This window comes from Pontibaca salina, assembly GCF_016307205.1.
Taxonomy (GTDB): Bacteria; Pseudomonadota; Alphaproteobacteria; order Rhodobacterales; family Rhodobacteraceae; genus Pontibaca; species Pontibaca salina.
In genome coordinates this window covers 1-110,971 of sequence record NZ_JAEIJD010000005.1, presented here as the reverse complement: position 1 = coordinate 110,971, position 110,971 = coordinate 1, and the positions used below count along the sequence as shown (strand labels likewise).

The 110,971-nt window shown below is 59.9% G+C and carries 112 protein-coding genes and 3 tRNA genes (1 of these 115 cut by a window edge); 53 read left to right on the top strand and 62 right to left on the bottom strand.

Features of this window, described 5'->3' with window-relative positions:
• Window positions 1-225, top strand: the 3' end of a protein-coding gene (locus tag JAO82_RS08070) for a CarD family transcriptional regulator (protein WP_198685860.1). The gene continues 285 nt to the left of window position 1, outside the view; only the last 225 of its 510 coding nucleotides appear in the window; its start codon lies beyond the left edge, outside the window; its stop codon occupies window positions 223-225.
• Window positions 226-299: 74 nt separating this feature from the next.
• Here the strand turns inward: JAO82_RS08070 and cobS are convergent, their stop codons facing one another.
• Window positions 300-1,070: an adenosylcobinamide-GDP ribazoletransferase gene (gene cobS, locus JAO82_RS08065; RefSeq protein WP_198685859.1), complete on the bottom strand. Its 771-nt coding sequence runs from the start codon at window positions 1,068-1,070 to the stop codon at window positions 300-302.
• 76 nt (window positions 1,071-1,146) lie between these two features.
• On the opposite strand from cobS, the gene cobT reads away from it, so the two are divergent.
• Window positions 1,147-2,163: a nicotinate-nucleotide--dimethylbenzimidazole phosphoribosyltransferase gene (gene cobT / locus JAO82_RS08060; RefSeq protein WP_198685858.1), complete on the top strand. Its 1,017-nt coding sequence runs from the start codon at window positions 1,147-1,149 to the stop codon at window positions 2,161-2,163.
• A 2-nt stretch (window positions 2,164-2,165) separates the two neighbouring features.
• Here cobT and JAO82_RS08055 read toward each other — a convergent pair whose 3' ends face one another.
• The 3 genes from JAO82_RS08055 to JAO82_RS08045 all read right to left on the bottom strand — a co-directional run bounded on the left by JAO82_RS08055 (window position 2,166) and on the right by JAO82_RS08045 (window position 6,833).
• Window positions 2,166-4,040: a monovalent cation:proton antiporter-2 (CPA2) family protein gene (locus JAO82_RS08055; RefSeq protein WP_198685857.1), complete on the bottom strand. Its 1,875-nt coding sequence runs from the start codon at window positions 4,038-4,040 to the stop codon at window positions 2,166-2,168.
• A gap of 18 nt (window positions 4,041-4,058) precedes the next feature.
• Entirely contained in the window at window positions 4,059-4,514 is a 456-nt protein-coding gene (locus JAO82_RS08050; RefSeq protein ID WP_198685856.1) for an Lrp/AsnC family transcriptional regulator, read from the bottom strand.
• 318 nt (window positions 4,515-4,832) lie between these two features.
• Window positions 4,833-6,833, bottom strand: a complete 2,001-nt coding sequence (locus tag JAO82_RS08045) for a hypothetical protein (RefSeq protein WP_198685855.1) — start codon at window positions 6,831-6,833, stop codon at window positions 4,833-4,835.
• 149 nt (window positions 6,834-6,982) lie between these two features.
• Between JAO82_RS08045 and JAO82_RS08040 the strand changes: the two genes are divergently transcribed.
• Entirely contained in the window at window positions 6,983-7,681 is a 699-nt protein-coding gene (locus JAO82_RS08040; protein ID WP_332872505.1) for an SIMPL domain-containing protein, read from the top strand.
• Between the two features lie 39 nt (window positions 7,682-7,720).
• On the opposite strand, the gene JAO82_RS08035 is transcribed toward JAO82_RS08040, so the two are convergent.
• From JAO82_RS08035 to JAO82_RS08020, 4 genes are all read right to left on the bottom strand, one after another.
• On the bottom strand, window positions 7,721-9,013 hold the full coding sequence (locus JAO82_RS08035; RefSeq protein ID WP_198685854.1) for an O-acetylhomoserine aminocarboxypropyltransferase/cysteine synthase family protein: 1,293 nt from the start codon (window positions 9,011-9,013) through the stop codon (window positions 7,721-7,723).
• Window positions 9,014-9,104: 91 nt separating this feature from the next.
• The gene (locus JAO82_RS08030; protein WP_198685853.1) at window positions 9,105-10,109 is read right to left on the bottom strand and encodes a hypothetical protein; all 1,005 of its coding nucleotides are present in this window, start codon (window positions 10,107-10,109) and stop codon (window positions 9,105-9,107) included.
• 148 nt (window positions 10,110-10,257) lie between these two features.
• Complete coding sequence (locus tag JAO82_RS08025; RefSeq protein WP_332872504.1) at window positions 10,258-10,761, bottom strand: flavin reductase family protein; 504 nt, start codon at window positions 10,759-10,761, stop codon at window positions 10,258-10,260.
• An 85-nt stretch (window positions 10,762-10,846) separates the two neighbouring features.
• Complete coding sequence (locus tag JAO82_RS08020; protein ID WP_198685852.1) at window positions 10,847-11,314, bottom strand: YbaK/EbsC family protein; 468 nt, start codon at window positions 11,312-11,314, stop codon at window positions 10,847-10,849.
• 82 nt (window positions 11,315-11,396) lie between these two features.
• Between JAO82_RS08020 and JAO82_RS08015 the strand changes: the two genes are divergently transcribed.
• The 3 genes from JAO82_RS08015 to JAO82_RS08005 are packed head-to-tail and all read left to right on the top strand — an operon-like array spanning window position 11,397 to window position 15,011.
• On the top strand, window positions 11,397-14,180 hold the full coding sequence (locus JAO82_RS08015; RefSeq protein WP_198685851.1) for a [protein-PII] uridylyltransferase family protein: 2,784 nt from the start codon (window positions 11,397-11,399) through the stop codon (window positions 14,178-14,180).
• Window positions 14,177-14,452, top strand: a complete 276-nt coding sequence (locus tag JAO82_RS08010) for a hypothetical protein (protein WP_198685850.1) — start codon at window positions 14,177-14,179, stop codon at window positions 14,450-14,452. The genes JAO82_RS08015 and JAO82_RS08010 overlap by 4 nt, the downstream gene beginning before the upstream one ends.
• 7 nt (window positions 14,453-14,459) lie before the next feature.
• Window positions 14,460-15,011 (top strand): RSP_2648 family PIN domain-containing protein, encoded by a 552-nt coding sequence (locus JAO82_RS08005; RefSeq protein WP_198685849.1) that lies wholly within the window; start codon window positions 14,460-14,462, stop codon window positions 15,009-15,011.
• Window positions 15,012-15,101: 90 nt separating this feature from the next.
• On the opposite strand, the gene JAO82_RS08000 is transcribed toward JAO82_RS08005, so the two are convergent.
• The 4 genes from JAO82_RS08000 to JAO82_RS07985 form a co-directional block, all read right to left on the bottom strand.
• The gene (locus tag JAO82_RS08000) at window positions 15,102-15,791 is read right to left on the bottom strand and encodes a M48 family metalloprotease (RefSeq protein WP_198685848.1); all 690 of its coding nucleotides are present in this window, start codon (window positions 15,789-15,791) and stop codon (window positions 15,102-15,104) included.
• Window positions 15,792-15,953: 162 nt separating this feature from the next.
• Entirely contained in the window at window positions 15,954-17,138 is a 1,185-nt protein-coding gene (locus JAO82_RS07995) for a vWA domain-containing protein (RefSeq protein WP_198685847.1), read from the bottom strand.
• Window positions 17,139-17,142: 4 nt separating this feature from the next.
• The gene (locus JAO82_RS07990; protein ID WP_198685846.1) at window positions 17,143-17,310 is read right to left on the bottom strand and encodes an apolipoprotein acyltransferase; all 168 of its coding nucleotides are present in this window, start codon (window positions 17,308-17,310) and stop codon (window positions 17,143-17,145) included.
• Window positions 17,311-17,449: 139 nt separating this feature from the next.
• Entirely contained in the window at window positions 17,450-18,289 is an 840-nt protein-coding gene (locus JAO82_RS07985; protein WP_198685845.1) for an AAA family ATPase, read from the bottom strand.
• 185 nt (window positions 18,290-18,474) lie between these two features.
• Between JAO82_RS07985 and dksA the strand changes: the two genes are divergently transcribed.
• Entirely contained in the window at window positions 18,475-18,897 is a 423-nt protein-coding gene (gene dksA, locus JAO82_RS07980; RefSeq protein WP_198685844.1) for an RNA polymerase-binding protein DksA, read from the top strand.
• Window positions 18,898-18,981: 84 nt separating this feature from the next.
• A complete protein-coding gene (locus tag JAO82_RS07975) occupies window positions 18,982-20,151 on the top strand; it encodes an FAD-dependent monooxygenase (RefSeq protein WP_198685843.1) in 1,170 nt (389 codons plus the stop codon).
• A 76-nt stretch (window positions 20,152-20,227) separates the two neighbouring features.
• Here the strand turns inward: JAO82_RS07975 and xth are convergent, their stop codons facing one another.
• Both xth and JAO82_RS07965 read right to left on the bottom strand, forming a co-directional pair.
• Window positions 20,228-21,007, bottom strand: a complete 780-nt coding sequence (gene xth, locus JAO82_RS07970) for an exodeoxyribonuclease III (RefSeq protein WP_198685842.1) — start codon at window positions 21,005-21,007, stop codon at window positions 20,228-20,230.
• A 130-nt stretch (window positions 21,008-21,137) separates the two neighbouring features.
• A complete protein-coding gene (locus JAO82_RS07965) occupies window positions 21,138-21,461 on the bottom strand; it encodes a HesB/IscA family protein (protein WP_198685954.1) in 324 nt (107 codons plus the stop codon).
• A 101-nt stretch (window positions 21,462-21,562) separates the two neighbouring features.
• On the opposite strand from JAO82_RS07965, the gene JAO82_RS07960 reads away from it, so the two are divergent.
• The 7 genes from JAO82_RS07960 (at window position 21,563) to scpB (ending at window position 29,946) form a co-directional block, all read left to right on the top strand.
• A complete protein-coding gene (locus JAO82_RS07960; protein WP_198685841.1) occupies window positions 21,563-22,738 on the top strand; it encodes a deoxyguanosinetriphosphate triphosphohydrolase in 1,176 nt (391 codons plus the stop codon).
• A 47-nt stretch (window positions 22,739-22,785) separates the two neighbouring features.
• Complete coding sequence (locus tag JAO82_RS07955; RefSeq protein ID WP_198685840.1) at window positions 22,786-24,612, top strand: cation:proton antiporter; 1,827 nt, start codon at window positions 22,786-22,788, stop codon at window positions 24,610-24,612.
• A 51-nt stretch (window positions 24,613-24,663) separates the two neighbouring features.
• Window positions 24,664-26,409, top strand: a complete 1,746-nt coding sequence (argS, locus tag JAO82_RS07950) for an arginine--tRNA ligase (RefSeq protein WP_198685839.1) — start codon at window positions 24,664-24,666, stop codon at window positions 26,407-26,409.
• Between the two features lie 84 nt (window positions 26,410-26,493).
• A complete protein-coding gene (locus JAO82_RS07945; RefSeq protein ID WP_198685838.1) occupies window positions 26,494-27,507 on the top strand; it encodes an SPOR domain-containing protein in 1,014 nt (337 codons plus the stop codon).
• Complete coding sequence (gene nagZ, locus JAO82_RS07940; RefSeq protein ID WP_198685837.1) at window positions 27,504-28,505, top strand: beta-N-acetylhexosaminidase; 1,002 nt, start codon at window positions 27,504-27,506, stop codon at window positions 28,503-28,505. Before JAO82_RS07945 ends, nagZ begins: the two co-directional genes overlap by 4 nt.
• Entirely contained in the window at window positions 28,502-29,302 is an 801-nt protein-coding gene (locus JAO82_RS07935) for a segregation and condensation protein A (protein ID WP_232897292.1), read from the top strand. The genes nagZ and JAO82_RS07935 overlap by 4 nt, the downstream gene beginning before the upstream one ends.
• A 38-nt stretch (window positions 29,303-29,340) precedes the next feature.
• Entirely contained in the window at window positions 29,341-29,946 is a 606-nt protein-coding gene (gene scpB / locus JAO82_RS07930) for an SMC-Scp complex subunit ScpB (RefSeq protein ID WP_198685952.1), read from the top strand.
• Window positions 29,947-30,268: 322 nt separating this feature from the next.
• Here the strand turns inward: scpB and JAO82_RS07925 are convergent, their stop codons facing one another.
• From JAO82_RS07925 to JAO82_RS07890, 8 genes are all read right to left on the bottom strand, one after another.
• Window positions 30,269-31,348 carry a 2'-deoxycytidine 5'-triphosphate deaminase gene (locus JAO82_RS07925; RefSeq protein ID WP_198685836.1) on the bottom strand — a complete coding sequence of 360 codons (1,080 nt, stop codon included), beginning with the start codon at window positions 31,346-31,348 and terminating at the stop codon, window positions 30,269-30,271.
• Window positions 31,349-31,400: 52 nt separating this feature from the next.
• Window positions 31,401-31,477 (bottom strand) — tRNA-Pro (locus tag JAO82_RS07920).
• A gap of 60 nt (window positions 31,478-31,537) precedes the next feature.
• Window positions 31,538-32,233 carry a MerR family transcriptional regulator gene (locus tag JAO82_RS07915; RefSeq protein ID WP_198685835.1) on the bottom strand — a complete coding sequence of 232 codons (696 nt, stop codon included), beginning with the start codon at window positions 32,231-32,233 and terminating at the stop codon, window positions 31,538-31,540.
• A gap of 13 nt (window positions 32,234-32,246) precedes the next feature.
• The gene (gene ihfA / locus JAO82_RS07910; RefSeq protein WP_198685834.1) at window positions 32,247-32,549 is read right to left on the bottom strand and encodes an integration host factor subunit alpha; all 303 of its coding nucleotides are present in this window, start codon (window positions 32,547-32,549) and stop codon (window positions 32,247-32,249) included.
• 101 nt (window positions 32,550-32,650) lie between these two features.
• On the bottom strand, window positions 32,651-33,622 hold the full coding sequence (locus JAO82_RS07905; RefSeq protein ID WP_198685833.1) for a beta-ketoacyl-ACP synthase III: 972 nt from the start codon (window positions 33,620-33,622) through the stop codon (window positions 32,651-32,653).
• Window positions 33,623-33,624: 2 nt separating this feature from the next.
• Entirely contained in the window at window positions 33,625-34,752 is a 1,128-nt protein-coding gene (gene plsX / locus JAO82_RS07900; RefSeq protein WP_198685832.1) for a phosphate acyltransferase PlsX, read from the bottom strand.
• 23 nt (window positions 34,753-34,775) lie between these two features.
• Entirely contained in the window at window positions 34,776-34,982 is a 207-nt protein-coding gene (rpmF, locus tag JAO82_RS07895; protein ID WP_198685831.1) for a 50S ribosomal protein L32, read from the bottom strand.
• 202 nt (window positions 34,983-35,184) lie between these two features.
• Complete coding sequence (locus JAO82_RS07890; protein WP_198685830.1) at window positions 35,185-35,721, bottom strand: YceD family protein; 537 nt, start codon at window positions 35,719-35,721, stop codon at window positions 35,185-35,187.
• 84 nt (window positions 35,722-35,805) lie between these two features.
• Between JAO82_RS07890 and JAO82_RS07885 the strand changes: the two genes are divergently transcribed.
• The 3 genes from JAO82_RS07885 to JAO82_RS07875 are packed head-to-tail and all read left to right on the top strand — an operon-like array spanning window position 35,806 to window position 38,923.
• Window positions 35,806-36,273 (top strand): outer membrane protein assembly factor BamE, encoded by a 468-nt coding sequence (locus tag JAO82_RS07885; RefSeq protein ID WP_198685829.1) that lies wholly within the window; start codon window positions 35,806-35,808, stop codon window positions 36,271-36,273.
• Between the two features lie 45 nt (window positions 36,274-36,318).
• Window positions 36,319-37,071 carry a GNAT family N-acetyltransferase gene (locus JAO82_RS07880; protein WP_198685828.1) on the top strand — a complete coding sequence of 251 codons (753 nt, stop codon included), beginning with the start codon at window positions 36,319-36,321 and terminating at the stop codon, window positions 37,069-37,071.
• 31 nt (window positions 37,072-37,102) lie between these two features.
• On the top strand, window positions 37,103-38,923 hold the full coding sequence (locus JAO82_RS07875; RefSeq protein WP_198685827.1) for an ABC-F family ATP-binding cassette domain-containing protein: 1,821 nt from the start codon (window positions 37,103-37,105) through the stop codon (window positions 38,921-38,923).
• A 2-nt stretch (window positions 38,924-38,925) separates the two neighbouring features.
• Here JAO82_RS07875 and tyrS read toward each other — a convergent pair whose 3' ends face one another.
• Window positions 38,926-40,179 carry a tyrosine--tRNA ligase gene (gene tyrS / locus JAO82_RS07870; protein WP_198685826.1) on the bottom strand — a complete coding sequence of 418 codons (1,254 nt, stop codon included), beginning with the start codon at window positions 40,177-40,179 and terminating at the stop codon, window positions 38,926-38,928.
• A 63-nt stretch (window positions 40,180-40,242) separates the two neighbouring features.
• Here tyrS and JAO82_RS07865 point away from each other — a divergent pair, with 63 nt between their 5' ends.
• The 3 genes from JAO82_RS07865 (at window position 40,243) to JAO82_RS07855 (ending at window position 43,835) form a co-directional block, all read left to right on the top strand.
• Entirely contained in the window at window positions 40,243-41,367 is a 1,125-nt protein-coding gene (locus JAO82_RS07865) for an anhydro-N-acetylmuramic acid kinase (protein ID WP_198685825.1), read from the top strand.
• A 46-nt stretch (window positions 41,368-41,413) separates the two neighbouring features.
• Window positions 41,414-42,832, top strand: a complete 1,419-nt coding sequence (locus JAO82_RS07860) for a protein adenylyltransferase SelO family protein (RefSeq protein WP_198685824.1) — start codon at window positions 41,414-41,416, stop codon at window positions 42,830-42,832.
• A 235-nt stretch (window positions 42,833-43,067) separates the two neighbouring features.
• A complete protein-coding gene (locus JAO82_RS07855) occupies window positions 43,068-43,835 on the top strand; it encodes an endonuclease/exonuclease/phosphatase family protein (protein ID WP_198685823.1) in 768 nt (255 codons plus the stop codon).
• Window positions 43,836-43,839: 4 nt separating this feature from the next.
• Here JAO82_RS07855 and JAO82_RS07850 read toward each other — a convergent pair whose 3' ends face one another.
• Entirely contained in the window at window positions 43,840-45,117 is a 1,278-nt protein-coding gene (locus JAO82_RS07850) for a DEAD/DEAH box helicase (protein ID WP_198685822.1), read from the bottom strand.
• A gap of 371 nt (window positions 45,118-45,488) precedes the next feature.
• Here JAO82_RS07850 and JAO82_RS07845 point away from each other — a divergent pair, with 371 nt between their 5' ends.
• The 3 genes from JAO82_RS07845 to eno all read left to right on the top strand — a co-directional run bounded on the left by JAO82_RS07845 (window position 45,489) and on the right by eno (window position 48,206).
• Complete coding sequence (locus tag JAO82_RS07845) at window positions 45,489-45,905, top strand: Fur family transcriptional regulator (RefSeq protein WP_198685821.1); 417 nt, start codon at window positions 45,489-45,491, stop codon at window positions 45,903-45,905.
• A 79-nt stretch (window positions 45,906-45,984) separates the two neighbouring features.
• A complete protein-coding gene (locus tag JAO82_RS07840; RefSeq protein WP_198685820.1) occupies window positions 45,985-46,932 on the top strand; it encodes a DMT family transporter in 948 nt (315 codons plus the stop codon).
• Window positions 46,929-48,206 (top strand): phosphopyruvate hydratase, encoded by a 1,278-nt coding sequence (eno, locus tag JAO82_RS07835; RefSeq protein ID WP_198685819.1) that lies wholly within the window; start codon window positions 46,929-46,931, stop codon window positions 48,204-48,206. The genes JAO82_RS07840 and eno overlap by 4 nt, the downstream gene beginning before the upstream one ends.
• Window positions 48,207-48,253: 47 nt before the next feature.
• Here eno and JAO82_RS07830 read toward each other — a convergent pair whose 3' ends face one another.
• The 3 genes from JAO82_RS07830 to mazG all read right to left on the bottom strand — a co-directional run bounded on the left by JAO82_RS07830 (window position 48,254) and on the right by mazG (window position 50,107).
• Window positions 48,254-48,529: a glucose-6-phosphate isomerase gene (locus tag JAO82_RS07830; RefSeq protein WP_198685818.1), complete on the bottom strand. Its 276-nt coding sequence runs from the start codon at window positions 48,527-48,529 to the stop codon at window positions 48,254-48,256.
• Window positions 48,530-48,698: 169 nt separating this feature from the next.
• Complete coding sequence (locus JAO82_RS07825) at window positions 48,699-49,145, bottom strand: GNAT family N-acetyltransferase (protein WP_198685817.1); 447 nt, start codon at window positions 49,143-49,145, stop codon at window positions 48,699-48,701.
• Between the two features lie 140 nt (window positions 49,146-49,285).
• Window positions 49,286-50,107, bottom strand: a complete 822-nt coding sequence (mazG, locus tag JAO82_RS07820) for a nucleoside triphosphate pyrophosphohydrolase (protein WP_198685816.1) — start codon at window positions 50,105-50,107, stop codon at window positions 49,286-49,288.
• A 62-nt stretch (window positions 50,108-50,169) separates the two neighbouring features.
• On the opposite strand from mazG, the gene JAO82_RS07815 reads away from it, so the two are divergent.
• The 6 genes from JAO82_RS07815 to JAO82_RS07790 all read left to right on the top strand — a co-directional run bounded on the left by JAO82_RS07815 (window position 50,170) and on the right by JAO82_RS07790 (window position 55,480).
• On the top strand, window positions 50,170-51,333 hold the full coding sequence (locus tag JAO82_RS07815; protein WP_198685815.1) for a M20 aminoacylase family protein: 1,164 nt from the start codon (window positions 50,170-50,172) through the stop codon (window positions 51,331-51,333).
• Window positions 51,334-51,356: 23 nt separating this feature from the next.
• Complete coding sequence (gene speB / locus JAO82_RS07810; RefSeq protein ID WP_198685814.1) at window positions 51,357-52,319, top strand: agmatinase; 963 nt, start codon at window positions 51,357-51,359, stop codon at window positions 52,317-52,319.
• Window positions 52,316-52,753 carry a DUF1499 domain-containing protein gene (locus tag JAO82_RS07805; RefSeq protein ID WP_198685813.1) on the top strand — a complete coding sequence of 146 codons (438 nt, stop codon included), beginning with the start codon at window positions 52,316-52,318 and terminating at the stop codon, window positions 52,751-52,753. Before speB ends, JAO82_RS07805 begins: the two co-directional genes overlap by 4 nt.
• Before the next feature lie 31 nt (window positions 52,754-52,784).
• Window positions 52,785-53,840, top strand: a complete 1,056-nt coding sequence (gene prfA / locus JAO82_RS07800) for a peptide chain release factor 1 (protein ID WP_198685951.1) — start codon at window positions 52,785-52,787, stop codon at window positions 53,838-53,840.
• Window positions 53,837-54,670, top strand: coding sequence for a peptide chain release factor N(5)-glutamine methyltransferase (gene prmC / locus JAO82_RS07795; protein ID WP_198685812.1), 834 nt, complete (start codon window positions 53,837-53,839; stop codon window positions 54,668-54,670). Before prfA ends, prmC begins: the two co-directional genes overlap by 4 nt.
• Before the next feature lie 234 nt (window positions 54,671-54,904).
• Window positions 54,905-55,480, top strand: a complete 576-nt coding sequence (locus JAO82_RS07790) for a DUF4167 domain-containing protein (RefSeq protein ID WP_198685811.1) — start codon at window positions 54,905-54,907, stop codon at window positions 55,478-55,480.
• 14 nt (window positions 55,481-55,494) lie between these two features.
• Here the strand turns inward: JAO82_RS07790 and rsmA are convergent, their stop codons facing one another.
• The 6 genes from rsmA to lptF form a co-directional block, all read right to left on the bottom strand.
• The gene (gene rsmA, locus JAO82_RS07785) at window positions 55,495-56,334 is read right to left on the bottom strand and encodes a 16S rRNA (adenine(1518)-N(6)/adenine(1519)-N(6))-dimethyltransferase RsmA (RefSeq protein WP_198685810.1); all 840 of its coding nucleotides are present in this window, start codon (window positions 56,332-56,334) and stop codon (window positions 55,495-55,497) included.
• Between the two features lie 76 nt (window positions 56,335-56,410).
• Window positions 56,411-57,376: a 4-hydroxythreonine-4-phosphate dehydrogenase PdxA gene (gene pdxA / locus JAO82_RS07780; RefSeq protein ID WP_198685809.1), complete on the bottom strand. Its 966-nt coding sequence runs from the start codon at window positions 57,374-57,376 to the stop codon at window positions 56,411-56,413.
• Window positions 57,373-58,641 carry a peptidylprolyl isomerase gene (locus JAO82_RS07775; RefSeq protein WP_198685808.1) on the bottom strand — a complete coding sequence of 423 codons (1,269 nt, stop codon included), beginning with the start codon at window positions 58,639-58,641 and terminating at the stop codon, window positions 57,373-57,375. The genes pdxA and JAO82_RS07775 overlap by 4 nt, the downstream gene beginning before the upstream one ends.
• Entirely contained in the window at window positions 58,632-60,767 is a 2,136-nt protein-coding gene (locus tag JAO82_RS07770) for an LPS-assembly protein LptD (RefSeq protein WP_198685807.1), read from the bottom strand. The genes JAO82_RS07775 and JAO82_RS07770 overlap by 10 nt, the downstream gene beginning before the upstream one ends.
• Window positions 60,767-61,870, bottom strand: coding sequence for an LPS export ABC transporter permease LptG (gene lptG / locus JAO82_RS07765; RefSeq protein ID WP_198685806.1), 1,104 nt, complete (start codon window positions 61,868-61,870; stop codon window positions 60,767-60,769). Before lptG ends, JAO82_RS07770 begins: the two co-directional genes overlap by 1 nt.
• On the bottom strand, window positions 61,867-63,006 hold the full coding sequence (gene lptF / locus JAO82_RS07760) for an LPS export ABC transporter permease LptF (protein WP_198685805.1): 1,140 nt from the start codon (window positions 63,004-63,006) through the stop codon (window positions 61,867-61,869). Before lptF ends, lptG begins: the two co-directional genes overlap by 4 nt.
• A gap of 144 nt (window positions 63,007-63,150) precedes the next feature.
• Between lptF and JAO82_RS07755 the strand changes: the two genes are divergently transcribed.
• Together JAO82_RS07755 and JAO82_RS07750 are read left to right on the top strand one after the other, a co-directional pair.
• Window positions 63,151-64,641 (top strand): leucyl aminopeptidase, encoded by a 1,491-nt coding sequence (locus tag JAO82_RS07755; RefSeq protein WP_198685804.1) that lies wholly within the window; start codon window positions 63,151-63,153, stop codon window positions 64,639-64,641.
• A 7-nt stretch (window positions 64,642-64,648) separates the two neighbouring features.
• Window positions 64,649-65,119, top strand: coding sequence for a DNA polymerase III subunit chi (locus tag JAO82_RS07750; protein WP_198685803.1), 471 nt, complete (start codon window positions 64,649-64,651; stop codon window positions 65,117-65,119).
• On the opposite strand, the gene JAO82_RS07745 is transcribed toward JAO82_RS07750, so the two are convergent.
• The 3 genes from JAO82_RS07745 to JAO82_RS07735 form a co-directional block, all read right to left on the bottom strand.
• Window positions 65,116-65,697: a retropepsin-like aspartic protease family protein gene (locus tag JAO82_RS07745; RefSeq protein WP_198685802.1), complete on the bottom strand. Its 582-nt coding sequence runs from the start codon at window positions 65,695-65,697 to the stop codon at window positions 65,116-65,118. The two genes, JAO82_RS07750 and JAO82_RS07745, sit on opposite strands and share 4 nt — an antisense overlap.
• Before the next feature lie 88 nt (window positions 65,698-65,785).
• On the bottom strand, window positions 65,786-66,403 hold the full coding sequence (locus tag JAO82_RS07740; RefSeq protein ID WP_198685801.1) for a MarC family protein: 618 nt from the start codon (window positions 66,401-66,403) through the stop codon (window positions 65,786-65,788).
• 2 nt (window positions 66,404-66,405) lie between these two features.
• Entirely contained in the window at window positions 66,406-68,253 is a 1,848-nt protein-coding gene (locus JAO82_RS07735; protein WP_198685950.1) for an ABC-F family ATP-binding cassette domain-containing protein, read from the bottom strand.
• 135 nt (window positions 68,254-68,388) lie between these two features.
• Between JAO82_RS07735 and ndk the strand changes: the two genes are divergently transcribed.
• Window positions 68,389-68,811: a nucleoside-diphosphate kinase gene (ndk, locus tag JAO82_RS07730; RefSeq protein WP_198685800.1), complete on the top strand. Its 423-nt coding sequence runs from the start codon at window positions 68,389-68,391 to the stop codon at window positions 68,809-68,811.
• A 69-nt stretch (window positions 68,812-68,880) separates the two neighbouring features.
• On the opposite strand, the gene JAO82_RS07725 is transcribed toward ndk, so the two are convergent.
• Complete coding sequence (locus tag JAO82_RS07725) at window positions 68,881-69,060, bottom strand: YqaE/Pmp3 family membrane protein (RefSeq protein ID WP_198685799.1); 180 nt, start codon at window positions 69,058-69,060, stop codon at window positions 68,881-68,883.
• 203 nt (window positions 69,061-69,263) lie between these two features.
• Between JAO82_RS07725 and JAO82_RS07720 the strand changes: the two genes are divergently transcribed.
• Together JAO82_RS07720 and nagA are read left to right on the top strand one after the other, a co-directional pair.
• A complete protein-coding gene (locus JAO82_RS07720; protein WP_232897303.1) occupies window positions 69,264-70,139 on the top strand; it encodes a BadF/BadG/BcrA/BcrD ATPase family protein in 876 nt (291 codons plus the stop codon).
• Complete coding sequence (gene nagA / locus JAO82_RS07715) at window positions 70,087-71,271, top strand: N-acetylglucosamine-6-phosphate deacetylase (RefSeq protein WP_232897291.1); 1,185 nt, start codon at window positions 70,087-70,089, stop codon at window positions 71,269-71,271. The genes JAO82_RS07720 and nagA overlap by 53 nt, the downstream gene beginning before the upstream one ends.
• Window positions 71,272-71,305: 34 nt before the next feature.
• On the opposite strand, the gene JAO82_RS07710 is transcribed toward nagA, so the two are convergent.
• Window positions 71,306-71,848 carry a DUF2478 domain-containing protein gene (locus JAO82_RS07710; RefSeq protein ID WP_198685797.1) on the bottom strand — a complete coding sequence of 181 codons (543 nt, stop codon included), beginning with the start codon at window positions 71,846-71,848 and terminating at the stop codon, window positions 71,306-71,308.
• A gap of 427 nt (window positions 71,849-72,275) precedes the next feature.
• On the bottom strand, window positions 72,276-72,482 hold the full coding sequence (locus tag JAO82_RS07705) for a cold-shock protein (RefSeq protein WP_198685796.1): 207 nt from the start codon (window positions 72,480-72,482) through the stop codon (window positions 72,276-72,278).
• Window positions 72,483-72,679: 197 nt separating this feature from the next.
• Between JAO82_RS07705 and JAO82_RS07700 the strand changes: the two genes are divergently transcribed.
• Complete coding sequence (locus tag JAO82_RS07700; protein ID WP_198685795.1) at window positions 72,680-72,997, top strand: ArsC/Spx/MgsR family protein; 318 nt, start codon at window positions 72,680-72,682, stop codon at window positions 72,995-72,997.
• Between the two features lie 10 nt (window positions 72,998-73,007).
• Here JAO82_RS07700 and thrS read toward each other — a convergent pair whose 3' ends face one another.
• On the bottom strand, window positions 73,008-74,954 hold the full coding sequence (gene thrS, locus JAO82_RS07695) for a threonine--tRNA ligase (protein ID WP_198685794.1): 1,947 nt from the start codon (window positions 74,952-74,954) through the stop codon (window positions 73,008-73,010).
• A gap of 215 nt (window positions 74,955-75,169) precedes the next feature.
• On the opposite strand from thrS, the gene JAO82_RS07690 reads away from it, so the two are divergent.
• Together JAO82_RS07690 and JAO82_RS07685 are read left to right on the top strand one after the other, a co-directional pair.
• Complete coding sequence (locus JAO82_RS07690) at window positions 75,170-75,922, top strand: alpha/beta fold hydrolase (protein WP_198685793.1); 753 nt, start codon at window positions 75,170-75,172, stop codon at window positions 75,920-75,922.
• A gap of 90 nt (window positions 75,923-76,012) precedes the next feature.
• Window positions 76,013-76,705, top strand: coding sequence for an alpha/beta fold hydrolase (locus JAO82_RS07685; protein ID WP_198685792.1), 693 nt, complete (start codon window positions 76,013-76,015; stop codon window positions 76,703-76,705).
• Window positions 76,706-77,194: 489 nt separating this feature from the next.
• Here JAO82_RS07685 and JAO82_RS07680 read toward each other — a convergent pair whose 3' ends face one another.
• Window positions 77,195-77,509, bottom strand: coding sequence for a DUF1244 domain-containing protein (locus JAO82_RS07680; protein ID WP_198685948.1), 315 nt, complete (start codon window positions 77,507-77,509; stop codon window positions 77,195-77,197).
• A gap of 193 nt (window positions 77,510-77,702) precedes the next feature.
• Here JAO82_RS07680 and pyk point away from each other — a divergent pair, with 193 nt between their 5' ends.
• The 8 genes from pyk (at window position 77,703) to JAO82_RS07640 (ending at window position 85,498) form a co-directional block, all read left to right on the top strand.
• Window positions 77,703-79,148, top strand: coding sequence for a pyruvate kinase (gene pyk / locus JAO82_RS07675; RefSeq protein ID WP_198685791.1), 1,446 nt, complete (start codon window positions 77,703-77,705; stop codon window positions 79,146-79,148).
• Between the two features lie 139 nt (window positions 79,149-79,287).
• Entirely contained in the window at window positions 79,288-79,488 is a 201-nt protein-coding gene (gene rpmI, locus JAO82_RS07670; protein ID WP_198685790.1) for a 50S ribosomal protein L35, read from the top strand.
• Window positions 79,489-79,503: 15 nt separating this feature from the next.
• Window positions 79,504-79,869 carry a 50S ribosomal protein L20 gene (gene rplT, locus JAO82_RS07665; protein WP_198685789.1) on the top strand — a complete coding sequence of 122 codons (366 nt, stop codon included), beginning with the start codon at window positions 79,504-79,506 and terminating at the stop codon, window positions 79,867-79,869.
• Window positions 79,870-79,993: 124 nt separating this feature from the next.
• The gene (pheS, locus tag JAO82_RS07660) at window positions 79,994-81,067 is read left to right on the top strand and encodes a phenylalanine--tRNA ligase subunit alpha (protein ID WP_198685788.1); all 1,074 of its coding nucleotides are present in this window, start codon (window positions 79,994-79,996) and stop codon (window positions 81,065-81,067) included.
• Between the two features lie 64 nt (window positions 81,068-81,131).
• The gene (gene pheT, locus JAO82_RS07655) at window positions 81,132-83,525 is read left to right on the top strand and encodes a phenylalanine--tRNA ligase subunit beta (protein WP_198685787.1); all 2,394 of its coding nucleotides are present in this window, start codon (window positions 81,132-81,134) and stop codon (window positions 83,523-83,525) included.
• An 84-nt stretch (window positions 83,526-83,609) separates the two neighbouring features.
• Window positions 83,610-84,056: a YtoQ family protein gene (locus JAO82_RS07650; protein ID WP_198685786.1), complete on the top strand. Its 447-nt coding sequence runs from the start codon at window positions 83,610-83,612 to the stop codon at window positions 84,054-84,056.
• 127 nt (window positions 84,057-84,183) lie between these two features.
• Window positions 84,184-84,612, top strand: a complete 429-nt coding sequence (mscL, locus tag JAO82_RS07645; protein ID WP_198685785.1) for a large conductance mechanosensitive channel protein MscL — start codon at window positions 84,184-84,186, stop codon at window positions 84,610-84,612.
• Between the two features lie 79 nt (window positions 84,613-84,691).
• Window positions 84,692-85,498 (top strand): mechanosensitive ion channel family protein, encoded by an 807-nt coding sequence (locus JAO82_RS07640; protein WP_198685784.1) that lies wholly within the window; start codon window positions 84,692-84,694, stop codon window positions 85,496-85,498.
• Between the two features lie 41 nt (window positions 85,499-85,539).
• Here the strand turns inward: JAO82_RS07640 and ald are convergent, their stop codons facing one another.
• Together ald and rpsU are read right to left on the bottom strand one after the other, a co-directional pair.
• Window positions 85,540-86,658 carry an alanine dehydrogenase gene (gene ald / locus JAO82_RS07635; RefSeq protein ID WP_198685783.1) on the bottom strand — a complete coding sequence of 373 codons (1,119 nt, stop codon included), beginning with the start codon at window positions 86,656-86,658 and terminating at the stop codon, window positions 85,540-85,542.
• A 323-nt stretch (window positions 86,659-86,981) separates the two neighbouring features.
• The gene (gene rpsU, locus JAO82_RS07630) at window positions 86,982-87,188 is read right to left on the bottom strand and encodes a 30S ribosomal protein S21 (protein WP_007118112.1); all 207 of its coding nucleotides are present in this window, start codon (window positions 87,186-87,188) and stop codon (window positions 86,982-86,984) included.
• 196 nt (window positions 87,189-87,384) lie between these two features.
• Here rpsU and JAO82_RS07625 point away from each other — a divergent pair, with 196 nt between their 5' ends.
• Both JAO82_RS07625 and JAO82_RS07620 read left to right on the top strand, forming a co-directional pair.
• Window positions 87,385-88,071 (top strand): COQ9 family protein, encoded by a 687-nt coding sequence (locus JAO82_RS07625; protein WP_198685782.1) that lies wholly within the window; start codon window positions 87,385-87,387, stop codon window positions 88,069-88,071.
• Window positions 88,072-88,107: 36 nt separating this feature from the next.
• Entirely contained in the window at window positions 88,108-89,097 is a 990-nt protein-coding gene (locus JAO82_RS07620) for an NAD(P)H-quinone oxidoreductase (RefSeq protein WP_198685781.1), read from the top strand.
• Between the two features lie 27 nt (window positions 89,098-89,124).
• On the opposite strand, the gene JAO82_RS07615 is transcribed toward JAO82_RS07620, so the two are convergent.
• Entirely contained in the window at window positions 89,125-89,979 is an 855-nt protein-coding gene (locus JAO82_RS07615; protein WP_198685780.1) for a DUF2189 domain-containing protein, read from the bottom strand.
• 222 nt (window positions 89,980-90,201) lie between these two features.
• Between JAO82_RS07615 and JAO82_RS07610 the strand changes: the two genes are divergently transcribed.
• Window positions 90,202-91,185, top strand: a complete 984-nt coding sequence (locus JAO82_RS07610) for a quinone oxidoreductase family protein (protein ID WP_198685779.1) — start codon at window positions 90,202-90,204, stop codon at window positions 91,183-91,185.
• A gap of 84 nt (window positions 91,186-91,269) precedes the next feature.
• Here JAO82_RS07610 and JAO82_RS07605 read toward each other — a convergent pair whose 3' ends face one another.
• Window positions 91,270-91,911 carry a ribonuclease T2 family protein gene (locus JAO82_RS07605; protein ID WP_198685778.1) on the bottom strand — a complete coding sequence of 214 codons (642 nt, stop codon included), beginning with the start codon at window positions 91,909-91,911 and terminating at the stop codon, window positions 91,270-91,272.
• 135 nt (window positions 91,912-92,046) lie between these two features.
• Between JAO82_RS07605 and JAO82_RS07600 the strand changes: the two genes are divergently transcribed.
• Entirely contained in the window at window positions 92,047-92,802 is a 756-nt protein-coding gene (locus JAO82_RS07600) for a DUF1013 domain-containing protein (protein ID WP_198685777.1), read from the top strand.
• A 429-nt stretch (window positions 92,803-93,231) separates the two neighbouring features.
• On the opposite strand, the gene JAO82_RS07595 is transcribed toward JAO82_RS07600, so the two are convergent.
• On the bottom strand, window positions 93,232-94,521 hold the full coding sequence (locus JAO82_RS07595; RefSeq protein WP_198685776.1) for an acyl-CoA dehydrogenase family protein: 1,290 nt from the start codon (window positions 94,519-94,521) through the stop codon (window positions 93,232-93,234).
• A 414-nt stretch (window positions 94,522-94,935) separates the two neighbouring features.
• Window positions 94,936-95,010 (bottom strand) — tRNA-Glu (locus JAO82_RS07590).
• Between the two features lie 458 nt (window positions 95,011-95,468).
• On the opposite strand from JAO82_RS07590, the gene JAO82_RS07585 reads away from it, so the two are divergent.
• The gene (locus tag JAO82_RS07585) at window positions 95,469-96,272 is read left to right on the top strand and encodes an undecaprenyl-diphosphate phosphatase (protein WP_198685947.1); all 804 of its coding nucleotides are present in this window, start codon (window positions 95,469-95,471) and stop codon (window positions 96,270-96,272) included.
• On the opposite strand, the gene JAO82_RS07580 is transcribed toward JAO82_RS07585, so the two are convergent.
• On the bottom strand, window positions 96,273-97,256 hold the full coding sequence (locus tag JAO82_RS07580) for a complex I NDUFA9 subunit family protein (RefSeq protein WP_198685775.1): 984 nt from the start codon (window positions 97,254-97,256) through the stop codon (window positions 96,273-96,275). It lies immediately after the preceding gene.
• Between the two features lie 186 nt (window positions 97,257-97,442).
• Between JAO82_RS07580 and JAO82_RS07575 the strand changes: the two genes are divergently transcribed.
• Window positions 97,443-97,529: transfer RNA gene (locus JAO82_RS07575), tRNA-Leu, on the top strand.
• Between the two features lie 168 nt (window positions 97,530-97,697).
• On the opposite strand, the gene JAO82_RS07570 is transcribed toward JAO82_RS07575, so the two are convergent.
• From JAO82_RS07570 to JAO82_RS07530, 9 genes are all read right to left on the bottom strand, one after another.
• Complete coding sequence (locus JAO82_RS07570; RefSeq protein WP_198685774.1) at window positions 97,698-98,501, bottom strand: hypothetical protein; 804 nt, start codon at window positions 98,499-98,501, stop codon at window positions 97,698-97,700.
• A 338-nt stretch (window positions 98,502-98,839) separates the two neighbouring features.
• The gene (locus JAO82_RS07565; protein WP_198685773.1) at window positions 98,840-99,391 is read right to left on the bottom strand and encodes a hypothetical protein; all 552 of its coding nucleotides are present in this window, start codon (window positions 99,389-99,391) and stop codon (window positions 98,840-98,842) included.
• Window positions 99,384-99,749, bottom strand: coding sequence for a hypothetical protein (locus tag JAO82_RS07560; RefSeq protein WP_198685772.1), 366 nt, complete (start codon window positions 99,747-99,749; stop codon window positions 99,384-99,386). The genes JAO82_RS07565 and JAO82_RS07560 overlap by 8 nt, the downstream gene beginning before the upstream one ends.
• Window positions 99,739-101,235 carry a YfjI family protein gene (locus JAO82_RS07555; RefSeq protein ID WP_198685771.1) on the bottom strand — a complete coding sequence of 499 codons (1,497 nt, stop codon included), beginning with the start codon at window positions 101,233-101,235 and terminating at the stop codon, window positions 99,739-99,741. Before JAO82_RS07555 ends, JAO82_RS07560 begins: the two co-directional genes overlap by 11 nt.
• The gene (locus JAO82_RS07550) at window positions 101,232-102,113 is read right to left on the bottom strand and encodes a DUF7146 domain-containing protein (RefSeq protein ID WP_232897290.1); all 882 of its coding nucleotides are present in this window, start codon (window positions 102,111-102,113) and stop codon (window positions 101,232-101,234) included. Before JAO82_RS07550 ends, JAO82_RS07555 begins: the two co-directional genes overlap by 4 nt.
• A gap of 91 nt (window positions 102,114-102,204) precedes the next feature.
• Window positions 102,205-102,597 (bottom strand): winged helix domain-containing protein, encoded by a 393-nt coding sequence (locus JAO82_RS07545; RefSeq protein WP_232897289.1) that lies wholly within the window; start codon window positions 102,595-102,597, stop codon window positions 102,205-102,207.
• Window positions 102,598-102,599: 2 nt separating this feature from the next.
• A complete protein-coding gene (locus JAO82_RS07540; RefSeq protein ID WP_198685770.1) occupies window positions 102,600-102,779 on the bottom strand; it encodes a helix-turn-helix transcriptional regulator in 180 nt (59 codons plus the stop codon).
• A 76-nt stretch (window positions 102,780-102,855) separates the two neighbouring features.
• Window positions 102,856-103,692, bottom strand: a complete 837-nt coding sequence (locus JAO82_RS07535; RefSeq protein ID WP_198685769.1) for a hypothetical protein — start codon at window positions 103,690-103,692, stop codon at window positions 102,856-102,858.
• Window positions 103,692-104,885, bottom strand: coding sequence for a tyrosine-type recombinase/integrase (locus JAO82_RS07530; protein ID WP_198685768.1), 1,194 nt, complete (start codon window positions 104,883-104,885; stop codon window positions 103,692-103,694). The genes JAO82_RS07535 and JAO82_RS07530 overlap by 1 nt, the downstream gene beginning before the upstream one ends.
• Window positions 104,886-105,436: 551 nt before the next feature.
• On the opposite strand from JAO82_RS07530, the gene JAO82_RS07525 reads away from it, so the two are divergent.
• Window positions 105,437-106,537: a tyrosine-type recombinase/integrase gene (locus tag JAO82_RS07525; protein WP_198685767.1), complete on the top strand. Its 1,101-nt coding sequence runs from the start codon at window positions 105,437-105,439 to the stop codon at window positions 106,535-106,537.
• Here the strand turns inward: JAO82_RS07525 and JAO82_RS07520 are convergent.
• The 5 genes from JAO82_RS07520 to JAO82_RS07500 all read right to left on the bottom strand — a co-directional run bounded on the left by JAO82_RS07520 (window position 106,534) and on the right by JAO82_RS07500 (window position 110,849).
• Entirely contained in the window at window positions 106,534-107,067 is a 534-nt protein-coding gene (locus tag JAO82_RS07520; protein WP_198685766.1) for a BRO-N domain-containing protein, read from the bottom strand. The genes JAO82_RS07525 and JAO82_RS07520 overlap by 4 nt on opposite strands.
• Before the next feature lie 209 nt (window positions 107,068-107,276).
• The gene (locus JAO82_RS07515; RefSeq protein ID WP_198685765.1) at window positions 107,277-107,504 is read right to left on the bottom strand and encodes a hypothetical protein; all 228 of its coding nucleotides are present in this window, start codon (window positions 107,502-107,504) and stop codon (window positions 107,277-107,279) included.
• Window positions 107,501-107,869: a hypothetical protein gene (locus JAO82_RS07510; RefSeq protein WP_198685764.1), complete on the bottom strand. Its 369-nt coding sequence runs from the start codon at window positions 107,867-107,869 to the stop codon at window positions 107,501-107,503. The genes JAO82_RS07515 and JAO82_RS07510 overlap by 4 nt, the downstream gene beginning before the upstream one ends.
• Before the next feature lie 376 nt (window positions 107,870-108,245).
• On the bottom strand, window positions 108,246-109,229 hold the full coding sequence (locus JAO82_RS07505) for a hypothetical protein (protein WP_198685763.1): 984 nt from the start codon (window positions 109,227-109,229) through the stop codon (window positions 108,246-108,248).
• Between the two features lie 1,065 nt (window positions 109,230-110,294).
• Window positions 110,295-110,849 carry a recombinase family protein gene (locus tag JAO82_RS07500; RefSeq protein ID WP_198685762.1) on the bottom strand — a complete coding sequence of 185 codons (555 nt, stop codon included), beginning with the start codon at window positions 110,847-110,849 and terminating at the stop codon, window positions 110,295-110,297.
• Between the last annotated feature and the right edge of the window lie 122 nt (window positions 110,850-110,971).

Genomic DNA, 110,971 nt, shown 5'->3' with positions numbered 1-110,971 from the left:
CAAGAGTACGAGCAAAAGATCAACTCCGGTGACTTGATCTTGATTGCCGAGGTGGTACGCGATCTGCATCGCACCGATGATCAGCGCGAGCAAAGCTATTCCGAGCGCCAGCTATATGAGGCCGCGCTCGAGCGGTTGACCCGCGAAGTGGCCGCAGTTTCGGGGGGGGATGAAGCTCAAGCCGCCAAGCAGGTCGATGAAGTGCTGATGTCGCGCGCCGCGTGATTCGCAACCGCCACAGAATTTGAGTACCGCGCCCTTGCCGGGCGCGGTTTTCGCTTGGGGCATATCTTTTCATCTCATATGACAGCTAGCAGGGTGAGCAGCACCGCGATCTCGCCCAATTGCTGTGCGGCGCCCAGTATGTCGCCGGTCTGGCCGCCGATTCGCGCTTTGGCGAGCGCGCCCAGTCCGGTCAGAACAGCCGCCAAGGTGGTCGCGACAAGCAAAGCGAGCCAGCCTGTTCCCATTAGCGCGAATCCCAGCCCGAGCAGCACCGCCACAGCGACGGTCGCCGTCTCGGGCCTGCCGACCCGATGCGACAACCCGTCGCTACGGGCATGGGGAAGAGTGGCCATCAGAACCGGCAATCCGGCGCGCGACAGGGTTGCTGCCACCAATAATGGGCCCCAAAGATACCCAGAAACGATTAAACCGGTCAGTGCGCCCCAGCGCAGACCCAGCGACAGGATCAACGCCAGAACGCCATAGGTTCCGATATGGCTGTCCCGCATGATTGCAAGCCGCCGCTTTGCGTCAAAGCCCCCCCAGATGCCATCGGCGCTATCGGCCAAGCCGTCCTCGTGCATCGCTCCGGTGATGATGATTTGCGCCCCTAGGACCAGCAGTGCCGTGATCACACCCGGCAATCCAAGGGCCAGAGCAATCCAGCCAATACTGCCAGCAAGCAGGGCAACAGCCGCACCGACCACTGGAAAAGCCCAAACCGCCTGTGTTTGTCGCTCAAATGTCGCATCCTGCAGCACAGGCAGCGGCAGGCGTGTTAACAACACGGCAGCAATGGCCAGATCGACAGGGCGGGCGAGGCTGGTATTGAGGGTTTCACGCATCATTGGCCTTTCAAGCAGTTGCCGGAGCCGATACAGCCGTTAAACACCGCTGCACCGCCATTGCAAAGAGACCTTCATGCTGCCCGATTTTTCCGATCTCGACGGATTCCGCACAATCCTGAATAGTGCCACCTGCGCCGACATGAATGCGCGTGAGGCAGCCGTCGCGCGTGACCGGCAGTTGACCAAACCCCCCGGCGCGCTGGGGCGGCTTGAAGAATTGGCGATCTGGTATGCCGGTTGGCGCGGCACCGCGCGCCCGGAAATCCGGAGCCCGCAAGCCCTGGTGTTCGCGGGTAATCATGGTGTTTGCGCGCAGGGGGTGTCGGCGTTTCCGGCCGAGGTCACGGCGCAAATGGTCGCGAATTTTAACGCGGGTGGGGCGGCGATCAATCAGCTTGCCAGCCTGGCAGGCGCACATATGGACGTCCACGCTCTGGAACTGGACCGTCCGACAGGTGACTTCACGCAAAGCCCTGCGATGGATGAACAGGAGTGTCTGGCCGCATTGAAAGCTGGCTGGGAAGCAGTCGATGCCAAGACGGATCTGCTGGTGGTTGGAGAGATGGGTATTGGCAACACCACCTCGGCAGCGGCAATCTGCAACGCGCTGTTCGGGGGCGACGCCGCCAGCTGGACCGGACGCGGCACTGGCGTGGATGATGCCGGGCTGGTCAACAAGACCCGGGTCGTGGCCGAGGGCGTGGCACTCCATGCGGAGGACGCGCGCGACGGGCTCGATATTCTGACCCGTCTGGGAGGGCGCGAGATCGCTGCTATGGCTGGCGCGATTGCGGCGGCGCGAATGCTGCATATTCCGGTTCTGCTCGATGGGTTCATCTGTTGTGCTGCCGCCGCTTGCCTGCAACACACCTCTCCCGGCGCGCTGGATCATGCATTGGCGGGCCATCAAAGTGCTGAGATCGGGCACAAGGCCCTGTTGCGCGTGTTGGATAAGGAGCCGCTGTTGTCGTTGGATCTGCGTCTGGGTGAAGGCACAGGTGCGGCACTTGCGATCCAGATTCTGCGCGGCGCTGTCGCCTGTCATTCAGGCATGGCAACATTTGCCGAGGCCGGTATCAGCAGCGCGTGAGATCAAGCCGAGTGTTGATCTTTCTCCAGCACCTGATTGAGCAGGGCATTTTCCAGCTCTTTCTGTAATTCACGGGTGCGGTTGATATAGGCGGCGTTCTGACCGTCCGGAATATCAGGGTTCCAGACCTCGGCCAGTTGTTGCACCGAATATCGATCATGGGTGTAGAACGTCTTTGCTGCGTCAGCAGCCTCGAACTCGCTCAGTCCGACATTTTCCAGAACGTAGCGCCCGGCGCGCAGAGAACTGTCGAACATCTCCCTGACGATGTCATTGGCTCCGGCCCGGTAAAGCAGATACGCATGACTGCGATCTTGGGCGCGGGCAATGATGTGCAGATCGGGTCGTTCGCGGCGGGCATACACGACAAGGCGAGTATTAGCTTTCTTATCACCCATGGCCGCAACCAGCACACGGGCCTTAGCCAGCCCTGCAGCATTAAGAAGTTCGGGCCGCGTGGGATCGCCGAGAAAGCTTTTGAAGCCGAATCTGCGCATCAACTGAATCTTGTCCATGTCGCTGTCCAGCACCACGGTCTTGAAGCCGCTGGCGCGCACCAGTCGATTTACGATCTGACCAAATCTCCCGATTCCTGCGATGATTACAGGGCCTTCGTCATCGATCGTGTCAGCTGGGTAGTCTCTTTTCGGGTCGCGTATGCGGGAGGACAGGAAATCATAAAGGATGAATAAAAGCGGCGTGATCAGCATAGTTAGTGCGATGATCACCAACAGCTTTTCCGACACACTTACCGGAATGACGCTTTGCTGAACAGCAAAAGCCAGCAGAACAAAGCCAAATTCACCCGCTTGCGCAAGAGAAAGTGTAAACAGCCAGCGATCACGGCCTTTCAGCCCAAAGATACAGCCCAGCAGATAAAGCACGCTCCCCTTGGCGAGAATAACCAGCAGCGCCAGTCCTATCAGGTCGTCGGGCTCGCTAAAAAACGCGGTGAAATTTATGCCCGCGCCGACCGTGATAAAAAACAAACCCAGCAACAATCCTTTGAATGGGTTCAGATCGCTTTCCAGTTCGTGACGAAATTCAGTGTTTGCCAGCACCACACCAGCCAGAAATGAGCCAAGTGCAGGCGAGAGGCCGACCAGTGTCATCAGGAATGAAATTGCCACCACGATCAGCAGCGCCAGCGCGGTATACATCTCGCGCAAGCGTGCCGCGTGGATATAGCGAAACAGCGGGCGCGTCAGATAGATACCCGAAAGAATCACGGCGGCAATGGCGGCCACAGTGACCAGAGTCACGCCCCAGCCTGGCAGACCATCGACTAACGACATCGTTTCGGAAGGGAGCATCGCAGTGTCCCCGTGGGGGAAGGGCGCACCCCGCGTCCAAGCCATGGGCACGCTGATTGCCAAAAGCGGCAGGAGTGCGAGTATCGGAATCACCGCAATATCCTGCGTCAAAAGCACCGAAAACACCGAGCGCCCGCCACGGGTTTGCATCAACCCTTTTTCCGACAGGGTCTGGAGAACAATGGCGGTTGAAGACAGCGACAGCGTCATGCCGATTGCCAGTGCCACTTCCCAGGGCTGACGGAGCGCCATCGCCGCCGCCATCAGCAACAGGGTCGATAACAGTATCTGCGCGCCGCCCATGCCGATCATGCGATGCCGCATGTTCCAAAGCGCACGTGGTTCAAGCTCTAGGCCGATCATAAATAGCATCATCACAACACCGAATTCGGCAAAGTGCTGCAAATCTTCGGTTTCTGATCCCACCAAGCCCAGAACCGGGCCGATGATGATACCGGCTGCTAGGTAACCCAAGACCGAACCAAGCCCCAACCGCGCAGCAAAGGGCACTGCGATCACTGCGGCTGCCAGATAAATCGAGGCCTGATAAAGAAAACTTTCCATAGGGCCGTCCTTTGGCGGTCAGGTGGGCAAGGGAGCATCGCGTTTCAGTTGGTCCATGACGATCTGGCTTTGGACGCGCGCAACTGCCGGATGTGGCAACAGGACGTCGTGCACCAGACCATTCAGAGCGGATAAATCGGCGCAATAGACATGAAGCAGGTAATCTGCCTCGCCGGTCATCGTCCAAGCATTGGTGATCTCGGGGCGAGTGCTGACAAGGCGAGCAAAGCTTGCCGAGTGTTCCGGGTCATGCAGTCCCAGTTGCACCTGCACAAACCCCTGTACCTGCAGCCCCAGTTTGGCCGGATCCAGTTGTGCAGCATAGCCTTGGATATAGCCCTCGTTTTCCAGACGCTGTCGGCGCCGACCCGCTTGGCTGGGGGATAGATGCAAGATTTCTCCCAGCTGATGTGCTGTCAGGTGAGCGTCGTTTTGCAGCGCGGCGAGGATGCGAATATCAGCGTTGTCCAGCATCTGCGGTCTATCCTTGTTTTTCGTTACTATAGCGCGGGAGTCGCGCATATAAAGGGAAAATTCGCAGGAGTTTACGCAAAATACACTCGGAAAGCGCTGAATGTGGGCTGCGGCGAGAGATCTCGCCGCCGATAGAGCCCTCAGAACTTATCTACGCCACCTCAGGAGATGCGCGGAAGTGACGGGCCGCCGCCATCGCCATCTACGCGAGGGCTCCACGGCAATTCTGGAAAATAGAAAGCAGGCAGGCCAGACCAGCCCAGCTGCGACATCTATCCATTTCGAAGGCGACGTTTATCCTGTTGAAATGGTAAGTTGTTAACTGCTTGGCATCGACAGGGTAATACCACGCCCGCCTTTCTGATAATGCACGTTATTTTGGCCGATTGCGACAACGCGCCCGCCGTCGACCGTGTCGCCGATCTTCACTTTTTTATAGCGGCCACTGGAAAGACGTATCAAAGCGCGCCGATTGGCGGGCGGGCCATAGACACCGATCAAATTGACCCTCCGCAGATTGATCGCCTTGCTTTGGGTTGCCTGTCGCGCGACCGATGCAGATGATGGGATCTTGGGCACCACCGTTGCTGGTGCGGCGATCGCAGCGGGTTGCTTGGGCTTTGATGTGTCTCTGGATTTCGCGATAGAAGCCGCAATGCTGGTCGGGCGTGCATTGGGTTTGAGAGAGCGGGGGATGGCGGAGGCTGTGGCGGTTTCGGCATCCGGTACCGTTGGCTCTGCGGCGCTGGGGTCGATATCGTGCAATTGCTCTTCGATCAGACGATCAACCTGTGCCGCTAGTGAGTCCGGGCGCAGCGGTGGGCTTATGCTGACCGGTTCAGCGCCGGTATGGTGATCCGGCGTGGAGGGCTCGCTTGAGGGAACAAGGGTATCGGGTCGCAGGCGTGGCCGCATCGCTGCCAGCTGCATTTCGGTGGTATCGGTTTTCGGGGCCGCTGCGAAACGGGTTGGCACGGCAGGCGGTATCGCCGGGGGGCGCCCCAGAAAGACGAGGACCCCGTCAGGAGTCAGGGTTCCTTCGGGGCTGGGGGTGACCAACCTATCCGGATTTGGCGTGACCGATTCCCCTGCGGCAGGCGTGGAGGCTGCGCCGGGCAATGAATCGGTCTGAGGGTCGTTGGGCTGGGGCAGTTCCGCCGCCGTACGCGTTATATCGGAACGGTCGGTTGAGGCGATGTAGAGATCACCCAGCCCGATCACGGACGGGGTCTTTGGTCCATGAGGGGGGGTATATGGCGCTGCAAGCTGCAGGTCGTTTTGCATCGGCGTCTTGCGCGGAACTTCCAGCGTTGTAGTCATACTTTCGATTGGATCGCCGGGTGTGACCGGGGCGGTGGTTCGAGCCGCTTCAGCCGGAACCTCTTGCAGCGCTGCACTGGGCGTCTGGGTGCCGTTCTTGGCGGGAAGCATGGCCCAGGCTGCGATGGCAGCCGATAACAGAAACAGGCCAATGGCAACGGGCCTCAGTGGAGGCTGTCGCCTCTCACCGATTTCAGACGGTTTTTGTGCGCCGATAATAATCGTGGGCTCGGGTTCGACGTGGGGCTTGTCGGCGGTGGTTGATGCCACTGCACTGTGAGGAGCGCGTTGATCCAGTGATTTGGCTTGTGCATCCGGCGTCGCACTAGGCGCTGTCGCAGATGTTTTTAGCGCTATTTCAGGAGGGCGGGGGCGAGAATTATCACGGCGGGCAGTCAGCGAAACGCTGGCCGGTTCAACGGACGTTTCGGGAGCCGGTTGCATCGTCGGAGCGAGCGCATCCGATATGTTTTCCATACGGTCATCGGGCGCTGTGTCGCTCGGCTTAATCTGATCGGTGGCAGGCGCAGGATAGTCAAAGGCTGCCTCGCCGCTAAACGCCTTGTCTATGGGTGATGCCGCATAGCTTATCGGGATAAATCCATGCCTCAGTGTGAATTGCCGGGCCTCGTCTAGGGTTTCAAGCGCGACAGCGGCGATATGCGTGACTGTGCCCTGAGCGGAAATCGCGTACCGTAGATCAGATACCGCATAGGGCGTCGCGCCCTCCAGCGCGGCGCGCACCAATTGCTCGCGAGTTTGCTGATCAACAGTTCCAGTTTCGACTGATAGATAGCGGATCTGTTCATCGGAAATGATGATCCTGCAATGTGGTCCTTCAGGCTCTTTGGCTAATGCCTGCTCGCGCAGATCCGCCATTGCCGCGGCAAGGTCTGGCGCATCTGGCGTGACCCGGCCCAGCTCGTGCCATTCGTCTGCCACATTATGCAGAAGGGTTATTTCCTTAGGAGACAGCGCCAATGCAAAGCCGGGTTTCATCTTGCTTCCATTCCCTATTCCTGCGGGCAATGGATGCCCGTATCACCGAGCCTAAAGCACCGCCTTGCCCGGGAAAAGGAAAAGACCCAAACATCTTGCATGACAGGGCAAGGATATACATCGTGACACAGCCTTAGAGGAGATAACTTGTGAACATCAAACTATTGATCGCGGCGGCAATGGCCGTGGTAATGTCGGGAGCAGCGATGGCTGATGACATGAAGCGGCATATTTCCGTCACAGGGGAGGGGCAGGTCGAGGCGACACCAGACATGGTGACCTTGTCTTTGGGCGTCACCCACGAGGCGGACGAGGCTGCGGATGCCATGTCGCAGACGTCGGATGCGGTCGCGCAAATTCTGGCGCGGCTGACCGGAATGGGGCTGGAGCAGCGCGACGTTCAGACCCGAAGCCTGACCTTGAATCCGGTTTGGTCGAATCAGCCGGAAACCAAGCCGCGACGCTCGGAAATCACCGGATATGTCGCAAGCAATATCGTGATCGTGCGGGTGCGCAATATGGATAAGCTGGGCGGCATACTAGATGCGGTTGTTGCCGATGGCGCGAATACATTCAATGGCCTGAGCTTTGGTCTGCAAGAGCCCGATGCGCTTGCTGATAAGGCGCGTAAGCAGGCGGTGGCCGACGGCCGCGCCAAGGCCGAATTGCTGGCACAGGCAGCGGGCGTGAAGCTGGGGCAGGTGATCAGCATCACCGATCAGGACCGCGGGCAGCCGATGCCTCGGATGATGGAGATGTCCGCCATGCGCGACAGTGGCGTGCCGGTCGCTTCGGGCGAGGTGACGATTGATGCGTCGGTATCGATGATTTTCGCCATCGGCGAGTAAGAACGGGGCAGGGGCCGTATGGCCCCGCCCCTCAGGTGATCAGCCGCAGGCCTTGGTCAGTGCCTGATCCAGATCGGCGATCAGGTCGTCGGGATCTTCAATGCCGATGGAAAGGCGCACCACATTCGGCCCGGATCCCGCAGCTTCCAGTTGCTCTTGCGTCAACTGGCGGTGCGTGGTCGAGGCGGTGTGGATGACCAGACTGCGCGTGTCGCCCAGATTGGCGACATGGCTGAAAATCTCCAGCGCGTCGACCAGTTTGACACAGGCATCATAGCCGCCCTTGACGGCAAAGGTGAACAGCCCCCCGGCCCCTTTGGGGCAGATCTTGGCGACACGGTCGTAATAGGGCGAGGATTCCAGCCCAGCATAGGTGACGTAGTCGACCCTTTCGTCGTTTTCCAGCCAAGTTGCGACCTTCTCGGCGTTCTCAACGTGACGCTTCATGCGCAGCGACAGGGTTTCGATCCCCATCAGCGTGTAATGCGCGGCCTGCGGGTTCAGCGTCATGCCAAGATCGCGCAAGCCGATGGCGATGCCGTGGAAGGTGAAGGCCATCGGGCCAAACGTCTCATGGAACTTCAAACCGTGATAGGCTGGTTCGGGCTGGCTGAGAGAGGGGAACTTGTCGGATGCCGACCAGTCGAACTTGCCCGAATCCACGATCACTCCGCCCATGACAGTGCCGTTGCCGGTTAGGTATTTGGTCATCGAATGAATCACCAAGGTCGCACCGTGCTCGATCGGGCGGCACAGGTAGGGCGTGGCGCTTGTATTGTCCACGATCAGTGGCAGGCCAGCGTCGTCAGTGATTGCAGAAATCGCGTCGATGTCCGTGATGTAGCCGCCGGGATTGGCGATTGACTCGCAGAACACCGCACGCGTGTTCTCGTCTATCGCAGCTTTCAGCGCATCGGTATCATCGAAATCGACGAAACGCGCTTCCCATCCGAAACGTTTGATGGTCTGGGAAAACTGCGTCACGGTACCGCCATAAAGCCGTGTCGAAGCGATCACGTTTTTGCCCGGACCCATCAGCGGAAATAGCGCCATGATCTGCGCAGCATGACCGGTGGAACAGCACACCGCACCGACTCCGCCTTCAAGTGCGGCCATGCGCTCCTGCAAAACCGAGACAGTGGGGTTGGTCAGGCGGGAGTAGATAAATCCAACTTCTTCCAGATTGAACAGCTTGGCTGCGTGATCAGCGTCGCGGAACACATAAGATGTGGTCTGGTAAATTGGTGTTTGTCGCGCGCCGGTGGCTGGATCTGGCGTGGCTCCGGCGTGGATTTGCAGCGTGTCGAAGCCTTGCTTGGGTCGGTCACTCATCTTGGGTCTCCCGTTGTGAATTTCGCTTGGGAATTGCTTAGGCGATCAGAGACAGGCACACAACACGGCGTGGTGCAGTTCTTGCCTGCATTCAGCGAATCCAGAGCCCGTTCGACCTGATGCGATTGCGGATTGCCTGTTCACGGCGCGGCAGGTTTTCCCGGTCAAACAGTGCCCGGACCTTCGCGCCGCGGCGCTGATAGACCATTCGTTTGATCGGCTCGTGAGCCTTTAGCACTTTCTTCAGCCAGTTTGGCGCGGCCACGGCTTCGAGACACTCTACGACCGCGTCGCTTTCGCGTGCGTATAGCAGCGGAAAATGCCGGTAATGGCAACTGACGGACCCGTCCAGCAGCCCAGCTGGCAGGACGTCGCGCCCGCCGCCAAACCCGTGGATCACCAGCGGCAGCGCGATTTGATCCAGCCAAGGATCAAGGCTCTGGCAGGTCAGTTCAACGGGCGGATCATCGCGGATTGAGCGGGAGTAGTGCAGGAACCGTTGTCCGAATTGACGCGGGCAGCGGTAAAAGAACCAGCCGGCGTTGAAATAGAGATAGCGCTTCCAATACCCGTCGGATTGCGTCTCATCGAGACTCGATTCGAAATCCAAGCCGAATCTGTCGTAAAGTGATTTCCAGATCTCGCGATAGCCCGGCCCATAGAGGGTGGGGCGCGGCCAAGTCCCTTCGCGACGTAGCGAGGCGCCGGGACGGTCGAAATCAAACGGCACTGACATAAGATCGCCCGTGACTAAGGTATCGCTGTCGAAAAACACGAACGGCTCGCCTTCGGGCAATGCAGCAAGGGCTTCGATCTTATTGCCGTGCGGATAGCTGTCACCGAAAACTTGTGCGTCAAACGGCAGGATCTCGACTTTTAGGCGCGCAAAGGCGGACAGGATTTCGGCATCGACAATGCTTGGGTCGCGTTCCCACCGGGGGCCCGGTCTGGGCATGGCGATGAACAGGCGGCCAGCGAAATGGGGGCTGCGTGCGCGCAAGGAGGCGGCGAATAACAGTGCCTCGAATTGCAGACGGCCACGTTGTGCCACGATTATGACGTTAAAAGGCTGGCGCACTGCCGATGTTTGTATCATATCGTCCTGCTGTCGTGTCGATCAGGGACGTTCAGAGCAAATCGACCCGCTTGTGTCCAGCCACGGGGTAAACGGCCACTTTTCCGACTCGGGTAAGTATGTGCGGCAGTGGTAGCAATCAGGGCCCATCTTCACTGCCGAAACAAGTTCAGAATAGGTCAGAGAATCCGCCGTATTGACCGCGTTTGAAAATTAACCCGGACCCCGGGCGCACGGCAAAGCGAACTACTTTTCCCAAGATGATGGAGTGATCCCCGCCCGGATAAACCGCTTCCAACTCACATTCGAACCGGGCAAGGCTATCGGCAAGCACCGGCTGTCCCTCGGGGTTTTTGGACCATTCGATGTCGGTGAAATCATGCCCTGTGCGGGAGAAATGACGGGCCAGCGGCAGTTGGCTTTCATCCATAATGTGGATCACGTAATTGCGTGCTTTTGCAAACAGCGCATGCCGCGCCGACCGGTGCGCCGCGCACCACAACACCAGCGCAGGATCAAGCGATACCGACGCAAAGGAATTCGCTGTCATCGCGAGTGGGCCGGTATCGGTCATATGCGTCACCACGGTCACGCCGGTTCCAAAACAGCCCAACGCCTCGCGATAAGCCGTTTGGCTTTCAAGTCTGGGAATAAAGGTGTCTTCTGATATCACGTTGCGCGCCTTGCCGATTTAGGGTGTGGGTGCCATGACCGATCCGAATTGTCCAGAACAGTGGGATAGTGCCGTGCGCCGGTCATTATGACACGAAATTCGCCACCTGCGCCTGCGCGATACGGATAAGATCATCGGGTGCGATGGCAAAAACGTGATGCGGGGTGCCGGCCGCCGCCCAAACGGTGGAAAAATCCCGCAGCCGCAGATCGAGAAAAGCACGGATCGGTGACAGATGCCCCACCGGAGCAACACCACCGATGGCAAAACCGGTCTGCGCGCGGACCAGAGCGGCATCCGCCTTGCCCAACGGCTCGCCCGCCAAAGCTGCGGCGTCGGCATCCCGAACACGGTTTCCGCCGGCAGTGAGGAACAGAATCGCCCGGTCACTGACCTGTCCGTGAAAGATGATTGATTTGACGATCTGGTCCAGTCCGCATCCAATTGCTGCAGCCGCATCTTCAGCGGTACGGGCCAGTGCAGTTTCTCGGATTTCGGGGTCCAGTCCTGCTGCTTCAAGCGCGAGACGGACGCGTTTCATGCTTTTGCTCATGCTGCCAGTCTTGACTGATCCGGCGCGCGGCACAAGTCGATAGCGCATTGACCTTTCGCGGCGCGGGTTCCAATGTTTCATAATGTCGCTCAGCCGCCAGATGACCCGCTGCCCGCGCCCGTATGACGCCGAATTGGGGGCCGATGCGCGCGCCGCGCTGCCCGACGCCGACAGACCGCTTGGCGATCTGCTGGCGGGGGCAGGGGGCTCGAGTCCCTATCTCAAGCACCTGATCAAGCGCGAAGCCGACTGGCTTGGTGGCGCAACGGACGACCCAGACCGTGCGCTGGCCGACCTGATGAGCAATCTGCCCCTGCTCCCACCCGACCGGTTGAAGCCGGGGCTGCGGCGGGCCAAGCGGCAGGTGGCGCTTCTGGTTGCGCTGGCCGATCTGGCCGGGGCATGGCCGCTTGACCGTGTGACCGGTGCGCTCAGCGATTTCGCGGCACTGGCCTGCGATCTGGCACTGAAAGCCGAGATTGCGACGCTGATCAAGCGTGGCAAGCTGCCGGGAAAGGGCGAGGGCGACATTGCCAGCGCTGCCGGTTTGTCTGTGCTGGCCATGGGCAAGATGGGCGCGCATGAACTGAACTATTCTTCCGATATCGACCTGATCTGTCTCTTCGATGAAGGCCGTTACGGCGAGGACGAGTTCGACGAGGCGCGCACGGCACTTGTGCGGGCGACACGCAATATGTGTGCAACGCTCAGCGACCGCACCGCTGAGGGCTATGTATTCCGCACCGATCTGCGCCTGCGTCCCGATCCGGGAGTTACGCCGGTCTGCATGGCAATGGCGGCGGCGGAAACCTATTATGAAAGCCTGGGCCGCACATGGGAACGCGCCGCCTATATCAAAGCACGCCCCTGCGCCGGAGACCTCGCCGCCGGCGAAAGATTCCTGCGTACGTTGCGCCCTTTTGTGTGGCGGCGACATCTGGATTTCGCAACGATTCAAGACGCCCACGACATGCGTCTGCGGATCCGCGAGAACAAGGGAACCGGCGGCGCGCTGAGCCTGCCCGGCCATGATTTGAAGCTGGGCCGTGGCGGCATCCGCGAGATCGAGTTCTTTACCCAGACCCGGCAATTGATTGCCGGCGGTCGCGATCCGGATTTGCGCGCCCGCGCCACGTTGGATGGCTTGCGCGGGCTCGCTGAAAAGGGTTGGGTCCCCGGTGAGGTAACGGAGGCGCTTGCCGAGCATTACCGCACCCATCGCGAGGTCGAGCATCGGATCCAGATGGTGCACGATGCCCAGACCCACACCATCCCGAAAACCGCTGAAGGCTTTGCCCGAATCGCCTGTCTGATGGACATGGAGCCGGACCGTCTACGTGCCGATCTGATCGACCGCCTGACCGCGGTACATGAGTTGACCGAGGGCTTTTTTGCCCCGGATTCCGCGCCTGTTGAGCAACCCGAACTCCCCGAACTGGACGCTGAAATCCTGTCGCGCTGGCCCGGCTATCCGGCACTGCGCTCGCAGCGCGCGGCGCAAAGCTTTCGCCGCCTCCGCCCGGAACTTCTGTCGCGGCTTGCCCGCTCCGCTCACCCGCGGGAGGCGCTGGTGGCGCTCGATGGTTTTCTCGCTGGGCTGCCTGCCGGCGTGCAACTCTTTGCGCTGTTCGAGGCCAATCCGCAATTGGTCGATCTGTTGGTCGACATTGCCGGAACGTCCCCCAAGCTGGCCAGCCACCTGTCGCGCAATGCGGCTGTGTTTGATGCGGTGATCGACGGCGATTTCTTCGCTCCTTGGCCGGGGCTGGCCGTGTTGCGCGCCGAACTGGCCGCGCGGTTAGCAGCCGAGCCGGATTATGAGCGCCAGTTGGACAGTGTCCGCCGCTGGCAGCGCGAATGGCATTTCCGCATTGGCGTGCACCATCTGCGCGGCCTGATTGATGCCGACGAGGCGGGCGGTGAATATGCCGATCTGGCCGAGGCGGTGGTTGCGGCGCTGACACCCGTGGTCACGACGCGTTTCGCGCGCAAACATGGCGCGCCGCCGGGACGCGGGGCGGCGGTGCTGGGCATGGGCTCGCTGGGAGCGGGGCGGCTCGGCGCGGTTTCGGATCTGGATCTGATCGTGATTTACGACCCCGGCGATGCGGAGGCCTCGGACGGGCCGCGCCCGCTGGCGGCGCGTACCTATTATGCACGGCTCACCCAGGCACTGATCACGGCACTCAGCGCACCGATGGCACAAGGCCGATTGTACGAGGTAGATATGCGTCTGCGCCCCTCGGGCAATCAGGGGCCGGTGGCCACAAGTTGGTCCAGCTTTCGCGACTATCAGCAGACCGAGGCCTGGGTTTGGGAGCATCTGGCGCTGACCCGCGCCCGCGTTCTGGCCGGACCTGAGGCGCTTTGCGCCGAAATCGAGACCTTCCGCCGGGCGCTTATCGCGCGGCCCCGCCAAGCCGGTGCTGTGTTGCCCGAGGTTGCCGCCATGCGGGTGCGGCTGGCGGCAGCCAAGCCGGCCTCAAACCTTTGGAATGCCAAGGACGGGGCCGGGCGGCTGTTGGATATCGAATTGCTGGCGCAGGCCGGCGCGCTGCTAGCGGGTGCGCCCGCGCGCGACGTTGCCAGCGGATTGAGTGGCGCCGTCACGACGGGGTGGTTGTCCAGAGAGGCCGCCAAGACGCTGCGCGGCGCTCATGTGCTGCTCTGGTCGGTGCAGATGGCGATGGGGCTGCTGGCCGGTACAGGCGGCGCGACCCAGACCCTGAGCGAAGGCGGCGCGCGTTTTCTGTGCCGCGCCACCGGCTATGATAGGCTTGAAAGCTTGCGTAAGGCGCTGGAGAAAGCCTATCACGAGGCGGACAGGGCAATCACGGATGCGCTGCCGCGCGAGGGAGTGAAATGAAACCCGGACAAAGCGAAATCGATCCCAAAGGCCTGATCTACGAGGCCTACCGCATTGACGGCATTACCTCCGGCGAATGCCGCAGCATTTTCTTGGATTGGGTGCTGACCTTGCCGGATGAAATAAAACCCGATCAAGCCTTGCGTTGCCTGCTGTCGCGCCACCAAGACAGCGCGCCAACGCACCCGATGACAATCGTACTGCGCGACGGATTAAGCGGCACCGCGGTCCCGCGCCGCCGGGGTGGTTGGCGATCGCGGCCGCGGGGCTGACCTCATAATGAACTCGATTGGCAAGATCGTTATAGACGCCTGCGTGCTATACCCGACAGTGATGCGGGAAATCGTGCTCGGCGCTGCAGCGCAGGGTCATTTCCAACCATTATGGTCAACCCGCATTCTTGAGGAATGGGCCCGCGCTGCCCAAAAACTGGGCCCCACGGGGGAAATACAGGCGCGCGGGGAAATCGCCTTGCTGCGCGCCGCGTGGCCCGATGCCGAACTGCCCCCCGCCCCCGAGATCGAGGAACGGCTGTGGCTGCCTGACGCTGCGGACCGGCATGTGCTGGCGGTGGCCATTGCCGGTTCGGCGCGTGCAATCCTGACACTGAACGCGCGCGATTTTCCCCGCCGCGAGCTCGCTGGGGAAGGTTTGGAGCGGCTTGATCCGGATCAGTTCATGCGCGCTTTGTGGCAGGCTGACCCGGCCAGCATCTCCCGCGTGGCAGATGACGTGTTGGACAAGGCCAACCGCCTGTCAGATGGCGACTGGCAAATGCGGCCCCTCTTGAAAAAGGCGCGTCTGCCGCGCCTCGCCAAAGCGGTATCCTGACCCCGGGCATGGCTTCTTTCTGGGCTGCAATACCCCGGGGAGCGCGAGGGGCAGCGCCCCTCGTTCCGCCGATGATCCCACAATGTCCCTTTAGCTTTGCACTGCCCAGCGTTTTTGCAGCTGCTCCAGCGCCGCAATGCGCTGGTCGGTTTTGGGGTGGCTCATCAGCCAGGCCGGAGCAACGCCCGAACGTGACTGGGTGATCGCGTCAAGCTTGCGAAATAATGATTTCTGCGGCTCAATTCCGATTCCGGCTTTGGTCAGAAGTGCGGCGGCATAAGCATCGGCTTCGTACTCATCGGACCGCGATAGGCGTGCGCCAAGCAGCGCGGCTAGCATGTTGGCAATCCACACGCCGATAAATGGCACAAACCGCCCCAGCACCATGATCAACGCGGTGCGCAACGCGTTTTGCCCCGAAAAGTCGATCATGCGTCGGCGCGCGTGCCCCAGTGCAACGTGCCCCAGTTCATGGGCAATCACGCTGGCGAGTTCTTCGCCCGAGACCTCGCCGGACTGGAATTTGCGATAGAACCCGCGCGTGATGAAGATACGCCCGTCCGGAGCCGCCAGACCGTTCACGGGGTCGATCTCGTAGATGTAAACCGGGATGCGCGACAGGTTGAGGCTGGCAGCTAAGCGGTCTGTCAGTCGCTTCAGTCTGGGATCGACCAATTCGCTCGATTTGGCGTCCAGTTCGCGATGCGTGCGCCACATCGAAAACCAATACATTGCCAGCGCATACAGGATTGCCAGAAGAATGGGGGTGAATCTAAGCATGGTTTGAATATGGCGACTGGCGCACCGTGCCACAAGCGGCAGCCCACCGACAGGTGCAGCACCCATAAAAACTCGATTTCGACTTAAGCAAACTGCACTGCCCTTCGTTAGGTCTTAAAGGTAAAATATGATACCGATGGCGCGGGTCGGTGCGGAAACTAATTAACGTTTCAGCGCGTCCATGCCCTGGCTGATGCCTTCAAGCGTCATCGGCACCATCTGACCCTCAAAGATTTCCCGGACCATCTGGATGGAGTGGGTATAGCTCCAGTATTTTTCAGGCACGGGATTGATCCACAGATTCGCCGGCCACTGATCGCGCGCCCTTTGCAGCCAAACATGGCCGGCCTCTGCGTTCCAGTGTTCGTTGGCCCCGCCCGGATAGGCGATCTCATAGGGCGACATGCTGGCATCGCCCACAAAGATACATTTGTAATCGGATCCATATGTGCGCAACACCTCATGCGTCGGGGTCTGGGCGTCCCAGCGGCGGCGGTTGTCGCGCCAGACCCCTTCGTAAAGGCAGTTGTGGAAATAATAATGTTCCAGATGTTTGAATTCGCTGCGCGCCGCCGAAAACAGTTCCTCGACGATCTTGATATGTGGGTCCATGCTGCCGCCCACATCCAGAAATAGCACCACCTTGACGGCATTGTGGCGTTCGGGGCGAGTTTTAATGTCGAGATAGCCGTGTTCAGCGGTCGCACGGATCGTACCGTCAAGGTCCAGTTCGTCTGCTGCACCCTCGCGGGCCCAGTGGCGCAAGCGTTTCAACGCCACCTTGATATTGCGCGTTCCCAGTTCGACAGTGTCGTCCAGATTGCGGAACTCACGCTTGTCCCAGACCTTGACCGCGCGTTGGTGGCGGCTTTCTTTCTGACCAATCCGCACGCCTTCAGGGTTGTAGCCATAGGCGCCAAAGGGCGAGGTGCCGGCGGTGCCGATCCACTTGTTGCCACCCTGATGGCGGCCCTGTTGTTCCCTCAGGCGCTCGCGCAGGGTTTCCATCAGCTTATCAAAGCCACCGAGCGCCTCGATCTCGGCCTTTTCCGCTTCGCTTAGATGTTTTTCGGCCATCTTTTCGAGCCAGTCGCCAGGCACGTCCACGGCGTCCATCACTTGCTGCAAGCCGATCTCTTCCAGCCCCTCGAAGCTGGTGGCAAAAGCGCGGTCGAATTTGTCGATGTTGCGCTCGTCCTTCACCATTGCTGTCCGGGCCAGATAATAGAACGCTTCGACATCATAGGTCGCCAGACCGGCCTTCATCGCCTCAAGAAAACTCAGATATTCGCGCAGGGAAACCGGCACGCCGGATTTGCGCAGGTTTCCGAAGAACGGCAGGAACATGGCGCTAGATCGCCAGTCGGTGAATCACGACAGTGGCGATCAGGCCAAGGAGCGCAAAGGCGATCCCGAACGAGGCTGCATATTGCGCGATGTCCAGCTTGTTGCCACCGCGATTGCGTGCGGTCATGCCGCCGACGATGGCCCCGACCAATGCTGCCCCGAAAACGATCATATCCTGTCCTTGCACCCTGATGTTTCGGTGACGAGCCAAAGCACGGCGCGGCGATCTTGCCCACCCAATCGCGCCCGTTAGTCATATCAAAGCCCTAGCGCGACCATTCTCGTCTGTCCAGTCACCGCACCTGCCAAAGTCAGCGCTGCCCCCGCGCCATAAAGGCCAGCCGCTCGAACAGGTGTACGTCTTGCTCGTTCTTCAGCAACGCGCCGTGCAGGGGTGGTAATGCATTGGCACCGTCACGTTTCAGGTCTTCGGCTGTCAGATCCTCTGCCAGAAGCAGTTTCAGCCAGTCCAGCACTTCGGAGGTTGAGGGTTTCTTTTTCAGCCCCGGCTGGTCGCGCAGTTCATAAAATTGCGTCAGCGCCGTGGTCAGCAGCGCGTCCTTGATGCCGGGGTGATGCACCTCGACGATCTTGCGCAAGGTCGTTTCATCGGGAAAGCGGATGTAATGAAAGAAACAGCGCCGCAGAAACGCGTCGGGCAGTTCCTTCTCGTTGTTCGAAGTGATGATGACGATGGGGCGCTGTTTTGCGCGGACTGTCTCGCCGGTTTCGTAGACGAAGAACTCCATCTTGTCGAGTTCCTGCAAAAGGTCGTTGGGGAACTCGATGTCGGCCTTGTCGATCTCGTCGATCAGCAGAACAACCTTGCCCTCAGCCTCGAACGCCTCCCAGAGCTTGCCCTTGCGGATGTAGTTGCGCACGTCATGCACACGTTCGTCACCCAGTTGGCTGTCGCGCAACCGGCTAACTGCATCGTATTCGTACAACCCCTGTTGTGCCCGAGTGGTCGATTTGATGTTCCATTCAATCATCGGCAGACTCAGGGCCGTTGCTACCTGGTGGGCGAGTTCGGTCTTGCCGGTGCCAGGCTCGCCCTTGACCAGAAGCGGCCGCTCCAACGCGACGGCGGCATTGACCGCTATCGTCAGATCGTCGGTGGCGACATATTCCTCGGAGCCTTGAAATTTCATGATTTCTAACCCTTGCCATTACCAGGTGCAGCGCATGCCTTCGCCTCGGCTTCTAGCCCAGTGGGGACCGGATTGTGTAGTGACAATCCGGGATCGGTTCGATAAATGCTGCAGCAGAGCGAAGCAGTATGTCTAGGAAAGTTGTTGTTGTGTCAGACAATCTTGGCCAAATCGAAGGAACCCGAATGAAGCAGGACGTTTTCCTGCCGGACGAATATCGCCCGGCCGAGGATGAACCATTCATGAATGAACGGCAAACCGAGTATTTTCGGCGTAAGCTGTTGACATGGAAGCAGGAGTTGTTGGCCGGAAGTCGCGATACTATCGAGGGGCTTCAAGACGGTACACGCAATATCCCGGACGACGCCGACCGGGCTTCGGAAGAGACGGATCGCTCGCTGGAGTTGCGCACCCGGGATCGCCAGCGCAAGTTGGTTGCAAAGATCGAAGCCGCTTTACGCCGTATTGATGAGGGTGAATTCGGCTATTGTCAGATGACCGGCGACCGGATTTCGCTCAAGCGGCTGGACGCCCGCCCGATCGCCACCATGACGCTGGAAGCGCAGGAACGTCACGAACGACAGGAAAAAGTGCATCGCGATGAATGACACGATATCCTGCCGCAAGTAGATGGCGTGCAGATTGCGCCGGGGCTGTAGCCCCGGCGTTTCTGTTTGAGGAGCGCGGTTGCGATGGCTCTTAAGGGTTTCAATATCGTCGTGATCGGAGCGGGGATCGGCGGACTTGTGTCAGCGCTTGCCTTGCGCGCCCATGGTGCCTCGGTCACGGTGCTGGAGCAGGCCGATTCGATCACCGAGCTGGGCGCGGGGTTGCAGATCAGTCCCAACGGAGTGGTGGTATTGCGCGCGCTCGGACTGGAGCCGCGACTGGCTTGTGATGCGGTGCGCGGACGCGCGGTAGTCTTGCGGGAACATTGCCAAGGACGTGAGGTGCTGCGTCTGGATCTGACGCAGTTGGCCCCGGAGCAGCACTATTTCTTCGTTCACCGCGCCGACTTGATCGACCAGCTGGCCCAGGCAGCGCGTGCTGCCGGAGTGCATATCCGGCTGTCGCAAAGAGTGGTACAGGTGATTGCGGGACCGCGTCCGGTGGTTGTCCTTGACGAGGGCACGCGGATCGAGGCCGAATTGGTGGTCGGCGCGGATGGGTTGCATTCGGTAGCGCGCGCGACGCTGAACGGACCAGATCGGCCGTTTTTTACTGGACAGGTCGCCTGGCGGGCGGTGGTACCCAACCTGACGAACCTTGCTGCCGAGGCAAACGTGTTTATGGGGCCAGGCCAGCATCTGGTTGCTTATCCGCTGCGCGGTGGTGACTTGGTCAATCTGGTTGCGGTGCAGGCGCGGCGGGAATGGACCCGCGAAGGGTGGCATCATCACGACACCCCCTGCAATCTGCGCGATGCCTTTTCCGGATTTGGCGGTGTTGCTGCAGATTTACTGGAGCAGGTTCAAGAGGTTGGCATCTGGGGTCTGTTCCGCCATCCGGTCGCGCCGCGCTGGCATCAGGGTGGCGTTGCCTTGCTGGGCGATGCTGCCCATCCCACGCTGCCATTCATGGCGCAGGGCGCAAATATGGCGCTGGAAGATGCTTGGGTGCTGGCCGATTGCTTGCGCCAGACGAGTGATATCATGCGGGCGCTATCCGCCTATCAGGCCCGCCGCCGCGAGCGCGCGGAACGGGTCGTTGCGGCGGCGAATGGCAATGCCTGGAAATATCATCTGCGCGCGCCGTTGCGCGGACCTGCGCATCTGGCGCTGCGCTTGGGCGGGAGGTTGATGCCGGGGCGGATGGTGCATCAGTTCGACTGGCTTTATGGTCATGACGTGACCGCAAGCTGACAGGCTGCACAGACGAGGGGCGCTGCCCCTCGCACTCCCCGAGGTATTTCCAACCAGAAAGAAATAGGGGCGAGGCTTACAGGTCTAGGTCAATCCAGAGCGGGACATGATCCGAGGGCTTTTCGCGGCCGCGAATATCGGAATCAATCTGGGCATCGCGCAGCAGGTCAGCGGCCTGTGGCGTCAGCAGGATGTGATCAATTCGGATGCCGTCATTGCGCCGCCATGCGCCCGCCTGATAGTCCCAATAGGTGTAATGTCCCGGGCCCTGTACCCGGGCGCGCAGCGCGTCAGTGTAACCGAGGTTCACCAGACGGCGATAGGCGGCGCGGCTTTGGGGCAGGGCCAGGGCATCCTTTTGCCAAGCCTCGGGGTTTGCCGCGTCCTCGTCCTGAGGGATGATGTTGAAATCGCCTGCCAGCAGCGCCGGTTCCTCGCTCGTCAGCAGATCTGCGGCCCGGGCGTGTAGCCGTTCCATCCAGGCGAGCTTGTAGTCGTATTTCGGCCCCGGCGCGGGATTGCCATTGGGCAAGTAGAGACCGCAGACGCGCAATGCCTGATCGCCGACCACGGTTGCCTCGATCCAGCGCGCCTGCTCGTCGCTGTCATCACCGGGCAGGCCGCGGCTCACATCTTCGAGCGGGAATTTTGACAGGATCGCCACGCCGTTGAAGGACTTTTGCCCGTGCGTCGCAACGTTATAGCCGCGATCCTCGAACAGGTCTCTGGGAAAGCCCTCGTCGACGGATTTGATCTCCTGCAGCAACACGATATCGGGATCGGCCTCGTCCAGCCATTCGGGCAGGGCGGCAGCGCGGGCCTTGATACCGTTGATGTTGAATGTGGCGATTTTCATTCTGGAAGACTCCGATCGCGTGATGCAGGGGCGATCTATCGCCGATGTCGAGAGAGGGGGCAAGGCGATCCCTGAATGCGCAGGCGAAAGCGGCGTTTCTGCAGGCACGAACCCTCTTGTGATCGGCGCGTTACATGGAGAACGAGGTGCCGCAGCCGCAGGACGAGGACGCGTTGGGGTTCTGGATCACGAAACGTGCGCCGATCAGCTCTTCGGTGAAATCGATGACCGCGTTTTCGAGAAATGGCAAGGACACGGAATCGATAACCACCTTTTGGCCGTGCCCTTCCAGCACCAGATCATCCTCCTTCGGCTGGTCCAGAAGGATGTCATACTGGAATCCCGAACAGCCGCCGCCATCGACGGCGACACGCAGCGCCTGTCCCTGATCCTGCGCGCCGATCTCGGCCAGACGAGCAAACGCGCGGTCGGTGACTTTTGGTGGCAGCTTCATCAACGGATCTCCGAATTGGATCATATTGCAACAGCACCGGTTACAAAGCGGCGCTGTTGCAATATAGACGTCTTGAGGACAGGCAACAAGGACAGGGCCAAATGCGGGCGAAATATGCCGCCAACCCGGATCGCAGTCGCGGGCGGCTGGTCAGCGAAGAGGAAAGTCATTTCCGTTCGTGCTTTCAGCGGGATCGCGATCGGATCATCCATGCCAGCGCATTCCGGCGATTGAAACACAAGACCCAGGTGTTCGTCGAGCATGAGGGCGATTATTTCCGCACCCGCCTGACCCATTCGATCGAGGTGGCGCAGGTCGCACGCACCATCGCCGGGGCGCTGGGCCTCAACTCGGATCTGACCGAGGCGGTGGCGCTGGCGCATGATTTGGGGCACACGCCCTTCGGCCATACGGGCGAGGATGCCCTTTCGGATCTGATGGCGCCTTTTGGCGGGTTTGATCACAATGCCCAGGCAATTCGCATCGTCACCTCCCTGGAGCGCCATTATGCCGAGTTCGACGGGCTGAACCTGACCTGGGAAACGCTGGAAGGCATTGCCAAACATAATGGGCCGGTCACGGCCCCGATCCCCTGGGCGCTGGCCGACTATAACCTGCGCCACGATCTGGAATTGCACACTTATGCCAGCGCCGAAGCGCAGGTGGCGGCGCTGGCCGATGACATTGCCTATAACAATCACGATCTGCATGACGGTCTGCGCGCGGGATTGTTTGCAACCGATGAACTGGCCCAACTTCCGCTGCTGGGCCGCTGTTTTTCGGAGGTCGATGAAAGTTATCCCGGACTTGAGCCTTATCGCCGCCAGCACGAGGCGTTGCGGCGGTTTTTCGGGCTGCTGGTCGAGGATGTGATCGCGGTGTCACGGGGCAATCTGGCGCGGCTTGACCCCCCCGACGTCGACGATATCCGCACCGCCGGACGACCCATGATCCGGTTTTCAGATACGGTCTGGCGTGATTTGCGCGAGGTTCGCGCGTTTCTATTTGACCGCATGTATCGCGCGCCAATGGTCGTCAAGATGCGCAGCGAGGTCACTGCCGTGGTGCAGGATCTGTTCCCGCTTTTCATGGCGCGCAGCGAGCTTTTGCCGGAACAATGGCGCAGGGATGTCGAGTCGGCGAACGACAAGACCGGGCTGGCCCGCATCGTTTGTGATTACATCGCCGGCATGACCGACCGCTTCGCTTTACAGGAACATGCGCGTCTGTGCGGCGGCAAGCCGGTGCCGGAACGTGGAACTCCGCCACATGGCTAGACGTTTGGCATCATAAAGACCTCTATAGAGGGACTGGGGGACAGGATATGGCAGTGAGCGAAACGGCGAGCATGTCCCCGGTCATGGCGTTCGCGCTGGTGGGGGCACTGGGCGTGGGGTCGCAATGGCTGGCGTGGAAGCTGCGCCTGCCGGCAATTGTATTGATGCTGTCGGCCGGGCTGATCGTGGGGCCGGGGCTGGGGGTATTCGATCCAGCGCGTGATATTGGGCCATTGGTCGCGCCGATGATCGCGATTGCGGTGGCGATCATCCTGTTCGAGGGCGGGCTGACACTGAATTTCCGGTCACTGCAGGATGCCGCGAAGGGGGTGCAACGTCTTGTTCTGATCGGTGCGCCGCTGGGCTGGTTGCTGTCGGCGGCTGCCCTCCATTGGGTTGTCGGGCTGAGCTGGGCCAGTTCAACCGTGTTCGGCGGTATCATGATCGTCACCGGACCGACGGTAATTGCGCCGCTGCTGCGGCAGGCGCGGCTGAAGCGCCGCCCTGCCGCCTTGCTGCAATGGGAGGCGATCGTCAACGACCCGGTCGGCGCGCTTGCGGCTGTTCTGGCGCTTGAGGTCGTATTGGTCCTGCAGACGACCGAAACACGCGGCGAGGCGTTTTGGGATCTGAGCATTGGGATCGGCTTTGCGGTGGCGCTGGGACTTGCCGGCGGTGTCGGAATGGCATGGGCGTTCCGGCGCGGCAAGGTGCCGGAATATATGAAAGTGCCGGTCCTATTCGTGGTTCTGCTGGCGGTATTCGCGGTGTCGGATTTCGTGCTGCACGAAAGCGGGCTTTTGGCGGTTACGATCATGGGGCTGTGGATTGCCAATGCTGGCCTGCCCAGCTTCGAGGAATTGCGCCGGTTCAAGGAGCATGCCACGGTTCTGCTGGTGTCGGGCGTTTTCATCCTGCTGGCTGCCGGGACCAGTCTTGGAACGCTGGAAATGCTTGGCTGGCGCTCGGCGTTGTTCATTGTGGTCGTTATTCTTGCGGTGCGACCCGCAACCGTGCTGATTTCATTGGCGTTTAGCAACATCCCGTGGAAAGAGCGGATTCTGGTTGCCTTTACCGGCCCCCGTGGCGTGGTATTGGTGGCGGTGGCGGGATTGTTCGGCGAGCGGCTGGTCGCGCAGGGAGTTGACGATGCGGCGTTGATCGGCCCATTGGCATTTGCATTGGTGGCAGGGACCGTCGTGCTGCACGGATTTACGTTGACCCCGATAGCACGCGTATTGGGTGTAACCGCCAGCGATACGCCGGGGGTGCTGATCGTTGGGGGGGCGCCTTGGTCGGTCGCTTTTGGCCAGCTGCTGGAAAAGCTGGAACTGCCGGTGCTGATCGCCGATCCCAACCATGCGCATCTGCGCGCCGCCCGTCGCGCCGGCTTGAAAAGCTATTTCGGAGATGTCCTGTCCGAGGCTGCGGAACATTCTCTTGATTTCGTTCGCTACCAAAAAGTGATCGCCGCCACCGACAATGATGCCTATAACACGTTGGTCTGCACGGGAATGGCTCATGATTTCGGGCGCGAGAGTGTCTTTCAACCGGTACCGGTCCGGCAGGAAACCGCCCGACACGCGTTGCCCGCAACTCTTGGCGGGCGCATCTTGCGCGGAGAGCTGTCGTATTTTGAGGCCAACCGACGCATCCATAACGGCTGGCATTTCCGAGCGACCGGTCTGACCGAGGAGTTTACGCTTGACGATTGGCTGGACAAAAACCCTGAAGCGCTGCCAATGGCGGAATATGACGGCAAAGCGGGCTTGCGTCTGCTTGATCAAGACGCCCAGTTGAAGGCCGGGCCGGGAGATCAGTTAATAGCGCTTTATCCCCCCGATCCCCCTGAGGAGAGCGCGCAGCGCCATTGACGCGGGCCGCGCCCGTGTTAAACCGCTTGGATCAATAAAAAGGACCATGCGATGAACCTGTTTACCGATATCCGTGCCCTTGTAATCGGCGCGCTTGAGGCGATGCAGGAGGCCGGCACGTTGCCGCAGGATCTGGATTTCGCCAATGTGGCTGTTGAACCGCCGCGTGATCCTGCGCATGGCGACATGGCGACCAACGCCGCGATGGTTTTGGCCAAGCCTGCGGGGCTGAAACCCCGCGATATCGCCGGCGATCTGGCCGCCCGCCTTTTGGATGACACCCGTATCACCAGCGCCGAAGTTGCCGGGCCGGGCTTTCTGAACCTGCGTCTGGCGCCATCGGTCTGGCAGGACGTCGTTGGGCGCATTCTGACCGAAGGTACCGATTTTGGCCGCTCACAGCTGGGGCAGGGCAAGCGCGTCAACGTGGAATATGTCAGCGCAAACCCGACCGGCCCGCTGCATGTGGGCCACACCCGCGGCGCGGTTTTTGGCGATGCGCTGGCCAGTTTGCTAGACTATACGGGCTTTCAGGTCGTGCGCGAGTACTACATCAACGACGGGGGCGGGCAGGTCGATGTTCTCGCGCGTTCGGTCTATCTGCGCTATCTTGAGGCGCTGGGCCAGGAGGTCGCGTTCGAGGACGGCACCTATCCCGGCGACTATCTGATTCCGGTGGGCGGGTCTGTGGCTCGCGACAAGGGTGATGTTTGGGTAGGCCAGCCCGAAAGCGTCTGGCTTGAAGAGTTGCGCGATATCGCCACCGCGGCAATGATGGACTTGATCCGTCAGGATCTGGCGGCACTGGGCGTCGAAATGGACGTGTTCTTTTCCGAGAAATCGCTTTACGGCACCGGCCGCATCGAGGCCGCGATCGAGGATCTGCGCGACAAGGGCCTGATCTATCGCGGCGTGCTGGAGCCCCCCAAAGGCAAGACACCCGAAGATTGGGAGCCGCGCGAACAGACCTTGTTCCGTTCGACTACATATGGCGACGATGTGGACCGGCCGATCATGAAATCCGATGGCAACTGGACTTATTTCGCGCCCGACATCGCCTATCACTATGACAAGATCTCGCGCGGCTTCGATACCCTGATCGACGTGTTCGGTGCCGATCACGGCGGTTATGTAAAACGGATGAAAGCCGCCGTTGCCGCGCTGAGCGAGGACCGCGTGCCGCTGGATATCAAGCTGACGCAACTCGTGCGGCTGTTCAAGAACGGTGAACCGTTCAAGATGTCCAAGCGCGCTGGCAATTTCGTGACGCTGCGCGATGTCGTTGATCAGGTCGGCCCCGACGTGACGCGTTTTGTCATGCTGACCCGCAAAAATGATGCGCCGCTGGATTTTGACTTTGACAAAGTGCTGGAACAAAGCCGCGAAAACCCGGTTTTTTACGTCCAATACGCCCACGCCCGTGTGAAGAGCGTGCAGCGCCGCGCAGCCGAGGCCGGTATCGCCACGGATTCGGTGACGCTGGCCGCGGCGGATCTGAGTAAGCTTGATCACGAAGCCGAGCTTGCATTGGCCAAGAAGCTGACCGAATGGCCGCGTTTGGTGGAAACCGCCGCGCGCAGCCATGAACCGCACCGCGTCGCGTTTTACCTTTATGAACTGGCGGGCGAATTCCATGCTCTGTGGAATCGAGGCAACGATCAGCCCGAACTGCGCTTCCTGCAAGAGGGCGACATGTCGGCCAGCCACAGCAAGTTGGCGCTGGCACAGGCCGTGGCCGTTGTTATTTCCGCAGGTCTTGGTATTCTCGGCGTCACTCCGGCACAGGAAATGCGGTGACAAAATCGCCCGATCCGTCGGTTGAGGCAGACACAAGAAAGCATTGATTGCGGCCAGCGCGCCGCAACGGGCAGTGAGGCGGACATGGAATATTACGACGACAGGCAGGATGCGCCCGCAGGGCCGCCCGGCCTGTCCTCCGGCATCGCCAAATTGGTCAATGTCGCGGGCGCTGTGGCGTCCCTTGCATTGGTGGTCGGTATCGCGTTCTGGGGCTACAAGCTTATCATGCGCGATGTCAGCGGTGTCCCGGTCGTGCGCGCCATCGAGGGTCCGGTGCGCACGCAGCCCGAGGATCCGGGCGGACAGGCCGCCGACCATCAGGGGCTGGCGGTGAACCGGGTCGCCGCCAAAGGATCGGCGGCGCCCACTGCGGATACGCTCCGGCTCGCTCCGCGTCCTGTGGCGCTGGCTCCGGAAGATGCGCCTATGGCTAGTTTCAGACCGGATGCGGCCGCGGATGATGCGGATGCGGAAAATGCTGGCCAAATTGATGGCGATGCGGACGTTGACGCGCGAGAGAACAGCGATTCAACCGCCAAGGTCCGGTCTGATGGCGGTGGCAGCTTCATCGCCAACCCGGATGCCGACAGGGCTCTTGATAAAAACGACAGCAATACCGCTGGCCCCGCGTCATTTCCAGCCGGATCTATTGATGCGGTTCTCGCCGAACTGGTGGGCGACGGAGATGCGCAGCCAGCCAAGGCTACGGCAGGTGTTCAAGGGCCGGGCGTTGCAGTTTCGCGCCGGCCACTGAATCGACCGGGAAACTTGGTCGCCGAGGTTTCTGCCCCGGTCAAAGTGACGCAAACCATCACCCAGGAAGTCGCAGCCGACAGTTTGGTGCCGGGAACCCCATTGGTGCAGTTGGGGGCGTTGGAAAGCCCCGAGGCCGCGCGGGCCGAATGGGCCCGTCTTGCAGCGCGGTTCGACGATTATCTGTCCGATAAATCGCGGGTGATTCAGGAAGCCTCAAGCGGTGGGCGCAATTTCTATCGCCTGCGTGCGATGGGGTTTGAGGACATCGCCGCCGCGCGCCGCTTTTGCGCCGTTCTGATCGCGGAACAGGCCGAGTGCATCCCCGTAGCCGCAAAATGAGTTTCGGTGCGGTCATCCTTGACGCTCAGGGTCTGCGATTGAGCGCGGCGGAAAAGGCGCTCTTCGCAGCCGCCGATCCGTTTGGCTTCATTCTGTTCGCGCGCAATCTCGAAGCCCCTGACCAGATTCGTGCGCTGTGTGACGAGTTGCGGAGCGCTGTCGGGCGGGATGCGCCGATCACCATCGATCAGGAAGGCGGGCGTGTGCAGCGTCTGCGCCCGCCCTTGGCGCGCGATTGGCCCGCTCCGCTGGACCAAGTGCGCGCGGCCGGGGCCGGGGCCGAACGCGCGATCTATTTGCGATATCGTTTGATCGCCCACGAGTTGTATGCGCTGGGAATTGACAGCAACTGCGCGCCCACCGCAGATCTGGCCGGGGATAGCACTCATCCATTCCTGAAAAACCGCTGTTTTGCCGATGATCCCACAATTGTTGCACGGCTGGCCCGCGCGGCGGCGCAGGGGATGCTGGATGGCGGGGTGGTACCGGTGGTCAAACATATCCCCGGCCACGGGCGTGCCACCTTGGATAGCCACCATGAACTGCCCCATGTGTCGGCTTCCTCGGATATATTGGCGCAGACCGATTTCGCGCCATTCCGAGCACTGAGCGATCTGCCGATGGCGATGACAGCGCATCTGGTTTATGACGCAATCGCCCCCGAGCCGGCCACCCTGTCGGCCCGGATGATTGCGCTGATCCGCGAGCAAATCGGCTTTGACGGGCTGTTGATGAGCGACGACATCGCGATGAAGGCGCTGCCGGGGACCTCGGCTGAGAATGCCCGCGCGGCCATTGCAGCGGGCTGCGATGTAGCGTTGTTCTGTAATGGAAGCTTGGCCGAGCGGGACGCAGTCGCCGACGCTGCCGGGCATATGGAGTCCGAAGCAACGCGACGCGCAATGGCAGCGTTGGCCGCTCGCCAAAGCCCGGACGATTTTGACCCGGAAGCCGCCGAGAACGAGCTTGCTGCACTGATGCCGGCGGGTGCGCCATGATGGACACCGCGCAACAGCCGTTTCAGAATGAGGCGATATCGGTTGCCGACCGAATGGCCGCTGAGGCATTGATCGTTGATGTAGACGGCTTTGAAGGACCACTTGATGTTCTTCTGACTTTGTCGCGCACGCAGAAGGTTGATTTGCTCAAGGTTTCGGTGCTGCAACTGGCGAAGCAATATTTGGCCTTTGTCGAGCATGCCAAAGCATTGCGATTGGAGCTGGCGGCGGATTATCTGGTGATGGCGGCGTGGCTTGCCTTCCTGAAATCCCGCCTGCTCTTGCCCCCGGATCCCGAAGATGAGGGGCCATCGGGTGCCGACATGGCCGCGCATCTGGCATTTCAACTTGAGCGCCTTCAGGCAATGCGCGATGCCGCGGCCAGGTTAATGGCGCGCGACCAACTGGGGCGTGATTTCTTTGCCCGCGGTCAGACGCAGAATGTGGCACGGGTTCGCACAACGACCTATTCCGCGACGCTTCTGGATCTCATGCAAGGCTATGCGCGGATCCGGACCCGCGACGATTTCCGCCCCTTCGTGATGGACCGTGATAACGTGTTCACTCTGGAACAGGCGTTGGAGCGGATGCGTCCGATGATCGGCTTTGCCGGCGCTTGGACCGACCTGACAAGCTACCTGCCGGAGGGGTGGGATAATGACCCGGTGCGCCGACGCTCGGCCACCGCGGCAACCTTTGCGGCCTCGCTGGAACTGGTCAAGGAGGGGCAGGCGGAGCTGCGCCAGAGCGAGACCTTCGCCCCGATCCACCTGCGCCGCAAGGAGGCTCGCGCGTGAGTGAAGAGCGTAAAACGAGCGCCTTCACCGTCCCGCCAATGGAGGAGCAAGAGCGCATGGTCGAGGCGGTGCTGTTTGCCAGTGCCGAACCGGTGACCCTGCGGGAGTTTGAGGCGCGCATGCCACAAGGCTGCGACCCCGCGGAGGCGCTGGTGAATTTGCGCAACCGCTACGACGGGCGCGGTGTGCATATCGTCAAGGTGGGCGATGCCTGGGCCATGCGCACGGCGCCTGACCTTGGGTTCCTGATGCGCGAGGAAACCATCGAGAGCCGCAAGCTGAGCCGCGCCGCGGTCGAAACTTTGGCGATCATTGCCTATCACCAGCCCGTCACCCGCGCCGAGATCGAGGAAATCCGCGGCGTCTCGGTCTCGCGCGGTACCATCGACCAATTGCTTGAATTGGAATGGATCCGCTTGGGGCGGCGCAAAATGACACCGGGGCGCCCCGTGACCTTTATTGTCACACCGGGGTTTCTGGACCATTTCGGATTGGAGAGCGCACGCGATTTGCCGGGTTTGAAAGAACTGCGCGCCGCCGGCCTACTGGAGAGCCGCCCCCCGTCCGCTATGATGCCACCGGGTCCCGAGACGCTGGAAGAAGACGAGGCCGCCACGGGCCAGAGCGAACTGTTCGAGGATTAGGCAAAACAGCGCCTTTTCCATTGCTTGGTGACAATATTGCCGCCGCGTCCTATGCTGGAGTTGGGCAGTGATGAAAGGGGATCGGCATGAATATGAGCCGGATCATCAACATGATCATTCGCACGCTCATTCGACGTGGAGTCAATTCGGGCGTTGATTTTGGCATAAAGGCAGCCTCGGGACGGGGCCGTGGACCGCGTCGCGATCATGCTCCGGCCCATGATGCGGGCGGGCAGCCACAAGACAAGCAGATGGCGCGGCGGCAGCGACAGTCTGTCAAGGCGACGCGGAGAATTGGCAAGTTCTGAAATACAGTGAGCGGTTAGCCGGATGTCTTGAAGTGTTTCGACAGCTTCAGCCCCTGGCCTTGATAGTTCGAGGCGATTTGCGCACCGTAAAGCTGTGTCGGGATTTCGCTCATGCGCTCGTAGACCAGCCGGCCCACCACCTGCCCGTGCTCCAACACAAAGGGAGCTTCATGGCAGCGCACCTCAAGCACTCCTCGTGACCCCGCCCCCCCGGCAGCATCGTGGCCAAAGCCGGGGTCGAAGAATCCCGCATAATGCACCCTGAATTCACCCACCATCGCAAGATAAGGGGCCATTTCGGCAGCATAGCGCGGCGGGATATGCACTGCCTCGCGGCTGACGAGAATGTAGAAAGCGCCTGGATCAAGGATGATCTGGCCGTCAGAGCTGCGCACCTCTTCCCAGTATTCCGCCGGGTCATAGGCCCCGATCCGGTCAAGATCAATTACGCCAGTGTGGGGTTTGGCGCGATAGCCGACCAGATCGCTGCCGGGCAGGCGTAGATCGACCGAAAACCCCAGACCGTCTTGAATGACTGCTTGTCCATCGACCAACGGTGTCTGCGCATGAAGTGCAGCCAAATCGTTGTCATCAAGCGTTGCTTGACCGCGCCGGAAACGGATCTGGTTCAGCCGCATACCGGGCCGCACTAAGACCGAGAATGAGCGCGGGCAGATTTCGGCATATAGTGGGCCGTGATACCCTGCTGCGATCCGGTCAAATTCAGTGCCGCCATCAGTGATTGTACGAGTCAGCAGATCCAGCCGCCCGGTTGAGCTTTTGGCGTTGGCGACCGCGCTCATATCTTGAGGAAGAGCAAGCGATTCCATCAGCGGCACCAGATAGACGCAGCCTTTTTCCAGCACCGCGCCATCGCTCAGGTCGATGCGGTGCATCTCAAAATCTGCCAACCGGTCGGCAACGCTGCGCCCGTGCCCGGCCAGAAAGGACGCGCGTACGCGATAGGCGACGTGGCCGAGGCGCAGATCAAGACTGGCGGGTTGGATCTGCGGCGGATCGATTGCCGGATCGGCAAGAATCGTTCCCTCGGCGATCATGGTTTCAATCTGCTGATTAGGACATACGCCGCTCATTGGACACCCCTTAAGATGGAGGGAGCGACGAGTGGGGATCGTCGAATGAATTTGGTCGGGCTAGCAGGACTCGAACCTGCGACCTTCCGTCCCCCAGACGGACGCGCTACCAGACTGCGCCATAGCCCGACGTTGGCCTGTTCATACCGAGTTTCAGGCCGGGAGCAAGGAGAAATCACGCCTTTTTCCTCAGCCCGATGGTGTCTCTGAAACTTGCTCGACCCAGGCGCGCAGTTTCTGCGCCAGCGGCGCCATATCGCGCGCCTGATCGGCGCTAAGGCGGTTCAGTCGGGCCAAATGTTGCAGCGGGCGGTACGGCAGGGGGGCATGGACCAGTGGAGCAACGGCGTCGATGTCGGGTGAGGGGGAGTCAACGGGCGTTTCAGCCCGCGCGGACGTTTGCGGGTCAGCCGCATCGGGAGCCTCTGCGATGCTGGTCTGAGCGGCTTGCTCGGGCAAGGGCGAAGTCTCGGCAAGATTTCCTATTCCTGACAGTCCGACAACCGAATCAGTCGCGGAGCCCGGTTTGATCGTGGTTGCTGTTTTGCCGATGGCGAAGGGTAAGACGGTGGCGCTGTCATACTCGATTGTTTCGATGCCGCCGTCGTCTTCCAATGGTTGGGACAGAGCAGCGACCTGAGCGATACCCTGTTCACGCAGAAGTTTCTGCACGCCTTTGATCGTCATACCCTGACCGTGCAGCAGCGTCTTGATCCCGTTTAACAGTTGCATGTCGGCGGGACGGTAATATCGTCGGCCACCCGCGCGCTTAACGGGCTTGATCTGCGTAAACTTGCTTTCCCAAAAACGCAGCACGTGCGCTTGGACCCCAAGCCAATCGGCAACTTCGCTGATCGTGCGAAAGGCATCGGGCGATTTAGTCATGTGATGGCCTGCCTCAAGGTTTGTTGCCAAGGGCAACACGCTCCTTCATCAAGTGCGAAGGTCGGAAAGTCAGCACCCGCCGGGGCAGGATCGGGACCTCTTCACCAGTTTTCGGGTTGCGGCCAATGCGGGCCGATTTGTCACGGACGCTGAACGTACCGAAGGATGATATCTTGACCTGTTCGCCGCTTACTAGGGCGTCGGAAATATGGTCCAGAACGCTTTCGACCAGCTGTGCGCTTTCATTGCGGGATAGGCCAACTTCGCGATAGACGGCCTCGCTCAGATCCATGCGTGTAAGAGTCTTTTCGCCCATTTGTTCCCCCATTGTTTGATAAATAATAAGGGTAGCGCAAATTCACTGTCAATATCAATGATTTGCGCGCATGCGCATTGGCATATTCGCGCTAGGGCAATTTACCAACGTAATACCACCGCGCCCCATGCCATCCCGCCGCCAATTGCTTCGGTCACGATAAGGTCGCCGGCCTTGATCTGTCCGCGCTGTTTTCCGACGGACAGCGCTAGGGGAATCGATGCGGCGGATGTATTGCCGTGATCCTGTACGGTCACGACGACCTTGTCCATTGACAGGCCCATGCGCCTTGCCGTGCCCTGAATGATCCGGATGTTCGCCTGGTGCGGCACGATCCAATCCACGTCCTCACTGGACAGTCCGGCACGCCCCAGCGCGGTTTCGGCGGTAACGGTGAGTTTTTCGACAGCCTGCCGGAAGACCTGATTGCCCTGCATGCGCAGTTTTCCGGTTTGTTGCGTGGACACGCCGCCATCCACATACAGCAGATCACGCAACCGCCCGTCAGAATTGAGGTCGATTGACAGAATGCCACGATCCGCTGCGGTGCCTTCGCCGTCTTGCGCCTCAATCACGACTGCACCCGCACCATCGCCAAATAGCACACAGGTCGAGCGGTCGGTCCAGTCCATAATGCGACTGAAGGTTTCAGCTCCGATCACAAGTATCCGGCTTGCCTGACCGGCGACGATCTGGGCATTGGCGTTGGCCAGCGCATAGACAAAACCGGCACAGACCGCTTGAAGATCATAGGCGAACCCACGGTTCATGCCCAACTCTTCTTGTACCATCGTCGCCACCGATGGGAAGGTGAGGTCAGGGGTCGAGGTTGCCACGATGATCGCGTCGATATCGTCGATGCTAAGCTTGGCATCGGCGAGTGCGGCGTGGGCCGCGTTGCTGGCCAGATTAGAGGTGGTTTCACCTTCGGCAGCAAAATGACGCCGCTCAATTCCCGAACGCGATCTGATCCATTCGTCCGAGGTATCCAGCGTTGCTTCGAATTCCGAGTTCGGCACGACCCGTTCGGGCAGATAATGGCCGACCCCGGTGATAACTGCGCGACTTGTCATGCCTAACCTTCATATTTGTCGTTGACCGTCTTTGCCGCATCAGCTGCCGACGGCGTTGCTTCCTCTTGCGCGACCTCGGCGGTAGATGCAACCCGTGCCGCCAGCCTATCGGTAAACCCGGACTTGGCCAACTGAAACGCGAGCTTGATCGCCGATGAAACACCAGTGGCATCAGCCCCGCCATGTGATTTCACCACGGTGCCGTTGAGGCCCAGAAACACGCCGCCATTGACCCGGCGCGGATCGATGCGTTTATGCAACCGGCGGATTGTAGTGATGGCCAGGATAGACGCCAATCGGGACAGCAGCGAATGGCGGAACGCATCGCGCAGCAGGGTCGAGATCAGCTTGGCAGTGCCTTCGCCGGTCTTGATAGCAACGTTGCCGGTAAACCCGTCGGTCACAATCACGTCGGCCGCGTCGCCAGTGACGTCGCTGCCTTCGACAAAGCCGACATATTCGAAATTGGCGCTGTCGCTGAATTGTGCGATCAAGGTATGCGCCTCTTTCAACTCGGCACGGCCCTTGTGCTCTTCAGTACCAACGTTCAGCAGACCGATGCGCGGGCGGCGCAGGCCCATGCCATTGCGGGCATATGAGGCCCCCATCAAGGCGAATTGAAGCAGGTCGGCAGCATCCGCGCGCACGTCGGCCCCGACGTCCAGCATAACGTTGAATTTACGCGCGGCGAGTGCGGGGTAAAGCACGGCGATCGCGGGGCGGTTAACCCCGGGCAGCTTGCGCAGGCGGATCATGCTGAGCGCCATCAGTGCGCCGGTGTTGCCGCAGGAGACCGCGCTTGCCGCCTCACCCAAGCGTACCGATTCCAACGCCGACCACATCGACGTGTTCTTGCCGTTACGCAAGACAAGGCTGGGCTTATCGTCCATGGTGACGACATCAGGTGCGTCGCGAAATGTGACCCGATTGTTCAGATCGCGCCGTTTGGCAACCAGTTTGCGCAACCGGACTTCGGGGCCATGCAGGATAAAGCCGATCTCGGGGTTCTTCGCTGCCGATGCGGCCAGACCGGCAACAACGGCCCCCGGGCCGGCATCGCCGCCCATGGCGTCGACCGAGATGATGATGCGTCCGGCTTGTTCAGAGGCCTGATCGGGTTGGGCCGTCATTTAATTGCCCATCCGTCAAGGGCTTACGCCGCGTCCTCATCCAGGTCGATCTCGTCGGCCAAGGCGACGACTTCCATGTCGTTATAATGGCCGCAAGACGCACATACATGGTGTGGGCGCTTCAGTTCGCCGCAATCTGGGCATTCGTTGGGGTTCGCTGGGGTCAGCGAATCGTGTGCGCGACGCTTGTTACGACGCGATTTGGAAACCTTGTTCTTCTGGACGGCCATGTCTCAAACCTTGCCTAATGGGGCCAGCGGGCGATCCCGGCGGCGAAATTGCGTTTTGTCTTTGCGTCGTCATGCTCGGCGCGCCGTGCGTTTAGGCTGCGATCCGTGCAATGTCCAACCATAAATCCGATGAAGGCGGGAAAATACCGGTATTATCGCCCGGCGCAAGAGAATTCTTTAAGCTGGTGCCGCGTATTTGTCATCAGGTTCCATTTTTTAGCGCATCTCGCAGCTCTGCCAGTCCAGCGAAGGGCTTGAGATCGCGGTCGCGCAGCGGTTCGACCCCCGGCTCGGCAAAGACCGCTTCACCCAGATCAACGCCTTTAGCGCGGGGATAAAGGGGCGCTGCCAGAGCAAGAGCCTCGGCCATGACGGTGTGTGGGTCGATATGGCTGCCCAGCCGTTCCTGTGTTTCATCCTCGGGCATTTCCACCTCCTCGCCTTCGGGCTCGGGCAGGTCGGCCAGATAGGTGCGCCTTACGTCCGTGTCGATCCGCGTGGTTACCGGCTCTAGCGTGGCGACGCAGGGCTGTATCACGGTGGCCCCCAATCGCCCCAGCAGGACCCAGTCGCGACTGCCTTGTGCCTTGATCTCACCCGAGAAGCGCAGCTTGCGCAAGCCGCTCAGGCCCAGCTCTCGCGCTAATGCGTCGCGTTGCGCGGCATCGGGGCGCAGATCGAATGGCGTCGGCGTGTTTCCGTCGAGATTGACAACTAGCAGGGCAGTTTTGTGGGGCATTTACAGTCTTTCGTTTCTTGAACCCTTGGCACGGCCTATGTAATCGGGATAGAAGGCCATTCAAGCCGAGGCAAGGGGACAGCTATGTTCGCCACACCAAAAACGTTTGCAGGCGCAGCGCGCGCAGGGCTGGCCGGTCTGGCATTGTTGTCGCTTACCGCGTGCAGTGCAGTCTATCGCAATCACGGCTATGTTCCTACAGCCACCGAACTATCTCAGGTGACAGTCGGTAAGGATACGCGCGCAACTGTGGTGGAAACCATCGGCGCGCCCACCGCGAACGGTGTGCTGGATGACAGCGGCTTTTATTACATCTCGTCGCGGCTGCGCCATTTTGGCCCGATGGAGCCCAAGGTCGTGGATCGCCAGCTGGTTGCGATCAGCTTCAACAATTCGGGTGTGGTGCAGAATATCGAACGCTTCGGGCTCGAGGACGGGCGGGCAGTCCCGCTAGAGCGGCGCGTGACCAGTTCCAGCGTCGAGGATAAAACTTTCCTGCGTCAGCTTTTGGGCAATCTGGGTCGCTTCAATCCGGCCTCGGTCCTGCAATGATTGCGTCGCCCACGGTCTGAGCCAGTGGCCAGAACACAGGGGGCCGTGACAAGCAGGCAGAGCGATTTACCTTTTCTGACCAAAGGGCGTTATAGCGCATATTTGATCAGTGGTGAAGGCGAGATCGCGGACGCCGTAGCGTTGCGGGTGTTGGCATTCGGCCCTCCGGGCGGGAGTGACGAGTTTGACCCGCTATGCACCCACCTGCTGATTCGTCTTGAGCAGAGTGGTACTCTGGTGTGTTGTTTGCGCATGTTGGCCTTGGCCAATGGAGGCGAGGCAAAGCGCAGTTATTCGGCACAGTTTTACGACCTGTCCCGGCTAGCCCAGCTTGCCGCGCCAATGTTCGAGATCGGTCGTTTCTGCATTCATCCCGATTGGCACGATCCGGACATTTTACGTATTGCTTGGGGGGCAATAACGCGGTTTGTCGATAAAAGGGGCGCGGCGTTTCTATTTGGCTGTTCGTCTTTTTCCGGCGTTGATCCCACACCCTATCTGGATGCGTTCTCCGTGTTGAAGGCCCGCCATCTTGCGCCATTGGCACTCCGTCCGGGTGTTAAATGGCCCGATCCGTTCCGCTTTGCGGCCGAACTGCAGTGCCGGCCCGATCCGCGCAGCGCTGCCGCTCAAATGCCGCCATTGCTGCGCAGCTATCTGCTGATGGGCGGGCAAGTCAGCGACCATGCGGTGATCGACTGGCACATGAACACGCTGCATGTCTTTACCATGCTTGAGATCGCCGCAATCCCGCCCGCGCGGAAGCGACTGCTGCGGACTATTGCCGCGTCCCATTGACGTCAGGTGCAACCATGGCTAGCTCGCAGGCATGGCACGCATACCCCTTTTGCAACTTAATCGCATCGCGCTGACATTCGGTGGTGATCCGGTATTTTCAGATCTCGACCTGGTGGTTCAGCCGGGCGACCGGCTGGCGCTGGTCGGGCGTAACGGATCGGGCAAATCGACCCTGATGAAGGTCATGGCCGGGTTGGTCGAGCCGGATAGCGGCCAAGTCAGCATCGCGCCGGGCAATACGGTTGGCTATATGGAACAGGATCCTTCGATGGCGGGATTTGCCACCTTGGGCGATTATGCCACCAGCGGTCTTGGGCCGGGCGAGTTGTACCGCGTTGAACGTGCCGCCGAGGGGCTGAAATTCGACCCCGAGCGCCCTGTCGCAACCGCGTCTGGCGGAGAGCGCCGCCGCGCCGCGCTGGCCAAGCTGATGGGCGAGGCCCCAGATTTGATGCTGTTGGACGAGCCGACGAACCATCTGGATATTCAGGCAATCGCCTGGCTCGAGTCGGAACTGACCGCGACCCGTGCGGGATATATTCTGATCAGCCACGACCGCGCCTTTCTGCGCAATCTTGCCCGCGCGACGCTGTGGATCGACCGTGGCCAAGTGCGCCGTCTGGACAGAGGGATCGACGCCTTTGAAGGATGGCGCGATCAGGTGTGGGAAGAAGAGGACAGCCAGCGCCACAAACTGAACCGGCTGATCAAATCCGAAAGCCGCTGGGCAATCGAAGGGATCAGCGCGCGGCGCAAGCGCAATCAGGGCCGGGTGCGCGCGCTGCAGGATCTGCGCGCCCAACGTGCTGGCCAGATCCGCCGACAGGGCACTGCTGCACTGGCGCTGGAAGCGGGCGCAAGGTCTGGCCGCAAAGTGATCGAAGCCATTGATATATCGAAATCTTACGATGAAAAGGTGGTGTTGCGCGATTTCTCGCTGACCGTCCACCGGGGCGAGCGGGTGGCCGTTGTCGGCCCCAATGGCACTGGAAAAACGACATTGCTCAAACTGCTATTGGGCCAAACTGCACCCGATAGCGGCAGCGTCACCTTGGGCACCAACCTGCAAATCGCCTATTTCGACCAGGCGCGGGCGCAGCTTGATCCGGATATGACGCTTTGGGACAGTCTGACCGGTGACCCTGAAATGCGAGTATCGGGCAAGGCCGATCAGGTCATGGTGCGCGGAGCGCCGCGTCATGTCATCGGCTACCTCAAGGATTTCCTGTTTGACGAGGCACAAGCCCGTGCGCCGGTGCGTTCGCTCTCGGGCGGGGAGAAGGCGCGATTGCTGTTGGCGCGGCTGCTGGCACGGGAAAGTAACCTGCTGGTGCTCGACGAACCAACCAACGATCTTGACATCGAAACGCTGGATCTGCTGCAGGAACTGCTGGACGATTACGCGGGCACAGTTCTGCTTGTCAGCCACGACCGCGATTTCCTCGATCGCATTGCCACAACCACGATCGCGATGGAGGGGCAGGGCCGCGCTGTCATTCATGCCGGCGGCTGGAGCGACTATGCGGCGCACCGCGCTGCGACCGAAGCGGCTGCGGTGCCCAAGCCTGATCCCAAGGCCGAAAAGCCGCAGGCGGAGAGGGCCAAAGCATCGGGACAGGCAAAACCCAGTCTCACATTCACTGAAAAGCACCGGCTTGAGGCCCTGCCCGAGGAAATCGCCCGCCTTGAGGCCGAGATTGCGAAGCTACAAGAACTGATGTCCGACCCCGAGCTTTACACCCGTGAGCCGGTCAAATTTCAGAAGGCGACCGATGCGCTGGTGGCGCGGCAGAAAAAACTCACCGCCGCGGAAGAGGAATGGCTGGAACTGGCGGAAAAGGCCGAGGGTTAAACCTAACCCTCCAGCCGTACCAGTGCGTGCCGTTTCCTTCCGGCGCTCAATTTGATTGGCGTTGCCAACGCGGCGGCATCAATCATCAATCCAGCATCGCTAAGCGGCACATCGTCCAGCCGTGCCCCGTTCTCGGCGATCAGGCGCTTGGCTTCTCTTCCGGAACTGGCCAGACCTGCCCGCACGATCAGTTGCACGACCGACACCCCGTCACCGATCTGCTCGCGTGTTAGCGACAAGGTGGGCAGGTCGTCCCCGACACCACCTTTCTCGAACACCTCGCGGGCCGTGGCTTCGGCTGCGGCCGCGGCCTCTGCACCATGGCACAGCGTCGTGACTTCATTGGCGAGCCGGATCTTGGCGGCATTGATCTCAGACCCCTTCAGGGTGCCTAGACGCTCACATTCATCAAGCGGCAGTTCGGTGTAAAGCTTCAAAAACCGCCCGACATCCGCATCGGTGGTGTTGCGCCAAAATTGCCAGAATTCGTACGGTGAGAGCTTGTCCGTGTTCAGCCAGATCGCGCCGCCCGCTGATTTGCCCATCTTGCGCCCGTCGCTGGTCGAAAGCAGCGGCGAGGTCAGCCCGTAAATTTCATGGTCCAGAACCCGGCGGGTCAGGTCGATGCCGTTGACGATATTGCCCCACTGATCCGAGCCACCCATCTGCAACCGGCAGCCATAGCGGCGGTTCAGTTCCAAGTAATCATAGGCTTGCAGGATCATGTAGTTGAATTCGAGGAACGACAGCGATTGTTCCCGGTCGAGCCGCGATTTCACCGATTCAAAGGACAGCATCCGATTGACGCTGAAATGGCGCCCGATGTCGCGCAGGAATTCCAAATAGTTCAGATCGCTCAGCCATTCGGCATTGTCCAGCATCAGCGCATCGGTCGCACCGTTGCCATAGGTTAGGTATTTGGCAAATACCTGTTTCATACCTGTGATATTTTCGTCGATCTGCTCGGTCGTCAGCAGCGGGCGCTCATCGGCGCGGAACGACGGATCGCCCACCTTCGTGGTGCCGCCGCCCATCAGAGTGATCGGCTTGTGTCCGGTTTTTTGCAGCCAGCGCAGCATCATGATGTTCAACAGATGCCCCACATGTAGCGATTTTGCCGTGGCGTCATAGCCAATATAGGTCGGCACGACTCCGGCCATCAGCGCATCGTCCAGCCCCTGCAAATCGGTGCAGTCGGCGAGATAGCCGCGTTCGATCATCACACGCAGGAATTCCGATTTTGGATGATAGGTCATGGCTTGCCTCTGGCTTTGATTGCGGGGCAGTGTATAGGCGGCAGTCGGGCAAAGGAAAAGGCCATGAATAAGGCTATCGGCAAAAGCGGAATCGTGCGCGCTTTGGGAGCGATGAGCGGCACCTCACTGGATGGCGTGGACGCTGCCCTGATCGAGACCGACGGCATCCGCATCCACAGCTTCGGGGCCAGCGCCTATCGTGCCTATACTGATACCGAGCGCGAACTGCTGCGCGAGGCGCTTGGCCACTGGCACGGACCGGCGGTCAATGCGGCGGGGGCGGTGATCGATGCGGCCCATGCCGAGTTGCTTGCCCAGTTTGACGAGGTCGATCTTGTCGGGTTTCATGGTCAGACACTCGCGCATGAGCCCCGCGGACGCGGCACCTTGCAAGTCGGCGATGGTGGCGCTTTGGCGCGGGCCCTGAACCGCCCGGTGGTCTGGGATTTCCGCAGTCACGACGTGGCGCAAGGCGGCGAGGGTGCGCCCTTAGCGCCGTTCTTTCATTTTGCCTGTGCGCAATGGATCAAAGCGCGCGCGCCGCTGGCTTTTCTCAACCTTGGCGGCGTTGGCAATTTGACATGGGTTGATCCCACCCGTGCCGCGCCCGAGGACAAAGGCGCGCTGCTGGCCTTTGACACCGGCCCGGCCAACGCACCGGTCAATGATCTGATGCAGGCGCGGCTGGGGCAGGGGATGGACCGCGACGGGGCCTTGGCGGCGCAGGGTCAGGTGGCAAGCGGCGCGTTGGAGCAATTTCTGGCCGACCCCTATTTTATGCGAACTCCACCTAAGTCCTTAGACAGAAATGATTTCGCCAAGGTGCTGGAACTGGTAACCGAGCTTTCTGATGCCGACGCCGCCGCCACGCTCACCGCCATGTGCGCTGTCGGGGTCGGGCGGGGCATGGCCCATTGCCCGCACCCGCCCGAGCGGCTTCTGGTCACTGGCGGGGGGCGGCACAACAAGGTCTTGATGGAAATGTTGCGCGACAATCTCGACTGTCCGGTTGATCCCGTGGAAATCATCGGGCTTGATGGTGACATGCTCGAAGCGCAGGCTTTCGCCCATCTCGCTGTGCGGGTCGCGCGGGGCCTGCCCACCTCTTGCCCCGACACCACCGGGGTGCGCGCGGCAGTGGCGGGCGGAACGCTCAGCCATCCGCCATTGGTCGACATGCTACGGTAAAGCAAACGGCGCTGGCATTCCGCGATGCAGCGCCTATTTTGGGATCATGACCCTTAGCATTCCCTTCGACAACAGCTATGCCCGCCTGCCAGCCGGGTTTTATTCCCAACAGGCCCCGCGCCCGGTTTCAGCGCCTCGCCTCGTCGCGTTCAACGCCGATCTGGCGCGATTGCTGAACATCACGCCCGGCGGAGCAAAGGAGATGGCGGAGATATTTTCCGGCAACACCGTGCCCGAAGGCGCAAGCCCGATCGCCCAACTTTATGCCGGGCACCAGTTCGGCCAATATAACCCGCAACTGGGCGATGGGCGCGCCGTGCTGCTGGGTGAAACCGTGGGCAGCGATGGCAAGCGCCGCGATATCCAGCTCAAGGGCTCTGGTCGTACGCCCTACTCGCGCAGTGGCGACGGACGGTCGTGGTTGGGCCCGGTGCTGCGCGAATATATGGTATCCGAAGCGATGTATGCGCTCGGCGTTCCCACCACCCGCGCCTTGGCTGCGGTGGAAACCGGCGACAAGGTTTACCGCGAGGGCGCGCTGCCCGGCGCCGTGTTAACCCGTGTGGCCTCGAGCCATCTGCGCGTGGGCACGTTTCAGGTCTTTGCCGCGCGCGGCGACAAACGCGCACTGAAGCAGCTGACCGATTACGCAATCCAGCGCCACTATCCCAATGCGGACGGGCCGATGGGCCTGTTGGCAGCAGTGCGCGACACGCAGGCGCAGTTGATTGCGCAATGGATGGGGGTTGGCTTCATCCATGGCGTGATGAACACCGACAATATGGCGATTTCGGGCGAGACCATTGATTATGGCCCCTGTGCCTTTCTGGATGTTTACCACCCGGAAACCGTGTTCAGTTCAATCGACCGGATGGGCCGCTATGCCTATGCCAACCAGCCCGACATCGCGGTCTGGAACCTCGCCCAATTGGCCACGGCGCTGCTGCGCCAGCTGGACGATCCGGAAAGCGGCGTGGCGCAAGCGACCGAAATCGTCCATGCCATGCCGCAGCTGCTGCGCGACCACTGGCTGCAAGTCTTCGCCGCAAAGATCGGGCTCAGCAATCCCGACCCCGAAGATGGCGCGCTGATTGGCGAACTTCTGGGCATCATGGCCGACAATCAGGCCGATTTCACCAACACGTTCCGGGCGCTGGGCACCAAAACAGCGCGCGATCAGTTCACCGATCCCGCTGCTTTTGACGCTTGGGCAGAAACTTGGCGCGTCCGTCTGAGCACCGAACCGGACCCCACAAAAACCCTGCAGGCGGCCAATCCTGCCTTCATCCCGCGCAACCATCGGATCGAACAGATGATCGATGCCGCCCTCAGGGGTGATTACGCGCCTTTCCACCGCCTGAACGCAGTGCTGGCGCGGCCCTATGACGACCAACCCGACGATGACGACCTAATGCGCCCGCCCACTCCGGATGAGGTCGTGCCGGCCACCTTCTGCGGTACCTGATGGCTCTTTCTGGTCAGAAATACCCCCCGGGGGAATCGCCGCAAGGCGATGGGGCAGCGCCCCGTCGCGCCAGTCACATGCGCAGCACGGATTGACCAGATCAAGCGCGACCCGAACATGAGAGTCGATTCTTCCGGCCGGAGACAGCCAGCCGGGCGGGTATGTCAGGGCTTGCCAGCGGTGCCGGCTTTGGTCACATAGTTTGCATCCCGCTAGGAGAGGATCGCCGTTCGCTATGACCCGACCTGTAAAACCTCCCGAACTGCTGCGGCTGGCCAGCTACAATGTGCAAAAATGCGTCGGGTTGGATATGCGTCGCCTGCCGCGCCGTATTCTACAGGTTTTGAGCGGGATCAGTGCCGACATCGTGGTGCTGCAAGAGGCCGACAAGCGTTTGCCGCCGCGTCCGGCTGCATTGCCACATTTCGTACTGGACGAAGCTGGCTGGGAGATCGCGGATTTCGGCGGTGCAGGCTCGCTCGGCTGGCATGGCAACGCCGTGATCTGGCGCTCAAATAGGGGGCTGGAACTCATTGAGATGCATCACATTACGCTGCCGGGGCTGGAGCCCCGCGGCGCGATCCGGGCCGAATTTGCCACCGCGCAGGGGCCGCTGCGGGTGGTCGGGCTGCATCTGGGGCTGATCGGGCGGCACCGGTTCCAGCAAGTGCACCATCTTGCGGAACACTGTGCTGCGCTACCGTCTATGCCGACGGTCTGGGCCGGAGATTTCAACGAATGGTCACGTTTGCCGAATATTGACCGGATGGCACCGAAAATGCGTTTCTTGCCGCCATTGCCCAGCTTTCCGGCCCCCCGCCCGATGGGGTCGCTGGACCGGATTGCGCTGGGCGGCGGGCTGCGCGCTGTCAGCCACGGCGTTTGGCAAGAGCGTCCGGCGCAGATTGCATCGGATCATCTGCCGGTCTGGGCTGATCTGGAGCTTCCACTGCAGTCGGACGCCAAAGAAAAGGGGTCGGACAGCACCGACCCCTTCCTATAGTGTACTATGCGGCGTCGGAACGCACCTGACCACCCTTGCCGCGCGACCGTGTGCGCCGTCGCGAGTGCGTCGGTTGGCCGGCTTCGCTGCCGCCACCGCCGCCGCCCCGACGGCGTCTGCCGCCGCGCGGTTTTTTCGGCTCTTCGATAACTTCCCACGGTCGCCCCGAAGCGACGGGAATGCTGATCCCCATGGTTTTCTGGATCGCCTTGAACTCGCCCATTTCATCCGGGGCGCAGAATGCAATCGCAGCGCCATCTTTGCCCGCGCGGGCGGTGCGTCCGATGCGGTGAACATAGTTGTCCGGCACGTTGGGCAGGTCGAAGTTATAAACATGCTTCACATCGGGAATATCCAATCCCCGCGCCGCCACATCGGTGGCGACCAGCACCCGCACATCACCCGACTTGAAGGCGGAAATCGCCCGGTCGCGCTGGTTCTGGCTTTTGTTGCCATGAATTGACGCGGTTGCGAAACCTGCCTTGTCCAGCGTGCGCATCAGTTTTTCGGACCCGTGCTTGGTGCGTCCGAACACCAGCGCACGATCGTCGCGGTGCTTGTCGAGCAGTTCGATCAGCAAGTTGACCTTTTCTGTCTTGGCGATGAAGTGCACCTCTTGCGTGACCTTGTCGGCGGCTTTTCCCGGAGGCGAAACTTCGACGCGAATCGGATTGCGCAGATAAGAGTTGCCAAGTTCGTTCATCTGTTTGGGCATGGTGGCCGAAAACAGCATGGTCTGACGTTCTGTAGGCAGCATTGCGGAGATTTTGCGCAATGCATGGATGAATCCAAGGTCCAGCATCTGGTCGGCTTCGTCGAGTACGAGGAAGGCGGTTTCGTCCAGACGCAGAGCGCGCCGATCCATCAGGTCAATCAACCGTCCGGGCGTTGCCACCAAAAGATCGGTGCCGCGTTCCAGCCGCTTGATCTGCGGGTTGATGGACTGTCCGCCCACAACCATATTGACTCGGAGCCGCGTGCCGTCGCAGAACTCGCGCAGGTTCTGGGCAATCTGCCCGGCCAGTTCGCGGGTCGGAGCCAGGACCAGTCCTCTTACGGTTTTCGGGGCTGGTTTGCGGTCGGTTTCCAGCATCATGGCAATCAGCGGCAGGCCGAATGCGGCCGTTTTGCCGGTACCGGTCTGTGCCAGACCCAGCACATCGCGCCCTTGCAATGCATGCGGAATCGCGTGCGATTGGATCGGTGTGGGTTGGGTTAGGCCAAGAGCATTGAGTCGGGTGTTGAGATGGGCGGGCAGGCCCATCATTTCGAAATCGTTCAAAATATTTCCTTTCGGGAAACGGCACAGTGCCGTCCCATATCTCATCTTCCACCACGAATGGCGGATATCGGGGGCGCACAAACCTCTGGTCAGGGGCAGAATGCCAACACAGACCGGTTCCGCGCTTTGCCCCACGCGTGATTTTGGGAACATCCATCCTTGTCTTGCGGTCGGGCCCGGCAAGCGGGCCTGGCGGGCGCTGCCCACCGTTTCTGTCCTGCTCACGCGGCAGAAGACAAGGCTTGAGTGCCAATTGGCGATTTGGAGCGGAATTGTCAAGCAGCAGATTGCTTTGTTGCGGGCTTGGCCCCGGCCATGCACCGCGTTAAACCCTGTGTTCAACGTAAGGAAATCGGGGAAGGAGAGTCGTCATGGCCGAGTCGATCATTGCCCGCTGCGAGGCTGCGGGTCTGCGCATGACCGACCAGCGCCGGACCATCGCGCAAGTGTTGGGCGACAGCGACGATCACCCCGATGTCGAGCAGCTCCATACCCGTGCAAGCGCGCTGGATGCGGGGATTTCCATCGCCACGGTGTACCGGACGGTCAAGCTGTTCGAAGAGGCAGGAATACTCGAGCGGCTGGAATTCGGGGATGGACGAGCCCGATACGAAGACGCTGATCGCGACCATCACGATCATCTGATAGACATGATTTCGGGCGAGGTGATCGAGTTTGTCGACCCCGAGATCGAAGAGTTGCAGGAACAGATCGCCCGCAAGCTGGGCTATGAGCTGCACGGTCACCGGCTGGAGCTATACGGAGTTCCGATCAAAAAGCCGGAGTGACGCCATCGCGTGATAGTAGTTGCTGCAGGCGTGGAAATTGGCCAAGACCTGAACTGAACGGCCTGAAGGGGCGGTAAATATGGACAATCTGCGCGGCGCATTGCTGATGACGCTGTCGATGCTGGGCTTCGCCTTCGAAGACATGCTGATCAAGATGATGGCCGATTCGCTGCCGACCTGGCAGATCATCGGCATGCTGGGCGCGGGCGGGGCGTTGGTGTTCGGCGCGCTGACCGTCTTCCGACGTGAGGCACTGTTTAACCGGGCGTTTTTCGACCGCGCCATATTACTGCGTAACTTGGGCGAATTGATCGGGACCATCGGGTATGTCACTGCCATCACGTTGACACCGATCTCGTCGGCTTCGGCGATCCTGCAGGTGACACCACTGGCGGTTACGCTGGGAGCGGCCCTGTTTTTGCGCGAGCCGGTCGGATGGCGGCGCTGGAGTGCGATCCTGATCGGGTTTTTCGGCGTAATGCTGGTGATCCGTCCAGGCTATGAGGGGTTCGACGCGTTGTCGCTGATCACGCTTGTTGGCGTGTTTGGGCTGGCCATGCGCGATCTGGCCACACGCCGCGTTGCACGCAGCACATCGTCGTTCCAGCTCAGTTTTCTTGCCTTTGCGGCGCTGATTCCGGCGACTGCGGTTCTGGCGTTGTTCAGCGATCATCCGCCGGTTGCGCCCACGCCGCATTTGTGGGGGCTGATGGCCGCCGCGCTGGCGATGACCACGCTGGCCTACTACGCCATCGTTGCTGCCATGCGGGTTGGCGAAGTGTCCTACGTGACCCCGTTCCGCTATAGTCGGCTGCTTTTCGCTATGGTGATCGGGGTTTTCGTCTTCCACGAAGCGCTGGACGCGCCGATGTTGATCGGCTCGGCGTTTATCGTCGGCTCGGGAGTTTATACGGTTTGGCGCGAGCGACGGGTTCGCGCAGTTATTCCGACCACCCCTTCCCCTGGTGCAATGTTACCGCTAAAAGGAGCGGAAATGACCAGCAGCGGCAAGGACAATCAGACATGAGCACGATCATCGACATACACGCCCGCGAGATCCTCGATAGCCGGGGCAATCCCACGGTTGAAGTGGACGTGACCCTTGAAGACGGCTCCGTAGGCCGCGCCGCCGTTCCCTCGGGGGCCTCGACTGGCGCACACGAAGCAGTGGAGCGGCGCGATGGCGACAAAGCGCGGTACCTTGGCAAGGGCGTTCTTGAAGCCGTGGCAGCGGTGAACGGCGAGATTGCCGATGAACTTGTGGGCTATGACGGCACCGAGCAGGTCGCGATTGACCTGAGTATGATCGAACTGGACGGAACGCCCAACAAGGGCCGGTTAGGCGCAAACGCGATTCTGGGCGTATCTCTTGCTGTGGCCAAGGCAGCGGCTGAATATAGCGACCAGCCGCTCTTCCGCTATGTCGGGGGTATGTCCGCGCGGGTGCTTCCGGTGCCGATGATGAACATCATCAATGGCGGTGAGCATGCCGACAACCCCATCGACATTCAGGAATTCATGATCATGCCGGTCAGCGCGGCCAATATCGGCGAGGCCGTGCGCATGGGGGCCGAGGTTTTTCACACCCTGAAGCGCGAATTGACCGACGCGGGTCTGTCCACCGGTATCGGCGACGAGGGTGGGTTTGCGCCGAACATCGCCTCGACCCGCGAAGCGCTGGATTTCGTGCTAAAATCGATCGAAAAAGCTGGCTACAAGCCGGGCGAGGACATCTATCTCGCACTGGATTGTGCAGCGACTGAATACTTCAAGGATGGGCGCTATGTCTTTTCTGGCGAAGGGCTTTCTCTAACATCCGAGGAGAATGTCGACTATCTCAAGGCGTTGGCGAATGATTATCCGATCATCTCGATCGAGGACGGAATGTCCGAGGACGACTGGGATGGCTGGCGCGCGTTGACTGCGGCGATAGGCGACAAGGTGCAACTGGTGGGCGACGATCTGTTCGTGACCAACCCGAAACGCCTTGCAGATGGCATCGCTCAGGGCAGTGCCAACTCAATGCTGGTCAAGGTGAACCAGATCGGTACCCTGACCGAGACGCTGGAAGCGGTTGAGATGGCGCATCGCGCTGGTTTCACCAATGTGATGAGCCACCGTTCGGGTGAAACCGAGGACGCGACCATTGCGGACTTGGCGGTGGCCACTAATTGCGGCCAAATCAAGACCGGGTCGTTGGCGCGTTCTGATCGGTTGGCCAAATACAACCAATTGATTCGTATCGAAGAGATGCTGGGTGAGACGGCGCAATTTGCGGGCCGGTCGGTCCTGAAAACCTGATAGGGTTACACCCGCCGCCCGATAGACTTGGCGGCGGGTGACTTTGGTTACGGGCAGGGTGCCTCGTAATAGGTGCCGTCGCCGCGTGCATAGGCGCAGACTTTTCTCTGGTTGTTCGTCGCAACCATGGTGCCCGCCGCAGCGCCACCTAGGGCGGCGATGGTCTTCCAGTTCTTGTTGGCGCCCAACGCGTCCGCCGCGATCAGCCCGGTTGCCGCACCACCTGCAACACCTGCAACCGTGCGCTGATCCGTGGTCATATTCTCGCATGCCGCCAGCAACATCGTCGACGCTCCGACAATGCCGATAAACCAATTCTTCATGTTAGTTCCTTCCAGACTTCATGTTGTTTTGAGTGCCGGCACTCGGCGGCCGGCCAACGTTCGCAGACTAGCGAATCCGAAACCAAACGCAACGGAATGCTTGCGGGTTCCGGCTGCGAGACGAGACGCAGTGGAAAAAAGGCAAGAAACTGCCTTTTTCGACAGCGTGTTACAAAAACTTGCTCATGAAGGCGATGTCGTCACGTGACATGAATTTGGCTTTGGCAGCAAGGCGCATTGCGGCTTCGTTGTCTCTATCGACTTTCAGGTGCAGCGCCTTGACGCCAGCATTAGCTAAAGCGGTCGGCAAGGTTGTCAGAACTTCAGTCGCGATGCCACGCCGGCGCACGGCACGCCGCAGATAGATCTGGTCGATCCGCCCGTCCATTCCGCCCAGTTCCAGCGACCAGCCAAAACTGACTACGACATAACCCATCGGTGCCCGTGCTGGACCGATCAAATAGATTGCCCCGTGCGGGACGCCGTCAAGCAGTGGCATCAATGCGGCGCGACGCTGATCTTGGTCACGGGGCTGTTCGGTTTCTTCGTCAAACCCTTTGACAAGCGCGCTGAGCCGCTCAAGATCCGCAGGCTTGGCGAGGTGTAGTGCGCTCATCTAAGGGACGCCGCCCGAATGAGGGCAGCATTCTGCCCGAGATCGGTTTTGATGGTGATCTTACGCGCGCTCATATGTGTCCTGCACTGTCGGTTATGAGCCCAAACTGACGGTCATGACAGACAATGTCCAGAAGCGGATTATTGCCGGACCTTTTCCTCAGCCTTCGCCGCGTCCCACAGCGCGTCCATTTCGGCCAGATCGCTTTGGGCTGGGGTCTTGCCGCGCTCGGCTAAACGCGCCTCGACAGCGCCAAACCGGCGGCTGAACTTGGCATTGGCGCGGCGCAGGGCGGATTCGGGATCAAGGTTCAGATGACGGCCCAGATTCACCATGACAAACAGCAGGTCGCCATATTCCTCTTCGATGTGGTCGGGATCTTCGCTTGCCTGCGCCTGCACAAGTTCGCCGGCTTCCTCAATGATCTTGTCCAGCACATCCGCAGTGCCGGGCCAGTCGAAACCAACACGCGCCGCGCGTTTCTGCAACTTGGCGGCGCGCAGCAGAGCCGGCAGGCTGATGGCAACGCCATCCAGAGCGCCCCCTTGCGCGGCACGGGCGCGTTCCGTTGCCTTGATCGCCTCCCAGTCGCGGGTCTGCTGTTCTGCTGACTTGTCGCGCGATTCAGAGCCGAAGACATGGGGGTGACGCGCCACCATCTTGTCGCTGATATTGTGCACCACGGCGGAGAAATCGAACAGTCCCGCCTCGTCCGCCATCTGCGCGTGATAGACCGCCTGAAGCAGCAGATCGCCCAGCTCGCCCTCCAACTCGTCCCATGCTTGCCGCTGGATCGCGTCAGCGACTTCGTGCGCCTCTTCGATGGTATAGGGGGCGATACTGGCGAAGTCCTGCTCGATGTCCCAAGGGCACCCGCGCTCGGGGTCGCGCAGCGCGCGCATGATCGCCAGCAGTCGGTCGATACCGGCATCGGGGTCGTGGATCAGCGGATCATCGGGCATTGCCTTGGCCTTACGGAAGATGTCAGATGCACTCAAACCCACCCGAGCGTAGGAGTCCACCCATGGCCGTGGTCAACCGTATTGCCGATTATGCCGATGACATGACCGCATGGCGGCGGCATTTGCACACAATTCCCGAACTGGGCTTTGATTGTCCACTAACGGCGGCATTCATCGCCGAGCGGCTGCGCGAGTTCGGCGTCGACGAATTGCACGAGGGCATCGCGAAAACCGGCATCGTCGCAATCATTAACGGGCAGGGCGCGGGGCCGACCATTGGCTTGCGCGCGGATTTCGACGGCCTGCCGATCACGGAACAGACCGGGCTGGCCCATGCCAGCCGCCATCCGGGGCAGATGCACGCCTGCGGCCATGACGGCCATACCACGATGCTGTTGGGCGCGGCGCGCTATCTGGCCGAAACGCGCAATTTCACCGGGCGTGTCGCGCTGATCTTCCAACCTGCTGAAGAGGCGGGCGGCGGGGCCGGGGTCATGGTGGATGAAGGCATCATGGAGCGATTCGAAATTTCGCAGGTCTATGCGCTCCATAACGAACCCGGTGAACCCGAAGGCAGTTTTCTGACCACGCGCGGGCCGATCATGGCGGCGGTGGGCATCTTTCGCATCGACATCAACGGGCAGGGCGGGCACGCTGCCATGCCCCATCAAACCCGTGATCCGATCATGGCAGCCTGCGGCATCGCGCAGGCGCTGCAGACCATCACCAGCCGTAATAACAATGCGCTCGACAATTTGGTGCTGTCGGTGACCCAGATCCATGCAGGAAGCGCCAATAATGTGATTCCCGACCATGCTTGGCTGAACGGCACGGTGCGAACCTTTGATGCAGACGTGCAAGACATGGTGCAAGCGCGGATGGAACAGATCGTTGCCGGACAGGCCGCCGCCTATGGCGTGAGCGCGGAACTGACATTCACCACCACTTACCCCGCGACAATCAACACGGCCGAGAATGCCGATTTCGCCGCCGAAGTGGCGCGCGAGATCGCGGGCGCAGAGCGCGTCACGACCGACACCCCGCGCCATATGGGGGCCGAGGATTTCTCCTATATGCTGAACGCGCGGCCCGGCGCCTATCTGTTTCTGGGGCAGGGGGAGAGCGCCGGATTGCACCACCCGGAATACGAGTTCAATGATGCGATCGCGCCCGTTGGCGCATCGTTTTTCGCCCGGCTGGTTGAACGCGCACAGCCCATCGGCTGACATAAACGAGGGGGGGACATGCTATGGGATTGGAAGACGCGAAGAATCAGGTGGATCAGGCCTTTACCCGTGACGACTTGCGCGGTCTGTCCCATGAAAACGCCTTTGGCGGCGCGACATCGTTCTTGCGCCGCCGCTATACCAAGGATCTGACCGGGGTCGATGTGGCAGTGACCGGCATCCCCTTTGATCAGGCGGTGACCAATCGCCCGGGCACGCGGCTGGGGCCGCGCGCCATCCGCGAAGCCAGCACGCTGCAACCCTTCGATCCGCCCTATGGCTGGCCCTTCGATGTGCTGAGCGATCTGGCCATCGTTGATTACGGTGATATGGCATTTGACTATGCCGACATCCCGGCCTTTCCGGACCGCGTTACCGGACATATCCGCACGATCCTTGACGCTGGCGCGGCCAGTGTCACGCTGGGTGGTGATCATTATATCAGTTTTCCGATCCTGCGCGCCTATGCCGAGAAATTCGGACCCATGGCGCTGTTGCAATTCGACGCCCATACGGACACTTGGCCCGATGATGATATGACCCGCGTCGATCACGGCACGATGTTTTACAAGGCGGTAAAATCGGGCCTGATCGACCCGGCACGCTCGGTTCAAGTGGGGATTCGCACAACGAACCCCGACACGCTGGGCATCAATATCATCGACGCCCGCCAAGTGCATGAGCAGGGGCCGGTGGAAACGGCAAGGCGAATTCGCGAGATTCTCGGCGACCACCCGGCCTATCTGACCTTCGACATAGACGCGCTTGATCCCGCCTATGCGCCGGGTACCGGCACGCCGGTTTGGGGCGGGCTGTCCTCGGCACAGGCGGCAATCATGCTGCGCGATATTGCCGGCATCAACCTCAAGGGTGGCGACGTGGTCGAAGTTTCGCCACCTTTCGACAGTACCGGCGCGACAGCGGTCGCGGGGGCCCATGTGGCGACCGAAATCCTTTGTCTGCTGGGCTACCGGTCGCACAAATGAGGTATGCCATCGTGGTATTCTGGGTCGTTCTTGCGCTGATTGCAGCCGGGATCACCTATGTCCGCCTCGCGCCCAGCGAGTTGGGGCGCTGGCACCGGATGCCGGAGTTCCAAAGCGACAGTGATTTCGAAAACGGGGTGAATCGTATCCTGAAAACCGGGCCCGACGGGCTGGCGGGTTTGGCAGCGGTGGCCAAAGCCGGGCCCCGAACGCGCCTTTTGGCGGGATCGCCGGCACATGGTATGATGACTTGGATCACCCGCACGAAATGGATTGGCTTTCCCGATTACACGACCGCCGTGCAGGAAGGCGATATGTTGCGTATTCATGCGCGGTCTCGCTTTGGTAAATCCGATCTGAGGGTCAACCGCGTGCGAGTCGACGGCTGGATCAGCCAGTTGAAACCACAGCAAAATGGTGCCGGTTCCTCTTGACCAGCGCGCCGCGATGTCGGAAACCGCACATATGATCCCCGAAGACCGCCTAGAACAGATTACACAGAGGTTTCAATATCTCGAAGCTGTCATGGCCGATGGCAGCCGCGCCGGGGATATCGCCACGCTGGGGCGCGAATATTCGGAACTGCGCCCGGTCGTCGAACAGATTGCTACATGGCGCGCCCTGCATCGCCAAGTCGACGATGCGACAGCTTTGCTGGACGATCCTGATATGCGCGCACTGGCCGAGGAAGAGCTGGCGGAATTGCGCGATCGCCTGCCGCAGGTCGAGCAAGACCTGCAATTGGCGCTATTGCCCAAGGATGAGGCCGATACCCGCCCCGCGATCCTGGAAATCCGTCCCGGCACGGGCGGAGACGAGGCGGCATTGTTCGCGGCTGATCTGCTGCGCATGTATCACCGCTATGCCGAGGCCCGTGGCTGGGGATTTGATATCGTCGAACAACAGGCCACCGAGCTTGGCGGTATCAAAGAGGTCGTGGCCCGAATTGAGGGCGACAATGTGTTCGGTCGCCTTAAATATGAAAGCGGCGTGCACCGTGTTCAGCGTGTGCCCAGCACCGAAAGCGGCGGGCGCATTCACACGTCAGCCGCGACCGTGGCGGTCTTGCCCGAGGCCGAAGACGTGGACATCGCCATCGATACGAACGATCTGCGCATCGATACGATGCGCAGTTCCGGCGCGGGCGGGCAGCATGTGAATACCACCGATTCGGCCGTGCGCATCACCCATGTGCCCAGCGGCATCGTCGTCACCAGTTCCGAGAAATCCCAGCATCGCAATCGCGAGATCGCGATGCAGGTTTTAAAAACGCGCCTCTTCGACATGGAGCGCCAGCGTGTCGACAGCGAACGCAGCGCCAGCCGCGCGGCTCAGGTGGGCAGCGGCGATCGTTCGGAACGGATCCGGACCTATAATTTTCCCCAAGGCCGTATGACCGATCACCGTATCAACCTGACGCTTTACAAGCTGGAACAGGTGCTGGCCGGCGAATTGGATGAAATCATCGATGCGCTGGCCACCAACGCCCAGGCCCGCCTTCTAGCCGAGATGAGCACATGAGCACAGCAGCGCAAGCTCTAGCCACTGCCACTGCGCGTCTGCGGGCCGCCGGGGTGCCGGATCCGGCGCGGGATGCACGTCTGCTGTTGGCCCATGCTGCACGGATTGATGCGGTCCGCGTGACCCTGATCGCGCCCGAGGATCTCGCACCCGAGATCGCCGACCGCTTCGAGCAATTGATCGCCCTGCGCGCGGTGCATGTCCCGGTGTCGCATCTGGTGGGCGAGCGCGCCTTTTACGGTCGTCGCTTCAAAGTCAGCCGTCATGTGCTTGATCCGCGACCGGAAACAGAAACCCTGATTGAGGCGGCTTTGGCCGAACCGTTCGAGCGGGTGCTCGATCTTGGCACCGGCTCGGGCTGTATCCTCGTCACGCTGTTGGCCGAACGGGAGGACGCGACTGGCCTTGGTGTCGATATCAGCGAAGCCGCCTGTCTGCAGGCTAGCGCCAACGCGGTACTGCACGGCGTGGCAGCGCGAACGGATATCTGCGCTTCGGACTGGTTTCAAAGCGTAACAGGCCGGTTTGATCTGATTGTGTCGAACCCGCCTTATATCGCCCTGTCAGAGATGGAGAGCCTTTCGAATGAGGTACGACATCACGAACCCGAAATCGCGCTTACGGATGGCGGTGACGGTTTGGGCGCCTACCGTCTTATTGCAGCAGGGTTAACGGCGCATCTTGCGCCGAAGGGCCGCGTGATCGTCGAGATCGGCCCGACACAGGGCGCTGCGGTGCGCGCGATACTGTCCGATGCCGGCCTGACCGATGTGCGTATCCTGCCTGATCTGGACGGGCGCGACCGCGTCGTTTGCGGTGACGCACGCTGAAAATTGCCGATTTGACGAGAAACCACCTTATATTTCGTCCAAAATCACAAATATTTCAAATGAACCCCTTGTAAGAAACGTCAGAAAGTGTTTCTTCATAGATGTCGTGGCGGTGGAGGCTTCACGTTTCCCCCGCGACACCAAGCCCGAAAAGTCGATGATCCGGCGCAGAATTGCACGCACGACGCGTCACCCGGATCAGAGAGCAGTGCATACAAGGCTGACAATAGAAATATGAGATCGTCCAAACCCCGCTCGCGGTCCAGAACGAGCCGAAATCGTCCATCTTCCGGCGGCAATGTCGTCAACCGGGTCTTTGACAGTTCCGGTCCCGAGGGCAAAGTGCGCGGGACACCGCAGCAAGTCATCGACAAATACAACCAGTTGGCGCGCGATGCTCAATTGAGTAATGACCGTGTGGCCACCGAAAACTTCCAGCAGCACGCGGAGCACTATCTACGGCTGTTAAGCGAGGCGCAGCGCGAAATTGAGGCGCGCCGCGAAGAGCAGGAGGCCCGGCGCGAGGAACAGGAACGCCAGAACCGTGAACGCCAGGCCGAGCGCGACCGCGAGCGTGCAGAACGGCAAGAGCGCGAGGCCGCCGCTGAAGCGAAGGATGCGGCTCAGTCTGAGGTGGTTGATTCCGGCTCTGAAAGCAGCAGCAATTTGGTTGAAACGCCCGAAAGCGCTCCGAAGAAACCCGCTCGCCGTAGCCCCGCGCGTAGCCGCAAACCGGCCGCGAAAAAGGCAAATGACGAGGTAAAGTCGGATGGTGATGCCGACAGCGGCAAGGCAGCCGCAGCCGAATAGAAGCCGACGCGCGCTTAATCGGTCAGCTCACGCGCCAGCGCGCAAAAGCCTTCAAGTGGTACTTGTTCGGCCCGGTCGGTAGGGGCCAATCCAGCCGCCCGCAGCACCTCCTCAATATCGGGCGACAGCCCCTTCAGCGCTGATCTCAACATCTTGCGCCGCTGGTTGAAGGCAGCAGCGACGACGCGTTGCAATACGGCAGAGTCAGCCGGATAACGTGGGGCCGGCAGGGCGGCAAGATGGACCACCGCACTGGAGATTTTGGGCGGTGGTGTAAATGCCTCTGGCGGCAGGGTCATGACGATCCGCGCATCGCAGCGCCATTGCGCCAAGACTGCAAGCCGCCCATAGCTCTTTGAGCCTGGCTGCGCCACAATACGTTCGGCAACCTCCCGTTGAAACATCAATGTCAGGCTTTGCCAAAAGGGCGGCCAGACCTGTGGTGTCAGCCAGCGCACCAGCAGTTCGGTGCCAATATTATAGGGCAGATTTGCGGCAACCCTGATCGGAGACGCGAGATGTACCAGCGGATCAAGCGTCAGCGCATCACCCGCCAGAACTTCTAACCGGCCCGGATAGGCCCGCGCAATCTGCTCAAGCGCTGGCAGACAGCGCTCATCCTTTTCTACCGCCAGGACCCGGCGCGCGCCTTCGGCCAGCAATCCACGGGTCAACCCGCCGGGGCCGGGGCCGATCTCCAACACATCGCATTGCGACAGATCGCCTGCCTGCCGCGCGATCTTGGCGGTCAGATTGAGGTCCAGCAGAAAGTTCTGGCCCAGCGCCTTTTTCGCTGACAGCCCATGTGCCGCGATCACCTCGCGCAGGGGCGGCAGGGAATCGATCCGGCTCATAGCTTCTTCTTGCCTGAAATATCCCGGGGGAGTCGCCGCAGACGACGGGGGCAGCGCCCCCGGCTCTCGGAGCCGGTCATATCATCCGCCCCATGTCACGCGCCAATTTCAGCGCCTCGATCAGGCTGGTCGGGTTGGCAATTCCTTTGCCCGCAATATCGAAGGCGGTGCCATGATCGGGTGACGTGCGCACAAAAGGCAACCCCAGCGTCACATTCACGCCGCGGTCGAAATCCAGCGTCTTGATCGGAATCAATGCTTGATCATGGTACATACAGATCGCGGCGTCGTATTTGGCGCGGGCAGAAGCGTGAAACAGGGTATCAGCAGGGTAGGGGCCACTCAGATGGTATTTCGCTGATTGCAGCTTTGCCAGCAGCGGCGCGATCCACTCAATTTCCTGGCGCCCCATCGCCCCATCTTCGCCCGCATGGGGGTTAAGCCCGGCGACTGCCAGCCGGGGATGGGCAATGCCAAAGCGATCGCGCAACCCGTCGGCGGTGATCCTGATCACCCCCTCAAGAAGGTCCGGGGTCAGGGTCGCCGGGACATCCTCCAGCGCGATATGTATCGTGGCGGGAACCACGCGCAGTTGATCGCTGGCCAACATCATCACAACGCGATCGACCCCGGCAAGCGCCGCCAGAAACTCTGTATGGCCCGGATGGGTAAAGCCGGCCCCATCGATCAGCGCTTTCTTGTGAATCGGCGCGGTACAAAGCGCCGAAGCCTCGCCCGTTTGTACCAGCGAGACCGCATGTTTGATCACCGCGATCACGTCGCTTGCATGACGCGGATCGGCAGTTCCGGGCTGGGCGGGCGCGGCAAAAGGATGGGGCAGCACCGGCATTGCTGTGGCGCTAACTGCCTTGGCCTCACCCGGAGCGGCAATTACCTGAAAGGGGGTCCCCTCCGGCAGATGGGCGGGATCGCCGATCCAGAAGAAAGGGCAGTCGCTGCGTAAAGCGGCCCAGGCCTTTAACGCGATTTCCGGCCCGATTCCGCCCGGCTCCCCACATGTCAGCGCGACGGGTGTAGTCATCGGCTCACGATCACCGCGTTGCCGCGCAATTGGTCAAGATAATTGGTTGCAAAAGCTTCTAGCCGCTCCTGAACCAGCATATTGGCAATATCTTCTGCGGTGGCCCCGGCCTTGCTTTCGGCGGTGCGTCCACACAGCATCAGAAAAAGCAGCGTCTGCCCGTCTGAGCGTGTCAAGGTCGTCGAGATTTCGCCCTCGTCCAATTTGGCCAATTCCAGCGCGATATCGCTGGGGATCTCGCCGGGGCTTTGATCCAGCCGTTCCAGAACTTCTGCCGGCTGATCTTTGGCGATGCCGTAAAGGTCGTCGCAGGTATCGACACGGGCGGCGATCTGCGCCGCCTGAGTCAGCCCCTCGGCGCTACGACCACCCGGAATATGATATTTGGCATAGGAGATTTTGGAGTATCCGGGTTTCACCCGTCCGGTTTCGCGGACTTCGCGCATCTGGAACAGGGCCACCGCATTGGATAGGGGAATCGGCGCGGTGACTTCGCCGGGGCGCAGGCCCATGATCACCGGGCGCAAGGCCACGGGAAGGTCGCTTAGGGCCATCCAGGGGATCCGCCCGCCGCTCTGTCGGCTTTCCGAGGCGGAATACTGTCGCGCGGCCTCAGCGAAGGCATCAAAGCCGCGGATATTGGACAGTTCTTCAGTCAGTTGCTCGACCTGATCCAGCGTTTGCGGTGTGATCGGTACGATGATTTCATTCAGCAATACGCTGACCGTGCTGCCGCCATCATCGGTCGCCATGGCGCGCGCAACTTCATCCTTTGTAGGGTTGGCGCGCGACAGGAAGCGCTGACGGACGTATTCCCGCCAAGCCAGACTGACCGTGACGAAGTCGCGAAACGATTCATAGCTGACCCCGCCTTGTTCAAGGGCTTTGACAAAATCATCAGGCTCAAGATCGGTGCGTGAGGCGAACTCGGCAATGCCCGCCTTGATGTTCTCGGGCGTGAGGGTGATCTCGGTTTGAGAGATCGCCTGTTGCTTGAGCCGATCTTCGATCAGGGCCTCGCGCGCCAGATCGACCGGGTTGCCGGGTGCCCGCAGCAGGCGAAGGAATTGGGCGCGCTGCTCCAATTCATAGCGCGTGATGACGTCATCGTTAACGGTGATCGCCGGCGCGAACAGGCTTTGCGCGCTAGCTGCCAATGGCACCAGTCCCGCGCCGACCGTCAGCGTGATGCTAAACACCAAAGGAGCCGCGCACCGGGCCAGCCGGGGCAGAAACGAGGTCAGGGTGGATGTTTTCAACTGCATGATCGCCTGTATTTTTCTGTTCCGCCGTCCACGGCAAAGCCGCGTAGCGCAATGGTAAAGCCGAAATCGGTCGTGGGCTCAACACTTGTCGAACTTGTATAACGCCGGTTCACGGAAAGATCGACCGTCACACATTCATTTTGCCAGCCAACCCCCAGTCCGGCCCTTGTGGGAGTGGTCTCGGTGATATCATATCGCATACTCGCGCGGGCGCTCCAGTTCGGATTGATTTCGTAACGCCCATCGAACCATATTTCCGACAGCGCCTCGGTGCGCCCTTCGGCTTCATCGTCATCCTGCCAGAGATAGGTGCCGGCCAAATCGAAGGCACCTGCACTCCAATTGCCGCGCAATTCAGCCTTGGAGAATTTAAAGGAGCCGTCCAACAACGCCCGCGCAGTCAACGCCACACCTCGCTCCAGTTGCAGTTTCCCAGCCACAAGCACATCAGATGCGGTGCCAGAAAGGCCGGATGTTCTAGTGAAATCTGGATCGGCATCACGCCGAAAGACTTGTCCAACGCTGGCCGAAGCCTGCCATCCCGACGGCGCAAAACGCGACCAGTTTAGACCGTAAACCAGCGTCAAACCGTCTTCGCGCCGGTCCGGTGCGGGAAAGCGCGAAAGCGACAGCAAATTGCCTTCATCGAATTCGACGAAGGCGCTTTCATCGCTGGGAGGTGTAGACCCATGAACGCTGGTCCAGCCGAGTTGGACAACCGGTTCCAACGCGTGGATCACACCGCTGGCGGTGGTTTTCATCATCGGATAACGAAGGGTCAGGGCCGTGGATGGGGTTACGCGGGTTAGGTGGTGATCGAAGTTATCGTCTTGGTAGATTTCAAACAAATCCGTTGCCAGACCAATCCGCCAGTCGGCGCGTACACCTTGCGAAAATCTCCAATCACGCCGCCAAGAGAGATCGGCAGTGGCACGTGTGACATCGCGTCCTAGAACGTTCTCGCTTGAGGAGCGATGATGCCCCTGCACGTCCAGTCCAAGTCGCATTTCTCCGCCAACCCGCTTGGGAAACCAGCGACGCTCGTAACGCACGCTTGGTATTAGGTTCGGCAAGGTCGACTCGGCTTCCTGATCGCGCAGCGAATCGAAATACACGACTTCGGCACGAAAAGCGGTGTCGCGATTATAGCGTGACAGCGCGATTTCGTTTTTCAGGCGGTCGTAATCGGGGAGGCCGTAATCTACCAGATAGGCGTTGTCGGTGGTCGTCTTGATGTCGAAATTCAGCTTGAAGCCGTGATTGAGGTCGAAATGTCCGGTGCCGAACAGATAACCGCGTACGCTTTCATCCGTCAGGTCGTCATTCGTATACGCCCCTTCGAACTGAATCCTGCCACGCTGGAACAATTGACGATAGCGGAATCCCAAGGTGCGCGTACTGGTGGATAGATACGGTGTCAGCGTCAGATCGCGATGGTCTCCAAGGGGGATAAAATACGGCAAGCGCACGCCGGTTCCCAGCTTGTTGGTGGTGCGGATAGAGGGCACCAGAAAACCCCGCGCGCGCTTCACTGTTGGATCAGGCAGGCGAAAGCGGGGCAATCTCAAGACGGTGGTGCCGCGCACGCGAAACTGCGCCCCCTCAAAGTAAAGCTGCTGTTTCTGCTTGTCATGAATGACTTTGCGTGCCCGAATTTGCCAAAGAGGAGGACGTCCATCCGTGCATACCTGACAAGAGGTTACGGCGGTCTTATAAAGTTGAGTAAAACGCCCATCCACGCGGTTCATCTGCACCGCTGCTAATTGCAGCTGCTGATTCATCACCATGCGCGCGCCGTTGAGCAATCCGTTTTGGAGATCGCGGTCGAGTTCAGCGGCACTGGCCAGAATTGTCGTGTTGTCGCCCTCGTCAATGCGGATCGGCCCTTCGATGCTCAGCCGCCCGCTGGCGCGGTCGAAGGTGATGCGGTTGGCAGTCAGGCGGATGTCGCCGTGCAAGGCCTCGACATTCCCCTCGGCGATCAAAACCCGATCCGGAGTGATGAACACGCTGTCGGCCATCAACACGGCTGTATCGTCCTCCACCGATGCGGATTGTTGCGCGAAAACCGGCACGGCAAGGGTCAAGACCAGCACAGTCAGTACCGGGATCAGGCGGCGGCGCATTATCCATCCTCCGCGTGTAACAACAGGCCCAGCATCAGGAAAATCGACGCAACCGGAGGCCCCCAAGCTGCCAAAGCGATCGGGATCTGACCGTTTTCGCCCAAGATTTGTGCGAAGTCGCGGATGAAATAAAGCCCAAAACCCAGCAAAACTGCCGCCAAAACCGCCACGCCGGTGCCACCAAGCCGCGTATGGCGCATGGTAAACGCAGCTCCGACCAGCGCCATTGCTACCAGAAACAGGGGGCGCGCAAGTTCGGCCTGAAACCAGACCTCTTGGTGACGGGTTGAAAACCCGGCCAGTTTCAGCTCCCGGATGGTGGCAGGCAGGTCATAGATCGAAATTCCGGCTGATCTGCCCAGAGTATCCTCGACACGTTCTTGCGTCAGGGTGGTGGGGATCGACAAGACCTCGTGATTGCGAGCGCCGCGTTCGGGGTTGACGCCCGCCATTAGCGGCCAGACCTTGGCATCAGTGAGAACCCATTCCCCTTCGCCCAACCGCGCGGCTGCAGCCAGAATGCGGCGATTGGGACCACCGTCGGGCGGATAGCTTAGAATCGTCACGTTGCGCAGGGTGATACCGTCGCCAGCTTGCACATAGCCGTCAGCATGAATGACTGACTGCCCTTGCGCACCACCTTGCCGCAGCCAAAGACCTTCTCTGCTGAGCGAAAGGGCCGATGAGCCACCGCTGCGATAGCTGTCGACCAACGTCTGATAGCGGTTTGTGGTTGCCGCCACGATAGGGTTCAGCGTGCTGACCGCCAGCAACCCGATCAGCAAGGCCATCAGCAGAGGGGCGGCCAGCGCCCGGATGCCGGACCGGCCCGCGGCGCGCGTTACAACCAGTTCGCTGCTGCGGGCCAGCGCGACGAACAAAGCCACGGTGGCCAGGATCATCAGCAACGGCAGGATTTCGTCGATTGCACCCGGCGCGCTGAGTAGAGTGAGTCCAAGCAATTGCGCGAAACTGATATCGGTTTCCTCAAAGCGGCGCAGTTGTTCGATGATGTCGATCAGCATGATCAAGGTCAGGAAGACCCCGCCGATCAGCAGGAAGCTCATCAGAAAGCGGCGCGCAAAATAGAAATCTAGCGTCATGCCGCCTCCCTTTGCTTTGGAACAGGCCGCCGTAAAAGAACCGACAGTGGACGGGATGCGAATTGCAGGAACAGCGCGGCCAGTGCAAGCCCGGCGATGGTGGGCAAATACATCAGCGGCCATAACTTCGGATTGCCCAGTACCGGATCGGAAACAATACCGCGCAGCACTTCCAGCAATATCACAATGACAAAGGCCAGCAGCGCCTGTCGCCAGACGCCAAAGCGTGAAAACCCGCCCAACATCAGTGTGGAGAAGCCGATCATGGCCACCGCGATACAAACCAGCGCCCGGGAAATCCGCAGATGCAGTTCCTCGGTCAATTGTCCGGCGCTGTAGCGCTCGGCATCGGCAGCGGGGGTCCGTCCGGGGATCAGTTCAAGCGTCGGAATGGCACGGATATTGCGCCCGGTCGTCTCCGATTTTTCGAACAGAGGGCTGATATCATATGAAAAATCCGAAAAAACCGTGGTTGAAAGCGTGCGATGTGCGTTGTCCTGCCGTTGCGCCATACCATCGACCATAATCAGGTTGGCTTGTTCCCCGTCACGCACCAAAAAGGCCTGTGTCGCAGTATAGGTGACCGTCTGCTCAGGGTCGCGCCGGTCTGACAGGTAGACGTCGTTTAATGTGCTGTCCGCATCGATTCGCCCGATATAGAATGTGACGCCAGCGGCGGGATGCAGAAACGTTCCCTCACTGAGCAGACGGGCCGAGACGCTGCGTGCCAGATCCGCCTCGCGCCGGGCCAGTTGGCTGATCGCGGCGGGCAACAGGAAATGGGTCAGCACGCTCATCATCAGGGCGGCGAGGATGCCAAAGACCAGCGGCGTGCGCGCCAGTCGCCAAGGGCTGGAACCGGTGGCCTGCATGACAGTGATCTCGCTATCGTTTTGCAAGCGGTTGGTAACGTATACCGCTGCCGCGAATACGGCTATCGGCAGGACCATTCGGATAAGGTTGGGCAAGGCAAGCGCGGAAAACTCCACGAATACCAACGCCGATTGTCCGTCGCCGATCAGCCGGTCGAACAGCACGACGGCGCGATTGATCCAGAAGACAGCCACCAGAATCAGCGCAAAAAATCCGAAAAACAGGAGGAACTGCGACAGGACGTATCTGTCGTAACGTGACAATGCGATCCTCCCGCGGGGCCAGCATGAATATTTTGCGTGACCCTAATGCATTTGCACGGCGGGGAAAACTGATATCTGGTCAAGGCGGGCGCGGCGCGTTACCTCTTGGCGGCAAATGATCCGAAAACACATGGAGCGCGCGTAATGAGCAGCCTGACACCGATCCGTTTCACCGCCACCGATCTGGATGACATGGCATCCGCCAAGGGACGTGTCGCCGTTCAAGTCACGCCAGACGGCAAACTGGATCCAGGTGCGCGGCGCGCCAACCGGTTGACCAAGGGCGCGCTGGCCCGGCTGACCGAGGGCGAGGGCTTCGCCAAGGTGAAATCAGGGCAGGTCATCACCTTGGCCTGGCCCACCGGCATGGAGGCCGAAGCGCTGGATGTGCTGGTGCTGGACCGCAAGGCGGATGCGAACGAAACCCGCAAGGCGGGCGCTGCGCTGGCCAAATTGGCTGATGGCAAGCCGATGCTGGTGATGGCGGGCAGCCTGAAACATGCTGCCGATCTCGCGCTCGGGATTGCCTTGCGCGCCTATCGTTTTGACGCGCACAAGACTGCGAAGAATGGCGTGGACAGCGGCAAGACGCCGGAACAGGTGACGCTCCAGCACAGCGACCCAGAAAGCGTCGAGGCCGCTGCCGCGCCGCTGATGGCGGTGGCCGAGGGCGTGCACATGACCCGTGATCTGGTCAACGAACCGGCCAACATCTTGACCACCACCGAATTTGCCGAGCGTCTTGCGGAAATGCAAAGCCTTGGCTTGAAAGTCGAGGTGTTGGACGAGGATAAGCTGGCGGAACTGGGCATGCGCACGCTGCTCAGCGTCGGGCAGGGCTCGGCCAGCCCCTCAAAGGTGGTGGTGATGCAATGGCAGGGCGGCGAAAAGGACCAAGCGCCACTGGCGTTGGTCGGTAAAGGTGTCGTGTTCGACACCGGCGGCATCTCGATCAAACCCGCCGCTGGCATGGAAGAGATGACCATGGATATGGGTGGTGCCGGTGTCGTGGCGGGCACCATGCGCGCACTGGCGCTGCGCAAGGCCAAGGCCAATGTAGTCGGTCTGGTCGGTATTGTCGAAAACATGCCATCTGCCAATGCGACTCGCCCCGGCGACGTGGTGCGCAGCATGAAAGGCGACACGGTCGAGATCATCAATACCGATGCCGAAGGACGTTTGGTGCTATGCGATGTGATGTGGTACGCGCAGGAGCGTTTCAAACCTGCGGGAATGATCGATCTCGCGACCCTGACTGGCGCGATCATCATCGGGCTGGGCCATGAAAACGCCGGTGTTTTTAGCAATAATGACACGTTCTGCGATGCCTTCCTCACCGCTGCCAAGACCGAGGGCGAGGGCGCGTGGCGTATGCCGCTCGGTAAGGCCTATGACGATATGCTGAAATCGCGGATCGCGGATATCAAGAACGTCGGGGGCCGTCCGGCCGGGTCGATCACCGCTGCACAGTTCCTGCAGCGTTTCGTCAAGGATGAGACGCCTTGGATTCACGTCGATATCGCCGGGGTGGCGCTGGTCACGGGGGGAACCGACCTCGCCCCCAAAGGCGCAACCGGCTGGGGCGTTGCAGCGCTGAACCGCTTGGTGGCGGACCGCTACGAGACCAAGGACTGACACAACCATGGGCGAGGCGTATTTCTACCATTTGACGCGCCGCCCGCTTGAGGCGACCTTGCCGACTCTGCTGACGCGCGCGCGCCAGCAGGGCTGGCGGGTCGAGGTTCGAGGGCGCGACGCGGCGCGGATGGCGTGGCTGGATGAGCAATTGTGGCTGGAGCCCAAGGATGCCTTTCTGCCGCACGGCATTGCAGGCGGCCCGCATGACGCCGATCAGCCGATCTTGCTGACCACCGGCGGGGGGGCGGCGAACAATCCGCAATGCGTGATGAGCGTGGACGGCGCCGAGATCGCCCCGGATGAAGTCATCGCGCGCGAGCGCGTTTGCGTCGTCTTTGACGGCAATGACGACACCGCGCTGGCGGCGGCGCGGGTGCAGTGGAAAACCCTGACCGACGCGGGCTGCGGGGCGCAATACTGGTCCGAAGAATCGGGCCGTTGGGAGATGAAGGCGCAGCGCGAAGCCAGTAGTTAGCGTGTCAGCACCAACGCCCCGCCACTGATTTGGATATTCGACCAGCGTTGCAGATACGCCATTCCCAGCAGGGATTGCGGCATGTCACCCTCGCTTACCCAGGCACGTAGGTTGTGATCGCTCACCGGGCCCAAACTCACCGTGTCCAGCCGCACCGGGGCGGTGCGCACCGGCCCGTTTGCGGTCATAGCCCGCCCGTAAAAGGCCAAATCCTTGGTTTGCAACCCCGCGAGGCGGGCATCTTTCAGGGTCAGCACCATTTCGGTTGCGCCGGTATCAACCAGAAAGTCGATCGGTTTGCCATTGATTCCCAGGGTCAGGTAATAATGACCATCTGGCGCACGCGGCACGGTAATTCTGCCATCGGAAGTGACAGTGCCAAGGTTCGGGCGCACGGTTTGGCGAATGTCATCCCACAGGCCAATCGCGGCGATGACGCCTAGAAAGATCAGCCCCCATGCCACCGCTTGCTGCAGAGTCTTGCCCAGATTTTGCCGATTTTGGACGAAGAACCAGAACACCAGAACTGACCCCAGCAGGATCAGATAGGTCGCCCTGCCGATTTGCCATTCATCCATTGCCGTCTTCCCGTTCTTTGCCATCCACTATGGCGCTGTAATCTGCCCATGTCATGATGGAGGGCGCTGCGCACGGTGGAACCCCGTTTCAGTCCGACAGGCCAAAGGCGCGTAGCCCGTCCAGAACGAACTGCACCGACAGCGCCGCTAGCAACATGCCCAACAACCGAGTGACGACATTGATCCCGGTTTTCCCCAACGCGCGTTCCAGCAATCCGCTGCCCAGAAACAACACCAATGCCAGCGCGACGACCGCCAGCATGACCCCGATGACCAAGGCCAGACCGTCAAATCCCGGTCGCTGCCCGGTCAGCAGGATCATCGAGGCGATGGCACCGGGACCGGCAATCAGTGGAATCGCCAGCGGAAAGACCGAGGGATCGTCCCCGTCATCCTCGTCCGCGTGCCCCTCGCGCCGTTTCGTGCGTCGCTCGAACAGCATGTCAAGCGCCGTCAGAAACAGCAAAAGTCCGCCGGCGACGCGGAACGCTGGCATCGAGATCCCCACGAATTCCAGCACCGCCTCGCCGAATGCGGCGAACAGCGTCAGGATCGCAATCGCGGTCAGGCAGGCACGGATCGCGATCGCGCGGCGGCGGGCGGCGCTGGCCCCTTGGGTCAAGGCCAGAAACATCGGCGTCAGACCAATGGGGTCAATAACAACGAACATGGTGACAAAGGCCGTGACGACAAAAGCACCGTCCATGATCACCCCTGCGCCTGTTCCAGCTTTTCTAGGGCCGCCAGCCATAGCTCTTCGGCCCGGTCGAGCCCGTCCATCACTTCGGCATATTTGCGCTGCCAGACCTCGGCCTCGCCTTGTTTTCCGTCCTCGTAAAGCGCCGGATCTGCCAGCTTCTTAGCCAGCTTTTCACGCATCTCGTTAAGCTTATCAACGCGTTGCTCGCCTTTCCTCACCTCGGCACGCAGGGTTAGCAACTGTTCGCGATTGCTGCGCGCAGGTTTGGGCTTGTCGTCGCGTTTCGGGGCGGGCCGGTCGCGAGACAAGAGCAATGTGCGGTAACTTTCCAGATCGCCGTCATATGGGGTGACTGTGCCCTTCGAGACCAGCCAAAGCCGGTCAGCCACCAGCGACAGCAGGTGCATATCGTGGCTGACCAGAATGACTGCACCGGAATAGGCGGTCAGCGCCTCGACCAGCGCCTCCCGGCTTTCGATGTCCAGATGGTTCGTGGGTTCGTCAAGGATCAGCATGTGCGGCGCGTCGATCGTCGCCAGCAGCAGCGACAACCGCGCCTTTTGGCCACCCGAGAGCCGGCCCACGGCTGTATCCGCCTGATTTGCGCCCAAACCAAACCCGGCCAGCCGCGCACGCAATTGCGATTGCCGCTCATCGGGGCGTTCGCGTTGCAGGTGTTGCAGCGGCGTTTCTGCGACCCGCAATTCATCAACCTGGTGCTGGGCGAAAAAGCCGATACGCAGCTTGTTCGATTTCGATATTTTTCCGGACATCGCCGGCAGGCGGTCGGATAGCAGCTTGGCCAGCGTCGATTTCCCCTGACCGTTCTTGCCCAGCAGCGCAATGCGGTCGTCTTGATCGATCCGCAGGTTCAGATTGCGCAGCACCACCGTATCGCCATAGCCCACGGTTACGCCCTCGGTGGCGACGATCGGGGGCGACAGTTCTTCGGGTTCGGGAAAGGAAAATACCGTGCGCGCGGCATCTTCGGGGGCACGGATGGGCTCCATCCGTTCCAGCATCTTGACCCGGCTTTGCGCCTGTTTGGCCTTGCTGGCTTTGGCCTTGAAGCGATCCACAAAGCTTTGCAAATGGGCGCGCTGGGTTTCCTGTTTCTTGGCCGCGGCGGCCTGCACAGCGCGATTGGCCGCGCGCTGACGGGCGAACTGGTCGTAATTGCCCGAATAGTAGGTAAGCTGTTGATCCTCGAGATGCAGAATTGCCCCAACCGCACGGTTCAGCAAGTCGCGATCATGGCTGATGATGATGACCGTGTGCGGATAGCGCATGAGATAGCTTTCCAGCCAAAGCGCGCCCTCAAGATCAAGATAGTTGGTCGGCTCGTCGAGCAGCAGATAATCGGGCTGCGCAAACAGCACGGCCGCCAGCGCTACACGCATCCGCCAGCCGCCGGAGAAGGCGCTGCACGGCATCTTCTGGTCGTTGGCGTCAAAGCCAAGGCCGCGCAGGATCGACGCGGCCCGCGCCTCGGCCGACCAGGCATCGATATCGGCCAGCCGGGTCTGCACCTCGGCGATGCGGCTGGGGTCGGTCGCGGTTTCAGCCTCGGCCAGCAGGTCGGCCCGCTCGGTGTCGGCGGCCAGAACCGTATCAAGTAGCGAGACCTCGTTGCTTGGCACCTCTTGTGCGACGCCGCCGATGCGGGCACGGGCGGGTAGGGTGATGGTGCCGCCCTCCAGTGCCAGTTCGCCCCGGATCAGGCGGAACAGCGTCGTCTTGCCGGTGCCGTTGCGTCCGATCAGGCCGACCTTGTGGCCTGTCGGAATGGTGGCCGAGGCGCCTTCGAACAGAAAGCGGCCGCCGACGGAATAGGAGATGTTTTCGATGCGCAGCATGGGCGACGTGTGGCGCAGGTGCGGCGCGCTGTCAATCGCGGCGCGCATAACTCTCTTTCCAAGGCGCGGCCCTCGTGCTAGGCGGCGCGCAATGCTGTCTGCCAGCCTCGACAACCCATCAAAGGAGAAATGCCAATGGCCCTCGAACGCACTTTTTCGATTATCAAACCCGACGCCACCCGCCGCAATTTGACCGGCAAGATCAACGCCAAGTTCGAAGAGGCGGGTCTGCGCATCGTTGCGCAAAAGCGCATTCAGATGACCAAGGCGCAGGCGGGCGAGTTCTATGCGGTGCACGCGGAACGGCCGTTCTATGATGAGCTTTGCGAATTCATGTCCTCGGCCCCGGTTGTGGTCCAGGTGCTCGAGGGCGAGAACGCCATCAGCAGGAACCGCGAGATCATGGGCGCAACCAATCCCGCCGACGCGGCGCCCGGCACCATCCGCGCGGAATTTGCCGAAAGCGTGGGCGAAAACTCGGTCCACGGCTCTGACGCTCCGGAAACGGCGGCTGTCGAGATCGCCTATTTCTTCTCGGGTCTCGAAATCGTCGGCTAAGCTGGAATCCAGTCAATGTATGAAAGGCCGCGCCCGTCGCGGCCTTTTTTATGGCGACTTCGGGGGCAGCTACCTGACGTGCTGCTCGGGCCCCGTCTTTGCGATAATATAGACGGCATGGACGATGCCGGGGATATAACCCAGAATCGTCAGCAGGATGTTCAGCCAGAAATGTTTGCCCAATCCCACCTGAAGAAAAACGCCCAGAGGCGGCAGGATGATGGCGACAATGATGCGGAATAAATCCATGCAGAACTCCTTGGCAGGTCTGGCTGGATAACGCGTCAAGGGGCGGTGGGTTCCGCCTGACGGTGTTTCATGCCGGTGCATTTCATCCGAGCTATGAATTCTGATGAGAGCATATCGCTTCATGAGACGGGCGTTGCCTTGACGCGCGGGTTATGCGCTGTCTGTGTACATTTGCAGGAATATTGAGACGGAGCCGGGTTGTGATGGAAACAGACCAGTTGCTGATCGGGGTTGATGGCGGCGGCAGCGGTTGCCGGGTGGCGTTGGCCGATGGGCAGGGTAGGGTTTTGGCACAGGCCGAGGGCGGGCCGGCCAATATTTCTGGCGACTCAGGGCTTGCGGTGGCCAATATCCGCGCGGCGCTGGATCAGGCGGCACAAAACGCGGGGGTTGCGGGCGATGTCTTACGTCGTGCCCATGCCCATATGGGGCTGGCCGGTGTGAAATCGCCCGAGGATGCTGCGCAGATCGCCGCCCGTTTCGATTTCGCCCGCTGCATCGTGACCGAGGACCGCCCCACGGTGCTGGCCGGCGCATTGGCAGGAGAGGACGGTGTCGTGTTGGCCATTGGCACCGGTAGTTTCATCGCCCGCGCCCAGGGTGATCGCACACGTTTTGTAGGCGGTTGGGGCTTCGTTGCTGGTGATCAGGCATCGGGTGCTTGGCTCGGGCGGGGCGCATTGGAACAGACGCTTCTGGCAGCGGACGGGCTGCGCGCGCATACGGCTTTGACCCGTGCGCTGCTCAAGCGGTTTGATGGCGATCCGCTGGCCATTATGCGTATGTCACTGGATGCCCCACCGGCGGATTTCGCCGCCTTGGCGCCCGATGTAGTTGCGGCAGCGCTGGAGGGCGACACAATGGGACGGCAATTGATGGAGCAAGGGGCGGACTATATCTGCCGCGCGATGACGGCGCTGGGGCGCGAAGATGAGCAAGCAGTCTGTGCTTTCGGCGGTATTGCGGAACATTACGCGGAGTTCCTGCCTGCACCTGTGCGTGCCTGCCTGATCGAACCGAAAGGCAATGCGTTGGACGGGGCGCTGTATCTTGCTGCGCACGGCACAAGCGATGGGTGACATTGCGCTTCTGGGTGCAGACATTCACGATGGTGAAACCCTGCACCGGGGTCGCGCGCTGTTGCGGCGCGCGGGGCATATCACGGTCGTCAAGCCAGAAAAACTGCCCGCCGATTGCTTGCGCCGCGATCTGGGGGGCGGCACATTACTGCCCGGCTTCGTCGATTTGCAGGTCAATGGCGGCGGCGGCGTCATGTTCAACGACGACCCATCGGTTGCGACTCTGCGCAAGATTGCAAAGGCCCATGTCAGCACCGGCACAAATGCGTTTTTGCCTACGTTAATCACCGACACGCCGGCTCTGACAACCGCAGCCATCACAGCGGTGCTAAAGGCGTTGGCGCAAAATGTGCCGGGAATAATCGGCCTGCACCTTGAGGGGCCCCATCTGGCGCGCGCGCGCAAAGGGGCCCATGATCCCGCACTGATCCGGCCAATGGAGCCAGCGGATCTGGCGCAACTGGAAGAGGCTGCAGAGAATCTGCCTAATCTGATGCTGACGGTTGCCCCCGAGAGCGTGACCCCAGATCAGATCGCACGGCTGAGCCGGGCTGGGGCCATCGTCTCACTGGGGCATACCGAGGCCGACTATGCAACTGCACGCAGCTATTTCGATGCGGGGGTGCGCTGTGTCACGCATCTGTACAACGCGATGCCCGCCATGCTGTCGCGCGCCCCCGGTCTGATCGGGGCCGCGCTGGAGGACGGGCGGGTCTCGGCGGGTCTTATTGCGGATGGCTATCATGTTCACCCCGCGACCATGCGCGCGGCACTCGGTGCCAAGCGTGGCCCCAGTGGGCTGTTTCTCGTGACGGATGCAATGGCCACCATTGGTAGCAACATTGGCGCGTTTACGCTGAACGGGCGGCGGATCACCCGCGCTAAGGGTCGGCTTACGCTTTCTGATGGTACGCTGGCCGGGGCCGATTTGGAGATGGCGCAGGCGCTGCGCGTTCTGGTGCAAGATGTGGGCGAGGATCTGCAAACGGCAATTCGCCGCGCGACGTGTTACCCGGCGAGGCTATTACGTGATGCGCGGGGTCACGGGGCGCTGAGCAGCGATAATATCATTCACCTGAACAGGGATTTACACCTGACTGGCACCGCTGAGAGCCTATGGGCAGGAAGATAGGGTCACGCCCGTATTCTGCCCATTCGGCACCGAATCAGGCTGTGTGATATTGCTGTTGATTGTCGTGATCGCGGGCGCTGGCATTGAAACACCAGTCGCGGAGCTCATCGAGCTTCGGGGGCAGAGCTTCGGCCATGTCGCCGGCGAATTGGACAAATGAATCAAGATGCGGAACAGCCACCCCGACAAGAACTGGCACACCCCGCTCCAGCGCCGCGCCGATGACCTCACAAAAGCCGCGGCCATTGCTTTCCTCTGGGCCGAACTTGTTCACTATCAACAGGTCCCAAGGTGCATTCGCACGGTTTTCCACTTCGGCCACGGCATTTGCCAGCGCGCCGGGGTCGAGCCGACAGCTTGTCGCCTCGGCACCTAGATCCTGGGTGATGCGGATCTGCGGGCCGTCCGGCAACACTTGCAGGGTCGAATGGCAAAAGTGGTCACCTTCACAGACCTCTTCGGGTACCTTGACCACACCGCCAAGGCGCATGCCATTGGCTTGCAAATCTGCGGCGACGGTTGACATCAAATCGTCCAGCTTGCCGCGACCGGCTGCCGTGACATAAGCAAATTTCATCTGCCACCCTTTCATTCAGGTAAAACCATTGTGCCCGAAGGTCTTCGGATAGGAAGCTATCCGTCAGGCTCTGGGCAGGATATTATCTGCGTTGCGCTTAATAATGTGCCCACTGGTATGAATACTAGCGCCGAACGACAAGCCGAGATGACCCCATGCGGCGGAGTGGAATGCACGACGCGAGGTCGCGCGGCCCTAACGCCCTATGCCACATCGCAGTAGGAGCGGCAAGCGGAGGCCGCACGCCGCCAGCAAGAACGGCGCTGGGCGGCCCCGGTGCGGATTTTTAAGGGAATCCAGCCACTATAAACCCCGGAACTGGCGACACCGCCGGGCGCGAGCCGTTGCTTGATCGGACTCGCGGTGCCGGTGGTGCAGTCTTCTTAGGGTTGGAGTGGGCGCGGGTCAGGCAGCCGAACTCAGCGTGTCAAAGCACTCTGAGGTTGGCTGCCAGTTGTCGACCGTCCCGCCCCTCATCAAGATCAAATTCGACCTTCTGATTTTCGGCAAGCCCGGTCAATCCGGACCGTTCAACCGCCGAGATGTGCACGAATACGTCTTTGCCGCCGTCGTCGGGCGCGATGAAACCATAACCTTTGATGGTGTTGAACCATTTCACGGAGCCAGTTGGCATGTCCCGTGTCTCCTTCTCTTCTACACCCGAGCTGCTATAGCAGGGCCATACAACGCACTTTTCCGTAGCATGCGTCGTCCAACGCGGTGCATATTCCGGTCGTGCCGATTGACAGGATTACATGCGTTCACGAAAAATCAAGAAAAAGAGCGGGAAAGGCCCGAAAGGGCAGATGATTTCGCTGCTGGAGGTGGAAAATGGTACTTTACGGGCTGAAGAATTGTGAAACTTGCCGGAGGGCGAGAAGACTGCTTGCGGACGTTACTTTCGCCGATGTGCGCGAGGACGGGTTGCCCGATGATGTGATGCGCGCCGCGCTGGACCGGTTCGGCGATGCTTTGCTCAACAAGCGCTCGACGACCTGGCGCGGGCTGAGCGAATCCGAGCGAGAGCGCGCCATTCCCGAATTGCTGAAAGAGCATCCGGCGCTGATGAAGCGCCCGCTGATCGAGGATGACGGCAGGCTTTATCTGGGCTGGGACGCGCAAACGCGCGCGGATCTGGGGCTGGAGTGACGCGCGCGCGTCACCGCAAATCGGGCGGCGTGGCCTCGTGTGCAAGCGCCGCCGTGACCTCTTCCAGCGTCTGCACACTGCTCTGCCGCTCGCCGAGACGGCGCAGCGACACGGTGCGCTCCTCGATTTCGCGATGGCCGACGGCCAGAATAACCGGCACCTTGCCAACCGAATGTTCGCGCACCTTGTAGTTGATCTTTTCGTTCCGGATGTCGGCTTCGACGCGCACACCTGCATCCTGCAGTGCCGTGACGACCTTGTGCACGTAATCATTCGCGTCTGAGGTGATTGACGCCACGACCACCTGCCGCGGAGCCAGCCAGAACGGCAGTTTTCCGGCGCTGTTCTCGATCAGGATACCGAGAAAGCGCTCGAAACTCCCCAGAATCGCGCGGTGCAGCATGACCGGCCGATGTTTTGATCCGTCGGCTCCAATATAAGTCGCACCGAGCCGCTCGGGCAGGACGAAATCGGCTTGAAACGTGCCAAGCTGCCACTCCCGCCCGATGGCGTCGGTCAGTTTGAAGTCCAGTTTCGGGCCATAGAACGCACCTTCGCCGGGATCGAGTTCGAAATCATCGGTGACGGTGCGGATTGCCGCCTCAAGCGCCGCCTCGGCCTTGTCCCAGATCTCGTCCGACCCGGCGCGCACCTCGGGGCGGGTCGAAAATTTGATCTCGAAACTTTCGAATCCGAGATCGCTATAAACCTCGCTCAGCATCTTGATGAAGCGCGCGGTTTCGGCCTCGATCTGTTCTTCGGTGCAAAAAATATGGGCATCGTCTTGGGTAAAGCCGCGGACTCGCATCAGCCCGTGCAGCGCGCCGCTTGGCTCATAGCGGTTGCAGGAGCCGAATTCCGCCATGCGCAGCGGTAGATCACGATAGGATTTGATCCCTTGATTATAGATTTGCACGTGGCAGGGGCAGTTCATCGGCTTGAGCGCGTTGATCGATTTCTCGCGCGCATGCTCCTCGTCCACTTCGACGATGAACATGTGTTCCTGATATTTTTCCCAGTGACCCGACGCTTCCCACAGCTTCCGGTCAACGACCTGCGGGGTGTTCACTTCGACATAGCCGTGGGCACGCTGCTTGCGGCGCATGTAATCCTGCAAGGTGGTGTAGACGGTCCAGCCATCGGGATGCCAGAATACCTGTCCGGGGGCCTCCTCTTGCATGTGGAACAGATCCATCTCGCGGCCCAGCTTGCGGTGGTCGCGTTTGGCGGCCTCTTCCAGCATGTGCAGATGCGCCTTGAGCCGGTTCTTGTTCAGAAAGCCGACACCATAGATGCGTTGCAACATCGCGCGATCGCTGTCGCCGCGCCAATAGGCACCGGCAATGCTCATCAGCTTGAACGCATCCACGGGGACCTGCCCGGTATGTTGCAGATGCGGGCCGCGACAAAGATCCTGCCAGTCGCCATGCCAATACATGCGCAGCGGTTCGTCGCCCGGAATCGCCTCGATCAGCTCTACTTTATAGGGCTCGTCATTGTCCTGATAGTGCTGGATCGCGCGCTCACGGTCCCAGACTTCGGTGGTGACTGGGTCGCGCTTGTTGATGATTTCCTTCATCTTCTTTTCGATCAAACCGAGATCGTCAGGGGTAAAGGGCTCTTCCCGGTCGAAATCGTAATACCAGCCATTCTCGATCACCGGCCCGATTGTCACGCGGGTCTCGGGCCAGATTTCCTGCACGGCGCGGGCCATGATATGCGCAAGGTCATGCCGCACCAGTTCGCTGGCCTGGACCTCGTCCTTGATGGTGTGGATGGCGATGCTGGCATCTTCAACCAGGGGCCATTGCAGATCCCAGTGCTGCCCGTTCACCGTGGCGCTGATCGCCCTTTTTGCCAGTGAATTCGAAATGTCGGCGGCCACTTGCGCGGGGGTTACTCCAGCGTCGTAATCGCGTGCATTGCCATCGGGAAAGGTGAGGGAGATCTGGGCCATGTTGGCATCCTCGTCAGTTTGGCGCCCACTGAACGCCCGGTTGCGGGTTGGTTTTCGCGCTTTATCTGACCGCAGAGCCGCCGACTGTCAAGCTCGTCGCGGCAGCGGGGTTGAGGCTGGACGAGGTCCCTCATTTGGCTGAGCGGGGATAACCTGCTTTGACGGTTGCAGCCGTCGCACTGCCATGCATGATCGCGCCTCACAGGAGGATCGAAATGACCACGCCAGCTATCTTTACGACACCGCACGGCCGTCGCATCGCCCATCATCTCAGCGCGGGGCGCGGGCCCACCATCGTCTTCCTTGGTGGCCTGAAATCCGACATGGACGGCACCAAGGCATTGCATCTGGAGAGCTGGGCGCACGCGCAGGGGCGGGCGTTTCTGCGGTTCGATTATTCCGGTCACGGCCAGAGCAGCGGCACCTTCGAAGAGGGTTGCATCGGCGACTGGGCCGAAGACACATTCGAGACGGTCCACGCGCTGACCGAGGGACCGCTGGTGGTCGTCGGCTCGTCCATGGGCGGCTGGCAGGCGCTGTTGCTGGCGCGCCGGGTTCCCGAGCGTATTGCCGGAATGGTCACCATCGCCGCGGCACCCGATTTCATCGAAGACGGCTGGTGGGCCGGGTTCACCGAAGCGCAGAAACAGGCGCTGGAGCGGGACGGGCAGGTCGAGCTGCCCTCAGACTATATGGAGCCGTTCGTCGTTACGAAACGCATGATCGAGGACGGGCGCAGGCAACTGGTGCTGCGCGCGCCGCTGGACCTACCGTTCCCGGTGCGGTGTCTGCAGGGCACGGCGGATACCGCCGTCAGCACAGACACCGCGCTGCGCCTGCTGGACCACGCCGAATGCCCCGATATGCGGCTGACATTGGTCAAGGACGCGGATCACCGGTTCTCTGATGAAACCTGTCTAACGCTGATCGAGCGCGCGATCGAGGACGTGTTGGGCGCAGACGTCTGAGCAGGACCGGCTGATTGCCGCCGACGGTCCGTTGACACCGCGTTGCTACAGGCGGAGTGTTCTGAAAATAAAAAAAGGAGCAGGCCATCCATGACAGAACCTCTCGTGCTGGTGCCGGGTATGATGTGCGATGCGCGGGTGTTCACGCCGCAGATTGACGCCTTGTCGCGTGAACGGGCGGTGACCATCGCGCCGGTCAACAGAGGCGAGCGAATCGAGGAGATCGCAAGTCAGATTCTAGACCAAATGCCGACTCGCTTCGCGCTGGCGGGCCTGTCGATGGGCGGGATCATTGCTATGGAACTGCTGCGGCGCGCGCCGGATCGGATTACAAGGCTGTGCCTCATGAGCACCAACCCGCAGGCTGAAACCCCGCCCGAGGCGGCGGCGCGCGAGCCGATGATTGTAGGCGTGCGCGCCGGGCGTTTCGATGAGGTAATGCGCAATGCCATGCCGCCGTCCTATTTGGCACCGGGGCCGGGGCGCGTGGCGGTTCTGAACCAGATCTACGCCATGGCCGCCGATCAGGGTGCCGAGGCTTTCATTCGTCAGAACCGCGCCCTGCAGCGCCGCCGCGATCAGCAGTCAACGCTGGGCAAATGTGCTGTGCCCGCGTTGGTGTTATGCGGCGAGCATGACACGCTGACCCCGGTGAAACGGCATGAATTCATGGCCGAGCTGATGCCGCAGGCCAAGTTGCGCATCATCACAGACGCGGGGCATTTTCCGACGCTGGAGCAGCCCGAGGCAACGACTGATGCTCTGCGCGACTGGCTGTCATAGCCCGCAATGTCACGCTGAGTTGGAGATATTGGGACAGGCTGCGGCTTGTTGAAGGCCGAATTTTGCGGCAGTAGCCTGATGGCGCAGAGGCCCTCCCACCTGCGGAAAAAAGCTGCGCAGCCGAATTGCACCGATCAGCGATCGATTGGGCCATATGCAGCGCGTCTGCAAGATATCCCGTCGAGCACATGAAGCGTGAAATTCTGAAGCTGATCAGATAGTGATCCAGCCTTTAAGAGGGATGTGTGTGCATGCATCAGGGCGGGGCAGGGGACTCGTGCTCGTATCATTGTGTCAGTTTGCTGGTTTGCGGCTGGTCGGTCGATTCGCCGGCAGTCTCCGGCCAGTGAGCTCTTCGCATCAAGGCAATACCAACGCCGGAATAAGTTGGAGACTTAGGGTGGTATCCATTTTCTCATAAATAGAAAGGCCGCCCATGCGCAAATGTCACGGGCGGCCATGCGGTACGTTTGGGTCTCGCGCCGCTGCTTAGTCGGCTTTGCCTACGTTTTGTTCAAATGCTACCTTAAATTCGGCCTGTTGTTCCGCGCTGGCCTCGGTCTGATATTTTGCCCGCCATTCATCAAAGGGCATGCCGTAAAAAATTTCACGGGATTCGTCCTTGCTCATTTCGATGCCGCGCTCGTTGGCCGCCTCCTGATACCAGCGGCTCAGGCAGTTGCGGCAAAATCCCGTCAGATTCATCATGTCGATATTCTGCACATCAACCCGATCCTGCATCAAATGCTGTTGTAGCCGGCGAAAGGCTGCGGCCTGAAGTTCGATTTCGGTTTGATTGTCCATCACTGATACCTCCGTTCGATGTTTAGCCTGATCTAGGGATGCGGCGCGCACATGTCACCCCGGCAAGCGTATCGACCAGAGCAAATTGCAGGTCTTGCGCCGGATCAGTGCGGTTGCCGAGCATGAGGAATTACGCCATAACCACTCCAGAAATGTTTGCGATAACGCACCCCGACCGAGGACACCCATTACCATGAGACGCCAGCGAAACGTCAAGATCGTCGCCACCCTTGGCCCGGCATCTGAAACCTATGACACGATCCGCGCCCTGCATGAGGCAGGCGCCGATGTTTTCCGGCTGAACATGAGCCACGGCACGCAGGATGACATCCGCGAAAAGCACCGAATCATCCGGCAGGTGGAAAAAGATCTGGACAGCCCTATCGCCATCCTTGCCGATCTTCAGGGGCCGAAATTGCGTGTGGGCGTATTTGCGGCGGGCGAACATGATTTGCAGGAAGGTGCGAGGTTCCGTGTCGATCTGGACCCGGCTGAGGGGGATGACAACCGCGTCTGCCTGCCGCATCCGGAAATCTTCGCGGCGCTGCGAGTCGGCGCTACCTTGCTGGTCAACGACGGCAAGATTCGACTGAAAGTGACGGAGTGCGGCGAGGACTATGCCAATTGCGAGGTCGTTGCAGGTGGCACCATCTCGGACCGCAAGGGGGTCAATGTGCCCGACGTTGTGCTGCCGCTGGCGGCGCTGTCCGAGAAGGACCGCGACGATCTGGAATTCGCCTGCAATCTGGGCGTTGACTGGCTGGCGCTGTCATTCGTGCAGCGCCCAGAAGATGTGCATGAGGCTCGCGCTCTGGTCGATGGCCGCGCCGCGATCATGTGCAAGATCGAGAAACCCGCAGCGGTCGAGAAGTTCGACGAAATCCTGGCGGTTTGCGACAGCATCATGGTGGCACGCGGGGATCTCGGGGTGGAATTGCCGGTACAGAACGTGCCGCCGATTCAGAAACGGATGGTCCGCCGCTGCCGTGCGGCGGCCAAGCCGGTGATCGTGGCGACGCAGATGCTGGAATCGATGATTGATAGCCCGATGCCGACCCGCGCCGAGGTCTCGGACGTGGCGACTGCCATCTATGAGGGCGCCGACGCGGTGATGCTGAGTGCGGAATCTGCCGCCGGCAATTACCCGGTCGAGGCTGTCCGTACCATGGATAACGTCGCGCGAGAGGTCGAGAATGATCCGACCTATACCGAAATCATCAATGCCTCGCGCAGCGTCAAAGGCTCGACCACCGCCGATGGTATCGTCGCCGCCGCGCGCGAGATCGCGGAAAAGACCGACATCAAGGCGATCTGCTGTTTCACGCAAAGCGGCACCACCGCATTGCTGACCGCCCGCGAACGCCCCGGTGTTCCGATCATTGCGCTGACCTCGGTGCGCAATACTGCGCGCCGTCTGACCCTCAGCTGGGGCTGTCATTGCGTCATGACCGAAGAGTTGGACCGCTTCAAGATGGCGGTGGTCAATGCCGCCCGCGCCGCCCGCACCGCGGGCTTTGCGGACACGGATGACCAAATCGTGATTACCGCCGGGGTGCCGTTCAATGTGCCCGGAACCACGAATATCCTGCGTATTGCCCCCTGTGACGAGCGCCTGATATTGCGCACCGATCCGGAGTGATCCTTTGGGCAGGGGGATTGGTGCAATCTCCTTGCCACCACCACGCGAAATGTCTAAAGGACGCTTTCTATGGCGCGACCGGCCTATGCGGCATGCCGAGTCGCGCCTGCCACCGATCTATAAGAATAAGGAGACGGAAATGCCCAAGATGAAGACCAAATCAAGCGCCAAGAAGCGCTTCAAGGTGACGGCGACCGGTAAGGTGTTGGCTGGTCAGGCTGGAAAGCGTCACGGTATGATCAAGCGCAGCCGCAAATTCATTCGCGACGCTCGCGGCACGACCACGCTGTCGGCCCCCGACGCAAAAATCGTCAAGGGCTTCATGCCCTACGACCGCTGATAGGAGACAGTCGATATGTCACGCGCAAAAAACAGTGTCGTCACCCACGCCCGCCGCAAAAAAATCATCAAGGCCGCCACCGGCTTCAGCGGTCGTCGCAAGAACACGTTCCGCGTCGCCACGCAGGCGGTGGACAAATCTAACCAGTACGCCACGCGCGACCGGAAGAATCGCAAGCGGAATTTCCGCGCGCTGTGGATCCAGCGGATCAACGCCGCGGTACGTGCCCATGACGAGGCGCTGACCTATAGCCGCTTTATCAACGGTTTGAATATGGCCGGGATTCAGGTGGACCGCAAGGTTCTAGCCGATCTGGCCGTTCACGAGCCCGACGCATTCGGCGTCATCGTGAAACAGGCTCAGGACGCGCTGAGCGCCTGATCGGCCCAGCGTTGACAATACAAGGGCCGCCCCGATCGGGCGGCCCTTTCGTTTTTCGGGGCAGTCTTGCGTTTGGCCCCACCTATGGATAGCAACCGGGCAAAACCGGGATCAGGGGACCGTGATGGACGATCTGAAAGCAAAATATCTGGGTCAGATCGCGGATGCGGCGGATGAAGCCGCGCTTGAGGCGATCCGCCTTGCCGCCATTGGTAAGAAGGGCGAGGTGGCGCTGAAAATGCGCGAGTTGGGCAAGATGACGCCCGAGGAGCGCAAGGTTGCGGGCCCTGCTATGAACGCCGTGAAGGACGAGATCACCAGCGCCCTTGCTGCCCGCAAAGCGGCGCTGCACGATGCGGCGCTGGACGAGCGGCTGCGCAGCGAATGGCTGGATGTAACGCTGCCCGCGCGGGTGCGGGGCCAGGGCACGATCCACCCGGTCAGTCAGGTCACGGAAGAGGTTACGGCAATTTTTGCCGAAATGGGCTTTTCCGTCGCCCAAGGCCCGCGGATCGACACCGACTGGTACAATTTTGACGCCCTGAACATCCCCGCCCATCACCCGGCACGGGCCGAGATGGACACGTTCTATATGCACCGCGATGCGAAGGACGACCGCCCGCCCAACGTGTTGCGCACCCATACCAGCCCGGTGCAGATCCGATCCATGGAAAAAACCGGCGCGCCGACCCGGATCATTTGCCCCGGCGGCGTGTACCGCGCCGATTACGACCAGACCCATACGCCGATGTTCCATCAGGTCGAAGGGCTGGCGATTGATCGCGACATTTCCATGGCCAACCTGAAATGGGTTCTAGAAGAATTCTTTGCCGCATTTTTTGAGGTGGACGGGATCAAGATCCGTTTCCGCGCCTCGCATTTCCCCTTCACCGAGCCGTCCGCCGAGGTCGATATCCAGTGCTCATGGGTCGATGGCCAATTGCGCATCGGCGAAGGCGATGACTGGATGGAAGTTCTGGGCAGCGGCATGGTGCACCCATCGGTGCTGCGCGCCGGCGGAATTGATCCGGATGCGTGGCAGGGCTTTGCCTTTGGCATGGGCATCGACCGGATCGCGATGCTGAAATACGGCATTCCCGATCTACGGGCGTTCTTTGACAGCGACCTGCGCTGGCTCCGGCATTACGGGTTTGCCAGCTTGGATGTGCCGACCCTGCGCGGAGGGTTGAGCAGGTGATGCTGGAAGTCATAGCGGCTGCGCGCATGAAAAAAGAAACAAGCGAAAAGCTGGGAGCACGACTATGAAATTCACCCTATCCTGGCTCAAAGAGCATCTCGACACCAGTGCCAGTGTGGACGAGATCGCCGATACGCTCACCGATCTGGGGCTTGAGGTAGAAGAGATCTCGAACCCTGCGGCGCGGCTGGCCGATTTTACGATCGGCAAGGTGATCGCCGCCGAAAAGCACCCCGATGCCGACCGGCTGAAAGTCTGCAAGGTGCTAACCGACGAGGGCGAAAAACAGATCATCTGCGGCGCGGCCAATGCCCGCGAAGGCATCACCGTGGTCGTCGCCAAGCCCGGCACCTATGTGCCCGGCATCGATACCACGATTCAAGTTGGCAAGATTCGTGGCGTCGAAAGCTATGGCATGATGGCCTCCGAGCGCGAGATGGAGCTGTCGGACGAACATTCCGGCATCATCGAACTGCCTTCGGGTGAGGTCGGGCAAAGCTTCAGCGACTGGCTGGCGGAACATGACCCGGCGCGCGTCGATCCGGTGATCGAGATCGCGATCACCCCGAACCGACCTGACGCCCTTGGCGTGCGCGGCATTGCCCGCGATCTGGCAGCGCGGGGCGTGGGCGAGATGAAACCGCGCGACAGCCAGCCGGTTGAGGGCAGATTTCCCTGCCCGATTCAGGTTTCCATCGACGAGGATACGCTGGATGGCTGTCCGCTGTTTGCTGGCAGGGTCATTCGCGGCGTGACCAATGGCCCCAGTCCGCAATGGTTGCAGGACCGGCTGCGTGCCATCGGATTGCGCCCTATCTCGGCCTTGGTTGATATCACGAATTTCTTTACCTTTGACCGCAATCGCCCGCTGCATGTGTTTGACGCCGACAAAGTGGCGGGGGGGCTGCGGGTCCACCGGGCCACGGGCAGCGAGAACCTGCATGCACTGGACGAGCGGGATTACGCTTTGCATCCCGGAACGATGGCAATTTCTGACGAGTCCGGCGTGCAAAGCATTGGCGGGATCATGGGCGGATATGCGACCGGCGTCACCGGCGAGACCGTCAATGTCTTTTTAGAAAGCGCCTATTGGGACCACGTCCAGATTGCCTTGGCGGGCCGGGCGCTCAGGCTCCATTCGGACGCGCGCTATCGGTTTGAGCGCGGGGTCGACCCCGAATATACTTTGCCGGGGTTGGAAGATGCGACCCGGATGATCCTTGACTTGTGCGGCGGCGAACCGTCCGAGGTGGTGGTTGCGGGCGACGTGCCGAACCACGCGCGGGCTTACCGGCTGGATGTGGACCGGGTGCAAAGCCTGGTCGGCATGGCGATTCCCGAAGGCGAGCAGCGCAAGACGCTGACCCAACTGGGTTTCCGGCTGGACGGCGATATGGCGCATGTGCCCAGCTGGCGCCCCGATGTACACGGCGAGGCCGATCTGGTCGAAGAGGTGGCCCGCATCGCCTCACTGACCAAACTTGAAGGTGTGCCTTTGCCCCGTCCCGCAGGGGTTCCGAAACCGGTGATGACCCCCGGCCAGCGCCGCAAGCAGACCGCGCGACGGACCTGCGCAGCATTGGGATATAATGAATGCGTGAGCTATTCCTTCATCGACCAATCCAGCGCGGCGCTGTTTGGCGGTGGCGATGATGCGACAATGCTGGAAAACCCGATTTCCTCGGAGATGAGCCATATGCGCCCATCGCTGCTGCCCGGCCTGTTGCAGGCGGCGGCACGCAATCAGGCGCGGGGGTATATGGATCTGGCGCTGTTCGAGGTTGGCCCCGCATTCCAGGGCGGCGAGCCGGGCGAACAGTCCGAACAGGTGACGGGTGTGTTGATTGGGCGGACCGGCCCGAAAGATGTGCACGGTGCCGCGCGTCCGGTTGACGTGTATGACGTCAAGGCCGATGCCGAGGCGCTGCTTACGGAGATGGGCGCGCCAGCACGGGCGCAGATTTTGCGCGGAGGGCCGGATTGGTGGCATCCCGGACGGCATGGCATGATTTGTCTGGGCCCGAAAAAGGTGCTGGGTATTTTTGGCGAATTGCATCCGCGCATTCTGGAGGCGATGGAGGTGAAGGGACCGGCGATGGCCTTCACGCTGTGGCCCGAGGCGGTCCCGTTTCCGCGCAAGGCTGGTGCGACGCGCCCGGCACTGAAACTGGCCGATTTGCAAGCGGCAGAACGCGACTTTGCCTTTGTCGTCGATGCCGAGGTAGAAGCGCTGGCGCTGGTCAATGCTGCTGCCGGTGCCGACAAGGCCTTGATCGAAACCGTGCGCGTGTTCGATCAGTTTATCGGCGGCAGTTTGGGCGAGGGCAAAAAATCTCTGGCCGTGACCGTGCGGTTGCAGCCAAAGGACAAGACCTTGACCGAAGCCGAGATCGAGGCGGTCAGCAAGCGCATCGTCGAAAAGGTCGCCAAGGCAACCGGCGGAATCTTGCGCGGCTGATTGCAGAATTCGCCTTCGGCGAGGATATTTGCAGCAAGAAGAAAGGGCGGGAAGCGCCCTTTCAGATGGACAGGAGAATTCGATATGGGATTGAAAGTTTATCTTTCTGGCGAGATCCACACCGATTGGCGGGAGCGGATTGTCGAAGGGGCAAAAGATCTGGATGTCAGCTTTGCCGCGCCGGTGACGGATCACGACGCCAGCGATGATTGCGGGGTGGCGATCCTTGGCGCAGAGGACGACAAGTTCTGGCATGATCACAAGGGAGCCAAGCTGAACGCGATCCGGACCCGCACCGAGATTGAAAAGGCGGATGTGGTGGTGGTGCGCTTTGGTGAGAAGTATAAGCAGTGGAACGCGGCCTTTGATGCGGGCTATGCTGCGGCCTTGGGCAAGGCCCTGATCGTATTGCACGGGGCCGATCACCAGCACGCCCTTAAGGAGGTCGATGCTGCGGCACTGGCGGTGGCTGAGCACCCCGAACAGGTCGTCGACATCCTGCGCTATGTGCTGACCGGGAACCTGCCCTAGCATGATAGTCGATCCGCAACAGTAAGCAGAATTCGGTCTGGTCCGATCAACCAATTGTGTAAATGTCGCAAAACTCTTGCGAATATCATGCGGCAATTGAAATGTGATCCGAACAGGAGAATTCGTCGTGCTAAAAGAATTTCGCGATTTTATCGCCCGTGGCAATGTCATGGATATGGCCGTGGGGATCATCATTGGAGCGGCCTTCACGGCCATCGTATCGTCGGTGGTCGAGGATCTGATAAACCCGATCATCGGTTTGTTCACAGGCGGAATCGATTTTTCCAATCAGTTCATCGTGCTCAGCGGCAGGGGTGACTATGCCTCGCTTGAAACTGCGCGCGAGGCTGGGGCGGCGGTGTTCGCCTATGGGTCGTTTTTGATGGCAGTAGTGAATTTCCTGATTATTGCAGGGGTGGTGTTCATGCTGGTCAAAGCCGTCAATCGTGCCAAGGAAGCCGTGTCGCGTGATCCGAAAGCTCCGGTGGTTGAAGAACCTGCCGGGCCGACCGAGCTAGAGGTGCTGATGGAAATTCGGGATCGGCTGAAAGCCTGACAACGATAGCTTACAAGCAAGGCCGCGTTTGACCTGATAGGTCGCGCGGCCTTTTTATATAGTGAAAAAGGAGAGACGAATGGAGGGGATACTTGAGGAAGTCGGCGCTTATACGCCGCTCTTGATAAATACGGCAAAGGCGCTGGTCGTATTGGTCCTGGGCTGGATTGCTGCGGGGGTGATTTCAGGCTTTGTGCGGCGGCGAATTTTGTCGCATCCGCGTCTGGACCAAACCCTGGGTGCGTTCGCAGCCAATATAGTGCGCTGGCTGATCCTGATCGTGGTGGTGCTTGCGGTACTCAACCTATTTGGGATCGAGGCGACAAGCGTTGTCGCCATGCTGGGCGCCGCGACACTGGCGATCGGGCTCGCATTACAGGGCACCTTGAGCGATCTGGCGGCCGGGTTTATGCTGGTCTTGTTCCGGCCGTTCAAGCTGGGCCAATATGTCGATATTGCCGGCACGTCTGGTACGGTGGTGGATTTGAACCTGTTCTTCACCGAGCTGAAAACACCCGATAATGTCCAAATTGTGGTTCCCAACGGGCAGGCGTGGGGGCAGATCATCACCAACTATTCCCACCATGATACCCGTCGCCTGGATCTGACATTTGGTATCGACTATGAGGACAGCGCCGATCAGGCAATGCAGATCATCCTGGACAAGGCAAATGCCGATAGCCGGATCATGGACGATCCAAAGCCTTGGGTTCGGGTGACCAATCTGGGCGAAAGTTCCGTGGATCTGACAGCGCGGTTGTGGTGCCAAGCGAGTGATTATTGGGATCTGAAGTTCGAGCTGACAAAATCGATCAAGGAGGCCTTTGACGAGAACGGCATCTCGATTCCGTATCCCCACCGAGTGGAAGTCGTGCGCAAAGCATGACCAGCGCGATGTCGGGCCGGATTGCACCGGCCCGACAACGGTCAGGCCGAGATAAGTTCGGCGATATCTGTTGTTTCGATACCCAGCGCTTCGCCGACTGCGGTATAGGTCAAATGACCATCATGCAGATTCAGGCCATCCTGCAGATGGGCGTTTTCGACGCAAGCACGTTGCCAGCCCTTGTCGGCCAATGCCAGCATCAACGGCATCGTCGCGTTGTTCAGGGCGATGGTGGCGGTACGCGCGACGGCACCAGGCATGTTGCCAACGCAATAATGGATGATACCGTCCACGTCATAAATGGGGTCATCATGTGTCGTCGCCCGCGTCGTTTCAAAGCACCCGCCCTGATCGACTGCCACATCTACCAGAACCGAGCCGGGTTTCATCAAAGCAAGCTGATCACGGCTGAGTAGTTTGGGGGTTGCCGCGCCGGGAATCAGAACGGCACCGATGACCATGTCGGTGCGGGGCAGCAGGTCGGTCAATCCGGCCTGTTCGGAAAACTGAGTGGTCAGGCGGCCCATGAACATATCATCAAGATAGGACAGGCGCGCCACGGACTTGTCCATCACCGTTACATTCGCACCCATACCGACCGCTACCCTTGCCGCTGCGGTGCCGACCACGCCACCGCCAAGAATAGCGACATTTGCCGGGCGTACACCCGGCACGCCGCCCATCAACACGCCACTGCCGCCATTGGCCTTTTGCAGCGCCCATGATCCGGTTTGTGGCGCCAGACGGCCAGCAACCTCGGACATCGGAGCCAGCAAGGGCAGGCCGCCCTTGCGGTCGGTGACGGTTTCATAGGCCAGAGCAGTAACACCGGATTTCAAAAGATCGCGGGTCAGATCCAGGTCGGCGGCGAGATGAAGATAGGCAAACAGGATTTGCCCCCGGCGCAGAAGCTCACGTTCGGCGGGCTGGGGCTCCTTCACTTTCACGATCATTTCGGCTTCGGCATATAGTTCGCGTGCGCTGGCCATGATGCGCGCACCCGCAGCCTCATAAGCGGCGTCTTCAAATCCCGATCCCGCTCCGGCATTGGTTTCGATCAGAACCTCGTGGCCGCGAGCAATTGCCGCATGTGCCCCGTTTGGTGTCATTCCGACGCGAAATTCTTGCGGTTTGGTTTCTTTCGGGCATCCGATTTTCATTCTATTTTTCCCTGATTGCCGCGATGTCCATGTGGACGCCTGCGCGAGTCGTTTCCGTGCACACATATGACAGGCGGGCGAAGTTTATGTTGTCCGTGCTCAAACGGCTCATCGCTGCGCAAGATGTTCAAAAACGCTTTGGGATGCAACCGGCCTTTTGCGATATAGTTATTGTCGCTGCCGGGTTCGGTTTGACGGCGTCAGACGCCTATTATATTGGCGGTCAAGATGGTCGAAAACCCTGCTCATAGCCGTAAAAAAGACAAACCCCCGCAGCGGAGCTCCGGGGGTCATCAATCTTGTGTCGTAAACGTCGTAGCTGTTTACATCATGCCTTCGCGCTGTGCCTTCTTGCGCGCCAGCTTGCGGGCCCGGCGAATCGCCTCGGCCTTTTCGCGTGCCTTCTTTTCGGACGGCTTCTCGAAATGCTGCTTGAGCTTCATTTCGCGGAAAACGCCTTCGCGCTGAAGCTTTTTCTTGAGCGCACGAAGCGCCTGATCGACGTTATTGTCACGAACACTTACCTGCATGTGGTTTTCACCACCTTTCTAGTTTGATTTGCAAGGATTTGCAGGAGGGTCTAACATAAGCGCGTAGACAGGCGTTGTCCAGAAACAAACGTCAACCCACACAGCGTTTTCGGATCGTTTGTAGCATCACGAATGCTTGGCCGGTTGGAACTTTCCGCAGGATCGGCCAGTGTCATGTCAATGACAGGAGCCGCCCATGACCGAATATCAGGACAGTGCAGATCAGATTCTTGATGCTGCCTTGACACATGTTATCTTTGACGGCTGGTCCGAGTCCACATTTCGCACCGCGATCACGGATAGCGATGTCCCGCCGGCGCTTGCGCGTGCGATGTTTCCGCGCGGGGCGGTGGACTTGGCATTGGCCTGGCACGACAGAGGCGATGCAGAAATGGTGGCACGGCTGGAAGCGGCGGATCTTGCCGATCTGCGTGTTCGCGACCGGATCGCGACCGCCATTCGATATCGTATCGAAGCAATAGACGATAAGGAAGTCATGCGCCGCAGTGCCACATTCTTTGCGCTGCCCCAGCACGCGCCCGATGGGGCACGTGCCCTGTGGCGCACCTGTGATCTGATCTGGACGACGCTGGGCGACAGCTCCGATGATGTGAACTGGTACACAAAGCGCGCCACTTTGTCCGGCGTCTACTCGGCAGTTTTGCTATACTGGCTGGGGGACAGCAGTGACGAGAGCACCGCAACCTGGGAATTTCTTGACCGGCGCATCGACGAGGTGATGCGCATCGAAAACCTTAAGGCGCAGGTTCAAGACAATCCATTGCTGAAGCCGTTTCTTGTCGTGCCGAACTGGTTTCTGGGCCAAATCCGCCCGCCCCGCGAGCGTGACGACCTTCCAGGAACGGTATATCGGCGCAGATGAACTGGCAGGATTTTTACCAATTCAGGGAGAGACCGGATGACAGATATCATGCGTGCCGTCGAGATAAGCGAACCCGGCGCTCCCGGCGTCCTGAAGCTGACCAAGCGTCCGATACCGCAGCCGGGTAATGGTCAGGTGGTGTTTCGTGTAGCCTGGGCGGGAGTGAACCGCGCCGATGCGATGCAGCGCGCCGGGCTCTATGCGCCACCTGCTGGGGCCAGCGATCTGCCGGGTCTCGAGGCTGCAGGTGAGATCACGGCGATCGGTCCCGGAGTTACGGGTTGGTCGGTCGGAGACAAGGTTTGCGCATTGCTTCCGGGAGGTGGATATGCCGAATTTGTGGCGACGCCCGCCGCACATTGCTTACCGATCCCCTACGGGATGGATTTGAAACATGCTGCATGCTTGCCGGAAACCTGTTTCACCGTGTTTTCAAATGTCTTTTCGCGGGGCGCACTGCAGGGAGGTGAGCGGTTTTTGGTTCACGGCGGCGCAGGCGGGATCGGAACGACGGCGATTCAACTGGCTCACGTCTTCGGCGCGCGGGTATTCGCGACGGCCGGATCCGATGAAAAATGCAAGGCGTGCGTCAGGCTCGGGGCGGAGCGGGCGATCAACTACCATTCAGAAGATTTCGTCGAGATACTGCAAGGCGAGGGCGGAGCGAACCTGATCTTGGACATGGTGGGCGGCGATTACCTTCCGCGCAACGTTGCCGCGCTGGCCGACGATGGGCGTCTGGTGCAGATCGCAATGTTAAAGGGCTCCGAGATCAAGCTGAACTTTGCTCAGGTGATGTTTCGCCGTTTAACCATAACGGGCAGCACGCTGCGCCCGCAAAGTGATCTGGCCAAGGCGCGTATCGCCACCGATTTGCTGGATTCTGTCTGGCCGCTTTTTAATGAGGGGCGCGTCGGCACGATCTTAGACCGTGCGTTCGATCTGGCCGACGCCGCCAAGGCGCATGCCCGGCTGGAGGCAAGTGAACATATCGGCAAAATCGTCCTGAAGGTCAGCGGTGAATAGCAAGAAGCCTCGGCAATATTCCGGCGCCTACACGACGGCGCGCCGATAAAGGTGCCAGGTCGCATGGCCCAGTATCGGGATGATCAGGATTAGCCCGGCCAGAATCGGGATGGCACCGAGAACCAGTAACGTGGCGACGATCAGACCCCAGCACAGGATCACACCGGGATTACGCCGCATCACCCGCACCGACGTGACGACAGCCGTGGGTACACCCACCTGCCGGTCCAGCAGCAACGGAAAGGACACGACACTGACCGCCAGTGCGACCAGAGCGAACACGAACCCCACGCCGACACCAACAACGATCATGGTCCAGCCCGCACTGGTCTGGAAAACGTCGCGCAGGAACTGCGAGAAACTGGCCGCCGGATCAGGTCCGATTGTCCACATGTGGATGAGGTGGGCGGTGACGATCCAAATCAGGAAAAGCGCCCCAAGCCCAATCCCAAGCACCAGGATTGCGCCAAAGCCGGGTGCTTTGACTACGCCAAAAGCATCTGCCCAATTGGCGTCTTGTCCCGCCTCGCGTTGGCGGCTGATTTGATAAAGCCCGACGGCGGCAACCGGCCCCAGCAGCGCAAAACCCGCCAGAAGCGGGAACAGAAGGTGGACGGCGTTCAGTTGAAACCCGACAATGATGAGCAGAAGCCCTGCCAGCGGGTAGATTACGACCGCCAGCATGGCATCGGTACGGCTGGCCATGAAGTCATCTATGCCGGCGCGCAAAGCCCCGCGCAGATCGGACAAATGCAGATCGCGAATCTGCGGCTGGCTATGGGTGGTTCCGCCTAAGACCGCTGATGATTCCGCGAGGTGCGTTCCGCTTGCGCCCAGATGCTGTGCCGCCCAGCTGAAAGGATTTCCGATTGTCTTTGCCATCTGCTCATCCTCCGCAAATTCGGGAATTGTTTCCCGTGGAATGGGGCAGCCCGCCGCTTGACCGGACAGACCATCCGTTAGCGTTGGGGAGAATTATACCATATTCTCGCCGTGAACCGGATCACTCATTTGCGAGGTTGTCCGTGGCAAGGATGGACAGTGCCGGATATTCGCGCAAGATCGGGTCATATATGCCAAAGCAGAGCACACGAGGAACGACAGATGATGCAGACAGCGCGCACCGTAATATTCGAACAGGTCGGTGGCCCCGACGTTCTGGAGATCCAGGAGCGCCCCGTGGGCGAGCCCGGTCCGGGCGAAGTGCGGATCGCGCATCGTGCCTGCGGATTGAACTTTATCGATGTGTATCAGCGCAGCGGGTTATATCCGATGGATCTACCGCACGCTCTGGGGATGGAGGCCGCCGGGGTAATCGAGGCGGTCGGTGATGGTGTGACCCATCTGCGCGAAGGCGATCGCGCGGTCTATGCGGCGACTCCGCCCGGTGCGTATTGCGATATGCGCGTGATGCCTGCTGCACAGGTCTGTCCGTTGCCTGACGATATCTCTTTCGAAGAGGGAGCTGCGATGATGCTGCAAGGCATGACGGTGGAATATCTGTTTCATCGGACAACTCCGCTCCAGCCCGGTGACAGCGTTCTGTTCCACGCCGCTGCGGGCGGGGTGGGATTGATCGCTTGCCAGTGGGCGCGTTCTGAAGGGATTACCCTTATCGGTACGGCTGGAACCGATGAAAAATGCGCGTTGGCGGTAAAAAACGGGGCGACGCATTGTGTCAATTATCGAACCGAAGATTGGCCGAAACGGGTGCGTGAGGTGACGCAAGGCCGGGGGGTCGATGTGGTGATGGACTCGGTCGGCAAAGACACATTCGATGGCTCGCTGGCCTCGCTGAAACCGCTGGGCATGATGATCTCGTTTGGGAACGCGTCGGGTCCGGTACCGCCATTTAACCTTGGAGTTCTGGGGCAGATGGGATCGTTGAAGCTCACCCGCCCGTCACTGTTCACCCATATCGCCGATCACGAAACCTGTCAGAGCATGGCGCGGCATCTCTTTGACAAGGTACAGGCAAAAGACGTGGAAATTCATATCGGCCAAAGGTTCGCACTCGAACATGTGGTCGAGGCGCATAGAGCGCTGGAGGCGCGAGAAACGACAGGATCGACCATCTTGACGATTTGATAGCACCCCCTGATGTCCCGCAGGATTGCAGTGGTGGGATTTGGGTATTTTTAACCAGAAAGAGGCTGGAGTGCTGCGCGATCATCAGCGGATCGGCAGCAAAACGGCGTCCAACAAGGTGCAGTCGCGGCGCACGTCAGGTCCACATTGCATTGGTTTGAGGGTTCGGGACAGGCACAGGCGTGCTTCTTGGATATGGCCATCCTTGCAGGTGATGGTCAGCATATCGGCGTGCCAATCGGGATTGGCCTTGAGGAAGGCCTCTTCAACAACCGACGCAGGCAGTTTGATAGCGCGGTCGAGCTGGCGCAATGCGGGAGGGCGATTGACCATCGCATAGGCGGAGCGCGACAGGGCGAAATAATTCGCTGCCGAGAAACCTGTGCAGCTGCCGTGTTTCTGCCATTGGTGCCAGGCTAATCCGGCGCTACCCATGATGTCGGCCATTGTCGCGGTCATTGCCCGTGTCGGCGGGGGTTGCGCAGTCTCGCACCAGGATGGATAGCCGCGCTGCCATTGCGGCCAGAGTCCGTGCAGGGTCCAGCCGTGGCTGTGTCGTGAGTCGCATTGATCGTCGCCACGAGCCGCCCCGGTTTGCGCGCACCAATTCGGCGACCAGCCAAGCGATAGAACGTAATAATCAAACGTTCCAGCGCGCGCGCCCTCCGCCGGCGAAGCGGTGGCTAGGGTCAGGCTGAGCAGGGTAGAAAGGAGGGTGCGATACATTCTGGGCTTTCCATAGCCGGATGTTTTGACTATAAACGCTGCAAGTTCCCCGACAATGGTAACCTGTCCTGAACGTCAGGACCGCCGGCGCAAGCCAGGCATCGGGCAAGAATTGAGTCGAAGGAGAGACGCATAATGGCTAAACCGATCATGGCCCGCGCGACCGCTGTATGGCTGGTTGAGAACACGACGATCAGCTTCAAGCAGATCGCCGATTTTGTTGGCATGCACGAACTGGAAGTGCAGGGGATCGCTGATGGCGATGTCGCGGCAGGGGTCAAGGGGTTCGATCCGATCAGTAACAACCAGTTGACTCAGGACGAGGTTGACGCCGCGGAAAAGAACCCGCTGCACAAACTTAAGCTGAAATTTAATCCAGCGGCAGTCGGTGAGGAGAAGCGTCGCGGGCCGCGCTATACGCCGCTGTCCAAGCGTCAGGACCGTCCGGCTGCGATCTTGTGGCTGGTCAAATTTCATCCGGAGCTCACTGATGGCCAGATTGGCAAGCTGATCGGTACGACCAAGCCGACGATCCAGTCGATCCGCGAACGGACCCATTGGAATATGGCCAACCTCCAGCCGATTGATCCGGTCGCGCTGGGATTGTGCAGACAATCCGAGTTGGATCAGGTTGTGCAAAAGGCGGCCGCCAAAAAAGAGGCTGAAGGCGCGGTGATGAGCGATGACGAACGGCGCAAGCTGGTCAGTACTGAACAGAGCCTGGGAATGGAGACCGAGCCGCGCATCCCGACCGCCATTGAGGGGCTGGAAACCTTTACGCTGGGTGGATCGAAAGACAAAGATGAAGAGGTGGAAGAAGACGAGCGGGATCTCCGAGATGCTGAAAGCTTTTTCAACCTTCCCAAGAGCGAAGAAAACGAAGACGAATGAGCCGTTAAGTTGATGTGGAAGGCTTCGGGTTTGGTTCAGTTCAAGTAACGCGCAAAGTCGCGACTTAAAGCTTTCCGCTATCATAGCGTGTTGCGTTGATCGGGAGTTCGGGATTCACGCGGTGGCATGAGGCTGCGTTGGCGCAGCACGCGCGCTCATGGTGCCGGGTGAATAGGTTTCACCGCAATATTTTCGAACCTGATATTGTACTGGCTTCCAGTTCGACCGGATGCTTTAGCTCGAGCAAGGCGGCTTAGGGAAAGCTTCAAGCAGGTCAGTTTTCGGGCACGCCACTTGCAACACTTAATCTGGTCGAGCGAGGTGGCTAATGAACTGACAGAGCTGTGCAACCTCCCGACCTTTCCGGCCAACATAATATTGGAACAGCTAAGCCCGGAGGTTCATCAGTCAGTGCTTGGAAACTGCAAACTACCAACCCTGCATCGATTTTTTGAACTCCACAGGCTCACAGTTTCTAAAGGCGTTGGTATCGTAGTCCTTATCCGCCATGACTCCCCAAACCTTGCGGCGCTGCATTCCTACCGTGCCCGCGTCGTAAATTGGGAGAACCGCGGCTTCACGCAATAGCTTTTCGAGCGGGTATTCCTTGCTAAGTGAGTTAACGCCAGCAATCTGCATGCATTTATAGACAGAATCGAACAACAGCTCGGTCGAGAAAATCTTGGCCATCGCCCCAAAAGCCTGCCCTTCTCCATCGTGCATATCCAAGTAGTGTGCCGCCTTCCAGCAAAGATAACGACTGGCCTCGATACGCATAGCGACATCGCCCAGCATATAACCGACCGCTTGATGGTTGATGATCGGCTTGTCTCCAGCGGCAGTGAACGTTTTGGCCCATTCCATAGTCCACTCAAATGCTGATCGCGCGACTCCGACAGCCGTAATTCCGGCCACCGGCCCGGACCAGGTGAATGCTTTGGACACTATCAAGTCCCCGTTGCCAATCGCGAAAGCATTCTCCTCAGGCACACGGCAGTTATCACACTCAATCCAGTTATTTTGGTTGGTCCGGTGCCCGATCTTGTCGATTGGCGCCTTGAAGGTCATGCCCGGAGTTCCGCGGGGGACCAAGATGGCGCTTAGGCCTTCATTGCCGCCCTTGTGCTTGTCGGTTCTGACAATGAACATATTGACGTTCGCGCCCTTCAGGTCCCACCCACCAGAGCTGCTCGGCCAATACTTAGATCCATTTAGAACATACTCGCGATTCGCTTCGTCATATTCAGCGGTCATCTGCAGTCCTGCCGGAAAGGCGCCTGCGTGATCAAAGTTGGCTGTACCGGCCGTTTCGCTGACGTTGAAGCCCGCGATGTACTCCCCTGTCTGATCGCTTGTGGCCTCAACCAGCCACTTCCTTTTCTGCTCTTCGGAGCCGTACCAAAGCAATGGTAAGAGAGCGAGACCGTTGACCAAAAGGATACAGCCAAATCCCGGGTCTACGGCACAGACCTCTTCTGCAACGATTTGCAGGTCGACGTTAGTGATCCCGGAACCTCCGTATTCTGTTGGTATAAACCCGAAGGTAAGTCCAAGCTTATGTGCTTCGATATACGCAGGCTTCATCATAGCGAATGCTTTTTGCGGATCAGGCTCTGCATCAGCTTCAAGCGCAATCGGCTTAAGAATGTTCTGTGCAAAATCGCGCGCCGTTTTTCTCAACGACACTTGTTCAGCGGTCAATGTGAAATCGATAGACATTACTTCCTCCCCCCAGCAAGCAATAGGTACTGACAATACCAATATGTGAATCTCAAGCCAAAGTAAAGGAAACACTGGTAAGCGCGGCATTTCGGAGCGAACATTATACAATGTTAGATGTCAGCGCTCGTGGGCCCGATTTGCTGTTTGGCGAACCGAATTTCACAGGATCGGCGCAATGATCCGATCGAGTTTGCGCTGGGACATGAGGGACTGTCGGCCCGGGAATTGGCGGTAGAGCACAACGACGAAAAGCGGTGTTCTGTCCCTGAAACATCAGCATATCCCTGCCGGGCAGTGGAGGGGGTCACCGACAAAACCACTGCAATCAACCAGATGCTTCTCTCGGGCATCTGACGGTACCCTACGGGGATAGGCAAAACATCAATAAAATGAATGGTATAAAAGAACCAATGGTAGCCCGTAGGGGAATCGAACCCCTCTTTCCAGGTTGAAAACCTGGCGTCCTAACCGATAGACGAACGGGCCACTGTTGGTTAGCGGCTCTTTAGGCAATCGCGACGGGGGGTGCAAGCAGAAAAACGTATAATATTCACGCTTCCCTATTTATTCTGGAGTTTGCCCGAAAAGCTGCTTGGGATTCATGCATAGCCCCCAAGTCGGGTAGGGGGGAAACCGAATAGGACAAGCCGTTATGGCGGGGCGTCTGGCGATCTCGGCGTAGATTTGCAAGGGAGCGTCGCGACATTGGGCTGCGACTCCTGTGGTCCAGAAAAATCGCGCAAGCCCGAAAAGTTGGAACCCTCGTGTAGCAAGGGGGCTGGCATCGCCTGGCATTGAAGCGGCACTTTGCAACGCGGCTTTCGCCAGCAGCGATCTGGCAGGGGCTAGGCCTGAGGATTAGGCGGATCGAACGCAATCCTTTTCATCCCGAGGCCAGCAGGATAGCAGATGCTCGATTGCTGCCTTCTCCAGAGCTCTTCATCATGTACCTGTTTCAGTTGATCCTGATTGCGCTAATCCAAGGAGTCACCGAATTTCTGCCGGTTTCATCCTCGGGCCATCTGATCTTGCTGCCGGGGTTGTCGGGGATGGAGGATCAGGGACTGCTGATCGACGTTGCGGTCCATGTCGGCACCTTGGGTGCGGTTATCCTTTATTTCCGACGTGATGTTTGGCTGGGGCTGGCGGGACTGCCGCGCGCTTTAAGCGGGCGCGCAGATACTGCGGGGGCACGGTTGGCGATGGGCCTGATGATCGCGACAGTTCCCGTGGTTTTCGCCGGTCTTGTCTTGTATTTTACGGGGCTCAGCGAGCTCATGCGCTCGGTCGCAGTGATTGGCTGGGCCATGCTGCTTTTCGGGTTGGTGCTGTATTGGGCCGACCGGACGGGGGCGGCAGTCAAGCGGACCACAGATTGGAGCAAGCGCGATGCGCTGATCATGGGGCTGTGGCAGATGGTGGCGTTGATTCCCGGCACATCGCGCTCCGGCATCACCATCACCGGAGCGCGGCGGCTGGGCTATGCCCGCGAAGACGCTGCGCGCTTGTCCATGCTCATGTCAATTCCCACGATCGCCGCATCAGGCATCCTTCTGGGGGCCGACGTCGCCCAAAGCGCCGACATGGCGGCGATTCGCCCGGCGCTGATTGCCGCCGGGTTCGCCTTTGTGTCGGCTCTGTTGGCACTGGCTTTCATGATGCGCCTGCTGCGCAGTGTCAGCTTCACACCCTATGTGATTTATCGGATCATTGTGGGGGCATTGCTGCTGGTTTGGGCCTATAGTTGATCAGCCAAGCAGCCGATCCGCCGAGGCGGCGATATCCGCATATTGACCGCCCTTGCGAAACCGCCACAGATATTCTGGCAGGATAGATTGCATCGGGGTAGGGTGGATACCCAGCGAGTTGAAAGTACGCGCATCGCTTGACGCTATGTTGTCCTGAGCCAGATTGCGCAACTGGTCACGGGTCAAGACACCGTTTCTGATCAACCCCAGGCTGAGCAACTGCACCATATCGAATCCGGATGCCATCATATGCGCCAGCCAGAAGGGCAGATTCACCACCATGCGGCGCCGGCGGATCACTGTCAGCATGCGGTGCATCAACTCACGCATGGTTGCCACTTCAGGGCCGCCCAGCTCATAAACCCCCGGCGTGGCATCGCCAGTGACGCCCATCTCAGCCACGTGTGCGACGTCGTCGACATAGACCGGCTGAAACAGGGTCTCGCCCCCAGCAATCGGTAGGACCGGTGCCATCCGCGCCATGCCGGCAAAACGGTTGAAGAAGCCGTCCTCCGGGCCGAAAATCAGCGACGGACGCAGGATCACGGCACCGGGCATGTATTTTAGCACGGCCTTTTCGCCCAAAGCCTTGGTGCGAGCATAATCGCTACGGCTGTCGGCATCTGCGCCGATTGCCGAGATATGCACCATTCGTCCTACCCCTTGCTCGGCAGCAATACGAGCGATGCGCTCGGGGCCGTCGACCTGCACTGAATCAAATGTATTCTTGCCCTTCTCAGCAAGGATACCGACGCAGTTCACGACAGCATCCGAATCATGCATGACCGCCGCTACCGACGCATCGTCGCGAATATTGCAGAATACTGGCTCGACCTGACCGACAACGCCATAAGTACGTACGAAACCGGCGTCATTGGGGTTGCGTACCGCAACCCGCACCCGCCAGCCCCGTTTGGCCATGCGCCGGGAGATATAGCGCCCGATGAAACCCGATCCGCCGTATATCGTTACCAGTTTAGACATCCGAGGCTCCCACTACTTTCGATCCTGCCGAGGATTACCGCTCCTGACGGGTTTGGACAAGGCGCAATGACGCCACCACCCCCGCGATTGCCCTGATTTTGGCTGTAAAGAAGAAGTTTGAAAAAAGAGCGATCTGACGATTGACAGTCTCGGTCGCTGGCTTTAGATCCCGGCTCAACGACACCTGCCCAGGTGGCGGAATTGGTAGACGCGCTGGCTTCAGGTGCCAGTGGCCGCAAGGCCGTGGAGGTTCGATTCCTCTCCTGGGCACCATATAAATCCAGTAACTGATTGATTTATATAAAGAAAACCGCAACTGCACTTGACGTATCCCCCTAATTATCCACCCTAGGGAGCGTGTTGAAGCGTTGAGAGCCGCTCCATCCATCCACAGCGGATTTACACCGAGCTTCAAGCCAATGTCTTGATTCTAGCCGGACTCTAATCGACTGGGATGAATTTAGCTCCTTTCCAGAAGCCGACTTGATGGTCAGCCGGAGGTTCGAGAGACATGTAGGAGTATTCGGAGGCTTGCCTGAACCACTTGTAGTCTATGCGGGTGAAGCGTAGCTGCAGGAACGTTTCTCTGGATTTCTTGTGAAAATCAGCAATATTCCTATTGGCTGCAAAGAGAGGGTTTACGACTTCAAGCCTTCTAAAGCCTGCGGCGTGAGACCTGGCCCAGCCATCTGCCTCCCATAACTCCCGTCTTAATGCCGGACCATAGGCGTCGCGAATTTTTGGAAACAATTCCGCTTGTTGTTGACTGAGGTGGACACGAAAATCTTGACGAGCCGCTTCTTGTTCACTGGCCAGGTCTAAACCCGCGCCCTCCTGTATTAATTGGCCTCCTCGCTCAAAGATTTCTGCAGCAAGCCAGATATCGTTCATCTCACTGGAAACTTCGAAACCTGTAGTGGCATCAGCTATATCTCTTAGCTCTGCTAAGCGCTCCATATAAGAAGCACCTACTTTTAACGCCGCTGCACGAGCCTCATTCTCACGAAGCGCGGTAAGTTGCTCTTCGTTTTCAACGCCTGCAACGTCCAGTTCCTCTTGCTTCGCCATCCTCTCAACGGTGTCAGACGCACCAATAGCAACCAAAAAGACGCTTAAGGAGATTCCCGAACTAATGAGGCGTCGCTTGCGATTACCTGGGAAAATTGCAGATATCAGCGCGAATACTGCCCAAAGAACGGCACCAATGCCTATGAATGGCATAACCGTGTTTAGTGCAATCATCATACACCGCCCCTCCCAGCCTCGACAAACCGATAATTTGAAGCCGATAATTTGCATCGGGTAGCTTAAAGCTGCCAGTTCAAGGGCTACGAGGTCAAGATACAAGATAGCTGGCCTTCCGGCCTTCGCGAGCAAGAGTATTCACCAGAGCGCGCAGTTCCGCCGCGTCACGGCTGCGCGCGCCGTGTTGCCAATTTGGATGCGCAGTGCCGGGCTTTGCGCCTCCGCGGGCACCGTGCATTCGGCATACCGCCCAGCCGCGCACCGCTGGGCTTTTACACGGCAAGCCGGTTCTTTTTGAGTTCGCGGTGCATCTAGGGGCACAGTGCATGGGGTAAGCGTCAGGTTTCATTGTTACCCCTCCCCCCATGATGGACGTTACCAACAACAGCCTGCGCGCCGGGTTCCACCGTTACACGCTCAACACGCACAGTCTGTTGCCCCTTGCTGCGATAGCGCTTCAGCGTATCCATTTGAGCCGTGAAGCTTCGCGTTAGCTTGTTCATGGCGCGTTCGGCTGCATCCTGTTGCTGGATAGTGCTGATATGGTTTAGCTTTTGCGCCATCATCATCGCCGCTTGATGGGTAGCGGCCATTTGGGTCAACAAAAGCGCTTCGGCGGCGTCTTTTGGCTGCATCGCATCCAGAAAGCCTATGGAAAAGTTAGCCGCCTGTTCATCCAGTCGCTTGCTCCATGAACCGAGACTAACAATTTGCCCTATCAAGCCAAGCGCGACAGACTTGCTTGTGACTTCGTTTGATATCCGGTCAAAGTCGCCGTCTATATCAATTTCCAGTCTGTTGTTTTCATCCTCCCGAGCCTTCAAAGATGGGGGCGTGCGCTTTGCCACTTCTGGTTTCTGCTTTGCAGCCTTTGCTGGGGGTTTAGTCATTCGATTTTCCTTCCGAGCTTTCCCATTGTTTCGTGATGCCATTCCAGAGCCGCCCGCGCGGCCCATCCCGTTCCCATGCCGTTAGCCGCCGCCACTCATCCAGCGACACAATGCGCCCCGTCCATGTCAGGGGACGCCCAGCGGTCGAGCGCCCATGCAGGAAGGCCTCATAGGTCTGCATATCGCCGCACGCCGGGCTTTCGTTTTTCTGTTTTCGGACTAGGGGCGCTGCGACACTTGCGACAACTGCGACACGGGGGCAGATTGCCGGGGGCTGCGCCGCCGGTAATGCGGGGCCTGAAAGGGGCAAGTCGCCCCCTTCGATTTCAGCCAGCGCCTTTTGCGCATCAAACCACATGGGCTGCGCCTTTCACGATGCGCCAGCTTTCGGCCCGGGCCGCCCCGCGCACAATAGTTCCGGGGTCGATCGGTGCCAGCCACCCATGCCTTTCAAGGATACCGAGCGCGGCCCGAGCCTTTGGGCTTTCGCGCAGCGGGTTCGGCCCGAGTCGCACCACGTCGCGCACCAGCACTTCGGGTTCCGTCCAGTTCTCTAACAGCCACTTACGCAAGGCTTCGGCCCGGTCGATTTCAACCGATACCGTTGCCGCGCTGGCAAGGCGTGAAGCTTCGGATAGATAAAACTGCGCAAGCGTGATGGCGTCAGCCATCACATCAGGTTGCACTTCATGGGCTTCCAAATCGGTCCAGAGCGTCAGAACGCCCGCGATGCGCGCCGCCTGTTCAGCAACCTTTGAGGCGGTGCCGGTGATATGGGATAGCGCACCACTAGGGGCTTGTGCCGCTTCAATCGTATCTGAGAAAGCCACCAAAAGCGCCCGTGCGCTGGGCGATAGCGTCAGGCTTTCCGGCTTTAGAGTGCGGCCATCATCCCAAGTTGGCATAGTGCGCGCCAAGATGGATTTCAGCCGCGCCGCAAAAATACTAAGCGCTGCATCATCTCGGCGCGTATTTGCAGAAAGCCGTTGTCCGATACTGGATGCAGGTTCGCAGATTAGACAGCGAGGCAGGAACCCCAAGCCGCTGGCCAGAGGGTCAGATATAAAGCCGTGCATGACAACAGGTTGCGCCATCAGGTGTAGCGCCATCCGTCGCCCCCGCAACGTGAAGACGCCATCACCCGCCCGCGTGCGCTTGATTTCCGAGCCATCCCAAAGGCTGTTCAAGCCGCCAAGGGTTTTCATGCGGTTGTCGGCGTTCATCGCATGGCCGCCAAGAAACTGCCCGGCTTCATCCGAGAACAAACCAAGGCTGGGCTGCCCTTGCAGGAAGGCGCGAAACAAGCCTTCCAGCGTCGGTTCGCTTGCCGTCCGGTCTGGCAATATCGGCGCTTCCGGCGCATCGCCCAGCGCCGCCAAATCGGCTTCGGCTGCCGCTCTCTTGTCAGGCTTGGCGCTTGCCGCATCGCGTAGCGCGCCCTTTTTCTTCGCATCATGCAGTTCAGTAGCGGTCGCCCATGCCTTGAAGGCGGCTGAATATATTTCGCTTTGTTCACGCTCATATTCACGCAAGCCGTTCAAAAGCGGCTTGTCGCAACTGGACTTGCGTTCGCCAGATTGCGCGATGGTCAGGAGGTAAAGCGAAACAGGTGCAAAGCCGCCGAGCGTTTCCACATCGGCAAAGCCTTGAACCGCCAGCGATGCCACCGCCAGCGCCGAAGCCGCTGGGATTGCTACCGGCGCTTGCGTCATCCCTTGCACCGCCTCCACGGGGGCGCGCAGCGGCCCGAGTGCTGCCACAGGATAGGCTGCGCCCGCCGGGATTTCACGTAACAGCGGTTGCGGCCCTTCAGGATTGAACGGAATGGGATTGGGGGCGTTCATGCTGCATCCCCTTTCAAGGTTAGAATGTCGTTCCAGTCGCGGCCATCCGGCGCAGGCAAAAGCGATACCTGCCAGCCCAGCGCGTGCGCGCGTTCGGCTAATGCGTGCGCCGCATCCCGCCCAGGTGCATCGCCATCCGGCGCGATGGTCAGCCGGTGCGAATCGGCGGGAAGGCGCAGCCCACGGACGCCTGATGTGGATAGCGCCGCCCATACCGTCGCAGGCGTGCGCAGCAAGCCGCTGGCAAGGCTCAATGCAGTCTCGATGCCCTCCGCCACCACCAACGGCCCCGGCGCGCCAGTGAGTCGCACAGCGCCGCCCTGCACAGCCCCCAACATTGCCTTGGCGGGTTTCACAGCCGCCTTACGGCCATCGGCACGCAGATAGGTGCGATGCACCGCAAAACCGCCGCCGCCATCCACCAACGCCACCAGCGCCGGAAGCCGTTTTGCGGTCGGCCCATGCCAGCAAGAGCTTTGAAAGCGTAGCGTGCCGGGTAGGGGGCAGGTGATACCCCGCCCCCGAAGATAGGTTTCGGCCAGCGTGCCCGCGATGGGCTGCGCTTCCTGCCAGAGCCTTTGCGCGTGAGCGGCGCGCTTCATCGCGTCCTTGTGCTGTTCCGCTTTGCGCTGGGCGATGGTCGCCGGGTCTGGGGGCGTATAGTTGCCGGGCGAGATACCCGCCGCCGCCAGTATATCGCCAAATGTGCAGCCGCTTTTCTTGCAGTTCAGCAAGAGTCGCCCGCCGTTGCCATCGGCCAGCGTCAACGCGTTTTGCCCTTTGCGGCCTTCATTCTGACAAACGGGGCAAGGTGCTGCCCCGTAACTGCGATACCATTTGCCGCGAAGGTCGCGCGTCAGGTGCTTTGCATCCATCATTGCGCGGCCCCCCAAATCAACACGGCCAAGGCGTTCGCCTGCGCTTCAGTCAGGCCATGCACGCGCATCAGGAAGGCAATTTGCAGCCGGTTCATGACCACACCCCCTGCCAGTCGGGTGCAACTCCACAGCGCAGCACATAGCGCGCATGATGCCCCGGAAAATCGCCGCCATGCGGTTCGGTGATGGTTTCGATTTCAACACCCATGCCGCGAAGGTTGAACACATAAGCACTCCAACGCGGCGCAGGGTTGTGAATAGGCGTGCAGCCCCGCGCCCCGGCCCGGCGCAATTGCTCAAGCGCCCAACGGTCGCGCCCCGCAACCACGATGCGGAACGGGTCGCCCGCGCTGGACGTGATGGAATAGGGCGTGCCCCCGCGCAACTTCCGTGCTATATTCTGGATGCCTTCCGCCGTCGCATGGATAGGCTTTTCCGCCCCGGTTGCGCCCGCCAGCGCGCCGGGGTTTTCCATTTCCGCCATTGTTACGCCGCCTCCCCGCGAAGATTGCGCAGATGGGCGTCAATCTCAGCTTCAGGCCAGTAAATGCGCCCGCCCAGCTTGATAGGCTGGGGCAAGCGGCCCGCTGCCAAGTCGGCATAGATTGCGCTGCGTGAGCGGTTGCCCAGCTTGGCGCGAAGTTCGGTTAAAGTAAGATATTGCATATCGCATCCATCCTTTTGTGACTTGGATAGTGCGATGATGCCCCAGAGCGTTTTGCTTAGTTATTGCGAAAGAAAATCAAAAGTTAAATCGCAAGGCGTTTGCTGCTTCCCAAATGTCGCGTGCGGTCTGTTCGGTTTGTGCCGTATTAGGGTGCAAAACTGAAATTTCAGCCCAAGTCGCTCCTGCCTCTCTAGCATCTAGGGTCCGCAAGTATCCCAGCCATTTAACTGGATGCCGCCGCTTCGATGGTATACTGCGACCCATGTGCATATACTGCACCTTCTTTAAGAAATGTTTGGCGCGTTCAATCTGACCTCCAAGGGGCATAGCTAGGTCAAAGCTAATTATGGCACGCTCTGGGCCAGAGGGCATGGGCACCGTTCTTCCGTAGTGCTTTTCCAAATCATTTTCGTCTTGTTCGCTTAAGTTTTTTGCATACAGTCGCACAATGTCTGCTGTGCTGAGGCTAAACGAGTTTTTCTCCCAATAATCTTCAGCGAAACCTGTTGGCAGTCGGGCATCTATTAATTCTTCCGGATGATCCGAAACAGATGGATCGGGAAGCTTCCAGTAAAATCCTAAATATTCATGCGCTGCGCGGCTTCTGCTCACATACACAAAGTACCCGGGCTTGCCCTTCGCAGGTCTGTCATTGTATCGGAAATCATCTTCTCCAAAAAAATTCTTATCGTCTGCTTCTGCCCTAGTAAAAGCCGCCCTTAGCTCATCCCTGCGTCTATAGAACTCCCACCGCCAGCGCATGAACGTCCAGTTCTCAACATTCCCGTAATCCGCTGCATCCTTCCAGTTCGGGAGTCCCCATTCATTTGCGGCTAATGTCGCAGGTGTCGCAGGTGTCGCAGGTGTCGCAACGGGGATGGTCCCGATTGCGCTTTTTGTGTCGCGCGCCATTAGCCTGCCCCCGCCAGCTTAATCACCTGCCCAGCGCCGCCGGTCACATGGTCGGCCCAGCGCTCCATTAGCTTCGCGCGCTGTTCGAGGTAATCAGTTCTTCGATAGGCACGCACCACGCCACCATCCACCACATGCGCCAGCATCGCCTCTGCCACTTCGTGCGGCGCGTCGGTCGCTTCGGCCAGCCATGTGCGCAGACTTGTGCGGAAGCCGTGCGGGCGCGCTTCCAGCCCGCGCCGCTCCATATGCCGTGAAAGCGTCATGTCGCTAATCACGCCGCCGCGCGTATTCGGAAACAGGAAGCCGTTGCGGGCGTGCGGGCGCGCAAGGTCGATAATGCGCTGGGCTTCACTGCACAGCGGCACGCGGAAGGCTTCGGTCGCGCCTTTGCGGCCCTTCATGGCTTCGGCTGGCACGGTCCACACGTCGCCTTCAATCTCGTCAAGTCGGATATTGCGCAACGGGGTCGAGCGCACACCTGTTAGGATTAGTAGGCGCAAGGCAAGGTGCGTCAGGGTTGGTTCTTCAAGGCTTGCATAAAAGGTTGGCACATCGGCCCACGCCATCGCTGGAATGTTCTTTGGCACATGCCGCGATTTACCCAAGAGTGCCTTGGCTTTTTCGGTTGCCTGCAAGTCCACATCCAAACCCAGCGCCGCCGCATGGCGCAGCACGATGGAAAGCCGATTCATCGCTTTGCGTGCGGTGTCAGCCTTAGTATGCCAGATGGGTGCAAGCGTATCGCGAATATCGCGCTGGTCGAGGTCCGTTACCGGCACGCGGCCCAGCTGAGGCAAAACATGAATGTTAAGAGGTGACAGCCAACGGCCCGCCGCGCCATCTCCTTTCAACTCGGCTTTTCGTGCCTCAAATGCGTCAGCGGTCAATATCGCCAGAGATATATCTTCCCGCCGTGCAGCGCGTTGTTCAGCCTCGCGTTCCTTGATGGGGTCACGGCCAGTCGCTGCCATCTTGCGCCAGTGGTCAGCCCGTTTGCGGGCTTCGGCCAGAGATAACGCCGGAAAGCCGCCCAGCCCCATCTCACGCCTGCGCCCGTGAACAGTCACACGCTGTACCCATTGCGCCCCACCATCTGCGCGCTTCACGAACCACAGCCCCGCCCCGTCGCAATGTTTGCCCACTGGCGCAGTTTTAAGGAATTGCGATGAAAGCCTGTTTTTCGCCCGCATTCTCTATCCCCCTAAATATCCACCCTAAGCTAGTGGATAGGGGCGGACAGGACAAGACAACTTAGGGCAACTCCACCTTTGTTCTTAGGGGGATAAAGGCAAAGGCGGACAAATAAAAACAGGCAAAAACAATGGGTTGGTGCCTCTCCTGGGCACCATTTTCCTATGGAAAGTGTCGATATATCAACGCATTAAGCACTCTTGCGTCCCGTCCGGTACACATTACGGTACACACGGGGTACACAATGAGGCTTGTTTTGAAGTACGCGAAACGGACAGACTCGGGAAGCTGGCACTATCGCCGGAGGGTTCCCAAAGCGGTCGCTGAGGTGATCGCAAAGACGGAGTTCAAGGGGAAGCTGGGGAATAGTGAGCGTGAGGCGCTAGCTGCATATCCCCGCTTTCATGCGTACGTAGAGCAAGCGATAGCCAAAGCCTTACACAGCGAAGGGCAGGGCCGTGCCGCTGATCGGGGTTTGCTGACAGAGCGGCGGGCGTATGAGGTCGCACAGGAACGGGCCGCTTCGTTGGCACCTGCGGGAACCCCGTGGATGCACCGTGACGCTGCTGTTGAAGGCATTGCCAGTCAGTACCCGCGTGACCCTGAGACACAGGACCCCGTCGGGGCAACTGCGGTAGATCGGCATACGATCAATGCGCTGAGGAACGCTGGGGAGCACGCCCCTGTAGCAGTGCCAGAGTGGACCCTTGAAGATGCCCGTCTGCTTTACATGCGGGAACACCTCGGCGGTGAGTCTCACGAGGACCGTCGCCGGGCCGCTGTCCGGTTGTTGAGAATCGTGGGCATGGTTCGTGACGCGCTGGGCGGGGTGGACCCTGTGCTGGTCGATCTGACCCGTGACGATGCCCGCAACGTGCGTGACCATATGCTTGATCGGCTCAAGAGCGACGGGGAGAGGATTAGCCCCGCGTCGGTCACAAGGGATCTGAACGGGCTGCGGGCGGTCATTAACTTTGCCGCCACCGAGTTTCCCCTTCCCGGCACCTTTCAGAACCCGTTCAATAAGCTGTCCGTGAAGGTCGTGCGTGGTAAGTCCTCTGCGGCAATAAGTAAGCGCGACCCATTGCCCCCAGCAATCCTCAAGGCAGCCCGCGAGCGTGTCATAGGGTCAGCCCGTCAGCCCCTGCCGTGGATATGGAGGCTGCTTGAAGGCACCGGATGCCGATTGTCGGAGGTGACGGGGTTGAGGGTGGAGGACGTGGACGTGACAAGCGACCTGCCACACATCAGGATTACTTGGCACGATGATCGGCGGATCAAGACCGACGCCTCAGAGCGCAGCGTTCCACTGATCGGGGATGCACTGGAAGCGGCAAGAGAAGCTGTTCACGGGGCTGCGGGTGGTCTCTTGCTGTTCCCTAAATATGGGGCTGAAAGGGGGGCGGACGCGGCCTCTGCGGCGCTTATGAAGCACATAAGACGCGTGACCAAGGACCCCAAGCACGTCGTCCACTCCCTCCGACACAATATGAAGGATCGGCTCAGGCTGGCCGAGGTGGCGCAGATCGAGCAAGATTTGATCCTTGGTCATGCGTTGGAGGGAATAGGTGACAGGACTTACGGGGGCGGACAGGCGCGGTTGAAGGCGACCGCACGGGCCATGAACAGGGCGCTGAACGGCGCTGCTTAGGGCTTCTTTGCTAGGTGGCGTTCCCACGACGTAGCCTTCCGCCCTTCCTCCTCAATACGGGCTATCTCTTGGGCGTATTGCTGGTGACGCTGCGCCCGTGTGCCTTCGACAAGGCGTTCGCCACGGGTATTGACCGCTTGGCGCAGTTCCGCATCGGTCATGTTCTCCTGCCCAACGACATAGACGCCGTGCTTGTGGAGGGACGGGATTACCTCGGAGGTCAGGTGTCGGCGGAATGCCCGTGCGGTTTTCTTACGGGACTGCAAGACCAGATCATAAAGGCCGCTTTCGCTGACCAGTTTGTTCGGACGCCCTCGCCGTTGAAGTCTGATTTCATTAACATCGGTTCTATCTATGTTACTCAGGGCGTCTGCGGTGTTCTGGATGCCAAGGGTCCTGCACACGTCGGCAGCGACAAACCAGACTTTCCCGTCAATGGTGACCGAGCGGAGTGACCCGAACGGTGTTTCGGAGGTCATGGTTTGGGGTGGGGTGGTGGTGGTGATGATTTCGACGCTACTCGTGGTCATAGTTCTTCTCTTCTCTTTCTCTGCTTATGCAGTTCACATTTTGTTGTGGAGATTGTTCGGACGTAAGGGTGTCCAGCTTCTGGACCCCCCTGCATCGGGAATAACGTCTGTTGAACATAGTTTATTAAGCGCCTGTGGAGGCGTCGGTGTTGCCCTGAAATGAGGCCCCACGGCCAAGGGTGTCTATTTTTCACGTACCCTTCGCACTGCTACCCCTCCCGCCAATCATCGGGGTCCAAGGTCTTGGTCGCTTTGGCTGTCTCTGCTGGTGTTGGCGGCTGATCGCCGCAGGAGGGAAGGTCATGCTCTGCGCCGTGTCCCGTCTGGCGATCCATGTTGGCCTGACGCTCCGGCGAGACGTAACCCTTGGGGGCCACTTGACCCTTGCCCTGAACGTTGACCGGGAAGGTGTTCAGGAGCCTGTACAAGTCGCTCATTGCGCCGCCTCTGCCTTCCTGCGACGTGCCGCCCAATACTCGCGCAGTCTCGCGCTCTCCGTACGCCGACGGACACCCGGACGGGCTGCATCCTCAAGGCGCATCGGCAGGAAACTGTCATAAGGCTTGTCGCTGTGCCGTAGGGTGACTTTCGTTGCCCCGTCCATGCCCCGATCAAGCAGCAATACGGCGCAAGCGTCTTGGAAGGGATACTCTGACGCGGGGTGGAGTTCATCGGTGCCCGTTTCGTCTGTCGAACGCCACTTGAGGCGCAGCCCAGCACGGTTTGTTCGGGTGCGGTGGTCTGACCACGGGATGCGGTGAGCCACGATGCGATAGACGGGATCTCCCAACGCAGTGCTCATCACTCCTGCCCCGCCGCGCGCCGCGCCTCTTGTTTCTCGCGGTTGAGGCGTATCTGTTCACGGACTTGCGCAAGGTGTATCTTGTAGGGGCTTAGCGGTATGTCCGCACGGGCCTCGCGGTGCGCTTGCTGAATGAGCCGCTGACGGTCCCGGCGGGCGTCCTCACGGCATTCCCCGCAGTATTTCTGCGTTGTCCCGGTCGGTGTATACTCCTCTGCACACTCTACGCATGTCCTTGGTTTGAAGGTTCTTTTCTTGGTGGTCATGGCTATCTTATCTCTCTCTTTGCAAATAGAAAAGACCCCCAAATCAGTGACTTGAGGGCCTTGCTTAACGTTGATTGTTGGTCTCTGACTGGCGTCAGGAGTGGGGATTACTACAGCTTGATGAACCCGATCCGCACGGCTGCCCCGAAGCTGACCTCCGGCTGACCCGGAGCGGACTTCAAGCGCCACTCGCCGGACTTCTTGTCCTGAACAAGCAATGCCCGATCCTCTGACGACATACCGTCCAGCAACTCAAGGAAACCCTCGGGGTCCCGTTCAGGCATAGACACAAGGCGGTCAATTGACAGCTTCCCCAGACGCTGGAGTTCGTCGGTGTTCTTGTCCAATGTCGCACGTCGTGCCTGTCGCAATTCGTCGTCCGTCAAGGTTTCCTGCAATGCAGATACAGACGACCCGACTTCGCTCAGGGTGTTGTCTGCTTGGGCGATGTAGCCCTGCATGACCTGTTCAGCCATCGCCGGGGTGACGCCTTCGGGCAGATTGTCCGCATCATAGTCCCCCGCTTCAACGGCGTCGTTCATGTGCTGATCGGTGACCTCTGCGCCGTGGGCTTGGTCAATGCTGTCGAGGACCTCCCCGGCCTTGCTGACGATGCGCTCTGCGTCGCTGAGGGCCTCTTTCTCCCCGTTCTCCCCCTTTTCATCGTCATTCTGATCGACTTCGTTGGAGTTCGTCGCATCATTGCCCGCTGAGGTGGACGAGAGAGCCTGAGCGGGTACGTCAAAAGGGCTTGGATCGCCCGCCTTGAACGATTGTGGAAGGAATCCCCCAGCCTTTGCAGCTTCAACGGTTGTTTCACCAAAGCCGGGAATGTGGATCATGCCGGGGTTGATGGTCGGGACGGTGGCGGTGATGTGCGCTGGGCTTGTGGATTTGCTTACGTTGACTGGATTGGTGAATTGACCGTTGCTGATCGTCACTTCCTGTCGTGTCGCTGGCATTGCGTGGGGCTGGAAGCCTCTGTTGCGCTGGGCGTTGGGGTTGCTCGGCCCGTCAAGCTGGGCTTGCAGGTGGGCGAGTTCCTCGGCGGACATATCGCCAACGCTTACTGAGTGGATTGTATTGTCTGTCATGTGGTGTTCTTTCTTCTTCTGTTCTTCGTGGATGTGTGTGAAAATGGAACATTATTATATTATTCCTACAGTACGCCCATCCCGAGAGGCCGTGAGGGGGCCGTAGAGCGCCTTCTGGGTTTCATGTAGGGGGGTAGGCGAATTTGGAGGTAGGTCTCTAAGCGCCGCTAGGCGCGGCTGGTGGGGTCTATCGGGGCTGTACAGGCTGAACGCAGCCGAACTTGGTAATACGAAAATGATTACCAGCGAGAGAAGTCTGAAAAATATTCAGAGAGGGGCCGTGGGGTGTGTGAGAAAAATACACACACCGCCTCACCGATAGGGGGTCGAGGCCGGACTTCTTCTTCAAAAAATGAAGGGGAAGCGCAGAGCAGCATCCGCCGAACGGACGTTGGCGAGGTCTGACACGAATAATGGGAGACTTGTGAGTATAATTTACCCACAAGCATCGGACGCCCATGAGAAGCAGCTTCCCCTATATCCGGTACAAGGGAGTACCCGAGGAGGCCACGGAGAAGGCCACAAGAATTATTGGTGGCCGCAGAGCTACGTGGGTCGAACCAACTTAGGTATGCCGCCGGGAAGGATACCCTGTACTTTTTACAGGTAGTCGCGCCCACTCCCTGACTTATTCTCAGGTAGTCGCGTCCACTCCCACGCTTATTCCGTGGTAGCCAGCCACCGGCGCTCAGCCGCGCAGCGGCGATGAACGGTGCGCTTGAGGGAATGCGCAATGCTACATTGATCGGATACGTGTAGGTCTTGCGCCTTACCCAGCACTCGCTTGCGCTGCGTCTACGTCAGCAAAATAAAACAGATAGAAGGACGTACAGTGACCTTTATGCAACACTTGTGGAGGCATCAGATGCAGCAACAGCTACTTGCAACTCATTCGCAACAAGCAAAAAGATAGATCAGGGGTGAGATTGCGGTGGGGTGTGACATTTATGCACAAAAGAATAGATCAAGGCCCTGAACGGACCACTTGGGCACACCTTTAGGCACACCTTCCTCCCGACCCCCTTATTTATATGGCTAAGCTGGGGATAGAGTATCCGTTGCCGCTTAATTGTCCTGTAATATCCGATAGACGCTGGATCGACCAATGCCCACGCGCTGGGCGATCTCGGTGCCGCCGATGCCCTCTCGGTGCAGCTTCAAGACCTCCTGAGCCTTGGCCCGTGCCGTCGGCGCTCTGCCTTTGTACTTCCCCTGAGCCTTGGCCTTGGCGATGCCCTCACGCTGTCTCTCCAGCATGATTTCCCGTTCAAACTCTGCAACGCCACCTAGCAGGGTCAGCATTAGCTTGCCCGTAGCGGTGCCCGTGTCGATGCCCATTGAAAGAATGCGAAGGCTTGCCCCTTTGGCGGTGAGTGTGTCGAGGATTTCCAGCAGGTGGGCCACTGATCGGGCCAGACGGTCCAACTTGGTGACCACGAGCGTGTCCCCTTCACGGACAAACTCAAGCGCCTCTGTCAGCTTCTCACGGGCCTTCACGTCCACCGACGATACCCGTTCCACGAAAACCTTTTCACATCCTGCGGCGGCAAGGTCGCGCTCCTGTGCCTCAAGCCCTGCGGTCTGTACCAAGGTCGAGGTCCGTGCATACCCTACAATCATCGCTTCTTCTCCGTCCCGTCTGTCCCATTGAACTGGCCCCCGTTTCGACCGGACACCTTGGCCTGACCAAGGAGGCTTAAGGATAGCCTTAAGCACATGCTTATGTCTGAGATTGAAATCAT

Coding starts and splice junctions, on each gene's coding strand:
- JAO82_RS07605 (WP_198685778.1), bottom strand. CDS start 91,911: ATGTATCGCACCCTCCTTTCTACCCTGCTCAGCCTGACCCTAGCCACC.
- JAO82_RS07855 (WP_198685823.1), top strand. CDS start 43,068: ATGACCCGACCTGTAAAACCTCCCGAACTGCTGCGGCTGGCCAGCTAC.
- scpB (WP_198685952.1), top strand. CDS start 29,341: ATGGAGGAGCAAGAGCGCATGGTCGAGGCGGTGCTGTTTGCCAGTGCC.
- JAO82_RS08000 (WP_198685848.1), bottom strand. CDS start 15,791: ATGCTTAGATTCACCCCCATTCTTCTGGCAATCCTGTATGCGCTGGCA.
- JAO82_RS07610 (WP_198685779.1), top strand. CDS start 90,202: ATGATGCAGACAGCGCGCACCGTAATATTCGAACAGGTCGGTGGCCCC.
- pheS (WP_198685788.1), top strand. CDS start 79,994: ATGGACGATCTGAAAGCAAAATATCTGGGTCAGATCGCGGATGCGGCG.
- JAO82_RS07510 (WP_198685764.1), bottom strand. CDS start 107,869: ATGAGCACTGCGTTGGGAGATCCCGTCTATCGCATCGTGGCTCACCGC.
- ihfA (WP_198685834.1), bottom strand. CDS start 32,549: ATGGGCGAAAAGACTCTTACACGCATGGATCTGAGCGAGGCCGTCTAT.
- JAO82_RS07770 (WP_198685807.1), bottom strand. CDS start 60,767: ATGCGCCGCCGCCTGATCCCGGTACTGACTGTGCTGGTCTTGACCCTT.
- JAO82_RS07685 (WP_198685792.1), top strand. CDS start 76,013: ATGACAGAACCTCTCGTGCTGGTGCCGGGTATGATGTGCGATGCGCGG.
- JAO82_RS08030 (WP_198685853.1), bottom strand. CDS start 10,109: ATGATACAAACATCGGCAGTGCGCCAGCCTTTTAACGTCATAATCGTG.
- JAO82_RS07945 (WP_198685838.1), top strand. CDS start 26,494: ATGGAATATTACGACGACAGGCAGGATGCGCCCGCAGGGCCGCCCGGC.
- JAO82_RS07535 (WP_198685769.1), bottom strand. CDS start 103,692: ATGGCGCGCGACACAAAAAGCGCAATCGGGACCATCCCCGTTGCGACA.
- JAO82_RS07975 (WP_198685843.1), top strand. CDS start 18,982: ATGGCTCTTAAGGGTTTCAATATCGTCGTGATCGGAGCGGGGATCGGC.
- JAO82_RS07650 (WP_198685786.1), top strand. CDS start 83,610: ATGGGATTGAAAGTTTATCTTTCTGGCGAGATCCACACCGATTGGCGG.
- JAO82_RS07960 (WP_198685841.1), top strand. CDS start 21,563: ATGCGGGCGAAATATGCCGCCAACCCGGATCGCAGTCGCGGGCGGCTG.
- nagA (WP_232897291.1), top strand. CDS start 70,087: ATGCGTTGGACGGGGCGCTGTATCTTGCTGCGCACGGCACAAGCGATG.
- xth (WP_198685842.1), bottom strand. CDS start 21,007: ATGAAAATCGCCACATTCAACATCAACGGTATCAAGGCCCGCGCTGCC.
- JAO82_RS07545 (WP_232897289.1), bottom strand. CDS start 102,597: ATGGCGGAAATGGAAAACCCCGGCGCGCTGGCGGGCGCAACCGGGGCG.
- eno (WP_198685819.1), top strand. CDS start 46,929: ATGAGCACGATCATCGACATACACGCCCGCGAGATCCTCGATAGCCGG.
- JAO82_RS07705 (WP_198685796.1), bottom strand. CDS start 72,482: ATGCCAACTGGCTCCGTGAAATGGTTCAACACCATCAAAGGTTATGGT.
- JAO82_RS07865 (WP_198685825.1), top strand. CDS start 40,243: ATGAATAAGGCTATCGGCAAAAGCGGAATCGTGCGCGCTTTGGGAGCG.
- JAO82_RS08020 (WP_198685852.1), bottom strand. CDS start 11,314: ATGAGCAAAAGCATGAAACGCGTCCGTCTCGCGCTTGAAGCAGCAGGA.
- mazG (WP_198685816.1), bottom strand. CDS start 50,107: ATGCCCGATGATCCGCTGATCCACGACCCCGATGCCGGTATCGACCGA.
- JAO82_RS07875 (WP_198685827.1), top strand. CDS start 37,103: ATGGCACGCATACCCCTTTTGCAACTTAATCGCATCGCGCTGACATTC.
- JAO82_RS07890 (WP_198685830.1), bottom strand. CDS start 35,721: ATGCCCCACAAAACTGCCCTGCTAGTTGTCAATCTCGACGGAAACACG.
- JAO82_RS07735 (WP_198685950.1), bottom strand. CDS start 68,253: ATGCTGCGCATCGAAAACATCTCCTATTCCGTCGGCGGCCGCTTTCTG.
- JAO82_RS07790 (WP_198685811.1), top strand. CDS start 54,905: ATGAGATCGTCCAAACCCCGCTCGCGGTCCAGAACGAGCCGAAATCGT.
- JAO82_RS07840 (WP_198685820.1), top strand. CDS start 45,985: ATGGACAATCTGCGCGGCGCATTGCTGATGACGCTGTCGATGCTGGGC.
- JAO82_RS07680 (WP_198685948.1), bottom strand. CDS start 77,509: ATGGACAATCAAACCGAAATCGAACTTCAGGCCGCAGCCTTTCGCCGG.
- argS (WP_198685839.1), top strand. CDS start 24,664: ATGAACCTGTTTACCGATATCCGTGCCCTTGTAATCGGCGCGCTTGAG.
- JAO82_RS07965 (WP_198685954.1), bottom strand. CDS start 21,461: ATGAAGCTGCCACCAAAAGTCACCGACCGCGCGTTTGCTCGTCTGGCC.
- JAO82_RS07505 (WP_198685763.1), bottom strand. CDS start 109,229: ATGACAGACAATACAATCCACTCAGTAAGCGTTGGCGATATGTCCGCC.
- JAO82_RS07935 (WP_232897292.1), top strand. CDS start 28,502: ATGATGGACACCGCGCAACAGCCGTTTCAGAATGAGGCGATATCGGTT.
- JAO82_RS07570 (WP_198685774.1), bottom strand. CDS start 98,501: ATGATGATTGCACTAAACACGGTTATGCCATTCATAGGCATTGGTGCC.
- JAO82_RS07830 (WP_198685818.1), bottom strand. CDS start 48,529: ATGAAGAATTGGTTTATCGGCATTGTCGGAGCGTCGACGATGTTGCTG.
- rpmF (WP_198685831.1), bottom strand. CDS start 34,982: ATGGCCGTCCAGAAGAACAAGGTTTCCAAATCGCGTCGTAACAAGCGT.
- JAO82_RS07985 (WP_198685845.1), bottom strand. CDS start 18,289: ATGAAATTTCAAGGCTCCGAGGAATATGTCGCCACCGACGATCTGACG.
- JAO82_RS07515 (WP_198685765.1), bottom strand. CDS start 107,504: ATGAGCGACTTGTACAGGCTCCTGAACACCTTCCCGGTCAACGTTCAG.
- JAO82_RS07595 (WP_198685776.1), bottom strand. CDS start 94,521: ATGTCTATCGATTTCACATTGACCGCTGAACAAGTGTCGTTGAGAAAA.
- JAO82_RS08050 (WP_198685856.1), bottom strand. CDS start 4,514: ATGCTGGACAACGCTGATATTCGCATCCTCGCCGCGCTGCAAAACGAC.
- JAO82_RS07720 (WP_232897303.1), top strand. CDS start 69,264: ATGGAAACAGACCAGTTGCTGATCGGGGTTGATGGCGGCGGCAGCGGT.
- pyk (WP_198685791.1), top strand. CDS start 77,703: ATGAGACGCCAGCGAAACGTCAAGATCGTCGCCACCCTTGGCCCGGCA.
- JAO82_RS07860 (WP_198685824.1), top strand. CDS start 41,414: ATGACCCTTAGCATTCCCTTCGACAACAGCTATGCCCGCCTGCCAGCC.
- JAO82_RS07995 (WP_198685847.1), bottom strand. CDS start 17,138: ATGTTCCTGCCGTTCTTCGGAAACCTGCGCAAATCCGGCGTGCCGGTT.
- cobS (WP_198685859.1), bottom strand. CDS start 1,070: ATGCGTGAAACCCTCAATACCAGCCTCGCCCGCCCTGTCGATCTGGCC.
- nagZ (WP_198685837.1), top strand. CDS start 27,504: ATGAGTTTCGGTGCGGTCATCCTTGACGCTCAGGGTCTGCGATTGAGC.
- JAO82_RS07955 (WP_198685840.1), top strand. CDS start 22,786: ATGGCAGTGAGCGAAACGGCGAGCATGTCCCCGGTCATGGCGTTCGCG.
- JAO82_RS07580 (WP_198685775.1), bottom strand. CDS start 97,256: ATGTCTAAACTGGTAACGATATACGGCGGATCGGGTTTCATCGGGCGC.
- JAO82_RS07585 (WP_198685947.1), top strand. CDS start 95,469: ATGTACCTGTTTCAGTTGATCCTGATTGCGCTAATCCAAGGAGTCACC.
- JAO82_RS07620 (WP_198685781.1), top strand. CDS start 88,108: ATGACAGATATCATGCGTGCCGTCGAGATAAGCGAACCCGGCGCTCCC.
- JAO82_RS07700 (WP_198685795.1), top strand. CDS start 72,680: ATGGTACTTTACGGGCTGAAGAATTGTGAAACTTGCCGGAGGGCGAGA.
- JAO82_RS07540 (WP_198685770.1), bottom strand. CDS start 102,779: ATGCAATATCTTACTTTAACCGAACTTCGCGCCAAGCTGGGCAACCGC.
- JAO82_RS07640 (WP_198685784.1), top strand. CDS start 84,692: ATGGAGGGGATACTTGAGGAAGTCGGCGCTTATACGCCGCTCTTGATA.
- JAO82_RS07805 (WP_198685813.1), top strand. CDS start 52,316: ATGAGGTATGCCATCGTGGTATTCTGGGTCGTTCTTGCGCTGATTGCA.
- JAO82_RS07990 (WP_198685846.1), bottom strand. CDS start 17,310: ATGATCGTTTTCGGGGCAGCATTGGTCGGGGCCATCGTCGGCGGCATG.
- prfA (WP_198685951.1), top strand. CDS start 52,785: ATGATCCCCGAAGACCGCCTAGAACAGATTACACAGAGGTTTCAATAT.
- JAO82_RS07560 (WP_198685772.1), bottom strand. CDS start 99,749: ATGTGGTTTGATGCGCAAAAGGCGCTGGCTGAAATCGAAGGGGGCGAC.
- JAO82_RS07925 (WP_198685836.1), bottom strand. CDS start 31,348: ATGAGCGGCGTATGTCCTAATCAGCAGATTGAAACCATGATCGCCGAG.
- ndk (WP_198685800.1), top strand. CDS start 68,389: ATGGCCCTCGAACGCACTTTTTCGATTATCAAACCCGACGCCACCCGC.
- tyrS (WP_198685826.1), bottom strand. CDS start 40,179: ATGACCTATCATCCAAAATCGGAATTCCTGCGTGTGATGATCGAACGC.
- JAO82_RS07755 (WP_198685804.1), top strand. CDS start 63,151: ATGAGCAGCCTGACACCGATCCGTTTCACCGCCACCGATCTGGATGAC.
- JAO82_RS07520 (WP_198685766.1), bottom strand. CDS start 107,067: ATGACCACGAGTAGCGTCGAAATCATCACCACCACCACCCCACCCCAA.
- JAO82_RS07625 (WP_198685782.1), top strand. CDS start 87,385: ATGACCGAATATCAGGACAGTGCAGATCAGATTCTTGATGCTGCCTTG.
- rpmI (WP_198685790.1), top strand. CDS start 79,288: ATGCCCAAGATGAAGACCAAATCAAGCGCCAAGAAGCGCTTCAAGGTG.
- JAO82_RS08015 (WP_198685851.1), top strand. CDS start 11,397: ATGTCGCTCAGCCGCCAGATGACCCGCTGCCCGCGCCCGTATGACGCC.
- JAO82_RS07745 (WP_198685802.1), bottom strand. CDS start 65,697: ATGGATGAATGGCAAATCGGCAGGGCGACCTATCTGATCCTGCTGGGG.
- JAO82_RS07530 (WP_198685768.1), bottom strand. CDS start 104,885: ATGCGGGCGAAAAACAGGCTTTCATCGCAATTCCTTAAAACTGCGCCA.
- JAO82_RS08035 (WP_198685854.1), bottom strand. CDS start 9,013: ATGAGTGACCGACCCAAGCAAGGCTTCGACACGCTGCAAATCCACGCC.
- JAO82_RS07915 (WP_198685835.1), bottom strand. CDS start 32,233: ATGACTAAATCGCCCGATGCCTTTCGCACGATCAGCGAAGTTGCCGAT.
- JAO82_RS07525 (WP_198685767.1), top strand. CDS start 105,437: ATGCACCGTGACGCTGCTGTTGAAGGCATTGCCAGTCAGTACCCGCGT.
- JAO82_RS07775 (WP_198685808.1), bottom strand. CDS start 58,641: ATGCAGTTGAAAACATCCACCCTGACCTCGTTTCTGCCCCGGCTGGCC.
- JAO82_RS07750 (WP_198685803.1), top strand. CDS start 64,649: ATGGGCGAGGCGTATTTCTACCATTTGACGCGCCGCCCGCTTGAGGCG.
- rsmA (WP_198685810.1), bottom strand. CDS start 56,334: ATGAGCCGGATCGATTCCCTGCCGCCCCTGCGCGAGGTGATCGCGGCA.
- speB (WP_198685814.1), top strand. CDS start 51,357: ATGGGATTGGAAGACGCGAAGAATCAGGTGGATCAGGCCTTTACCCGT.
- JAO82_RS07740 (WP_198685801.1), bottom strand. CDS start 66,403: ATGGACGGTGCTTTTGTCGTCACGGCCTTTGTCACCATGTTCGTTGTT.
- JAO82_RS07550 (WP_232897290.1), bottom strand. CDS start 102,113: ATGATGGATGCAAAGCACCTGACGCGCGACCTTCGCGGCAAATGGTAT.
- cobT (WP_198685858.1), top strand. CDS start 1,147: ATGCTGCCCGATTTTTCCGATCTCGACGGATTCCGCACAATCCTGAAT.
- JAO82_RS07815 (WP_198685815.1), top strand. CDS start 50,170: ATGGCCGTGGTCAACCGTATTGCCGATTATGCCGATGACATGACCGCA.
- JAO82_RS07500 (WP_198685762.1), bottom strand. CDS start 110,849: ATGATTGTAGGGTATGCACGGACCTCGACCTTGGTACAGACCGCAGGG.
- plsX (WP_198685832.1), bottom strand. CDS start 34,752: ATGACGGCCCAACCCGATCAGGCCTCTGAACAAGCCGGACGCATCATC.
- rpsU (WP_007118112.1), bottom strand. CDS start 87,188: ATGCAGGTAAGTGTTCGTGACAATAACGTCGATCAGGCGCTTCGTGCG.
- JAO82_RS07885 (WP_198685829.1), top strand. CDS start 35,806: ATGTTCGCCACACCAAAAACGTTTGCAGGCGCAGCGCGCGCAGGGCTG.
- JAO82_RS07690 (WP_198685793.1), top strand. CDS start 75,170: ATGACCACGCCAGCTATCTTTACGACACCGCACGGCCGTCGCATCGCC.
- prmC (WP_198685812.1), top strand. CDS start 53,837: ATGAGCACAGCAGCGCAAGCTCTAGCCACTGCCACTGCGCGTCTGCGG.
- JAO82_RS07565 (WP_198685773.1), bottom strand. CDS start 99,391: ATGACTAAACCCCCAGCAAAGGCTGCAAAGCAGAAACCAGAAGTGGCA.
- lptG (WP_198685806.1), bottom strand. CDS start 61,870: ATGACGCTAGATTTCTATTTTGCGCGCCGCTTTCTGATGAGCTTCCTG.
- JAO82_RS07710 (WP_198685797.1), bottom strand. CDS start 71,848: ATGAAATTTGCTTATGTCACGGCAGCCGGTCGCGGCAAGCTGGACGAT.
- JAO82_RS07725 (WP_198685799.1), bottom strand. CDS start 69,060: ATGGATTTATTCCGCATCATTGTCGCCATCATCCTGCCGCCTCTGGGC.
- JAO82_RS07615 (WP_198685780.1), bottom strand. CDS start 89,979: ATGGCAAAGACAATCGGAAATCCTTTCAGCTGGGCGGCACAGCATCTG.
- JAO82_RS08045 (WP_198685855.1), bottom strand. CDS start 6,833: ATGAAACCCGGCTTTGCATTGGCGCTGTCTCCTAAGGAAATAACCCTT.
- JAO82_RS08005 (WP_198685849.1), top strand. CDS start 14,460: ATGAACTCGATTGGCAAGATCGTTATAGACGCCTGCGTGCTATACCCG.
- JAO82_RS07905 (WP_198685833.1), bottom strand. CDS start 33,622: ATGACAAGTCGCGCAGTTATCACCGGGGTCGGCCATTATCTGCCCGAA.
- ald (WP_198685783.1), bottom strand. CDS start 86,658: ATGAAAATCGGATGCCCGAAAGAAACCAAACCGCAAGAATTTCGCGTC.
- JAO82_RS07825 (WP_198685817.1), bottom strand. CDS start 49,145: ATGAGCGCACTACACCTCGCCAAGCCTGCGGATCTTGAGCGGCTCAGC.
- JAO82_RS07845 (WP_198685821.1), top strand. CDS start 45,489: ATGGCCGAGTCGATCATTGCCCGCTGCGAGGCTGCGGGTCTGCGCATG.
- thrS (WP_198685794.1), bottom strand. CDS start 74,954: ATGGCCCAGATCTCCCTCACCTTTCCCGATGGCAATGCACGCGATTAC.
- JAO82_RS07555 (WP_198685771.1), bottom strand. CDS start 101,235: ATGAACGCCCCCAATCCCATTCCGTTCAATCCTGAAGGGCCGCAACCG.
- pheT (WP_198685787.1), top strand. CDS start 81,132: ATGAAATTCACCCTATCCTGGCTCAAAGAGCATCTCGACACCAGTGCC.
- rplT (WP_198685789.1), top strand. CDS start 79,504: ATGTCACGCGCAAAAAACAGTGTCGTCACCCACGCCCGCCGCAAAAAA.
- JAO82_RS08055 (WP_198685857.1), bottom strand. CDS start 4,040: ATGGAAAGTTTTCTTTATCAGGCCTCGATTTATCTGGCAGCCGCAGTG.
- JAO82_RS08010 (WP_198685850.1), top strand. CDS start 14,177: ATGAAACCCGGACAAAGCGAAATCGATCCCAAAGGCCTGATCTACGAG.
- JAO82_RS07600 (WP_198685777.1), top strand. CDS start 92,047: ATGGCTAAACCGATCATGGCCCGCGCGACCGCTGTATGGCTGGTTGAG.
- pdxA (WP_198685809.1), bottom strand. CDS start 57,376: ATGACTACACCCGTCGCGCTGACATGTGGGGAGCCGGGCGGAATCGGG.
- dksA (WP_198685844.1), top strand. CDS start 18,475: ATGAAGCAGGACGTTTTCCTGCCGGACGAATATCGCCCGGCCGAGGAT.